The 115343-nt window shown below is 67.8% G+C and carries 104 protein-coding genes, 4 tRNA genes and 3 pseudogenes (2 of these 111 running past the window's edge); 50 read left to right on the plus strand and 61 right to left on the minus strand.

Features of this window, described 5'->3' with window-relative positions; all coding sequences use genetic code 11:
* Together BM394_RS09440 and BM394_RS22780 are read left to right on the plus strand one after the other, a co-directional pair.
* Nucleotides 1–44, plus strand: the final stretch of a protein-coding gene (locus tag BM394_RS09440) for a peptidoglycan-binding protein (RefSeq protein WP_092976820.1). Its footprint begins 1255 nt before the window's first position; only the last 44 of its 1299 coding nucleotides appear in the window; its start codon lies beyond the left edge, outside the window; it ends in the stop codon at nt 42–44.
* A gap of 127 nt (nt 45–171) precedes the next feature.
* A complete protein-coding gene (locus BM394_RS22780) occupies nt 172–588 on the plus strand; it encodes a peptidoglycan-binding domain-containing protein (RefSeq protein WP_165400714.1) in 417 nt (138 codons plus the stop codon).
* A gap of 108 nt (nt 589–696) precedes the next feature.
* Here the strand turns inward: BM394_RS22780 and BM394_RS09450 are convergent, their stop codons facing one another.
* Nucleotides 697–2484, minus strand: a complete 1788-nt coding sequence (locus BM394_RS09450; protein WP_092976826.1) for a putative bifunctional diguanylate cyclase/phosphodiesterase — start codon at nt 2482–2484, stop codon at nt 697–699.
* A 715-nt stretch (nt 2485–3199) separates the two neighbouring features.
* Here BM394_RS09450 and BM394_RS09455 point away from each other — a divergent pair.
* The 3 genes from BM394_RS09455 to BM394_RS09465 all read left to right on the plus strand — a co-directional run bounded on the left by BM394_RS09455 (nt 3200) and on the right by BM394_RS09465 (nt 5620).
* Entirely contained in the window at nt 3200–3910 is a 711-nt protein-coding gene (locus tag BM394_RS09455; protein ID WP_092976829.1) for a GAF and ANTAR domain-containing protein, read from the plus strand.
* 157 nt (nt 3911–4067) lie between these two features.
* Entirely contained in the window at nt 4068–4817 is a 750-nt protein-coding gene (locus BM394_RS09460; protein ID WP_092977208.1) for a GAF and ANTAR domain-containing protein, read from the plus strand.
* A gap of 44 nt (nt 4818–4861) precedes the next feature.
* On the plus strand, nt 4862–5620 hold the full coding sequence (locus BM394_RS09465; protein ID WP_092976832.1) for a GAF and ANTAR domain-containing protein: 759 nt from the start codon (nt 4862–4864) through the stop codon (nt 5618–5620).
* Nucleotides 5621–5628: 8 nt separating this feature from the next.
* Here BM394_RS09465 and BM394_RS09470 read toward each other — a convergent pair whose 3' ends face one another.
* The 12 genes from BM394_RS09470 to BM394_RS09525 form a co-directional block, all read right to left on the minus strand.
* On the minus strand, nt 5629–6729 hold the full coding sequence (locus BM394_RS09470) for a lysophospholipid acyltransferase family protein (protein WP_092976835.1): 1101 nt from the start codon (nt 6727–6729) through the stop codon (nt 5629–5631).
* 9 nt (nt 6730–6738) lie between these two features.
* A complete protein-coding gene (locus BM394_RS09475) occupies nt 6739–7773 on the minus strand; it encodes an NAD-dependent epimerase/dehydratase family protein (protein ID WP_092976838.1) in 1035 nt (344 codons plus the stop codon).
* A 321-nt stretch (nt 7774–8094) separates the two neighbouring features.
* A complete protein-coding gene (gene proC, locus BM394_RS09480; protein ID WP_092976841.1) occupies nt 8095–8925 on the minus strand; it encodes a pyrroline-5-carboxylate reductase in 831 nt (276 codons plus the stop codon).
* 100 nt (nt 8926–9025) lie between these two features.
* Entirely contained in the window at nt 9026–9880 is an 855-nt protein-coding gene (locus BM394_RS09485; RefSeq protein ID WP_092976844.1) for a sugar phosphate isomerase/epimerase family protein, read from the minus strand.
* 180 nt (nt 9881–10060) lie between these two features.
* Entirely contained in the window at nt 10061–11620 is a 1560-nt protein-coding gene (locus tag BM394_RS09490; protein WP_139235185.1) for a hypothetical protein, read from the minus strand.
* 60 nt (nt 11621–11680) lie between these two features.
* Entirely contained in the window at nt 11681–12670 is a 990-nt protein-coding gene (locus BM394_RS09495) for a Ppx/GppA family phosphatase (protein ID WP_092977209.1), read from the minus strand.
* Nucleotides 12671–13179: 509 nt separating this feature from the next.
* Nucleotides 13180–13866 carry a response regulator transcription factor gene (locus tag BM394_RS09500; protein WP_092926115.1) on the minus strand — a complete coding sequence of 229 codons (687 nt, stop codon included), beginning with the start codon at nt 13864–13866 and terminating at the stop codon, nt 13180–13182.
* Nucleotides 13863–15107 carry a sensor histidine kinase gene (locus tag BM394_RS09505; RefSeq protein ID WP_281246431.1) on the minus strand — a complete coding sequence of 415 codons (1245 nt, stop codon included), beginning with the start codon at nt 15105–15107 and terminating at the stop codon, nt 13863–13865. The genes BM394_RS09500 and BM394_RS09505 overlap by 4 nt, the downstream gene beginning before the upstream one ends.
* A gap of 396 nt (nt 15108–15503) precedes the next feature.
* A complete protein-coding gene (locus BM394_RS09510; RefSeq protein ID WP_092926117.1) occupies nt 15504–16253 on the minus strand; it encodes a phosphoglyceromutase in 750 nt (249 codons plus the stop codon).
* A gap of 673 nt (nt 16254–16926) precedes the next feature.
* Complete coding sequence (locus tag BM394_RS09515; RefSeq protein ID WP_092976850.1) at nt 16927–17454, minus strand: type III secretion system chaperone family protein; 528 nt, start codon at nt 17452–17454, stop codon at nt 16927–16929.
* A gap of 80 nt (nt 17455–17534) precedes the next feature.
* Nucleotides 17535–18833 (minus strand): D-inositol-3-phosphate glycosyltransferase, encoded by a 1299-nt coding sequence (mshA, locus tag BM394_RS09520; protein ID WP_092976853.1) that lies wholly within the window; start codon nt 18831–18833, stop codon nt 17535–17537.
* 323 nt (nt 18834–19156) lie between these two features.
* Nucleotides 19157–20341: a L,D-transpeptidase gene (locus BM394_RS09525; RefSeq protein ID WP_207227453.1), complete on the minus strand. Its 1185-nt coding sequence runs from the start codon at nt 20339–20341 to the stop codon at nt 19157–19159.
* Between the two features lie 154 nt (nt 20342–20495).
* Between BM394_RS09525 and BM394_RS09530 the strand changes: the two genes are divergently transcribed.
* Nucleotides 20496–21275 carry an SDR family NAD(P)-dependent oxidoreductase gene (locus tag BM394_RS09530; protein WP_092976859.1) on the plus strand — a complete coding sequence of 260 codons (780 nt, stop codon included), beginning with the start codon at nt 20496–20498 and terminating at the stop codon, nt 21273–21275.
* Between the two features lie 324 nt (nt 21276–21599).
* On the opposite strand, the gene BM394_RS09535 is transcribed toward BM394_RS09530, so the two are convergent.
* Both BM394_RS09535 and BM394_RS09540 read right to left on the minus strand, forming a co-directional pair.
* The gene (locus tag BM394_RS09535) at nt 21600–22658 is read right to left on the minus strand and encodes a chymotrypsin family serine protease (RefSeq protein WP_092976862.1); all 1059 of its coding nucleotides are present in this window, start codon (nt 22656–22658) and stop codon (nt 21600–21602) included.
* Nucleotides 22659–22739: 81 nt separating this feature from the next.
* Complete coding sequence (locus BM394_RS09540) at nt 22740–23837, minus strand: UDP-N-acetylmuramate dehydrogenase (RefSeq protein ID WP_092977211.1); 1098 nt, start codon at nt 23835–23837, stop codon at nt 22740–22742.
* A gap of 39 nt (nt 23838–23876) precedes the next feature.
* On the opposite strand from BM394_RS09540, the gene BM394_RS09545 reads away from it, so the two are divergent.
* Nucleotides 23877–24428 carry a DUF2505 domain-containing protein gene (locus BM394_RS09545; protein WP_092976865.1) on the plus strand — a complete coding sequence of 184 codons (552 nt, stop codon included), beginning with the start codon at nt 23877–23879 and terminating at the stop codon, nt 24426–24428.
* Nucleotides 24429–24538: 110 nt separating this feature from the next.
* Nucleotides 24539–25288 carry a maleylpyruvate isomerase family mycothiol-dependent enzyme gene (locus tag BM394_RS09550; RefSeq protein ID WP_092976868.1) on the plus strand — a complete coding sequence of 250 codons (750 nt, stop codon included), beginning with the start codon at nt 24539–24541 and terminating at the stop codon, nt 25286–25288.
* 309 nt (nt 25289–25597) lie between these two features.
* On the opposite strand, the gene BM394_RS09555 is transcribed toward BM394_RS09550, so the two are convergent.
* The 4 genes from BM394_RS09555 to BM394_RS09570 form a co-directional block, all read right to left on the minus strand.
* On the minus strand, nt 25598–26401 hold the full coding sequence (locus BM394_RS09555; protein ID WP_245780076.1) for an alpha/beta fold hydrolase: 804 nt from the start codon (nt 26399–26401) through the stop codon (nt 25598–25600).
* Nucleotides 26401–26688 (minus strand): DUF2516 family protein, encoded by a 288-nt coding sequence (locus tag BM394_RS09560; protein ID WP_092976871.1) that lies wholly within the window; start codon nt 26686–26688, stop codon nt 26401–26403. Before BM394_RS09560 ends, BM394_RS09555 begins: the two co-directional genes overlap by 1 nt.
* Before the next feature lie 176 nt (nt 26689–26864).
* On the minus strand, nt 26865–27689 hold the full coding sequence (locus tag BM394_RS09565) for a hypothetical protein (protein WP_175530035.1): 825 nt from the start codon (nt 27687–27689) through the stop codon (nt 26865–26867).
* A 5-nt stretch (nt 27690–27694) separates the two neighbouring features.
* Entirely contained in the window at nt 27695–28153 is a 459-nt protein-coding gene (locus BM394_RS09570; RefSeq protein WP_175530051.1) for a helix-turn-helix domain-containing protein, read from the minus strand.
* Between the two features lie 148 nt (nt 28154–28301).
* Between BM394_RS09570 and BM394_RS09575 the strand changes: the two genes are divergently transcribed.
* Nucleotides 28302–28535 carry a hypothetical protein gene (locus tag BM394_RS09575; RefSeq protein ID WP_092976877.1) on the plus strand — a complete coding sequence of 78 codons (234 nt, stop codon included), beginning with the start codon at nt 28302–28304 and terminating at the stop codon, nt 28533–28535.
* Nucleotides 28536–28661: 126 nt separating this feature from the next.
* Here the strand turns inward: BM394_RS09575 and BM394_RS09580 are convergent, their stop codons facing one another.
* On the minus strand, nt 28662–29075 hold the full coding sequence (locus BM394_RS09580) for a VOC family protein (protein ID WP_092976880.1): 414 nt from the start codon (nt 29073–29075) through the stop codon (nt 28662–28664).
* 46 nt (nt 29076–29121) lie between these two features.
* Here BM394_RS09580 and BM394_RS09585 point away from each other — a divergent pair, with 46 nt between their 5' ends.
* A complete protein-coding gene (locus tag BM394_RS09585; protein ID WP_245693804.1) occupies nt 29122–29733 on the plus strand; it encodes a CGNR zinc finger domain-containing protein in 612 nt (203 codons plus the stop codon).
* A gap of 48 nt (nt 29734–29781) precedes the next feature.
* On the opposite strand, the gene BM394_RS09590 is transcribed toward BM394_RS09585, so the two are convergent.
* Nucleotides 29782–31038 (minus strand): DUF445 domain-containing protein, encoded by a 1257-nt coding sequence (locus tag BM394_RS09590; RefSeq protein ID WP_245780077.1) that lies wholly within the window; start codon nt 31036–31038, stop codon nt 29782–29784.
* 194 nt (nt 31039–31232) lie between these two features.
* Between BM394_RS09590 and BM394_RS09595 the strand changes: the two genes are divergently transcribed.
* Nucleotides 31233–32399, plus strand: coding sequence for a pyridoxal phosphate-dependent aminotransferase (locus BM394_RS09595; protein ID WP_092977214.1), 1167 nt, complete (start codon nt 31233–31235; stop codon nt 32397–32399).
* 203 nt (nt 32400–32602) lie between these two features.
* On the opposite strand, the gene BM394_RS09600 is transcribed toward BM394_RS09595, so the two are convergent.
* The 3 genes from BM394_RS09600 to yczR all read right to left on the minus strand — a co-directional run bounded on the left by BM394_RS09600 (nt 32603) and on the right by yczR (nt 36348).
* Nucleotides 32603–33139, minus strand: a complete 537-nt coding sequence (locus BM394_RS09600; protein WP_092976883.1) for a hypothetical protein — start codon at nt 33137–33139, stop codon at nt 32603–32605.
* Nucleotides 33136–33729, minus strand: coding sequence for an RNA polymerase sigma factor (locus BM394_RS09605; RefSeq protein ID WP_092926140.1), 594 nt, complete (start codon nt 33727–33729; stop codon nt 33136–33138). Before BM394_RS09605 ends, BM394_RS09600 begins: the two co-directional genes overlap by 4 nt.
* Nucleotides 33730–34911: 1182 nt before the next feature.
* Complete coding sequence (gene yczR / locus BM394_RS09610) at nt 34912–36348, minus strand: MocR-like transcription factor YczR (RefSeq protein ID WP_217643422.1); 1437 nt, start codon at nt 36346–36348, stop codon at nt 34912–34914.
* Nucleotides 36349–36410: 62 nt separating this feature from the next.
* On the opposite strand from yczR, the gene yczE reads away from it, so the two are divergent.
* From yczE to BM394_RS09640, 5 genes are all read left to right on the plus strand, one after another.
* Nucleotides 36411–37052 (plus strand): membrane protein YczE, encoded by a 642-nt coding sequence (gene yczE / locus BM394_RS09615; protein WP_092976886.1) that lies wholly within the window; start codon nt 36411–36413, stop codon nt 37050–37052.
* 7 nt (nt 37053–37059) lie between these two features.
* The gene (locus BM394_RS09620) at nt 37060–37914 is read left to right on the plus strand and encodes a protein phosphatase 2C domain-containing protein (protein ID WP_092976889.1); all 855 of its coding nucleotides are present in this window, start codon (nt 37060–37062) and stop codon (nt 37912–37914) included.
* A gap of 37 nt (nt 37915–37951) precedes the next feature.
* Entirely contained in the window at nt 37952–38986 is a 1035-nt protein-coding gene (locus BM394_RS09625) for a magnesium and cobalt transport protein CorA (RefSeq protein ID WP_092977216.1), read from the plus strand.
* Between the two features lie 399 nt (nt 38987–39385).
* Entirely contained in the window at nt 39386–39613 is a 228-nt protein-coding gene (locus BM394_RS09630) for a hypothetical protein (protein ID WP_092976892.1), read from the plus strand.
* A gap of 776 nt (nt 39614–40389) precedes the next feature.
* A complete protein-coding gene (locus BM394_RS09640) occupies nt 40390–41007 on the plus strand; it encodes a DJ-1/PfpI family protein (RefSeq protein WP_092976898.1) in 618 nt (205 codons plus the stop codon).
* A gap of 40 nt (nt 41008–41047) precedes the next feature.
* Here the strand turns inward: BM394_RS09640 and BM394_RS23680 are convergent.
* Nucleotides 41048–41233 (minus strand): annotated as a pseudogene (locus tag BM394_RS23680) (GrpB family protein); the annotation flags it as partial.
* 204 nt (nt 41234–41437) lie between these two features.
* Here BM394_RS23680 and BM394_RS09650 point away from each other — a divergent pair.
* Nucleotides 41438–42673: a cytochrome P450 family protein gene (locus BM394_RS09650; protein WP_175530036.1), complete on the plus strand. Its 1236-nt coding sequence runs from the start codon at nt 41438–41440 to the stop codon at nt 42671–42673.
* 70 nt (nt 42674–42743) lie between these two features.
* Here the strand turns inward: BM394_RS09650 and BM394_RS09655 are convergent, their stop codons facing one another.
* The 6 genes from BM394_RS09655 to BM394_RS09680 form a co-directional block, all read right to left on the minus strand.
* Nucleotides 42744–43160: a VOC family protein gene (locus BM394_RS09655; RefSeq protein WP_092976904.1), complete on the minus strand. Its 417-nt coding sequence runs from the start codon at nt 43158–43160 to the stop codon at nt 42744–42746.
* Between the two features lie 89 nt (nt 43161–43249).
* Nucleotides 43250–43323: transfer RNA gene (locus BM394_RS09660), tRNA-Phe, on the minus strand.
* A gap of 28 nt (nt 43324–43351) precedes the next feature.
* Nucleotides 43352–43428: transfer RNA gene (locus BM394_RS09665), tRNA-Asp, on the minus strand.
* Between the two features lie 28 nt (nt 43429–43456).
* Nucleotides 43457–43532 (minus strand) — tRNA-Glu (locus tag BM394_RS09670).
* A gap of 358 nt (nt 43533–43890) precedes the next feature.
* Nucleotides 43891–44496 carry a ScbR family autoregulator-binding transcription factor gene (locus tag BM394_RS09675; RefSeq protein WP_092976907.1) on the minus strand — a complete coding sequence of 202 codons (606 nt, stop codon included), beginning with the start codon at nt 44494–44496 and terminating at the stop codon, nt 43891–43893.
* A 427-nt stretch (nt 44497–44923) separates the two neighbouring features.
* Complete coding sequence (locus BM394_RS09680) at nt 44924–45163, minus strand: hypothetical protein (protein WP_092976910.1); 240 nt, start codon at nt 45161–45163, stop codon at nt 44924–44926.
* Nucleotides 45164–45437: 274 nt separating this feature from the next.
* On the opposite strand from BM394_RS09680, the gene BM394_RS09685 reads away from it, so the two are divergent.
* A complete protein-coding gene (locus BM394_RS09685) occupies nt 45438–45656 on the plus strand; it encodes a heavy-metal-associated domain-containing protein (RefSeq protein WP_092977217.1) in 219 nt (72 codons plus the stop codon).
* Nucleotides 45657–45998: 342 nt separating this feature from the next.
* Nucleotides 45999–46595: a hypothetical protein gene (locus tag BM394_RS09690; protein WP_092977218.1), complete on the plus strand. Its 597-nt coding sequence runs from the start codon at nt 45999–46001 to the stop codon at nt 46593–46595.
* Between the two features lie 809 nt (nt 46596–47404).
* On the opposite strand, the gene BM394_RS09695 is transcribed toward BM394_RS09690, so the two are convergent.
* Nucleotides 47405–48253, minus strand: coding sequence for a hypothetical protein (locus BM394_RS09695; RefSeq protein ID WP_217643423.1), 849 nt, complete (start codon nt 48251–48253; stop codon nt 47405–47407).
* 494 nt (nt 48254–48747) lie between these two features.
* On the opposite strand from BM394_RS09695, the gene BM394_RS09700 reads away from it, so the two are divergent.
* Nucleotides 48748–49332: a dihydrofolate reductase family protein gene (locus BM394_RS09700; RefSeq protein WP_092977219.1), complete on the plus strand. Its 585-nt coding sequence runs from the start codon at nt 48748–48750 to the stop codon at nt 49330–49332.
* 304 nt (nt 49333–49636) lie between these two features.
* On the opposite strand, the gene BM394_RS09705 is transcribed toward BM394_RS09700, so the two are convergent.
* The 3 genes from BM394_RS09705 to BM394_RS09715 all read right to left on the minus strand — a co-directional run bounded on the left by BM394_RS09705 (nt 49637) and on the right by BM394_RS09715 (nt 54790).
* Nucleotides 49637–50797, minus strand: a complete 1161-nt coding sequence (locus BM394_RS09705; RefSeq protein WP_092976917.1) for an acyl-CoA dehydrogenase family protein — start codon at nt 50795–50797, stop codon at nt 49637–49639.
* 64 nt (nt 50798–50861) lie between these two features.
* Nucleotides 50862–53084 carry an ATP-binding protein gene (locus BM394_RS09710; RefSeq protein ID WP_092976920.1) on the minus strand — a complete coding sequence of 741 codons (2223 nt, stop codon included), beginning with the start codon at nt 53082–53084 and terminating at the stop codon, nt 50862–50864.
* A gap of 92 nt (nt 53085–53176) precedes the next feature.
* Entirely contained in the window at nt 53177–54790 is a 1614-nt protein-coding gene (locus BM394_RS09715) for a carboxyl transferase domain-containing protein (protein ID WP_092977220.1), read from the minus strand.
* 140 nt (nt 54791–54930) lie between these two features.
* Here BM394_RS09715 and BM394_RS09720 point away from each other — a divergent pair, with 140 nt between their 5' ends.
* Nucleotides 54931–55551, plus strand: a complete 621-nt coding sequence (locus BM394_RS09720; protein ID WP_092976923.1) for an SACE_7040 family transcriptional regulator — start codon at nt 54931–54933, stop codon at nt 55549–55551.
* 169 nt (nt 55552–55720) lie between these two features.
* Here BM394_RS09720 and BM394_RS09725 read toward each other — a convergent pair whose 3' ends face one another.
* Nucleotides 55721–56521, minus strand: a complete 801-nt coding sequence (locus BM394_RS09725) for a DUF427 domain-containing protein (RefSeq protein ID WP_092977221.1) — start codon at nt 56519–56521, stop codon at nt 55721–55723.
* A gap of 334 nt (nt 56522–56855) precedes the next feature.
* Between BM394_RS09725 and ctaD the strand changes: the two genes are divergently transcribed.
* The gene (gene ctaD / locus BM394_RS09730; RefSeq protein ID WP_092976926.1) at nt 56856–58559 is read left to right on the plus strand and encodes an aa3-type cytochrome oxidase subunit I; all 1704 of its coding nucleotides are present in this window, start codon (nt 56856–56858) and stop codon (nt 58557–58559) included.
* Nucleotides 58560–58604: 45 nt separating this feature from the next.
* Here ctaD and BM394_RS09735 read toward each other — a convergent pair whose 3' ends face one another.
* A complete protein-coding gene (locus BM394_RS09735; protein WP_245780078.1) occupies nt 58605–59210 on the minus strand; it encodes a zinc finger domain-containing protein in 606 nt (201 codons plus the stop codon).
* Nucleotides 59210–60259: a hypothetical protein gene (locus BM394_RS09740; protein WP_092976929.1), complete on the minus strand. Its 1050-nt coding sequence runs from the start codon at nt 60257–60259 to the stop codon at nt 59210–59212. The genes BM394_RS09735 and BM394_RS09740 overlap by 1 nt, the downstream gene beginning before the upstream one ends.
* Nucleotides 60260–60663: 404 nt before the next feature.
* Here BM394_RS09740 and BM394_RS09745 point away from each other — a divergent pair, with 404 nt between their 5' ends.
* The gene (locus BM394_RS09745; RefSeq protein WP_175530052.1) at nt 60664–61953 is read left to right on the plus strand and encodes an MFS transporter; all 1290 of its coding nucleotides are present in this window, start codon (nt 60664–60666) and stop codon (nt 61951–61953) included.
* A 193-nt stretch (nt 61954–62146) separates the two neighbouring features.
* On the plus strand, nt 62147–62977 hold the full coding sequence (locus tag BM394_RS09750; RefSeq protein ID WP_092976932.1) for an aldo/keto reductase: 831 nt from the start codon (nt 62147–62149) through the stop codon (nt 62975–62977).
* Nucleotides 62978–63255: 278 nt separating this feature from the next.
* Here BM394_RS09750 and BM394_RS09755 read toward each other — a convergent pair whose 3' ends face one another.
* The gene (locus BM394_RS09755) at nt 63256–64413 is read right to left on the minus strand and encodes an FAD-dependent oxidoreductase (protein ID WP_092976935.1); all 1158 of its coding nucleotides are present in this window, start codon (nt 64411–64413) and stop codon (nt 63256–63258) included.
* 203 nt (nt 64414–64616) lie between these two features.
* A complete protein-coding gene (locus BM394_RS09760) occupies nt 64617–64817 on the minus strand; it encodes a hypothetical protein (RefSeq protein ID WP_092602537.1) in 201 nt (66 codons plus the stop codon).
* A 269-nt stretch (nt 64818–65086) separates the two neighbouring features.
* Here BM394_RS09760 and BM394_RS09765 point away from each other — a divergent pair, with 269 nt between their 5' ends.
* The 3 genes from BM394_RS09765 to BM394_RS09775 all read left to right on the plus strand — a co-directional run bounded on the left by BM394_RS09765 (nt 65087) and on the right by BM394_RS09775 (nt 67396).
* Nucleotides 65087–65707 (plus strand): YigZ family protein, encoded by a 621-nt coding sequence (locus BM394_RS09765; protein ID WP_092976938.1) that lies wholly within the window; start codon nt 65087–65089, stop codon nt 65705–65707.
* 160 nt (nt 65708–65867) lie between these two features.
* On the plus strand, nt 65868–66074 hold the full coding sequence (locus BM394_RS09770) for a hypothetical protein (protein WP_092976941.1): 207 nt from the start codon (nt 65868–65870) through the stop codon (nt 66072–66074).
* A 380-nt stretch (nt 66075–66454) separates the two neighbouring features.
* Nucleotides 66455–67396 (plus strand): sporulation protein, encoded by a 942-nt coding sequence (locus BM394_RS09775; RefSeq protein WP_175530037.1) that lies wholly within the window; start codon nt 66455–66457, stop codon nt 67394–67396.
* Nucleotides 67397–67604: 208 nt separating this feature from the next.
* Here the strand turns inward: BM394_RS09775 and paaE are convergent, their stop codons facing one another.
* The 6 genes from paaE to paaZ form a co-directional block, all read right to left on the minus strand.
* The gene (gene paaE / locus BM394_RS09780; protein ID WP_092976944.1) at nt 67605–68699 is read right to left on the minus strand and encodes a 1,2-phenylacetyl-CoA epoxidase subunit PaaE; all 1095 of its coding nucleotides are present in this window, start codon (nt 68697–68699) and stop codon (nt 67605–67607) included.
* Between the two features lies 1 nt (nt 68700).
* On the minus strand, nt 68701–69237 hold the full coding sequence (paaD, locus tag BM394_RS09785) for a 1,2-phenylacetyl-CoA epoxidase subunit PaaD (protein ID WP_092976947.1): 537 nt from the start codon (nt 69235–69237) through the stop codon (nt 68701–68703).
* Nucleotides 69231–70121 carry a 1,2-phenylacetyl-CoA epoxidase subunit PaaC gene (paaC, locus tag BM394_RS09790; RefSeq protein ID WP_092976950.1) on the minus strand — a complete coding sequence of 297 codons (891 nt, stop codon included), beginning with the start codon at nt 70119–70121 and terminating at the stop codon, nt 69231–69233. Before paaC ends, paaD begins: the two co-directional genes overlap by 7 nt.
* Nucleotides 70122–70476: 355 nt before the next feature.
* Nucleotides 70477–70821 (minus strand): 1,2-phenylacetyl-CoA epoxidase subunit PaaB, encoded by a 345-nt coding sequence (paaB, locus tag BM394_RS09795; protein ID WP_245780080.1) that lies wholly within the window; start codon nt 70819–70821, stop codon nt 70477–70479.
* Nucleotides 70818–71786, minus strand: coding sequence for a 1,2-phenylacetyl-CoA epoxidase subunit PaaA (gene paaA / locus BM394_RS09800; protein ID WP_092976953.1), 969 nt, complete (start codon nt 71784–71786; stop codon nt 70818–70820). Before paaA ends, paaB begins: the two co-directional genes overlap by 4 nt.
* Before the next feature lie 111 nt (nt 71787–71897).
* On the minus strand, nt 71898–73940 hold the full coding sequence (gene paaZ / locus BM394_RS09805; RefSeq protein WP_092976956.1) for a phenylacetic acid degradation bifunctional protein PaaZ: 2043 nt from the start codon (nt 73938–73940) through the stop codon (nt 71898–71900).
* A 308-nt stretch (nt 73941–74248) separates the two neighbouring features.
* Between paaZ and paaI the strand changes: the two genes are divergently transcribed.
* The 7 genes from paaI to BM394_RS09840 all read left to right on the plus strand — a co-directional run bounded on the left by paaI (nt 74249) and on the right by BM394_RS09840 (nt 82472).
* Nucleotides 74249–74626, plus strand: coding sequence for a hydroxyphenylacetyl-CoA thioesterase PaaI (gene paaI, locus BM394_RS09810; RefSeq protein WP_092977223.1), 378 nt, complete (start codon nt 74249–74251; stop codon nt 74624–74626).
* A 14-nt stretch (nt 74627–74640) separates the two neighbouring features.
* Nucleotides 74641–75990: a phenylacetate--CoA ligase PaaK gene (paaK, locus tag BM394_RS09815; RefSeq protein WP_092977226.1), complete on the plus strand. Its 1350-nt coding sequence runs from the start codon at nt 74641–74643 to the stop codon at nt 75988–75990.
* Between the two features lie 127 nt (nt 75991–76117).
* The gene (locus BM394_RS09820; RefSeq protein WP_092926213.1) at nt 76118–76729 is read left to right on the plus strand and encodes a TetR/AcrR family transcriptional regulator; all 612 of its coding nucleotides are present in this window, start codon (nt 76118–76120) and stop codon (nt 76727–76729) included.
* Between the two features lie 441 nt (nt 76730–77170).
* Nucleotides 77171–78847, plus strand: a complete 1677-nt coding sequence (locus tag BM394_RS09825) for an APC family permease (RefSeq protein WP_092976959.1) — start codon at nt 77171–77173, stop codon at nt 78845–78847.
* A 403-nt stretch (nt 78848–79250) separates the two neighbouring features.
* Nucleotides 79251–80924, plus strand: coding sequence for an APC family permease (locus BM394_RS09830; RefSeq protein WP_092976962.1), 1674 nt, complete (start codon nt 79251–79253; stop codon nt 80922–80924).
* A 306-nt stretch (nt 80925–81230) separates the two neighbouring features.
* The gene (locus tag BM394_RS09835; RefSeq protein ID WP_092977229.1) at nt 81231–82154 is read left to right on the plus strand and encodes a diacylglycerol/lipid kinase family protein; all 924 of its coding nucleotides are present in this window, start codon (nt 81231–81233) and stop codon (nt 82152–82154) included.
* A 126-nt stretch (nt 82155–82280) separates the two neighbouring features.
* Nucleotides 82281–82472: a hypothetical protein gene (locus tag BM394_RS09840; RefSeq protein WP_092976965.1), complete on the plus strand. Its 192-nt coding sequence runs from the start codon at nt 82281–82283 to the stop codon at nt 82470–82472.
* 315 nt (nt 82473–82787) lie between these two features.
* On the opposite strand, the gene BM394_RS09845 is transcribed toward BM394_RS09840, so the two are convergent.
* The 4 genes from BM394_RS09845 to BM394_RS09860 form a co-directional block, all read right to left on the minus strand.
* On the minus strand, nt 82788–83516 hold the full coding sequence (locus tag BM394_RS09845; RefSeq protein WP_092976968.1) for a PIG-L deacetylase family protein: 729 nt from the start codon (nt 83514–83516) through the stop codon (nt 82788–82790).
* Nucleotides 83517–83678: 162 nt separating this feature from the next.
* Nucleotides 83679–85337 (minus strand): FAD-binding dehydrogenase, encoded by a 1659-nt coding sequence (locus BM394_RS09850; protein WP_092976971.1) that lies wholly within the window; start codon nt 85335–85337, stop codon nt 83679–83681.
* A gap of 153 nt (nt 85338–85490) precedes the next feature.
* A complete protein-coding gene (gene mctP / locus BM394_RS09855; protein ID WP_092976974.1) occupies nt 85491–87152 on the minus strand; it encodes a monocarboxylate uptake permease MctP in 1662 nt (553 codons plus the stop codon).
* Nucleotides 87153–87377: 225 nt separating this feature from the next.
* Nucleotides 87378–87665 (minus strand): DUF3311 domain-containing protein, encoded by a 288-nt coding sequence (locus BM394_RS09860; RefSeq protein WP_207227711.1) that lies wholly within the window; start codon nt 87663–87665, stop codon nt 87378–87380.
* A 381-nt stretch (nt 87666–88046) separates the two neighbouring features.
* Between BM394_RS09860 and BM394_RS09865 the strand changes: the two genes are divergently transcribed.
* Together BM394_RS09865 and BM394_RS09870 are read left to right on the plus strand one after the other, a co-directional pair.
* Nucleotides 88047–89261 carry a dipeptidase gene (locus BM394_RS09865; RefSeq protein ID WP_092976977.1) on the plus strand — a complete coding sequence of 405 codons (1215 nt, stop codon included), beginning with the start codon at nt 88047–88049 and terminating at the stop codon, nt 89259–89261.
* 91 nt (nt 89262–89352) lie between these two features.
* Entirely contained in the window at nt 89353–89904 is a 552-nt protein-coding gene (locus tag BM394_RS09870) for a GNAT family N-acetyltransferase (RefSeq protein ID WP_092976980.1), read from the plus strand.
* Between the two features lie 850 nt (nt 89905–90754).
* On the opposite strand, the pseudogene BM394_RS09875 reads toward BM394_RS09870, so the two are convergent.
* Nucleotides 90755–91853, minus strand: a pseudogene (locus BM394_RS09875) (helix-turn-helix domain-containing protein).
* A 572-nt stretch (nt 91854–92425) separates the two neighbouring features.
* Between BM394_RS09875 and BM394_RS09885 the strand changes: the two are divergent.
* The 4 genes and pseudogenes from BM394_RS09885 to BM394_RS23690 form a co-directional block, all read left to right on the plus strand.
* Entirely contained in the window at nt 92426–92683 is a 258-nt protein-coding gene (locus BM394_RS09885) for a hypothetical protein (RefSeq protein WP_092976986.1), read from the plus strand.
* Nucleotides 92684–92737: 54 nt separating this feature from the next.
* Entirely contained in the window at nt 92738–92899 is a 162-nt protein-coding gene (locus BM394_RS09890) for a DddA-like double-stranded DNA deaminase toxin (RefSeq protein WP_139235186.1), read from the plus strand.
* Nucleotides 92896–93339, plus strand: coding sequence for an Imm1 family immunity protein (locus BM394_RS09895; protein WP_092976992.1), 444 nt, complete (start codon nt 92896–92898; stop codon nt 93337–93339). The genes BM394_RS09890 and BM394_RS09895 overlap by 4 nt, the downstream gene beginning before the upstream one ends.
* Nucleotides 93340–93429: 90 nt before the next feature.
* A pseudogene (locus BM394_RS23690) lies at nt 93430–94138 on the plus strand (IS5 family transposase); the annotation flags it as partial.
* 373 nt (nt 94139–94511) lie between these two features.
* On the opposite strand, the gene putP reads toward BM394_RS23690, so the two are convergent.
* The 3 genes from putP to BM394_RS09915 all read right to left on the minus strand — a co-directional run bounded on the left by putP (nt 94512) and on the right by BM394_RS09915 (nt 98431).
* On the minus strand, nt 94512–96029 hold the full coding sequence (gene putP, locus BM394_RS09905; protein ID WP_092976995.1) for a sodium/proline symporter PutP: 1518 nt from the start codon (nt 96027–96029) through the stop codon (nt 94512–94514).
* Between the two features lie 601 nt (nt 96030–96630).
* Nucleotides 96631–97638: a DUF7507 domain-containing protein gene (locus BM394_RS09910; RefSeq protein ID WP_139235187.1), complete on the minus strand. Its 1008-nt coding sequence runs from the start codon at nt 97636–97638 to the stop codon at nt 96631–96633.
* Nucleotides 97639–97783: 145 nt separating this feature from the next.
* A complete protein-coding gene (locus BM394_RS09915) occupies nt 97784–98431 on the minus strand; it encodes an HD domain-containing protein (RefSeq protein WP_175530038.1) in 648 nt (215 codons plus the stop codon).
* Nucleotides 98432–98597: 166 nt separating this feature from the next.
* On the opposite strand from BM394_RS09915, the gene BM394_RS09920 reads away from it, so the two are divergent.
* Nucleotides 98598–99557, plus strand: a complete 960-nt coding sequence (locus BM394_RS09920) for a GlxA family transcriptional regulator (RefSeq protein WP_175530039.1) — start codon at nt 98598–98600, stop codon at nt 99555–99557.
* A 177-nt stretch (nt 99558–99734) separates the two neighbouring features.
* Here the strand turns inward: BM394_RS09920 and BM394_RS09925 are convergent, their stop codons facing one another.
* Together BM394_RS09925 and BM394_RS09930 are read right to left on the minus strand one after the other, a co-directional pair.
* A complete protein-coding gene (locus BM394_RS09925) occupies nt 99735–100268 on the minus strand; it encodes a DUF6416 domain-containing protein (protein WP_092977004.1) in 534 nt (177 codons plus the stop codon).
* 72 nt (nt 100269–100340) lie between these two features.
* Nucleotides 100341–101060 carry an HD domain-containing protein gene (locus tag BM394_RS09930; RefSeq protein WP_139235188.1) on the minus strand — a complete coding sequence of 240 codons (720 nt, stop codon included), beginning with the start codon at nt 101058–101060 and terminating at the stop codon, nt 100341–100343.
* Nucleotides 101061–101409: 349 nt separating this feature from the next.
* Here BM394_RS09930 and BM394_RS09935 point away from each other — a divergent pair, with 349 nt between their 5' ends.
* On the plus strand, nt 101410–101844 hold the full coding sequence (locus BM394_RS09935; protein WP_092977007.1) for a cytidine deaminase: 435 nt from the start codon (nt 101410–101412) through the stop codon (nt 101842–101844).
* Between the two features lie 509 nt (nt 101845–102353).
* Entirely contained in the window at nt 102354–102857 is a 504-nt protein-coding gene (locus BM394_RS09940) for a site-specific integrase (protein WP_217643428.1), read from the plus strand.
* Nucleotides 102858–102932: 75 nt separating this feature from the next.
* Here the strand turns inward: BM394_RS09940 and BM394_RS09945 are convergent.
* Both BM394_RS09945 and BM394_RS09950 read right to left on the minus strand, forming a co-directional pair.
* A tRNA-Lys gene (locus tag BM394_RS09945) sits at nt 102933–103008 on the minus strand.
* Nucleotides 103009–103083: 75 nt separating this feature from the next.
* On the minus strand, nt 103084–104040 hold the full coding sequence (locus BM394_RS09950; RefSeq protein ID WP_092977013.1) for a DMT family transporter: 957 nt from the start codon (nt 104038–104040) through the stop codon (nt 103084–103086).
* A 141-nt stretch (nt 104041–104181) separates the two neighbouring features.
* On the opposite strand from BM394_RS09950, the gene BM394_RS09955 reads away from it, so the two are divergent.
* From BM394_RS09955 to BM394_RS09985, 7 genes are all read left to right on the plus strand, one after another.
* Nucleotides 104182–104754, plus strand: a complete 573-nt coding sequence (locus BM394_RS09955; RefSeq protein ID WP_092977016.1) for a superoxide dismutase family protein — start codon at nt 104182–104184, stop codon at nt 104752–104754.
* Between the two features lie 55 nt (nt 104755–104809).
* Nucleotides 104810–105955 (plus strand): tRNA dihydrouridine synthase DusB, encoded by a 1146-nt coding sequence (dusB, locus tag BM394_RS09960; protein ID WP_092977019.1) that lies wholly within the window; start codon nt 104810–104812, stop codon nt 105953–105955.
* 29 nt (nt 105956–105984) lie between these two features.
* Nucleotides 105985–106410 carry a hypothetical protein gene (locus tag BM394_RS09965; RefSeq protein ID WP_092977022.1) on the plus strand — a complete coding sequence of 142 codons (426 nt, stop codon included), beginning with the start codon at nt 105985–105987 and terminating at the stop codon, nt 106408–106410.
* A gap of 368 nt (nt 106411–106778) precedes the next feature.
* On the plus strand, nt 106779–107654 hold the full coding sequence (locus BM394_RS09970; RefSeq protein ID WP_092977025.1) for a GGDEF domain-containing protein: 876 nt from the start codon (nt 106779–106781) through the stop codon (nt 107652–107654).
* A gap of 419 nt (nt 107655–108073) precedes the next feature.
* Nucleotides 108074–110884 (plus strand): LCP family glycopolymer transferase, encoded by a 2811-nt coding sequence (locus BM394_RS09975; RefSeq protein WP_245780084.1) that lies wholly within the window; start codon nt 108074–108076, stop codon nt 110882–110884.
* A gap of 171 nt (nt 110885–111055) precedes the next feature.
* Entirely contained in the window at nt 111056–111712 is a 657-nt protein-coding gene (gene phoU, locus BM394_RS09980) for a phosphate signaling complex protein PhoU (RefSeq protein ID WP_092928835.1), read from the plus strand.
* Nucleotides 111713–111882: 170 nt separating this feature from the next.
* Nucleotides 111883–112740, plus strand: a complete 858-nt coding sequence (locus BM394_RS09985; protein ID WP_175530041.1) for a helix-turn-helix domain-containing protein — start codon at nt 111883–111885, stop codon at nt 112738–112740.
* 289 nt (nt 112741–113029) lie between these two features.
* Here BM394_RS09985 and pstB read toward each other — a convergent pair whose 3' ends face one another.
* The 3 genes in view from pstB to pstC are tightly spaced (at most 15 nt apart) and all read right to left on the minus strand, a layout consistent with a single transcriptional unit that may run on beyond the window.
* Nucleotides 113030–113806, minus strand: a complete 777-nt coding sequence (gene pstB / locus BM394_RS09990) for a phosphate ABC transporter ATP-binding protein PstB (protein ID WP_092977035.1) — start codon at nt 113804–113806, stop codon at nt 113030–113032.
* A gap of 15 nt (nt 113807–113821) precedes the next feature.
* Nucleotides 113822–114736: a phosphate ABC transporter permease PstA gene (gene pstA, locus BM394_RS09995; RefSeq protein ID WP_092977038.1), complete on the minus strand. Its 915-nt coding sequence runs from the start codon at nt 114734–114736 to the stop codon at nt 113822–113824.
* A protein-coding gene (gene pstC, locus BM394_RS10000) for a phosphate ABC transporter permease subunit PstC (protein WP_092977042.1) crosses the window boundary here: on the minus strand, nt 114733–115343 show its 3' portion. 475 nt of this gene lie beyond the right edge of the window; 611 of the gene's 1086 nt are visible here — the last part of the coding sequence; the start codon falls outside the window, past its right edge; it ends in the stop codon at nt 114733–114735. Before pstC ends, pstA begins: the two co-directional genes overlap by 4 nt.

Genomic DNA, 115343 nt, shown 5'->3' on the forward strand with positions numbered 1-115343 from the left:
TGGACCCGTACTCGAGCGACATCTACGGCTACACCAGCCCGTAACCGGTCGAGGTGTTCTCGCGCCGTGCGAGGAACCACCGGCTGACCGCGAACCGGACCCGATCGGCTCCGTCACCGGTGGGCCTCGCACGGCCCCCATCCACCGAGTCCCATGATTGGCAGGAAATCGATGCCACGAGCGACGAACGGCACTAACCGAGCTCTCAAGGCGCTCGGCCTCGCCGCGGCCTCGGCCACGGCCGCACTGGCGTTCCCACTCACCGCCACTGCCGCGACCACGGCGATCCCGAGCTGCACCACCACCGACGGGGTGATCCCGGCGAGCTCCAGCGGCTCCCACCACTGCGTGATGGGGGTGGGTAACGGAGGTTCGCCCGTGACCGCGCTGCAGCGTTCACTGCGCGCCTGCGAGGGACAGTCCATCGCGGTGGACGGAATCTACGGTCCCGCTACCCGAAACGCGGTGTTGAACGTGCAGCGGCGAGCCGGGATCTCGCAGGACGGCGTTTACGGGCCCCAGACCCGCAACGCGATGAGCTGGCACGTGGGCGCCGACTGCGTCAGCTACCAGTACGGCTGGGGCTGACGGATCCCTTCCGATTTTCGGTCTCCCGGGGGAGCCCCGGGAGACCGAGCGGGCCGCGCGTATCGGGGATCGCTCCACAGGCCCGGCTGACCGATTCGATCGTTCCGACTACCCCCGGAGGTCAGTGGTCACGTTCCGGCGGAATTCGGCTGCGGGTACCGGGTGGCCGAAGAGCCAGCCCTGGTAGGCGTCGATACCGAGGTGAGTCAACAGGTCGCGTTGGACTCGGGTTTCGACGCCTTCGGCGATGCAGTGGTGCCCGGTGGCTCGGCACAGGTCCACGATGGCGCGGATGATGGCCACGCTGGTGTCGTCGGCATCGGTGGTGGGCAGAAAAGTGCGGTCGAGTTTGATGATCTGCGCCGGCATTTCCCGCAGGCGAGCCAGTGAGGAGTAGCCGGTTCCGAAGTCGTCGATGGCGAAGGCCACACCGCGCTCGGCCAGGCGGCCCATCGTGTGCCGCTGGAGCAGCGGCAGTTCCAGTAGTGCGGTTTCGGTGAGTTCGAGAATGACCCGGTGGGGATCGATGCCGGAGTCCGTGACGAGCGTCGACAGGGTTTCGAGCTGGCCGGGTTCGTTGGTGGGCGGTCCGGACAGGTTGACGGCGATGTCGATCTCGGGCCAGGTGGCTGCCTCGGCCAGCGCGGTGCGCAGGACCCAGCGATCGAGTTCGGCGAGCAGATCGCCCTGTTCGGCCAGGGGGAGTATCACGTCGGGAGCCAGCACGCCCCGCTGCGGGTGCGGCCACCGCAGGAGCGCTTCGGCACCGGTGGTCCGGCCCTGGGCGTCGACGAGGGGTTGGTAGTGCAGCGCGAGCCCGTCGTTGGCCAGCGCGGCGCGGAGTTGGTCCTCGAGATCGAGCTGACCGGTGCTGGTGTTGTCGGGGGTGGTGTCGGCGATGGCGACGCGGCCGGTTCCGCGTCGCTTGGCGTCGAACATCGCGGCATCGGCGAAGCGGACGAGGTCGCCGAAGGTGGCCGCGTTGCCGTTGATGGCGGCGGCACCGACAGAGCCCGAGATTCGCACGAGGCGCCCTCCGAGAGGGAGGCTGGCCCGCAGGATTCCGGACACACGGGCGGCGAACGTCTCCAGCCCCCCGTGCACCGCCACGTCGGGACAGGTGACCAGGAACTCGTCGCCGGAGAAGCGGCCCACCCGACAGTCGTGCGGCAACGCGTCGGCCAACATCCGGGCCACGGTGATCAGCAGTTCGTCGCCGATGACGTGACCCCACGAGTCGTTGACGCGTTTGAAGTTGTCGATGTCGCAGAACAGCACGGCGAAGCCTGTCGGAGGCCCCTCGGCGAGGTGAGTGGCCAGCAGGGCGTGCAGCCCCTGGCGATTGGGCAGTCCGGTCAGCTCGTCGTGGTTGGCCCGGTGGTGCAGTTGTTCGATGCGCTGCTGCTGCGAGGTGACGTCCTGGGCCACCTTCAGCCACAGGCGAGTGCCGTCGTGCTGGGCCGAGGCAGCGGTGTGGATCTGGCAGTACACGGTGTGCCCGTCGGCGTGGGTCAACGCCCGGAGCTCCCCGTGGGGCAGGAGTTCCCCGTGGTGCAGGTTCGCCGGTGTCGCCGTCGGTCCGGAACCGATGCGGCCCAGCAACGAGGAATCGCTCGTGCCGAACAGTTCCGCACGGTCACGGCCGATCAGCCTCCCGGCCGCGTCGTTGGCATCCAGCACTCGGCCGGACTCGCCGACGATGAACAGGGCCACCGGCACGAGGTCGAACAACCCCGGTATCAGCCGCGATGACGGCGGCCGTCCCGCCACTCGGATGGCGTCGTCGAGCGCGTCCAGATGGCTTATCACACTGTCGTGGTGCCCGTCCGGGTCGCTCAGCCGCTCCCGCAAGCTGACCAACGCGTCCCGCCGCAGGAAATGAGCCGAATCAACCATCAGTCCCCCCAGCGGCAGGACCGAGCCATTTCCGTGCGGACGGTGTGAGTATCGGGATCGTCACGGCCGAGCGCGATGGAAGACACCTTCGCTGAGCGGTCGAGCAAGACAAGTCGAGCCACAGGAATTCTCATTCGTCGAAGCGGGCTCGTGGCCAGGATCACTCGTGGCCAGGATCAGTAAATCGTGCCAGCTTTTGCTCAACCAGCTGACTTCATTTTAGCAGAGGAACGGCCCGACCGGTTCCACCACACGGTGTACAGCTGTATACACTCGTAATGATGAGAGGGGGTAGCATCGTCGGATCGTCGACGGGCTCTCGGATACCTCGGGGCGTGGTCCCTGCGACCACGTATGAATTGTTCGCCCGTCACGGCCGGCTGATTGCGGGTACCGACGAGAGCGTCAACACGTGCGGGTCGGCGGGGAAGAGACGTTGTCGCTCTCCCGGCCGGAGATCACGTTGGGGCGGCCCGCCCGATGAAGGGACCCTCATCGTCGTGCGAGGTCGACACCGCCGCGGCACGACCGAGTTCCGGTGACTGATCTCATCGCCCGGCATCGCGGCGGCCACGACCCGGACCGCCAAGACGAGGAGGAGTGTGCCCTAACCCGCGTGACACTTGCCGCGACCAGACGGATCGGCCGACTCCGGGTGAGGACAGCACGACGAACCGGGCGGTGTGTGCCTCGGAAATCAGTCAAGGTGGTAGTGATGAGCGAGACGAGCGACGGGGACAACGGCCTCGTGGTCGAGCTGTCGCGGGCCGCGCGGCGGTTGCAGCGGCCGGACTCGGAGACCGAGGCATTACAATTGATCGTGACCGGGGCCGTGGACACGGTGCCGGGCGCCGAGCAGGCGGGTGTGTCGTTGTTGCATCGCGATGGCGGGATCACCTCGGCGGCGACCAGCGATGCCACCGTCGACGAGGTGGATCAGCTACAGGCCGACTATCAGGAAGGTCCCTGTGTGACCGCGCTGCGGGAGCAGCACACGGTCATGGTCGACGATCTGACCGCCGAGACGGACCGCTGGCCCCGCTTCGCACCCGACGCGGCCGCACTACGAGTGGCCAGCATGCTGTCGTTTCACCTGTTCACCCGCGACGACACCGTGGGCGCGTTGAATCTGTATTCCGGGATCCCGCGCGGTTTCGGGACGGAATCGCAGCTGTTGGGTGGGCTGTTCGCAGCGCACGCCGCCGCCGCCCTGGGCGGGGCCCGCCACGTGGCTCAGCTGCACCGGGCGCTGGCCACCCGCGACGTGATCGGACAGGCCAAGGGCATCCTCATGGAGCGTTTCGAGCTGGATGCCGATACGGCGTTTCAGCTGCTGGCCCGCAGCGCCCAGGACGCCAACATGAAACTCGTGGCGGTGGCACGGTGGTTGACCCGAGCCGAGACGCCGGACGAACGGGACACGTGAGGGTTTTCCGCCGGCGTGGCTGGGCACACCCCTGGTGGGCGGGTCGTTCTCGTGGGCCGGGCTACGATGACCCCGCGGGCCGTGCCGGTGCACCGTCCAGCGGGCGGTACGGCCACCGCACAGTACATCGAGACCGCCCCCGCGGTGGGAGATGATGATGAGTCAGGACCGGCGAACCGTGCTGTTGTCCCGGCTGGAAAGCAGTCTCGACGCCGCCGAGGAGACGGCGTCGCGGATGAGTGTGCTGTGTGCGTTGGCAGTCGAACACTTGGCCGTGTCCGGGGCCGGAGCCACGGTGTTGGCCTCGCTGGCCGACGGTGACGGACAGGATCCGAGTCGCGGGTTGGTGCACGCCACCAACGAAATCAGCACCGGTCTGGAGGACCTGCAGCTGACCGTCGGCGAAGGACCGTGCTTGGACGCCTTCGCAACCGGCGGACCGGTACTCGTAGCCGACCTGGCGGAGAACCGTACCCGGTGGCCCGGTTTCACACCCGGCGCGCTGTCCTTGGGCGCGGCCGCGGTGTTCTCGTTCCCGCTGCACATCGGCGCCGCCCGACTCGGCTCACTGGACTTGTACCACGACCGTCCCGGCAGGATGTCGGACATCCAGATCTCGGACGCGTTGATCCTGGCCGACCTGGCCACCCACGCCGTCGTCACCGAACTCGAAGGTCACGCCAGCGGCGACGCCGGTTGGTTGGCGGACCCACACGCCGAGATACACCAGGCCACCGGCATGATCCAGGCCCAGCTGAACACCACCACCGAGAACGCGCTGCTGCGGCTCCGCGCCCACGCCTACACCTATTCCCTGCCCCTGCTCGACGTGGCCCGCCGGGTCACCGAAAGACAACTGCGCTTCACCGACGAGCCCGATGACGATCAGCAGGACACACCCGCCTGAGTCGACACGACGGATTCGACACCGAGAAGGAAACGAGATCAGCGATGACTACCCGGCGCGAACAACGGCTGGCCCAGACCTTCGTGGCGCTGTCGGACACACTGGTCGACGACTTCGACGTGCTCGACTTCCTGACCCTGCTGGCCGAACGAGCCACCGCACTGCTCGAAGTCACCGCCGCCGGAGTGATCCTGTCCGACCAACGCGGTGGCTGGCATCCCACCGCCGCGTCCAGCGAGGACGCCCACCTGTTGCAGCTGCTGGCCACCCAGACCCACGAAGGACCCTGCCAGGACAGCATCACCACCGCGGCTCCGGTCACCAGCTACGATCTCAGCGCCGAGCACGCCCGCTGGCCCACCTTCAGCGGGGCGGCCGTGGCCGCCGGATTCCGGACCGCCGCCGCCGTACCGATGCGGCTTCGCCGTCAGACCATCGGTGCCCTCACGCTGCTGGACACCACACCCACCGCTGTGGACACCGACAGCATTCAACTGGGACAGGCCCTGGCCGACCAGGCAACCGTCGGCATCCTGCACCATCGCGCCCTGCGCCGTGAGGAAACGCTGACGGAACAGTTGCAGGCCACCCTGCATCACCGCGTCGTCATCGAGCAGGCCAAGGGCGTCCTCGCCGAAGCCGGGGACCTGACCATGCACCAGGCGTTCCAGCTGCTGCGTGAGCACTCCCGCGTCCACGGCCACCACCTCACCGATCTCGCCCACAGCCTCACCACCCGCACCACCCGGCCCAGCGAGCTGCTCGACTCCCAGCCGCATCCCAGCACCGACCCCCACGAGTGACGGCGCGGCTAGCCGAAGAAGACGGTCCGCCGCTGTGCCAGCAACCGGTAGATCGTCTCCTGGATCGTCTCCCGCACCTGGTCACTCAGGTTGAAAACGACCATGGGGTCCTCGGCCGCCTCCGGACCGTGCTCGGCGGTGTCGATCGGTTCGCCGAACTCGATGTACCACTTGGACGGCAACGGCACGGTACCCAGCGGCCCCAGGTGCGGGAAGAACGGCGTGACCGGGAAGTACGGCAGCCCCAACAGCCTGGCCAGCGGACGGATGTCGCCGATCTTGGGATATATCTCCTCCGCGCCGACGATGGAGCACGGCACGATCGGCACGCCGCTGCGCATCGCGGCCGAGACGAACCCTCCCCGGCCGAACCGCTGCAGTTTGTACCGGTCGCGGAAGGGCTTGCCGATCCCCTTGAATCCCTCCGGCCAGACGCCGACGATCTCACCACCGCGCAGCAGCCGTTCCGCGTCCGGATTGCACGCCAGGGTCTGCCCCGTCTTCCGTGCCAGCGCACCGACCAGCGGCGTCCCGAAGACGACGTCGGCCCCGAGCATCCGCAGTTGTCTCCCGGTGGGGTGGTGGTCGTGCAGCGCCACCGTGGTCATCAGCGCGTCCCACGGCAGTGTCCCGGAGTGGTTCGCCACCACCAGGGCACCGGAATCACGCGGCACGTTGTGCAGCCCGACCGCCTCGACCCGGAACCAGTTGTCGTAGACGGTGCGCAACAGCGGCAGGAAGAACCGCTCGGTCAGTTCGCGGTCGAAGCCGAACTCGTCCACCCGGTACTGCCCGAGCAACCGCCTGCGGGCGAAGGCCGTCAGGTCGGCGAGGGTCTCGTGCCAATCCGGACCGCCACCCGTCCCCTCTCCCGCGTCCTCGCCACCGCCATCACCGTGGTCACCGTCACCGTCGTCGCGGGCACCGTCGTCCCCGGCAGTGGATTCCCCGGCAGCGGACTCCCCCGCAGCGGGACGTTCCCGAGCCGAGCCCGGTGTTCCGGACATCGCGGACCGACCGCCCCCGGCCGATCGACCCGGGGAGTCCGACTCGGCCCGGCCGACCCCGTCATCCTCCGGGTGCAGCGGAATGACTCGTGCGTCCGCCATCGCTTCTCCTCAACGTAGCCGGGTGATCGTCCTGTTGATTTCCCGCTCGGCGCTCTCGACCGTTTCGGGATCGATCACCGGACGCAGCTCACGCCCGTGCACGAAATCGTCGAACGCCTGCCGCGTGGTCCATCTCGGAGCGAAACCGAACCGGTCACGCAGTTTCGCGGTGTCCACCACACGTCCGAAGTTCAGAAACCTCATCTGCTCGGCGGACAGCGAAGCCAGATTGGCTCCCCGGAAGAATCCGGCCAACGGTGAAACCATCGTTCCCGGGATGGGAACGGGAATCCGTCCCGCGCGACGAATGGCCTGCCCCAGCATGAGCACCCCGTCGGCCCCGACGTTGAAGACGCCGGGGAGATCCTCCAGCGCCGCGCGGCGCAGCACCGCCAGCGCGTCCTCCGGGTGCAGCAGCTGCAGGCGCGCGTCGTGGCCGAACACCGTCGGCACGAGGGGAAGCGAGAAGTACCTGGTGAGCACGGAGTCGATGCGCGGCCCGATCAGATCGGTGAAGCGAAGCAGTGTCACGTCGACGTCTGGACGACGTCTGCCGAAGCCACGCACGTACCCCTCGACCTCGACGGCGTCCTTCGCGTAGCCGGAGGAGGGCAGGTCCTTGGGCGCCATCTCCTCGTCGAAGACCGCCGGATCCCGGGAGCTGGCACCGTAGACGGCGCTGGTGGACTTGACCACCAGCTTGCGGACGTGCGGGGACTCCTGACACGCGGCCAGCAGTCGCATCGTGCCGAGAACGTTCATCTCCTTCATCGCGGCACGGGCCACGGGCATCTCGTCGGTGTTCGACGAGGCGTGCACCACGGTGTCGACCGCCGCCTCCGAGATGATCCTGGCTATCAGCGGGTTCCGGATGTCGGCCCGGACGAACTCCGCACGACCCATGCGGCGGGAGAGTTCGCGGCGCGGGTGTTCGCTGTCCACACCGAGCACCCGCCCCACCGCGGGATTCTCGGCCAGCCTGCCCGCCAGGTGGGCACCGACGAAACGGCTGACTCCCGTGACGAGCACGACGTTCGGGACCATGGGGCCTCCTGACCGCGGCCGCGGTGTCGAACCACCTCGGCGAGGTGATCGCGGCACACCTCGGAGCACACCGTGAGACTGCCGAGCACACGAGAACCGGGGCGACCGGTGCCTCGGAACATCGCGGAACACCGGCTCCCGGTGACGATCGTAACCGCGATCACGTCACCACCGCGTGTCAGTGCCGTTACGACACGCGATGGACGAGCGAAAACGGGATCACGACGGAGCCGCGCGTTCCGACGAGGGGTTCCGCTTCTCGCCCCCGTCCCGCGCCCCGCGCCCCGCGCACCGTCGCGGGACGGCGGGACGGCGGGCGGGTCAGGCTCCGTCCGAGTCGGTCTCCTGCCGGTGCTTGGCACCGAGCTCCACCGAGCGGGAGTGGGCCGCCTCGACGGCGTCGATCAACGCCGCCCGGACACCGTGCTTCTCCAGCTCGCGGACACCGGAGATGGTGGTACCCGCGGGCGAGGTCACCCCTTCCCGCATGATCACGGGATGCCCCTCCCCCTCGCGCAGCATCGTGGCCGAGCCGACGGCGGACTGCACTACCAGCTCGGCCGCCACCGAGCGGGGCAGCCCGAGCAGTATCCCGGCGTCGATCATGGCCTCGACCAGGTAGAAGAAATAGGCGGGCCCGGAACCGGACAGCGCGGTGACCGCGTCCTGCTGGTCCTCCGGAATCCGCACGACCCGGCCGACGCTGCCGAGCATCCCCTCCACGAGGTCCAGGTGCGATTCGGTGGCGTGGGTTCCCCCCGAGACGGCGCTCATGGCCTCACCGACGAGCATCGGCGTGTTCGGCATCACCCGCACCACGGGAGTGCCGGAGGTGAACCGGCGCTCGAACATCGAGGTCGGCAGCCCCGCGCAGAGGGTTACCACCAGCTTGTCCGGGGTGACGAGCTCGCCCACCTCGTCCAACAGCGGCTCGATGTCCTGCGGTTTGACCGAGACGACCAGCACGTCGGCCTGCCGCGCCGCGGTCGGCGGGTCGGTCGCCCGCACGCCGTATCGCTTGGTCAGTTCCTCGGCACGCTGCTGGTACCGCTCCGTGAACAACAGGTTCTCCGGGGAGTATCCCGCGTTGAGCAGACCGGAGAGTAACGACTCCCCGATCTTTCCCGCCCCGAGTACGGCGATCGTCGACATGCGGTCAGGGTGCCAGAGCAGGCGATTCGATCAGCTCCCGCCCCGGTGACGTCGAAGTTCTCCCACATCCTGAACGTCTCGGGGCGGCGGACGGTGTGGTTCACAGCTGGAAGTCGGGAGTGTCCCGCAGCGGCTCCAGGTGGAGTCTGGCGAACAGCAGCGCCTCTGCGAGCTGCGCGGCGCGCTGGTCCACGGTTTTGGCCTTCCTGGTGTTGACCTCGATGATGACGGTCCCGGTGTATCCCCCCGACCCCAGCGCGGTGCAGATCTCGGCGCAGGGCTGACTGCCGTGCCCCGGCAGCAGGTGCTCGTCACTGGGAGTTCCGGTTCCGTCGGTGAGGTGGACGTGCGCGAGCCGTTCCCCCATGCGGCGCATCAGCTCCAGGGGGTCGGTCTGGGCCGCGGCGGCGTGCGAGACGTCCAGGGTGTAGTTGCGGAACCCGACCTCGGTCGGATCGGGCGAGGGGCGGAACGCCGACAGCCCGGAGGCCCGGGTGCCGCGCAGCCTGTCCCAGCTGTTCGGCGGGCGGATGGGAAACATGTTCTCCACGGCTATCCGGATGCCGCTGGCCTCCTCCAGGTCCGCGACGAGCTCGTCGAAGTTCTCGGCGTACCTGCGCTGCCAGCGGAACGGGGGATGCACGACGACCGTGGTGGCACCGAGGTCACTGGCGGCGACCACCGCCCTGCGCAACCGTTCCTCCGGCTCCGGCGACCACACCCGCTGGGTGATCAGCAGGCAGGGCGCGTGCACCGCCAGCACCGGAACGCCGTGCTGCTCGGCCAGTCGCCGAAGCGCCGAGACGTCCTGGCTCGTCGCGTCGGCCCATACCATCACCTCGACCCCGTCGTAGCCCAGATCGGCGGCCATCTCGAAAGCGGCACGGACCGGCTGTGGCCAGACGGACGCGCTGGAGAGACCGACTGGAACGGCGGGCCGGTGTGGTTCGGACATCACTGGAACCGTTTCACTGGTCGTGTCCCCGTCAGGGCTGGGTGCTGACGCGGACTGGTGTACGCGGCGTCACCACGGTAGCCGGGAACGCGTCGTGGCAGCGGCCAGTCCGGAGCCGGAGCCGTCGGGCTCCGTGGCTCCCCGACGACCCCGGCCCGGCGAGTCACGTTTCGGGGCCGGTCAGTAACCGAGCAGCAGGAACGCCACCGGCGAAACGGTACAGACCAGACCGACAAGCACGGACAGCAGAATCGTCTGCAGGTCATCGGTACGCAGCACTTTCCGCGCCACCAGCACGAGCGTGCCGGTGAAGGCCAGCGCCGCGGCCAGGGCGGGCAGCGGCAGTTCGCTCCACAACCAGCGGAACCCGATCCACACGAGGCCGCCGCCGACCAGCCCGGCCACCGTCTGCGCGATGAGGATCGCCCATTCTTTGAGAGCGGAACGTCCGCCGTACTCGGTCTCCCGATCGGCCTCGTAGTCCTCGGCCGGAATACCGGTGGGAGGCTGCTCCGCGGCGTACTCGTCCTCCTCCTCCTCGACGTAGTCGTCCGAATCGGCATAGGGGTCGTCCACCATGCCGGTGTAGAAGACGTCGGAGTCCCCGAACTCCGAGTCCACGCCCTCGTAGGGATCGAAGTAGGCGGTGCCGTGGGGATCGTCGGTCTCGTCCCGATCGACCTCGGTCGGCTCCGCCCCGACGGACTCCGCGGGGATCGGATACTCCAGCAACGCGGTTCCGTCACCGTCGGTCACTTCCGGGTCACTGGTGGAAGCGTTCCCCCGCACAGGTGGGAACTGCTCGGTGGCGTCCTCCCGTGCGGGCGAGGTATCCGGAGCCGAGGGCTTCGGAGCCGGGGGCTCCGGAGCCGCCGCGTCCGGCACGGCACTGTCCTGCACGGGGTTGTCCGGCACGGAGCTGTCCGGCACGGCACCGGCCGGGGGCGGCCCGTCCTGCGCCGGGGCCGACCAGGTGTCGGGCTCGGAGGCACGGGACGTGCCGTCCTGCCACCGCGGCGTGTCGTCGGAGGGAGCGGACGGCCCTCTCTGACTCATTCCGCTCGTGCCGGGCGTCCGCACCGGCAGCGGGGGCTGCTGGGCGGTCGTCTCCGTGTCATCGGCGGGGGGCGCGGAGTTCGTAGTGGCCGCTGTGGGTGGTGTGGCCGCTGTGGGGGGTGTCGCGGCGGCGGAGGATGTCGCTTCCGATTCGGCGGCGGGAGTGGACCACTTGCCGGATTCCTCCCCCGGATCCGGTTGCGCGGCCGGTTCGGCGGATCGCGCCCCCGGTCGCGTGGGACGACGGGGTCCGGCCCCCGAGACGCGCCTGCGCGACGGGGTCGACGAATCGTCGGTCGACGGGCGCGTCGGCTGGTCGACGGTGGGGCCCGGTTGTGGGGCCGGGGGAGGTTCCGGGGAGGATTCCGGGGACGCCCCTACTGCCGGTGGAGGTGCGGTCTGGGGTGGTTGCGCCGCGGTGCCGAACGAAGCCGGGGTCTCCGCACCGGAAGCCGTCCCGTGCTCGGACGGCGAGGCGTCCTCGGCCTCGGGTCCGTCGACGGGGAGCATCCTCCCGCTGTCCGAATTCACCCGTTCGATGATCGCCTGCGGAGCCGTTTCGGACGGGTCCTCGGCACGCCTGCGCCTGCGGCGGGAGCCGCGTTGCCCACCGCCGCCGTGTTCGGCCAGCAGTTCCGCGACGGTGCGCTGGCTAGGGTCACCGGACCCACTGTCCCGACTCATCGACTCCACCGTGCCCCGTGCTAGATCTCGCGTCCAGTTCACTCCGCGATCGCGCGGCCGTTACCCAGTATCGCCCGTACCGGTCGGCGAGAGTGTGCCCAGGCCGTCATCCGGACTCTCGGCGCCGTTGACGTGGTCGAGACGGCGCAGGATCACACCTTCGCGCAGCGCCCACGGACAGATGTCCAGTTCGCGCAGCGACATGGCGTTCATGGTCGCCTCGGCCACGAGTCCGCCGCTGACCAACTGGTGGGCTCTGGCTCCGCTCACCCCGTCGAGCGAAGCGAGGTCCCGTGCCGAGATCCTGGTGATGAACGCCAGGAGCTGCCGCAGCGCCGTGTCGGTGAGGGTGCGACGCACCCTGGGCCCCGCGGAGGGCGGCGCGGCACCGGCCAATCGGGCAAGCGATCGGAAGGTCTTGGACGTCGCGGCCACCTTGTCGGGCGCGCCGAACGCGGCGAACCGTTCAACGGTGTCCGAAAGCTGCTCGGACAGCCGATTCCGAAGATGCTTCACTTCCTCGCGCTCCGGCGGGTCCCCGAGCGGGGCGGTACGTGCCACGTGCCCCGCTCCGAGCGGAAGCGAAACCGCGATGTCGGGCTGCTCGTCGATGCCCAGCGCCATCTCCAGCGAGCCGCCTCCGATGTCGAGCAGCAGCAGGTTGCCCGCGGACCAGCCGTACCAGCGTCGTGCGGCGAGGAAGGTCAGCCGGGCCTCCTGCTCCCCGGAGAGCACTTCGAGCGAGACCCCGGTCCGCTCACGCACCGTTTCGAGCACGGTGGTGGAGTTGTCCGCCCGCCGGATGGCGGAGGTGGCGAAGGCCATGAGCTCGGCACAACCGAGTCCACGGGCCGAGTCCCTGGCGGCCTGGACGGTGTTGACCAGCTCCTCGATGTCGGAATCGGTCAGCGCTCCGCCCGCCCCGATCCGCTCGGACAGGCGCAGCACCGACTTCTCAGAGGTCATCGGGGTGGGATGCGCGCCTCGGTGCGCATCCACCACCAGTAAGTGAACCGTATTGGAACCCACGTCGAGCACCCCTAGGCGCATGGCGGCCAACCTACCGTGCGCGAGGGGATCACGGATGCGTGGTGTGTCGAACTCACCCGGATTTTCCGACACGAACCGGCCACTGGCGCGGCCGGCTCACCGTTCGGGCGGCGTCGATTTCTCGCGAAATCGCCGCGCCGCCAGCGCCGACGAATAGCCGCGCTCCGACCACCCTCGCAACCCGCACCGCCGCGGGTTCTCGGGTGCGGCTCTCGCGAGGACGGCCCCGACGTTGGGTAGGTCGCTACCCGATGTCGGGGCACCCGCAGCGAGAGCCGTGCCGGAGGTTCCGCCAAGCGACCAGCCGCGAAAACCGAGCCACGGAGTCCGCACCATCAGTCGTGCCACGTGAGCAGCGCGGGTGTCCCCGGTGCGTGAGTCGGATGCATTGCAAGGCCGGGCCGCTCGCCGCGTAGGTCGCTACTCAAGAGCCGGCCCAACGCCGCAAGGCGCCGACTCACGTGCCGGCTAACCGACCCACTCGGCAAATCGCTCAGCCTGAACAGAAGTCAGGTTTCGAACTTGTAGCCGAGTCCACGTACGGTCAGTAAGTGCTTGGGATCGGTGGGATCGGGCTCGAGCTTGGCTCGCAGCCGCTTGATGTGCACGTCGAGGGTCTTGGTGTCGCCGACGTAATCGGCTCCCCACACCCGGTCGATCAACTGGGCACGGGTCAGCACCCGCCCGATGTTGCGCAGCAGGTACTCCAGCAGGTCGAACTCCTTGAGCGGCAGCCCGACTTCCTCACCGGAAACGGTGACCACGTGGCGTTCCACATCCATCCGGACCGGTCCCGCCTCCAGCACCTGTCCCGGCTGGGCCGGTTCCTCCGCCTCACCGCCGCGCCGCAGCACCGCACGTACCCGGGCGATGAGCTCACGCGCCGAGTACGGCTTGGTCACGTAGTCGTCGGCGCCCAGCTCCAGCCCGACCACCTTGTCGATCTCGGCGTCCCTGGCCGTGACCATGATGACCGGGACAGCGGAGCGCTGCCGGATCTCCTTGCACACGTCCGTACCGCTCATGCCGGGAAGCATCAGGTCGAGCAACACGATGTCGGCACCGTTGCGCTCGAAATCCTCCAGAGCCTGCTGGCCCGTGGTGGCCACGGATGCGGTGAATCCCTCCTTGCGCAGCATGAAAGCCATCGGGTCTGCGAAGGACTCCTCGTCCTCCACGATCAGCACCCTGGTCACCGGACTCCTCCCGTTTCGACGGTTCGCGTCCCTTGCACCCCGCGCTGCGCGCGGTCGTCGGTATCGCCCTCGGGACGGTCGTCCCCGGCTGACGCGTCTTCGGTGGTGCGGGCGGCCCCGTCCTCCGGGGATCCGGGTACCCGCAGTGTGAAGGTGGAACCGGTACCCGGCTTGCTCCACACCTTGACCTCGCCGCCGTGGTTGGCGGCGACGTGTTTGACTATGGCCAGTCCCAGGCCGGTACCCCCGGTCGCCCTGGATCGCGCCCTGTCGACCCGGTAGAACCGTTCGAACACCCGCTCCTGGTCAGCGGGGTCGATGCCGATGCCGCGATCGGTGACCGCGATCTCCACCCAGCCGTCCCGGAGCCGCCTGCTCACCGAAACGGGGCTCGCGTCGGGCGAGTAGGAGATCGCGTTGTTGATCAGGTTGCTCAGGGCGGTGACCAGCAGCGTGCGGTCCCCCTCCAACCGCAGCCCGCTGGAGTCGTCCAGCGTGATCTCGATACCGGCCGATTCCGCGGGCATGCGGCAGCGGCCGAGGGCCTCCTCGACCACGTCGTCGACGTCGACGGTGGAGAGTTCGGGCAACGGCTCGGCCCCCTGCAATCTGGACAGGGCGATCAGTTCGGACACCAGGGTCCCGAGCCTGGTCGACTCGTGCAGGATCTTGTTGGAGAACCGCCTGACCTCTTCGGCGTCGTCGGCTGCGTCCAGCACGGCCTCGGCCAGCAGTGCCAGCGCGCCGACGGGTGTCTTGAGTTCGTGACTGACATTGGCGACGAAGTCACGGCGGGTCTCCTCCAGGCGGACCGCCTCGGACTCGTCGGCGGCGTCCACGACGGTGAAGCCGTCCCCCAGCGGACGAACGTCCCCGAGCACCGCGGCGGGAGAGCGCCCGTGCGGCTCGTCCCGGTTGAGCGGGGACAGGTCCACCGGCACCGGCCTGCCGGTCTTCAGTGCCTGTTCGGAAGCCTTGCGGGCACGCGCGTCGGGGCGGTTGTCCCGGACGAAACCGAGCTCGTCCGCACGTGGGTTGTGCACCACGACGTCGCCGAAGCTGTTGAGCACGACGATGCCGTTGTCACTGGTGTGCACCAAGCGCTGGAGTAGTTCCGCGACTGTTGGCCCCGTCGGCCGGTTGCGCCGGGGACGCCCGTTGGCCGCGGCGAGTCGGTACCCCGCCACCAAGCCCAGCGCCAGCACGCCGATCAACAGGGCGCTATAGCCCAATGCGGTCACAACCGCATCGTAAGCAAGCGGGGGCAGGGGTGGGCCATAGTATGCGGCCATTCAGTGACGCCCGTGACACTCGAAAGTGAAGTTTTTCATCCTCATGTCACTTTCGAGTGGCCCGCTGTTCAACGCGAGGACAGCGCACGTCTCGGTCAGTCACACGCGGCTATGCCCGTTTCGCCTCCCCTTCGAAAGCATGACACCGAAAGTGCGAAGAACCGGCTCGCCGCCACGGTCGGCGAACCGGGCAGCGATCCCGCTCACTCGGCGTATCACCGCCCGGACCGACCGTGGCGGGCCACCCCGGATGACGGACGTCGGAACGACCGCCCCGTGCGAGCCACGACACAGCGGGCTCGGGACCCCTGGAGTTCAGCGGCCCCGGATTCAGCCCCGGAGGGCTCAGCGCCCCTGGCTCGCCACCGAGGCCGCCGCCTGCTCGGCCGCCGTCGGATCCAGATAGGTTCCGCCCGGGTTCTCCGGGTTCAGGTTCTCGTCCAGGTCGTAACGCAGCGGGATGCCGGTGGGGATGTTGAGCGCGGCGATGTCCTGGTCGGAGACCCCGTCCAGGTGCTTGACCATGGCGCGCAGCGAATTGCCGTGCGCGGCGACCAGCACGGTCCGCCCGGCACGCAGGTCGGGGACGATCGAGGACTCCCAGTAGGGCAGCAGCCGCGCCACCACGTCCTTGAGGCACTCGGTGCGCGGCATCTCGTCCCCGAGGTCGGCGTAGCGCGGGTCCCCCTCCTGGCTGTAGGGGTCCGCCGGGTCGATCTCGGGAGGAGGCGTGTCGTACGAACGGCGCCAGAGCATGAACTGCTCCTCGCCGTAGGTCTCCATGGTCTGTTTCTTGTTCTTGCCCTGCAGAGCTCCGTAGTGACGCTCGTTGAGCCGCCAGTGCCTGCGCACCGGGATCCAGTGGCGTTCGGCGACGTCGAGCGCGATGTTGGCGGTGCTGATGGCTCGGCGCAGCAGCGAGGTGTGCAGCACGTCCGGCAGCAGGCCGGATTCGCCGAGCAGCTCACCCCCACGTCGTGCCTCGGTCTCACCGTCCTCCGACAGCGGAACGTCCACCCAACCGGTGAACAGGTTCCGCGCGTTCCAAGTGCTCTCACCGTGGCGCAGCAGTACAAGAGTCCCGACAGCAGTCATGTCGCCAGGCTATCCGTTGCGCGCGGCCGCGATGACTCGTGCTCGTCGGATCCACTCCTCGGAAACGACCCCGCGAGGGACCGAGACGGGCACATCGAACGGCACCACCGGTCGACAACACGGTCGGAAAAGCCCCACGGGGCAGTTCGCGAGACGAACGGAAAATTTCGATCCACTTTCGGAGACTTCCCCGAAAACGCACTGTCCGACCTCCTGACGAGGAACGAAAGGACCACCGAAACCGGACAGTTATTTCTCTGCCACCTTTTTGTTCCCTCGAAAGTGTCACTCATCACATCTTAGTGTGAACTAGCGACAAAGGGGCTTCACAGCGTTACTTTTCAATTCAAACTTCACTCGAATAGAGCAGGTTAATGGCCTTGTGGTCATCAGCCCGACTCTGCGAAGTTTGGCAACGCTCTGGCGTGATCGGCTCCCACGCACTCCCCGATCCCGCCGGAGTAGGAGTACGGCCCGCTTTCCCCCGTCGGGTCGTGCCTGCCGGGCCAGGGTCTCCCCGCCTACTGCGCCCGGCACAGCGAAACCCCCGCGTGGGGACGGCTCGAGCTCGTGACTCCCCCTCTCTCCCGAGCCGTCCCCGCGCCGGGTTCGGATCCGGTTCGGGGAGCAACCGCCGGAACGGCTCGATCACCTCGTTCGGGGAACGAACTTCCTATCCCTCGGACATCGGGGGAAGCGCTCCCTCCCGCTCCACCAGCGAGCTGAAGGCACGCAGGTTCGCCAAGGACTCACCACGGGATTCGCGCCAGCCCCACTCCCGCCTGATCGCGGTCGCGAAACCGATCTCCAGCAGGGCGTTGAAGTCGCCGTCGGCCGCGTCGAGAACCTGACCGAGTATCCGATCCAGTTCCTCGCTCGTGACCGCGTGCGGCGCGGTCCTGCCGACCAGGTAGAGATCACCGGCGCTGTCCACCGTGTAGTGCACCCCGTAGAGCCGCGCGTTGCGCCGCAGCACGTAGCGGTAGAACTCCTCGTGGGCCTCGTCCGGCTGTCTGCAGACGAATGCCTCGACGAGCAGGGCGTGCTCGGTGACGATCAGCCAGCAGTTCGTGCGCAGCTTCTTGTTGCCCGGCAGGGCGACGAAGAAACGACCGGTCTCGGGGTGTTCGTACTCGAGTTCGCCACTGTCGAGCGTGGCTTTGATAACCCGATCCAGCGAGTCCCGTGTCGTAGCGCTCATCGTCCTCCTCGTCGAGTCCTGACCAACCGGTCGCCCGGCACCGTGCGCTGTCGTTCCGAACGGTACTCCGGCGGTTCCCCTCACGCCGACAACCCGGTCAACGGCACGGGTGCTTCGCGGAAGTCCCGCCGGGCACGCGCGTAGGTGTCCAGCAACGACTCAGTGGTCCGCTGCCAGGAGAAACCCGCCGCGTTGGTGGGGGCCGCCTCGCCCAACCGGGCCAGCAGCTCGGGGGCACGGAGCAACGAAGCCAACACGTCGGCCCAGTCCACCGGATCGTGACCTGCCACCAACCTCCCCGAGACACCGTCCGCCACCGCGTAGGGCAACCCTCCCACCGCCGCGGCGATCACCGGTGTGCCGCAGGCCTGCGCTTCGAGAGCCACCAGCCCGAACGACTCGTTGTAGCTGGGCACCGCCACCAGGTCCGCCGCACGGTAGACGGCGGTCAGCTCCCCGCCCCGCTGCGGGGGCAGGAAACGCACCACGTCGGTGATCTCCAGCGACTCGGCCAGCCGGTGCATGGCCTCGGGCCGTTCCATCCCGTTTCCCGACGGGCCCCCCACCAGCAGCACGCGCAACCGGGGGCGGAGCTCCGGGTGACGGGCCAGTAGTTCGGCGACCGAGCGCAACAGCACGTCCGGACCCTTCAACGGCTGGACCCTGCCGACGAAGGCGAGCACGCGGGCGTCGGGCTCGATCCCCAACGATTCCCGTGCCGCACCGACGTCCCCCGGAGTGAAGCGTTCCAGGTCCACTCCCGGCGGCACCACCGTCACTTCCTCGGGAGCGGCGTCGTAGCGGGAAACCAGTTCCCGCGCCTCCGCACCGGTGTTGGCCACCAGCCGGTCGGCGTCCGCGACGACCTGTTCCTCGCCCACCACCCGCACCCTGGGCTCGGGCTTGTCGTCCTCGGCCAGCGAGGCGTTCTTCACCTTGGCCAGGGTGTGCGCGGTGTGAACCAGCGGGACGCCCCAGCGTTCCCGCGCCAACCAGCCGACCTGTCCGGACAACCAGTAGTGCGAGTGCACGATGTCGTAGTGGCCCGGTTCGTGTCGCGCCTCCACGCGCAGCGCACCCGCTCCGAACGCGCAGAGCTGCGCGGGCAGATCGTTCTTGTCCAGTCCCTCGAACGGCCCCGCCACGATGTTGCGCACGGTGACGCCGGGAGCCAGTTCCGCGACCGGTGGAACATCCGAGGAGGTAGCACGCGTGAAGATCTCCACCTCGGTGCCCAATCGGGCCATTCTGGTCGCCGTCTGGGCGATATAGACGTTCATACCACCGGCATCACCCGTTCCGGGCTGCTCCAGTGGTGACGTATGCAACGAGAACACGGCGACACGCCGAGGGCGAGTCTGAAGTCTGCTGGAAGTCATCTAACGCTCATCGCAAGCTCGTCGTGCACACCCGAGACCTTCGGGCCCGTGCGGTCACGACGCACAATCCGCCGGAAACATTCCGGCACCCGGGCGGGAGCTCGCCGCCCCACTCCGGACCGATCGGGCACCGCGAGCCGAACATCAGGACGCTGACCGGCGAAAATCGCTGATTTTCGGCGTGGCGGCACGGCAGGGCCGAACAACGCGACTGTGCTTCAGAACACACCGGAAGTCGGGGGCACCGGTCGGACCGCCCCGGTTGAGCAGCCCCGGCCCGCTCGCGTGGCGGGTACGGCACCCGCCACGCGAGCGGAGTCGGCTCACAGCGCGGACATGTCCTGCCACTGGTCCCAGCTCAGCATCCAGTCGTAGACCGCGTACTTCGCGGGCATGTCGGTTCCGGAGCCGCTGACCTCCACCGGATCCCCGATCATCGCGCTGTCGAAGTAGTCCTTCGCGTCGGCGTTGGTGAGATTCACGCAACCGTGGGAAGTGTTGCGGCTGCCGATGTTGGCACGGTTCTGCTCGTTCTCGTGGATGAACTCACCGTGGTTGGAGATGCGCACGGCCCACTTCTTCTTCACATCGGTGTAGCCGTACTTCGGGTTGTCCATGATCTCGACCGGGTGCTTGGCCATGACCATGTAGGTGCCGTCGTGGGTGTGCCGGTCCGGGACCGAGTCGAGGCCGTAGCTGGCCGGGTAGCTGGCGATCCGCTCACCGTCGCGGATCACCCGCAGCCGGTGCCCCCGCACGTCGGCCTTGACGACCTGCGACCTGCCGATCTCGAACTCGGTCGTCAGGTCGGCCTTGCCGTACTTGCCGCCGCCGTAGTCGAGACCGTAGAGCGGGGCGTCCACCTTGACCGTGGTGTGGGCGGGCCAGTACTCCTTGGGGCGCCAGTCGACCTGCTTGTCGTTCAACCAGGCCCACGAGCCCTCGACGTCCTCGGACGGATCGACGCTCAGCGCACGCTGCACCTCGGCCTTGTTCTCCACCGGAGCGTCGAACTTGATGCTGATCGGCATCGCGATACCGACGGTCTTGTCGTCGATCGGATTGATCGTGGCGCGCACCACACTTCGCGGGTCGACCGTACGGAAACCGCCGCCGACCCGAGAGCTCTGCCCACCGGAACCGACCGCTTCGCCGGACCACTCGTAGGTCTTGCCATAGCCCAACGGCTCGGTGACCTTCCAGACCGAGTCGTTGTTCACCAGCTTGCCCTCGACTTCTTCACCCGAAGAGTTGACCAGAGAAACGTCACGCAACTTCCCGTGATCAGCCGATACCTTGATCGAGTCCTTGGGGTTGACCCCGGTCGCGCCGTCGGTGGGTCGCAATGACACTTGCGGCTCCGGCGCGGAGCTCTGCGCGTCGCCTCCGGAGCCCGCGACATTCGCCGCACCGCCGCCACAGCCCGAGAGCAGCAACAACGCCGCCGTCACGACACCGAGCGCGCCCTTCGACGAATACTCACGCGAACCGTTTCCCCTAGTGGACACTCCTACCTCGATCCATCGCGAATGGACATGTGTTCCGCTTCTCGTTCCCTGGGACGCCTGGTTGCCTCCCCAGGATGCCCGCGCGGCACAGTGTGCTGCATCACACTGTCCCCGTATCGGGCGAAACACATCTCGCGTACGGGAGAATCGTAACGTGAGCACAGAGTCGACAGCGGGAACGAGTAACCGATCCGTCATCACCAGTGATCGAAATGTGGCAGTGATCACCGGCGCGAGTTCCGGGATCGGAGCGGCCACCGCGCGCAGCCTGGCGAACGAGGGGTTCCACGTGATCCTGGGCGCACGGCGCGTGGAGCGGCTCCGCGAACTGGCCGCGGAGACAGGCGGCACCGCCCTGCCGCTCGACGTCACCGACGAGGACTCGGTGAACTCCTTCGTCGAACAGGTACCCACCTGCAGGATCCTCGTCAACAACGCGGGCGGCGCGAAGGGATCGGCCCCGGTCGCGGAGGCCGACGAGAACGACTGGCGCTGGATGTGGGAAACGAACGTACTGGGAACGCTCCGACTCACCAAGGCGCTGCTGCCCAAGCTCGTCGCCTCGGAGAACGGGCACGTGATCACGGTGACCTCGGTGGCGGCGCTGGAGGTCTACGACAACGGTTCGGGCTACACCTCGGCCAAGCACGCCGAGGCCGCGCTGCACCGCACCCTGCGCGGTGAGCACCTCGGCGAGCCGGTCCGGTTCACGGAGGTGGCCCCGGGACTCGTGGAAACCGAGTTCTCCGAGGTGCGGTATCACGGCGACACCGAACGGGCGAAAGCCGTGTACCGCGGCCTGACACCGCTCGTCGCCGACGACGTGGCCGACGTGATCACTTTCGCGGCGACGCGACCGGCACACGTCAACCTCGACCAGATCGTGGTGAAGCCGAGAGACCAGGCATCGGCCACGCGTGCCCACCGCACCTGAACCGGGAGGAAGTCGGCTGCCCGGTTTGCCGAGGTGATCACTTGGCGGAACCTCTCGCACGGCTCTCGCTCCGGGAGGCCCGACATCGGGTAGCGACCTACACAACGTCGGGCCTTCCTCGCGAGAGCCGCACCCGAGAACCCGCGGCGGTGCCGACCGCGAGGGTGGTGGGAGTGCCGCACGGGAACGCCGAAGAGCTGTGGACGAGCCTGCGAGGCGTCCACTCCGGTTACGTTCGGTCGAGCAGGATTTCGGGCAAACCGAACTTCCTGAGCTCCCACGAAGGTGTGAACTGGGAGGCTCGACGTGCTGGCGCGCAAGGCTTCAGCGGGCGGGTCGGTCGTGGGCGCGCAGTCTGCGGAACGTGACCGCCAGCTTCACGTCCAGTTCGGCGAGCACATCGGCTATCGGGCAGGCGAATCCGGTACGGCCGTCCGCACTGCCGGCGGTGTGCAGGCCGACCACTCCGCCCTCGCCGTTCACCACCACGGCCCCCGCGTCACCGGCACCGGTGAACGGTTTCTCGCGGGCGGTGACCACTCTGAGCTGCTCACGGCTGGTCCGAACACCCAGCGCGTCACCGTGGTCGATCCGTAGCGTGGCGTCGGTGGAAGCCACCGAACCCCGCGTGAGTCCGGTGCCGAACCCGCTCTTGCGCACCGTGTCCCCGACCGCCGCGACCCCCTGACCGGTGACCGACCCCACCCCCGGGATCATGCGACAGCAGTCGAACGCTTCGTCGATCATGACCGCCGCCGCGTCCACCCTCCCGGACAACGCCGCGCGAGAGAGCTCGGCGTAGCAACGGCCGGTCTGCGGATCCAGCATCGCGTCGCCCACCGACCAGGCATCGTCCATGCAGGCCACGTCGAAAGTGGTCAGTCCCATGGTGAGCACGGCCGAGCCTCGTCCGGCCACGAGGGTGCCCAGGGTTCCGATCCGCCGGTACTCGCCCTCGCCCCGGTACTGCTCCCGGCCCCGGTACCGGTCTTCGGCGGCGGAACTGGCCGGACCGAGCACGACCGGGCGGCAGGGCGCCATCCCCACCCCGCCGAACACCGTGGCGGCCGGCGTTGGGACCACCGCCGGAACGAGTTCGTCGAGCGAACAGTGGGCGTGCTGCGGAAACACCCGTTCCTCCACCACATCGGTGGGGATGCCGAGGATCATGGGCGGCACGCACTCGCCGACCTCGAGCCGCTCCATCGGTTTCTTGCGTGCGACGGAAACGATGATCACCTGCTGTCCGGTGGGACAGCCGGACGTCCGCTTCTCGCCGATGTCGACTATCCCCACGCCTGGAAGATCCAGCAGCTGATCCTCCACGGCACGCTTGATCGGACGAATAGCCGCCCGGTCGTGTGCTTCCCTGACGCTAATCATGGCAGCCTCCGCCCACCATTTAACACGCAGGGTGATAATTAGTCACTTAAAGTCAACACAGTGGAGTGTGTCGGGTCCGCATCAGAGCAGACAGTCCACCAATACGGGTTCCGGAGCCAGCAACACGCCGAAGGCGTCCCACACTCCGTCCCGTACTTCACTCGCGAGGCTGAGCAGATCCACGGTGGTGGCCGAACCACGGTTGGTCAACGCCAGGGTGTGCTTGGTGGACAGTCCCACCCGCCCGCCGGGACCGGCGTAACCCTTGGCGAAGCCCGCGCGTTCGATCAGCCAGGCGGCCGACAGCTTGGCCGCGCCGTCCGCGGCGGGATAACGGGGGATGCGCTGCTGCCCCACCCGTTCCTCGATGCGTTCCAACACGCCGGGCAGGTGCTCGGCCCCCACGATCGGGTTGGTGAAGAACGAGCCCGCGCTCCAGGTGTCGTGATCACCGCGATCGAGCACCATCCCCTTGCCGCCGCGAAGCCGAAGCACCGCCTGCCTGACACGTTCCACCGGGACACGCTCGTCCGGGTCCACTCCCAGCTCACCGGCCAGCTCGCCGTAGCGGACGGGTTCGGAAAGACCGTCCTCCCGCAGCCGCAACCGCACTCGCAGCACCACCGCCCGATCCGTGCGCTTGAGCACGCTGCTGCGGTAACTCAGCCCCAGCTCCTCGGCGGGCACCGTGCGCACCTCACCGGTGGGGCGATCGAGCAGATCCACCGATATCAGCGATCCGGAGATCTCCACCCCGTAGGCCCCCACGTTCTGCACCGGGGTGGCACCGGTCAGACCGGGAATCCCGGAGAGGCACTCCAGACCCCCCAGGCCACGACGGACCGTATCGGCGACCACGTCGTCCCAGTCCTCGCCCGCTTCGACGGTGAGCCGCACCAGACCGTCCCCCAACCGGTCGTAGGTGACTCCGCTCGTGGCGATGCGCACCGCTTTGCCGTCGAACCCCTCATCGGAGACGACCAGATTGGAACCACCGCCGAGCACGAGCAGCCGCGTTCCGGCACGATCGGCGGTACGCACCAGCTCGACCAGCTGTTCGGAGTCGGTGGCGGTGACGAGTTCGGCCGCGGGACCACCCAACCGCAGGGTGGTGTGTCGGGCCAGCGAACGGCTGGGGGCGGCGGAAGCCGTGGCCTCCACGGCACCGCCTTCGGACATCGAGCTGGAGGTCACGGTCGTCACGGTAACCTGCGCCGCATGACACGCCGCATCGAGCACCACAGCATGTCGCGTTGGCCCGCGGCACGGATCCACGCGGCGCTGGTCGACGAGGCGTGTCTGCGCGAACGACTGGACGAGCTGGGCGGTGCGGCCGCGCTATTGGTGTCCCACACGGTCACCGAGCACGACGTCCGGTTCCAGCTCCGGCAACAGCTTCCCGAGCAGGACCTGCCCGGCGTGATCCGCGGTGTGCTCGGGGGGAGCCCGGTCGTGGACCGCAGCGAGACCTGGCGGCGGCGGGAAGACGGACATTTCGTGGGCGAGGTGGCCGCCACCCTGCGAGGAGTTCCGAGCACCGTCACCGGCTCACTGTGGCTGCGCGATCTGACACCCGGCGAAGAGGTCGACACCGACACCGCTGCCGGGGATCGACCGTGGGCCAGTGAGTTCGTGTTCCACGGCGAGGTGAGCGTACGGCTGCCGTTCCTGAGCGAGCGGGCGGAAGAACTGCTGGCGGGTCAGGTGCGCCGCGTGATCGCTCAGGAGCGGAAGTTCCTGGCCGACCGGCTGAGCCGCGAGGACGGGTAGGTGGGTTGCCGTACCCACTCGATGTCGGCCCCCGGAGGAGCCGACGAGAGGTTCCGCCGATCGAGAACGGGAGACGACCGAACCGCCGATCTCCTTCTAAACTCCGTGACATGAACGAGGACTCGAATCACGCACTGTTACGCGAACACGCGAGGGCGCTCCGCGAGGCGGCGTCCGGTGCGGGGGCCGACGCGGCCGTACCCACCTGCCCGGAATGGGACATCCTGCAACTGGTCCGGCACCTGGGCAAGGTCTACGACATGGTGGGCCGGGCACTGAAGCTGAGTCCCGATGACTCCCGGCCCAGGCCCGAGTCGGCTCCCCGGGAGTTCGACGCCGCGCTGCACTGGATGGACGAGCGGTTGACGGACCTGACCGCACAGCTGGCCACGGACTCACCGGACCGCCCGGTTTGGTCGTTCTTCCCCGGCGGGACCCCGCGGAACTGGGCGAGGCGAATGGTGCACGAGACCGCCATTCACCGGCTGGACACCGAGTACGCGCTCTCGGAGGGTGGATCGAACGGCGGCGGGCCGCTGTTCGACGCCGAATTCGCCGCGGACGGGGTCGACGAATTCCTCAACGTGCTGTTCGGGATCGGGCAGGACTGGTCGACCGATCGGTCCGCCGGACAGCTGCTGTTCCACGCGGTGGATGTGGAGCGGGCGTGGTTGGTGACGTTCGAGGCCGGGCGGTTCCCCACGATCGAATGCCGACGCGACACCGCGTTCGGTGGCACCGAACCGGAGGCGACGGTCGCGGGCGACGCGGACACGCTCTACCGCCGGGTGTGGGGACGCCCCAACACGGCGACGACCAGCGGGGATCTCGGACTGGCGGAGCTGGTCAACGGCAGGTGACCACCGCGGGGTGCCGACAACTCACCCCCTGCCCCAGCCCGCGAAATTGACGACGCCGTCACCGCCCGTCGAAACGCGACCGTGAGCGAGGCAGCGCAGGGAACCCCGGTGCGTGAGTCGGATGCATTGCGAGGCCGGGCCGCTCGCCGCGTAGGTCGCTACTCAAGAGCCGGCCCAACGCGGCAAGGCGCCGACTCACGTGCCGGCTACCCGACCACCCCGCCAGAGCAACCGGCCAAACAACACAGCGAGAGCCGTGCCAGAGGTTCCGCCACGGAACCACCCTCGAACAACATCGACAGAATCCAACTATCGGTCGTTGAGAAAACCGGTCAGCAGTTTCCGCAACTCGGCACGCCTGTCCAGCATGGGCGCGGCGGAGTCGAACACCTCCAGCCGCGCCTCGGGCAGCACGGCCGCGAGCCGTTCGGCGACCGAGGGGTCGTGCAGCGGATCGGAAGCGGCGCCTATCACCAGGGCGGGGGAAGCAACGGCGGAGAGTTCGGCGCTGTCGTCCAGCGGAGCCTGCCGGGGCAGGGTACGCAGGGCGGGACCGAGACGCCGCAGCGTGGCCGCGCGCTGCTCGACGTAGTGGCCGACGTCGGCATCATCCGGGAGCCCGGACCCCACGATCGCGCGCAGCCACTCGCCGTCGTCCTCGGCAGCGGCGGCCACACCGGCGGCGAGCCGGTCGAAGACCTCGGTCACCTCACCACCACGCGGCTGGTCCAGCGCGGCGGGAAGCAGCAGGACGAGTCGCTCGAAACGCGCGGGATTCCGCGCGGCTATCCGGGTCAGCGCCCCGGCGCCGAGCGAGACCCCGACCGCCCGTTCGGCACCCACCCGATCGGCCGCTTCGAGCACGTCGTCGGCCACGCGCTCGTAGCTCCAGTAACCGTCCGCCGGGTCCGCGGCACCACCGTGACCGGGCAGCGTGAGGACCACGCGGGTACCGCGCAGTCCCGAGGCGGGGATGCGAGCCTCACCCTCGGTGGCGCCGAGGCCGTGCACCACCAGCGTCACCGGCGCACCGCTGCCGTGCACGCGCCACGTGGCTCCCGACGCGAGTTCCGGATGGTCGCCGCCGACAGTTCCCGTCGAACCGATCGTCACTACCAGGAACTGCCCTTCTGCACCTCGGTAACCCGGGGACGCACATCCACGATGTAGACCAGCGCGGCGACGAGACCGGCGATCCAGATAATCGTCATGGGTCCCCTGGCCATGAGTATGAGCACCAGCGCACCAGCGCCGGTGATCCCGAGCCAAATCGGCTTGGACTGCTTGTCCGCAGCCGTGAACGCGTCGGCGCGCTGCATCAGCGCGTGCCCGAACGCGTACACCCCAACCGGGATACCCGCTATCCAGAGAGCCGTCACGATCACCTGAGCCAGAAGCACACCGCCAGGATACGGGTAATCCTCACGGAAGTCCCGGTCGTGTGTCGGAAGTGCCGGTCGTGTGCCGAACGGGCGCGGTCACGGCCGCGCGAGCGCCGGGGCCGCGCCCGACGGTGACGGTCTCGGACGTTGGCCGCGCCCGTCCGCGTTCGTTCCCGCGGGCGAGCGGGTCACCGTCAGCTCTGTTCCTTGTTCCGCGCGGCGGACCTGGGCTGCTTCGAGGGGTTGTTCCTGCTGCCGGACGAACCGCGCTGCCCACCGGAACGGCTCCCGCTGCCGGAGCCACCGCTGGCGGAACCACCGCTGGCGGAACCACCCCGGCCGCCGCTCTTCGCCGCCGAGGCGCGGTTGGCGGTGCGTCGTGTCGCGCCGCGAGTCTCCGAGGCGGCACGTTCCCCGGTCTCACGCACCGTTTCGGCGGTCTCCTCGGCGGCCCTGGCCGCCTCGGCACCGGCCTCGCGTACCGTCCCGGCGGTCTCCTCCGCCACGGTCCGGGTGGTGCGGGCCGCCTTCTCCCCGAACGAGCGGGTGGTGGTGCTGACCCTGCCGAGCACGTCGTCGGCCAGCTCGCGGGCCTCGCCGACGGCTCCCTCGAAACGTTCCTGGGCGTGTTCGACCTGGCTCTTGGCGTGCCGCACTCCCGGCTGCTCACGAAGCCGCTGCAGTGCGTCCTCACCGCGCTCGCTGAAGTAGCCGTAGAGCCTCGCGGCGGAATCGCGATAACCGTCGAGCAGCTCACGCACCTCTCCGGAACGGATCCGCTCGCGCAGCTCTCCGAGATCCGAGGGCAGTTCGCTCACGGTCTCGCGTGCCGATCCCGCGTGCTCGTTGAGCTGCTCCCGCACCCGGTGCACGCTGTCGGCCACGGCGTGCGCGGCGACCTCACCCGCGCCGAGGGCCGCCACCAGCGGCATCCGAGCCTGCTTGTAGAGGCCTTCGGCGGCTTGGCCCGCACGACCGCCCGGTTGCTCGGTATCGCTGTTCTCGGTTCGTGTCGCCATGGTGCTCACTCCTCGGATTCGGATCGAACTGCCTCGTGGACGGCGGTCCCGTCCCGTAACTCCGGCTCTTCTCGCGGCTCCTGGCCCCGCGCGGACACCGCCCCGGATGCCGCGTTCTCGCCGCGGAACGAGGTGTAGACGTCGAGCAACACCTGTTTCTGCCGGTCGTTCAGCTCGGTGTCGGCCAGGATCGCGTCGACCACCGGCCCACCCGGACGGCTTTCCAGAATCCCGGCCCGCACGTACAGCGCCTCGGCCGAGATGCGCAGGGCGTGGGCGATCTGCTGCAGGATCTCCGCGCTGGGCTTGCGCAGTCCTCGTTCCACCTGACTGAGGTACGGGTTGGAGACTCCGGCCCGTTTCGCCAACTGTCGCAGCGAGATCTGGGCGGTGGCGCGCTGCGCGCGGATGTAGCCCCCCAGGTCGTTGACAGCCCGGTTCACTGCTTTGACCGGGCGATCCATCCGTTCCACGATCGCGCCACCCTTCCCTCACTTCCACGCTAGCAGCGTTGCTAACTATTGCAAGCACAGTGCTCGCACTCGAACGGGGGATAGGAAGCGGTGGTCGACACCGCGTTAACGACGACTGTCGATTTCTCGCGAAATCACCGTGGCGGGCTCGGTGCTCGCTAAGATCGAGCGCGATGAAGTGGTGATCCGTCGCGGACCGCATCGCGGTCCCGTGTCGTCCGACGCGCTCCGGCCACGCGCGCCGAGAGCGGACGGCGACCGGGGCGGTGTGTTCAACGGCTTAACCGGGCTGGGATCCGACCCCGAAACGCTGCGACGGGCCTTCGACGAGGCGAACGAACTGTTCGGAACCGTGGCCGCGAAGATTCCGTGACGACCGTGGTGCGGGCGGCGCCGGTGCCGGTGACCTCTCCTGTAACCACCGGCACCGGCGTAGTCCCACCGGTCGACACGCGGGGCACCGTCGGCCCCGTTCGAGGGACGTCGATTTCCCGCGAGATCACGCGGGCGGCGGTCCCCAGCACAGGCAGAACGGGTGCCCGGCCGGGTCCGCGTAGACCCGGAACCTCGATTCGAGCTCGTCCGCGGGCTGGGGCAGCCGAGTGGCTCCGGCACGCAGCGCACGGGCCTCGACGGTCTCGAGATCGGTCACCCGGATGTCGAGATGGGCCTGCTGCTGCGGTGGCGAATCGGGCCACCCCGGGGCGGTGTGGTGCGGATCCAGCTGGCAGGAGATCCGCGCACCGCCCTCGGGATCGGCCAGTTCCACCCACCGCTCGTCGGACTCCGACTCGTCGACCGGCCAGCCGAGCAGCTCGCCGTAGAACTCGGCCAGCCCGCGCGGATCGGGACCGTCCAGCACGAAGGAGATCACGCGCAGCGGGGTCGAGGTGGCGCGTTCGGTTCCTGCCATCGAAGCTCTCCGTAACTACCGTAACTGTTTCAATGGTTACCAGCCGATGATTATGACCTCGCAACCGCGTTACCGCAAGGAATCGCTGGCCTACGATGGGACCGTGAACAGCAAAGCCGTCGCAGCCGTCGCGCCGAACGGGCTATCAGCGGCGCCCTCCGAGCCCGTCGGGCCCGACACGGAACAGGACATCGACCTTCTGCTGGCGTTTCTCAACACCGTCGACGCCGAGACCGGCACTGATGTGCTGGCGGAGACGGAACAATGGCAGCAGTGGTGCCTGCGGCACACCGGGCAGGCATCCGTGGACACGGCAGCAGCACGCGAGATTCGCGACCTGATGCGCGATTCGATCAGTTGCGGTTCAGGCGAATCAACGGCCATACCTCCCGCGACAGCGGAATGGCCGGTGCGCATTCATCTCGAGGAAGGAGTGCCGGTCGCCTCCGGCAGCGATGCACTCGGAGCCGTCCTCGCGGCGGCCTCCCGTATCGCCACGGTGGGACGCTGGCACCGCATCAAGATCTGTCCCGCGACGAACTGTTTGTGGGCCTTCTACGACCGCTCCAGAAACCGATCGCGCACCTGGTGCTCGATGCGGGTCTGCGGCAACCGGGAGAAGGCACGTTCCTGGCGGGAACGCCACACCCCACATTGAGCACCACCACGACACCACTCGGTACAGCCGCGTGGTCACCGCGGGTGGTCACAACAACAACTCGGTGACCGTGTGTATGGCCAGTCCGGCCAACGCACCCACCACCGTGCCGTTGATGCGGATGAACTGCAGGTCACGCCCCACCTGTAGCTCGATCCTGCGGGAGGTGTCGGCCGCGTCCCAGCGGTCGACCGTGTCCGTGATCAGCGTGGTTATCTCGGCACGGTAGTGGTTGACGACGTAACGGGCCGCCTCGCGCAGCCAGCCGTCCACCTTGTCACGCAACTCCGGCTCGGCGGCGAGGCGGCCACCAAGTGAGACCAGGCCGTCGCGTACCCGCTGCCGCAGCTCGCTGTCGGGGTCCTCGGCGGCTTCCAGCAGCATGCCCTTGGCCGTTGTCCAGGCGTCGGCGACCAGGCTCCGCACCTCGGGGTGCTCCAGTACCTGCCACTTGATGCGATCGGCTCTGGCCATCGTGGCCGGGTCCTCCCGCAGATCCCGCGCGAACTCGACCAGGAACCGGTCCACCGCCTTGCGCATCTGGTGCTCGGGGTCGGTCTTGACGGCCCAGGCGAAGGCCAGTATCTCGCTGTAGATCTTGTCCGCCACCAGCGAGTCGAAGAACCTGGGTGACCAGGAGGGAGCACGCTGGTCCACCACCCGCGAAACCGTCTCGTAGTTGTCCCGGACCCAGTCGTAGGCACGATCGCAGACCAGATCGACCAGCCCGCGATGCGAGCCGTCCTCGAAGACCCTGCCGAGAACGCGCCCCAACGGCGGTCCCCACGGCTGTTCGACGACCTTGCGCAGCACGGTCTGTTCCAGCACCTGCCGCACGTCCTCGTCCCGCAGCACCCGCACCGCACCGCGCAACACCGCTGCCGACTCCGCCGTGACGCGCTCCGCGTGCTCCCGCCGCGACAGCCACTCACCGATCCGGCCGGTTATCCCGGCACGGTCCAGCTTGTCCACCACGACCCGTTCGGACAGGAAGTTGGTGCCGACGAAGTCACCGAGGCTCTGACCGAGCGCGTTCTTGCGGTTGGGGATGATCGCGGTGTGCGGGATGGGTAGCCCCAGCGGTCTGCGGAACAGCGCGGTCACCGCGAACCAGTCGGCCAGCGCGCCGACCATCCCAGCCTCGGCGGCGGCGTTGACGTACCCGACCCAGCCCGAGCCGTCGGGCACCAACCATCCGGTCCACAGGTAAACGAACGCGGCCAGCAGGAACAGCCCCGTGGCGACGCCCTTCATGCGGCGCAGCCCGCGCCTGCGGGAAAGCTCGGCCACCGAAGTATCCGACACCCCACGATTGTGGCAGCGCTGCCGACCACGGCCGCCACCGCGCTCGCCCCTCGGCCTACCGGGGCGAACGCCGCGACGACGCCCCACGGCCCGGACGCGTCCCCGACGGGAGGCGCCCCGGAACCGGCGGAAGGTCGTCGGGCGAGCACCACGGAAACCTGGTCATCCGAGCTTCCACTAGTAGGGTGCGATCCGTGCGTACTCCACCCTTGAGCAGTCGACTGCGCCCGTTCACCTCGACGATCTTCGCCGAGATCACCGAGCTCGCCCGGCGCAACGAAGCCGTCAACCTGGGACAGGGGTTCCCCGACACCGACGGCCCAGCGGGCATGCTCCGCGAGGCCGAACGGGCGATCGCGGACGGCACGAACCAGTACCCACCGGGACCGGGTGAGCCCGAGCTGCGCGCCGCCATCGGTGCCCAGCGCGCCGCCGACTACGGCATCGAGCACGATCCGGAGACCGAGATCCTGGTGACCGTCGGTGCCACCGAGGCCATCAGCGCGGCGATGCTCGGCCTCGTGGAGCCCGGTGACGAAGTGGTGCTGCTGGAGCCCTGCTACGACTCCTACCCCGTGGCGGTGTCGCTGGCGGGCGGGACGCGACGCACCGTGCCACTGCGGGTGACCGGAGAGCGGTTCGAGCTCGACGCAGCGGCCCTGCGAGCGGCGGTCGGTCCGAACACCCGCGCGATCGTGCTGAACTCGCCGCACAACCCGACCGGCACCGTGTTCACCGAGGCGGAGCTGGCCGAGATCGCGGCTGTCTGCCGGGAGAACGATCTGCTCGCCATCACCGACGAGGTCTACGAACACCTGGTTTACGACGGGCGCGGCCACGTGCCGCTGGCCACGTTCCCGGGAATGGCCGAGCGAACCCTCTCCGTGTCCAGCGCGGGCAAGAGTTTCAACGTCACGGGGTGGAAGATCGGCTGGGTCTGCGGGCCCCCGGAACTGGTCGCGGCGGTCCGCGCGGCGAAGCAGTTCATGACCTTCGTCGGTGGCGCCCCGTTCCAGCCCGCCGTGGCCCACGCCCTGCGTGAGGAGCGGGACTGGCTGCCGGAACTGCGCGGCCAGCTGCAGCGGAAGCGGGACCGTCTCGGGGCCGGGCTCCGCTCGACGGGTTTCGGGGTGCTGGCCTGCGAGGGCACCTACTTCCTGTGTGCCGACATCCGGCCGCTCGGCTATTCCGACGGCGCCGAGTTCTGCCGCGCCTTACCCGAGCTGGCCGGTGTCGCGGCCATTCCGCTCCAGGTGCTCTGCGACGATCCCGAGCCGGTACGCCACCTCGTCCGGTTCGCCTGCTGCAAACGCGACGAGGTGATCGACGAGGGAGTCCGGCGACTGCACAAGCTGGGTTGAGGGAGTTCCGCCGGACGGGTCCCCGGCTCCCTCCGGCGTGAACCCTGCCGGATCTCACCAGCGGATACCCGACTTCACGGGTGGCGACGGGACCACCGCGTCGCCACCACATCACGGGTGACGCCCCGGTTGGCCGGGATCCAGGCGAATCCGGCCAACCGAACGCCTCTCCCGGCGCGCTCGCGAAAGCACCGTTACCCGCGTCAGCACACGAACCAGTCGCTGCTCGTCCGATGCGTGACGAGCCCGTCCGCTCGCCGGGTGTGCAGCCGCAGACAGATCGGCCCGGCGGGAACACCGGGCACGGCGAACCCACCGCAGCCGTCCAACTCGCCCCGGCACTCCCCCTTGCCGTGCCGCACGATCACCGCGCCCGACGGGCTGGGCTGCCCCGCTCGGCTCAGCACGATGCCGCGGGCGAGGAACTGCCCCTGCCGCGTGGGGCGCAGTTCCAGCTCGACGAGTCTGCCCGGTGCGGCGAAGCTCAACGTGCGTACCTCGGCGGCGCCGGACGGCTCACCGACGGCACCGGACGAGTCACCGAGGGCGCGGCGCCGGACGGCGGAATCGCCGAGTGGTTCCAGCACTCCGACGGAGTCACGTTCACGGACCAGGCGCCGCGCGGCGCCGTAGGCCGCGCTGATCGCCCGATCGGGGGTGGGATCCGTTCGACGGAACAGCCTGCCCAACGATCGGAGCTCTTCGGGAACCCCCGTGCTCTCATCGATCCCCGTGCTCACACCGCCACCCCTTCCACGGCTTCCGGGCTCCCCGACGCGAGCATCCGCAGACGCAGCGCTCGCAGGCATCGCTGCTTCTTGGGACCGATGGAACCGCGGGCCATCCCCAGCGCGGTACCGATCTGCTCGTAACTCGCGTCCGGGGCCACCGCCATGATCCGCAACAGCTGTTGGCAGCGGTGTGACAACTGCGCGAACGCCTGTGCCATCCGCGCGGCCGACAACGAACGCACCGCGCTGCTCTCCGGAGTCTCGGTGCCGTCGGCGGTTTCGGCCAGCAGTCCGGCCAGCCCGCTGGGCGATTCCCTGCGTCGCGCCCGCGCCAATCGCATCGACTCGCGACGGGCGGTGGTAACCAGCCACGCGGACACCCCCTCGGAGTCGCGGAGTCGGTGCAGGTTCTCGGCCAGCAGCAGCCAGGTCGCCTGCCACGCGTCCTCGGCATCGGCCCGGTTGGCCGAGTAGGCGCGAACGGCTCCCCACACCACACCGCTGTTGCGGTCCACCAGCTCGCGCCAGGCGCGCTCGTCACCGACGGCCAGCCGACTGAGCAACACGGCGGTACCGCAGGATCGCTCCCGTTCCGTCACTGGAACACCTTTCCTACTTCGGGATCGGTCCCGACCCGGGAGCCGTGGGCGTCGAGCGGAGCACACGACTCGGGCCGGTTCGCCGAATAGGAGACGTCACGGCCGCCGCTGGATTCGCGGTGCGGCCGTAAACCCCCGAACGGGGCAAGAGTTCGAGTAGTACTACGTACCTGCCGCGTAGTCACCGGGGAGCCACCGGTCCCACCGCGGACCGTTCTCATTCACCGCCGGGCGGCATTCGGGAAAAACCAACGAGCCACAACGGGCGATTGTTGATTCGTAACACCGCCTAACCGGGTGATAGGCGGCGTTTGCGGATGCCAATTCGCCGATTACCCGGGAGGATGATGGTCGAACGCGGGCAGCGAGACACGGGGCGGTGATTCTGATGCAACGGACAGTCCCGAGTGGTGAGGGAACGTCCACATTCACCGAGACCGGACGATCGCCGGTTGGCGCGCTCCGGTTCCCGAAGCACGCCGGGCGTTTCCGCTCCAGACCGCGGGCAGCGGACGGCGGCTGACCGAAGGCGCACGGCGAGCGGCCGAGAGCGTCCGGCGAGATTCCGAGAGTGCGCGGCGAGAAGCCGAAAGCGCACAGCGAGAGTTCGCCGCTATCCCGCCCGGCCCGAACGCCGAGACTTCCGATCCGGTTGCCTGCGCCCGACCGGGTCGGTCGGGGCGCCGCATCGGGGCGAACCAATCGTCACGAGAGCGGCAGACAGCCCCGCCCCCGGTGTCGCACTGCCCCTGTGACACCGGGTCGAGCGGCCACCCACCGGCACGTCGAGGGGCCGTGCCGGCGGGTGGCCGAACAGCCATCCCCTACGAGAGCCGTGCCGGAGGTTCCGCCACCCCGCCTCCGAAACGACGTCGATTTCCCACGAAATCGCCGCGCCACTTCGACGCAGGCCGAACTCCCACCGCCCTCGCAGCCGGCACCGCCGCGCCCCGACCTCGGGGCGGCGCGATTTCTCGCGAAATTGACGGCCCCCGAAACCGTCCTCGTGACGCGACCATGCGGCGTCAGCAGCGCGCGGAACCCCGGTGCGTGAGTCGGATGCATTGCAAGGCCGGGCCGCTCGCCGCGTAGGTCGCTACTCAAGAGCCGGCCCAACGCGGCAAGGCGCCGACTCACGTGACGGCTAACCGACCCACCCGAAAAAGCTCCGCCATCAGCACCCTAGGTAACCAGGTCGGGCGGGTGGGCAGGCCCGATCGAGTCGTCGGCTTCGGCGATCAACTCCACTGCCCGCCGCAGCGTTTCCTCCGGCAGGCTGTAGGGCAGTCGGAGACGGTCGTCGAACTCCCCTTCCACCGCGAATCTCCCGGAGGAAGCCAGCCGCACGCCTCGTTGTTCGGCGGCCACGGCCAGCCGTCCGGCTCGGCGGGAGCCGATGTGGCACCACAGCGAGAGCCCACCGCCCGGCGGAGTGAATGTCCACTGTGGGCGAAGCTCGCGCAGCGCCGCCACCAACCGGTCCCGCTGGTGCAGCAGTCTCGTGCGCTGCCGATCCAGTACGCGATCGGCGTCGTCCAGCAACTCGCTCAGCACCAGCTGCTCGAAAACGGGGCTGCCGAGGTCGATCGCGGCACGACCGACGACGATGCGCTGCACGAACTCGTGCGGCGCACGGATCCAGCCGAGCCGCAGACCTCCCCAGAACGACTTGCTCGCCGAGCCCACCGTCACCGTCTGCGACTCGGCGAAGGCAGCCACGGGAGGTGGAAGCGGCTCCCCGGAGAGATTGATGTCGACCAGCGTCTCGTCCACCACGACGGTCGTGCGGTGACGCCGCAGCGCGTGGCCCAGCCGTTCCCGCTCGGCCGCGGTCATCAGCGCGCCGGTGGGATTCTGGAAGTCGGGAATCAGATACGCCAGCCGCGGCGCCGCCTGTGCCAGGGTCGCCTCCAGCAGTTCCGGATCCCACCCGCCGTCGACCAGGGGCACCGGCAGCGGTCGCGCGTGTACGCCGCGGACGGCTTCCAGCGCGTTCGGGTAGGTGGGATGTTCCAGCAGCACCCGCTGCCCGGGAGTGAGCACCGTGCGCAGCACGAGGGCGAAGGCGTGCTGCGCGCCGTTGGTGATCAGTATCTGTTCGGGGTCGGTGGGCAGGCCGCGCTCGGCGAAGCGCCGCGCGATCCGCTCGCGCAGCTCCGGCAGGCCCTGCGTCTGATAGCCGTGCCCGTGGAACCGCGTGGCGAACCGCTCGCTCGCCCGTTCGAACGCCTCGTACACCTCGGAGGACGCGGCGGGAGTGGCTTGGGCGAAGTTGATGCTCTCGCCGCGTTCCGACGGGTACCAACCACCCGACTCGGCGGTGCCGCCGGCCGTGGCCGGCAACCCGATCCAGGAGCCCGCTCCCCGTCTGCTCCGCACGAACCCCTGCTCCCGGAGCCGGTCGAGCGCAGCGGTCACCAGATTGCGACTGGCGCCGAGCCGGTCGGCCAGTTCACGTTCGGCGGGTAGTCGCGTACCGGGCGGCAGTTGCCCCTCCAGCACCAGCTGGCGCAGTGCCGAGTACAGCGCGTCGGCGCTGGGACGGTCGCCCCGCGACCAGTTGCCCAACAACCGCGCCAGAGCATTGACTCCCGTTCTTCCCGCTTCCGAAATCGTCACGGGTACCAATATTCCACTATTGGCCCTGTCTATAACAGACCAAAACCGAATATCAATCGGATATGCCTCGAAGAACCGCGACAGTGGACCTCGAACCGATACCGGTGACACACCGCCCCGGCACCCGACTGCTACGGCTGTTCACCGGACTCGCCTGCTACGGCACGAGCATGGCGATGATGGTGCGCGCGGAACTCGGACTCGCGCCGTGGGACGTGCTGCACGACGGCCTGGTGGAACGCACCGGCCTAGGCTTCGGCACCGTGACCGCGATCACCGGCGCCCTGGTGCTGCTGTGCTGGATACCGCTGCGCCAGCGGCCCGGCATCGGCACCGTCGCCAACGTGTTCATGGTGGCGCTCTCGGTGAGCATCGCGCTGCACCTCATCCCACCGGTCGATAACCTGCCGCTCCGGGTGGCGCTGCTGCTCGGTGGCGTGCTGTGCAACGGTCTCGCCACCGCGGTCTACGTCGGGGCCCGGCTCGGTCCCGGCCCCCGCGACGGGCTGATGACCGGCCTGCACGGCACGACGGGGCTCTCGCTGCGCGCCGTCCGCACCTGCGTCGAGCTGTCGGTACTGCTGACGGGCTGGCTGCTGGGCGGCTCGGTGGGGTTCGGAACGGCGCTCTACGCGCTGGCGATCGGCCCGACGGCACAACTCGCGATGCCCGTTGTGGCGGTGCGGACCCCGAACGCAGGATAATCCGGACATGCCCACTGTCGAGGTAGCCGAACAGGCGGGAACCGAACCCAGTGAGGACGTGGTGCTCACCCTGCCGAACGCGGTGGCGGTGCTGGACGGCGCCACCTCGCTGCGCCCCACCGAGCGCACCGGCGGCTGGTACGCCGCCGAGCTCGCCACGGCGCTGCGCCACCGCCTCGGCCCGAGCACCGTCCCCGATCCGGGCTCCCACCCCGATTCCGGAGCCGCCCCGGACCTGGCCGACTCGCTGGCGTCGGCGATCGACGAGGTGAGCACGGCCCACGGGCTGCTCCCGGGGAACTCCCCCTCCACCACGGTGTCGATCCTGCGGTGGGACGAGCGAACCGTGGAGGCACTCGTGCTGGCCGACAGCCCGGTAGTGGTGTTCACGGATTCGGGGACCGACGCGGTGACCGACGACCGGCTGCACGCCCTGCGCACCACCGGCGAGGGTGACTACCGGCAGCGACTGCGCGGGGGTGGCGGCTTCGACGAGCGGCACCACGACGAGCTGCGCGCCGCGGTGGACGCGACCGGCCGTTGGCGCAACGTCGAGGGCGGCTTCTGGGTGGCCGAGGCCGATCCGTCCGCCGCGCACCGTGCGATCCGGCGGAGTTGGCCCAGGTCGGAGGTCCGCTCGGCGCTGCTGGCCAGCGACGGCGTCTCCTGCGGTGTCGAACAGTACGACAGCTACCGCGACTGGCGGGAACTGCTCGCACACGCCCGCGCGGAATCGGCGCGGGCGGTGCTGGAGCGAGTCCGTGCGGCCGAACACGCCGATCCGGACGGCAGTCGTTGGCCACGCCCCAAGCGACACGACGACCAGGCACTCGCCGTCGTGGAGTTCACGTCGGACGATTGAGAGCACTGGACCGCTCGTTCCCGCGGAGGTGTCCGGCATGGTGCTGGCAGACAGCGTCATCTACGTGAACGGCAGATCGCGGCAGCGCTGCGGGACGATCGAGCAGACGCTGCACGAACTGCGGCGCGGCTCCGACTCCGACTCCGACCACACGTTCGGGTGGATCGATCTGTCCAGTCCGGACGGGAACGAGCTGGCGACGCTGGGAACCGAGTTCGAGCTGCACCACCTGGCGCTGGAGGACGCCACGGTCGCGCACCAGCGGCCGAAGCTCGACCGCTACGGCGAGACGCTGTTCATGGTGCTGCGTTCCGCGCTGTACGAGGAGGCGACCGAGAACGTGGCGCTCGGCGAGGTGCACGCGTTCATCGGCACGGACTTCGTCATCACCTCGCGGCGGAGTGACCGGCCCGACCTCGACGCGGTGCGAGAACGGTTGGAGAACCAGCCGGAGCTGCTGGCGCACGGCCCGCCCGCCGTGCTCTACGCCCTCGTGGACCGGGTGGTGGACGACTTCCTGCCGGTGGAGCGTGAGTTGCAGAACGACCTGGACGAGATCGAGACCGAGGTGTTCGGCGGCGAGTCCACAGTGTCCAAACGGATCTACCGACTCTCCCGCGAGGTGATCGAGTTCCAGCGGGCGACCGGCCCGCTCATGGAAGTGCTGGACGGCATGGAGCAGACGTTCCACGAGTTGCGCGACGGCGTGGAGCTGAACCGCCACCTGCGGGACGTCCGGGACCACGCGGCGGACGTGGCGGAGCGCGTCGAGTCGCACCGGCAACTGCTGGCGAACATCCTGCTGGTGAACTCCTCGCTGCACTCGCAGCGCCAGAACGAGCAGGCCACCAGGCTCACCGAGACGAGCCTGCGGCAGAACGAGCAAGTGAAGCGCATCTCCTCGTGGGCGGCGATCCTGTTCACTCCCACGCTGGTGGGAACGGTCTACGGCATGAACTTCACGCACATGCCGGAGCTGGACTGGCCGTCGGGATACCCGCTGTCGCTGCTGCTGATGCTGCTGGTGGCGGTAACGCTGTACGCGGTGTTTCGGAGACGCGACTGGTTGTGACCAACCGAATCCGCCCCAAAAAAGATCTCTTCCCCTAGAGACATCCGCGGCACTGTTTAGTAACCTGGGCGACGTCCACCTGACCCCCAGGGGTGGACTTGGCGCCCCCGCACTCCCGGTGACCCCCAGGCCGGTTGAGAGCGGGGGCGCACCTTTCGGTCGTGTGTCACCTTTCCGGCTGACTCGTGCCGTGAGCTCCCGATTCGCCGAGTGCGACCGGACGGCTCGTGCGATGCTCCGATTCGAGGGGCCGCCACGCCTCGGGGCAGGGGTCGAACGGTGGCACGGCAGCCCGCACCGGAGCCCGTTCATTGCTCCGTTCGGGTGAAAAAGCGGAACCAAACCCGAGACCTAATCGTCAGTAATAAAAGCCGGAGGTTTTTCACACGGAGGCACGCCATGAACCTGCACGCCCGTATCGAGCTGTACGGCGGTCCTGAAGACGGCCGCGAGATCACGCTTCCCGTCAGCGGCGAGGGTGAGCCGCTGTCCCCGCTCCCCGTACCGCGTGCCTCGGAGGAGAACGAAGGCGTCGCCTGGTACGAGCGGGACCAGCACATGGGGCGGGGATTCTGGGTATACAAGTACTCCGACTCGCAGTCGGCGGAGCATCCCCAGGCGGGCTGACCGGGTTACACCGGCCGGGTGCCGAGAACGCTCGCCGCAGGGGACACCCGTTCGCGAGCCGTAGGCCGCGACGTGGCGCCGCGTCGGACAACGGCGTCGGGCAGCGGTGTCGAACCTGTCTTCGCGGCCGACCGGGCGGAGATCAACGATTAGCGCACCGCCTACGGTCTGAACACCTGGGCCGACGAGCGTGGTGGCCGTTCCCACGCACTGGTCAGCGGGAACGGACGCACCGGGATCGCGCTGCTGGAACTGACTCTCCATCCAGAGGGGACGGTTGGCTACCGGAAGGCCCGTTCCGTGCGGCTGCCGTCGACCTTCCGGCTGCCGGACGGCTCCTCGTGGTCGCCGTGCGGTGACGCCGGGGAACTGCCACAGGTGGAGGGCACGGTCGTGAACCCGGCCGACGGAAGGCGCTACGCGCGCCGGGAAACGGTCGGACCGCGGCGCATGCGCGCCGATCCGCGAGGCGCGACCTCGAACGGTGAGGATCGCGGTTCACCGATGGGCCGTCGTCAGCGCGCGAGTACGTCGGTCAGCTCGTAGCGCAGGGTCCTGGTACGCAGCAGGACCGTCCCCTGCCGGACGAACGGGCGCAGCACCGCAGGCACCGATGTATCGGTCATGATGCCCACCTTTCGAGCGGGAAAGCGGCTCGTCGCCCAGTCTCACGCGCGACCGGCAGCGCGGCCACCGTACGCACGATGGCAGGATCCTGGCGCATCCAGGCAGTCCTGCCACTTGGTTCCGTCTCGTCGCTTCGAAAGCATGGGGACATGAGCGAGACGCACGGTGGAACCACCGAGACCCGGCACATCGGGATCCTGCTGTTCGACGGGATGGAGGAGCTCGACGCGGTCGGCCCATGGGAGGTCTTCGCGTGGTGGACCAGGCACTTTCCCGAGGACGGTTACGCCGTGACCACGTTCTCGCACGACGGTGCGGCGGTGAACTGCGAGAAGGGACTCGTCGTCGAGGCGCACCACAGCATGACCACGGTGCCCGAGCTGGAGGTTCTGCTGCACCCCGGCGGCGACGGCACACAGCGGCTGAGCGGCGATGCGGGGCATCTGCGGTGGCTGCGCGAGCAACGCGAGCGGGTGTCGCTGCTGACGAGCGTGTGCACCGGTTCACTGGTTCTCGCCGCGGGCGGTCTGCTGCGGGGGCGGGCGGCCACCAGCAACCGCTCCGCGCTCGAACGGCTGAGCGACCTGGAGCCGACCGTCGCGGTGCACGGCGGGGTGCCGTACGTCGACGACGGCGATGTGGTCACCTCCGCCGGTATCGCGGCGGGCATCGAGATGGCGCTGCACCTCGTCGGACGCCTCGCGGGTGTCGAGCGGGCGCGCCAGGTCCGCGAGGGCATCGAGTACGCCCCGACACCGGGCGGCTGACGCACCGGCTGAATCCCGACAGCCGCAGGCACCGGGGCTCGTGGAAGGAGGACTCCCGGATCGTGCGGACGTAGCCCAGCTCCGCCGGCGCGGGGAGGTACGCCCGCTCGCCCCGTGGGTCGGCCACGGTGAGGTCGATGTCGATGACGTCCTTCGCCGCGAGCCTCACCGCCGTGGAGCCGACGTGCTCGATGCCGAGCGATGCCTCGCCGAGAGCCCTGGCGATATCGGCGGCGCTTCCACCTCGATCTCCGACGCCGAGCCGGGCATTTCACTACACTGCGGGCAACCACGACAACCAGCCGTGTCGCGACGCACCCTCGAATCCGGTCTCGAACGATTCCACCACTCGAAACGACTGTCGGAGACAGCGACGGTTCCGTAGTCCTCCGTGATGAGCGGCAGCGCAGAGTTGGCCGAGGAGCCCTGTATGACCACACCAGACACCACGATCACCGTCGGCAGCCCGGAGTTCCTCGCCGACCCGCACGCGCACTACGCGTGGCTGCGCACGAACGCCCCGGTCCACAGAGGACGGATGGCCTACATGGGCGAACAGGACGTGTGGCTGGTCTCCCGCTACGAGGATTGCCGTCTGCTGCTGGCCGATGACCGGTTCCTGCGGTCCCCGGGAGAGCAGGGCCCGGCGATGCTCGCGGGGTTTCCGGACTCGGTCCGCGAACCGATACGGCTGATGACGACCAGCAACATGATCCTGATGGACGACCCGGGGCATCGACGCCTGCGCAAGCTGGTTGCCAAACCCTTCACCCCGCGAGCGATCGACCGAATCAGCGGGCGAGTCGACGAGCTGTCGCACGGGCTGCTCGACGAGCTGGAACCCCTTGGCCGAGTCGAGCTGCGCGAACGGTTCGCGCTGCCCGTCCCCGCTACGGTGATCAACGAGATGGTCGGAGTGCCGCACGCCGACCGGGAGCGTTTCGGCCGGGGGATGAATGCCCTAGTGACGGGCATGGCGCGGCTTGGCCAGGAGAGCTGGGCCCGGGAGATGAACGCCCTGACCGAGCTCGTGCGCGAGCTGATCGAGCACAAGCGATCCGAACCCGGCGAGGACATCCTGACCGGTCTGATCCAGGCCGAGGAGGACGGGGATCGCCTCTCCGAGGACGAACTGGTCGCGATGGTCTTTCTGCTGGTCACCGCGGGTTACGAGACCACGTACAACCTGATCACCAACGCGGTGCTCACGCTGTTGGATCACCCCGACCAGCTCGCGCGGCTGCGCGCCGCACCTGACGACGAAGCGCTGTGGCGGAGCGCCGTGGAGGAACTCGTGCGCTACGGCGGGCCGATCGGCGGAACCAAACCATCCACCACCGTCGAGGACGTCACCTGGCACGACACGACGATCCCGGCCGGTGCGACGGTGATTCCCGTGTTGGCCGCGGCCAACCGGGATCCCGCCGCGTTCGACGACCCGGACACCTTCGACATCGACCGCCGCCCCAACGCCCACCTCGGATTCGGCCACGGAGTGCACTTCTGCCTCGGCGCCAACCTGGCCCGCATGGAAACCCGCGTCGCACTGCGAGCCCTCGTCCGACGCAACCCGAACCTCCGGCTGGCAGTCGACCGCTCCGAACTCGCGCTCGAACCGATGCCGTTCTGGACCCGCTATGAGGAGCTGCCCGTTCACCTCGGCTGATACTCGGAAACAGCGACTGGCACGGACTCCACTACCGGCGCGGTGCGGTAGCGGGCACGACGTCGACGCGCTACGCCTCGATACCCCGGTAGGTGCCGAATGTCCACAGGTTGCCCTCCGGGTCCCGCACCGTGAGCGCGTACGAACCGGCTCCCGATCCGAACTCGGTGTGGTGCGGCGCCTCGACGACGTCGCCCCCTGCCGCCTTCACTCGGGAGTGGACGGCGTCCACCTCCTCGGTGACGATGTAGACAGCGCTGCTCCCGGCTCGCATCCGGCCGTGCACGCCGTCGGTGTGCTTCGTCGACCCGAAGACCAGCGCACCACCGCCGGGCCGACGCAGCTCGGCGTGCACGATGTCGCCCTCGTCGTCCGGCACCGCGAGCACCTCGTGGAAGCCCAGGACATCGACGAGGAAGCGCAGCGCGGCGCGCGTGTCGTCGTAGTGCAGGATCGGCCAGACCGAGGACGCCGAGCTGTCAGTCATGGCCCCAACATAGCGGTGTCTCCTGGACGGAAGCACGAGAACGGCCCCCACCGTTTCCGGTGGGGGCCGTTCTGGCTGGTCGTTCCGCGTGGCCAGGGGCGGGGTCGAACCGCCGACCTTCCGCTTTTCAGGCGGACGCTCGTACCAACTGAGCTACCTGGCCGTGCAACCCGGCTCATGGCCGATCGTGCTGGCGACCCAGACGGGACTCGAACCCGCGACCTCCGCCGTGACAGGGCGGCGCGCTAACCAACTGCGCCACTGGGCCATGTGTTGTTGTCACCGGACGAGTCCGGTGGTACCCCCAACGGGATTCGAACCCGCGTTACCGCCTTGAAAGGGCGGCGTCCTAGGCCTCTAGACGATGGGGGCTTGGTCGACCAGATGCCTGCTCGGCCTTGCCTCCAACCGGCTTTCCGTTGTCGGATGCCCCGTTGGGAACGATTAAAAGCTTACGTCATGCCTTCGGGGAGTTGTAAACGGGGGGTCCCCTATCGACACAAACCCTCCCCACGCGGCCGAGCGAACCCGGCCACCCACACCGACGTTACACCGCTGAGCTGCTGCTTCGATCGACGAAGCCACGACGTCCGACACGCCGGGGCCACCCCGCGCCAGTGCCGAACACCCCCATCGAGCCCCCGATCACCCGCCCGATGCGATTTTGTGACGCCGGTCTCAACATCGACCGGAAATCGGACGTGCCGCTCCGCCGGGGAGCCCGAAAGGCTCAGCGAGCCTTCCGGTTGCTCAACCACTCGGGACTGGCGACCCCCTGCAAGGTGATCCGCCAGGTCTCCTCCATCCGCACGGCAGTCCCCGGCCCCGCCCCGGAACCGAGCACCCGCGCACCGACCAACCCGGCGTAGGCGACGCGGGCGACCGCCTCCGGATCCACTCCGGGCCGCAGCATCCCGCCCGCCGAGGCCCTGCGGAGCAGATCGAGCAGCAGAGCTTCCCAGTCCGGCTCGGAATCGATGTGCTCGCCCTTGGCGATCCGGTGCCGAGCGAGCCCCGTCCCGGCGCGGAGCACGACGTCGCGCTCGAGCAGCCGCGCCGCCTCGTTGAGCATCCCCACCGCGATCGACAGCGGGTCGAGCTCGCGCCGCAGCCAGTCGCCACGCACTCTGGGCCAGCGCCGCGCCTGCGATTCGACGAGCGCCAGGGCCAGCTCCTCCTTGGAGGCGAAGTGGAAGTAGAACGCCCCCTTGGTGATTCCGCCGCGACGCAGGATCGCGCTCAACGGGGTGGCGTCATAACCCGTTCTGTCGAACTCCTCGGCTGCCGCGACCACGATCGCGTGACGAGTCAGTTGGGCACGACGTTGCTGAGGCATGTGTACGCGGCTCCAACGGGTGCCGGCGGACGAACAGTCAGCACGCTCAGTAACAGAGCGAACAGCTGCCACCCACGAACGGATGATCAACTTTGCGAGTTGAAGTTACCGCGCGTGGGCAAATTTCATCCCATCGGCCCAACCCGCACCGAACCCGATGGCCGACCGAACGACAGGGGAGACCTGGTGAACACCCAAAAGAGACTCGCGGGTAGGTTTTCGGTGTGGCCGCACGGCCGCCCGCCGATGCCCCGCGAGACGCTCCACCGGGGGGTGTGCGTCTCGCGGGGCCGGATTCACCAGAGCCCGGGGCACGTTCGGCGAAATCCCGGGGAGAGAGCGGCGTGACCCCCGCGCGCCAGGACGCGCGGTCCTCACCGGAACGAGCAGCGCGTTCCGGTCGTGTCCGAGTGGATCAGCGCGGTGGTCAGTCCTCCCGCGCGGAGTCCTCGTTGTCGTCGGTGAGTCCGAGCATCGCCAGCAGCATCCGGCAGTCCTCGTGATCCCGCGCGCCACGTGCGACCGCGAGACGCGCCCGGTGCAGCTGCTCGGGAGAGAGCCCGCCGGTGTCTCCGTCGCGCTGCGCCGGAACCGCGGCGGCCGCGGACCTGGGGGAAGCTCTGTCCTGCAACGCCAGGAACTTGCGTACGTCGAGTGACCCGTCCATAACCCCTCCCCGACTAGGGTGTCGCCGCAGGTTATCCACCCATCGGCTTCAAACATAGCCCCCTGCGGAGTGATTCGCGAACACGAAGAGTGTTTGCTATACAACCGAGGGGGAAACACATCCGGCACAACTCCGAACGCGCCCACCGGATTCCCGATCGCGGACAGCGGCAACCCGAAACCGGACAACAGTGACCCGGCTCATCCCCGAGCACTTACCCCCCTGGGGTATTTTCGGGGTCGAGGACAACGACACTCGCCACGAAGGAGCCGCGATGTCCACGCAAACCTTCAAGGTCGCCGGAATGACCTGCCAGCACTGCGTCGCCTCGGTCCAGGAGGAACTGGGGGAGCTGCCCGAGGTGACGAACGTCGAGGTCTCCCTGGACAGCGGGGACGTGACCGTCACCTCGGAAAGCGGGATCAGCAAGGAAGCCGCCGACGCCGCCGTGCAGGAGGCCGGCTACACCGTGGCCGAGTGGTCCCGGACCTAACGGACAAAAACGAAAAACCCTCGCGACACTCCCCAACGGGCACCTCGGCGTGCCACAATCGAATCGCTGACACACCCCCGGTCAGCAGCTGTGGAGATCGGCATTGCGTTGGCCCCCGCGCTCTTCCCCCGACGCGGGGGCCGACTCTTGGAATCCCTCCCCGGAGTCCGTCGCTGTGTTCGTTCGTCCCGCCGAGAACCGGCCCCACGAAAAAGCCACCGCGGCATCACGAACTCCCCACCGGCCTCACGACGGGGCCCGTCGCTCCCCGATCGGCTTCGCCACGCCGTGATCGCCCCCACATCCGCCGTCACTGCGGTGTGGAACCGTTATCGTGTCCGGGTGGTGCTAGGACGGGCGAAGAGCGGACGCAGGCAACGTACCGACGACGCGGAACAGCGGTCGGCCGAGTCGGACCAGGAGCTGGACTCCTACCTGGCGGCGCTCTCACCGGACGCGGATCCGGAGACGACCGGGACCGGACGCAGCTTCGGCGGCTCCGAGGTCCATCAGCTGCGGCTGCCGCTGATGGCCAACGAACGGCTCAAGGAGCTGGCGGCCGAGCAGGGCACGTCGCCGAGCGCGCTGGCGCGGGACTGGGTGCTGCAACACCTGCAGGAGATCCCGGAGGAACCGCCGCGGCCCGCGGAATCACCGCGGCCGGAGTGGCCGAGCGGCGAGGAGCAGCGGCCCGCGCACGCCCGCCCCGAGGAGGAGACCGACGACGTGCGGGACCCGGGACTCTACGGGGGTGAGCTGTACGGCGACGAGTACGGCGACGAGGGCTTTCCCACCGAGTTCCAGGACGGCCCGCCCACGCCGGACGAGTACCCCACCACGGCCTTCTCCGAAGGCCCGAAGCACGGTGGCGGGGACGGCAACACCTCGGAAACCGAGACCGAGATCACCATCCCGCACGGGCAGTACCGCTACTACTGAGTTCCGGACGGCAACCCCCGACAGCCGCTGCCGACCCCGGACGCGAGCCGCCGTCCGGTCCCGCACGTCAGGTTCCGAACCGGCAGCGGGGACCGCTGCGGGGGTTTTCGGCCGAGGCTTCCGGCACCGCGTGGACCCGTAAGGCTGTGAGCCCCCCTCGATCACGAGCGAAGCAGACACACTTCACCCGGGACCGAAGGGGAAGTGAGCTCGACTTCCGTATACCGGAGTTGTGACTTCGGAGCTCACCCCGCGCGGGTTGTTACACCCGTGCCGAGCCGGGGGTTACAGCGAGACCGCGATGGTGGGCGTGATCGCTGAGCATGAGCGCCAGGGCCTACGACCGACAGAGCCGGGTTCGCCTAGATTCTGCGTTGCCTGACGCGCGGAATTCACCCGCTCTGACCGGGGATCGGACGGCTGTGAACCGCAGCCGGGACTTGTCACCCGACCCGTGACCTGCCCGGAACGGACACGGCGGGGAGCGTATTCCGTGCTACACTCGGCACTGCTTTATATTTCTTGGTCGCACTTGAAATATAGCACGGTTGACCCCCGGTGATCCGGGGGTCTTCTCGTAGAAACAGCTGGTCACACCTTCGAGTGAGTCAATCGGCGATCCGCGACGATCCCGGCGAGCAGCGCGTACCCACTGACATTTTCCCGCCGTGCTGACCGGGCCTTTCCGGTACTGGACACGTCGAATCCACGTCTCCGCACGACCGCCCGCGGGCTCTCCCGCGCCGTGCTCTCGCGAGGACGGCCCGAGCAGTGAAACCAGCAAGGGCCACTGCGTGGAAATCAGCTGATCACTCCAGCTCCCATTCCATTTCTTCATTGACTTTGTTGAAGTAGTGAGCCGTGTGCGCCCCCAACCCACTCAGGATCAGCATGGGGTGGAAAACTCCCAGTCGGCAGCCCGTGACGAGCGCGGGAACGAACCGCTCCGCGATGGCCGTGACGTCGTCTTCCGGAGCACCGAGGACGACTTTCTCCAACGCTTCGAAGACCTTCGCCCGGCTCGATCGGTCGATCTCGCGGAAGTCGCGGACGAACTCGGCGGCCATGTTCTCGACCCGGTGCTGCAGGTCGTATCCGGGTTCGGCGCTCCTCGTTTCCGTTGACGTGCCCAGCAGTCGGTCGTCGGCGTTCGCCAGGCGATCGCAGGATTCCCGCAGCAGCGCCACGGCGGCACCCGCGGGTTGTGGTTCGGGAGGATCCCGGAACGTCATCCAGTAGGGGACCGCCGCTCTCGTTCGCGTGTTCCAGAGCTTGATGTAGTGCCGCGACTCCTCGCCGAGCTCGTGCCAGACGGCCGCCAGGTCGAAGTCACGGTGATCGTAGGCACTGACAAGGGCTTCGAGGAATCCGGTGGCCACAGCGTTCTGCTCGTGCTCGGTGCCGGAAACGAGCACCTCCTCCAGGCATCCGAGCAACCGCTCCCGCTGCCAGGCGCTCATCCGGTCCACCCGAGTGGCGAACGAGGACCCCAACGCGGCCAGCCGCAACAGCACCGGGTAGTCGTCCCCCGCCTCGGCCTCCTCCGAATCACCATCCGCTTCATCCGCGTGCCAGTCCTCCACGGCCGCCCTGTCCGCGGCGGCCAGCTCGGGACTGATACCGGGCAGTTCGGCCCACAGCCGCGAAATCAATATCACATTCCTTCCAACGCTTTCCTCAAATCGCTGATGACTCGCCGCGCGGCATCCCGGTCACTGTTCACCGTTCGAGGATTATCTCCAATTCAATTCAGAAATGATCTTATCACATTTCGAACCTTTTTCGGCATGATGTTTTCCGGTACGCGCACTCCACAAATAATGGGCCGCGATGCGAGATTCGGTCGCGCGACGCGCGGATTCGGTGCGCGACCGCATGCGAGTCGCCACGGATAGCCGTCGAGTTCGGGAACGCATGGCGCGGTGCCGGCCGCCACAGTGTCGCATCGTAATAACGGCGACGCCGGAATGGCTCGCGGCCAACGTAACCACCGGCCTCCAACAGCTGAATCCAAAAACCCGTCGGCGACGAAAAGCACTTTCGCACGTGGCTGTGGGGTGTAGGGTCGCCTCGTGGCGGCTGGTGCGACAGGCGACGGCAGCGGCCGTGATCGTAGGATCGACCCGAGTCCACTGTTCCGGGGAAGGTGCGGTTGCGTCAGCTGACCTATTTCGTGGCAGCAACGATCGACGGGTTCATCGCCGGCCCGGACGGGTCGGATCCGTCGGGCCCGGACGGTTTCTTCGTGGCCGAGGGCGGCCACATGGAGGCGATCTTCGCCGACTACCCGGACATCATCCCGGCGCCGGTACGCACCGCCCTGAACACGCATCCCGCGAACAAGGTGTTCGACACCGTCGTCGAAGGCCGCGGCTCCTACGAGGTAGGGCTGCGAGCAGGAGTCACGAATGCCTATCCGCACCTGCGGCACTACGTCTTCTCCCGCACCATAACCCAGGCTCCCGACCCGGGCGTGGAGATCGTCTCGACCGATCCGGTCGAGACGGTCCGCGAACTCAAACGCGAGGACGGGAAGAGGATCTGGCTGTGCGGTGGAGCGCGACTCGCCGCCACCCTGCGTTCGGAAATCGACGAACTGATCGTGAAGCTCCACCCCGTGGTGGCCGGGGCGGGGATTCCCCTGTTCGACGGTGAGTTCTCCCCGCAGCGATTCACGCTGTCGGAAACGCAGCGCTACGACAGCGGCGTGCTGCACCTGACGTATCGGAAACGATAGGCCGACCGGGTTCGGATGACCTGTTCAGTGTCCTCAGCGGTCTCCGGCAGTCGCGGGAGCGGACAGGACTCGAAGACCGAAAGCTCGGCGGCCCGGAATCGTTCTTTCGGGACATATGCCCTCCGGCTGCCGGACGGCGAAAATCCCCCGAGTGCGCTTCCGTGGAGAGGCGTGGGGAATGTAGCGGCACCATCCTGGCAGATTCCGGCAGGGCGGGGCCACGCGCTGGCGGAGGTTCCTGTTCCGCCGCCTCGGAGCTCACCGCCTCGGAGCTCACCGCGCCGGTCCTGGCGACCGCCCGGCCTCACTCGGCGGGCAGCCCGAGCTCCCGCGCGATCAGCATCCGCTGCACCTCGCTGGTTCCCTCACCGATCTCCAGAATCTTGGCGTCCCGGTAGAACCGGCCGACCGGGCTCTCGTTCATGAAGCCGTACCCGCCGAAGATCTGGGTGGCGTCGCGGGAGTTGTCCATCGCCGCGTTGGACGAGGCGAGCTTCGCGATCGCCGCCTGCTTCTGGTACGGCTCGCCGCGCAGCATCCGGGCGGCGGCGTCGTAGTAGGCCAGCCTGGCGGTGTGGGTGCGCAGCTCCATGTCGGCGAGCTTGAACTGGATCGCCTGGTTCTCACCGATCCTGCGGCCGAAGGCGCTGCGCTCCTCGACGTAGCGCAAGCACTCGTCCACGCAGCCCTGCGCCAGCCCCACGCCGAGCGCGGCGATGGCGACGCGCCCCTCGGTCAGCGTGGCCAGGAACTGCGCGTAGCCGCGACCGCGCTCCCCCAGCAGGTTCTCCGCCGGGACCCGGCAGTCGTCGAACGCGAGCTCGTGGGTGTCCGAGGCGTTCCAGCCCACTTTGGAGTACTTGGGCGCCACGGTCAGTCCCGGCGTTCCGGCGGGGACGATGATGGTGGAGATCTCGTTGCGGCCGTCGGGTTTGGTGCCGGTGACGGCGGTGACGGTGATGAGTCCGGTTATGTCGGTGCCCGAGTTGGTGATGAACGCCTTGGAGCCGTTGATCACCCATTCCGACCCCCGCAGCTCGGCGGTGGTGCGGGTGGCCCCCGCGTCGGAACCGCCACCCGGTTCGGTGAGCCCGAACGCGCCGAGGATCTCGCCGGAGGCCAGCCTGGGCAGCCATCGCTCCCGCTGCCGCTGGTCGCCGAACCGGTAGATCGGCATCACCCCGAGCGAGACCCCGGCTTCCAGGGTCACCGCCACCGAGGAGTCCACGCGGGCCAGTTCCTCCAGCACGACGCACAGCGCGAGGTAGTCGCCGCCCATGCCGCCGTACTCCTCGGGCACGGGCAGCCCGAACAGCCCCATCTGCCCCATACCGGCCACGATGGAGTAGGGGAACTCCTCGCGTTCGTAGTGCTCACCGATGACCGGTGCCACTTCCTTCTGGGCGAAGGAACGCGCGGCCAGCCGCAGCTGTTCGTGCTCGTCGTTGAGTCGATAGTCCACCATGCCGACCTCCTGGGGGGCGGGACACGGCAGGTAGTGCCGTGTCGATTCGACTCGCGGGGGAGGATCACTCCCCGCGCGAGGTGTCCTCGTCCGCGGTCACCACCGCGAGCGACTGTTCCAGATCGACGGTCTGTCCGGCCGTGACGCGCACCTCGGTGACGGTGCCGTCGACCGGGGAAACGACGGTGTGCTCCATCTTCATCGCCTCGACCACGAACAGCGGCTGTCCGCTCGTCACCCGCTGCTCCGGCTCGACGTTGCTGACCAGTACGGTTCCCGGCATCGGGCTGACCACCGCGCCGTCGGAGGCGCCGGTGTCGCGGGCCGCGTCGGCCAGCAGGGTGTGCTCGGTCAGCGCCCAGTAGGCACCGCCGGCGGCCAGGTGCACGGTGTCCTCGTGCACCACGTGGTCGTAGCGGCGGGTTCGGTCGTCCAGCGTGACCGTGAGGACCCGCCCGTTGCGGTCGGCGCGCAGTCGGTGGCGGGTCGAGAGTTCCCCGCCGGGGTCGACCACCGCCTCGGCCGCGTCGGAACCGCCCCGGAGCCACACCGTGGTGCGGTCACCGTCCACCGCGAACCGCCAGTTCATCCACCCCGGCCCGCCGAGCCGCCAACCGGCCAGCGTGTCCCAGGGATCGCCGGACTCGGCAGCGGTCTCCTCGGCCAGCAGCAGCGCCGCGGCGGCGGCGATCAGCACGTCTTCCGGTGGGTGCTCGCGCGTCCCTTCGGTGCCGACGAGGTTCGCCAGCTCCCGGTCGACCAGCCCGGTGTCCAGCTCGCCGGAGCGCACCTCGGGCCGGTTCAGCAGGGCGCGCAGGAAGACCAGGTTGCTGACCGGCCCCAGCAGCGAGGTCCCGGCCAGCGCGCCGTCGAGTCGGCGCAGCGCCTCGGACCTGTTCGGTGCGTGGGCTATCACCTTGGCCAGCATCGGGTCGTAGTCGGAGCCGACCACGCTGCCCGTGGCGATGCCGGAGTCCACCCGGACACCGGTGCCGTCCGGTTCGCGGAGGTGCAGGATCTCGCCACCGGTGGGCAGGAAACCGCGTGCCGGGTCCTCGGCGTAGACGCGGGCCTCGACGGCGTGCCCGGTCATGCCCAGCTCGTGCTGCTCGTAGGGGAACGGCTCGCCCTCGGCGACGCGGACCTGCCACGCCACCAGGTCGATCCCCGCCCCGTCCTCGGCCGGTCGGGTTCCGGAGCGCTCGGGCAGCACGGTGACCAGTTCGGTGACCGGGTGCTCCACCTGCAGCCGGGTGTTCATCTCCATGAAGAAGAACTCGTCCGGGCGATCGGCCGAGACGATGAACTCAACCGTGCCCGCGCCCACGTATCCGACCGCTTTGGCGGCGTCCACGGCCGCGCCGCCGATGCGCGCTCTGGTCGCGGCGTCCAGCAGCGGGGAGGGGGCCTCCTCGATGATCTTCTGGTGGCGGCGCTGCAGGCTGCACTCCCGCTCGCCGAGGTGCACCACGTGGCCGTGGGAATCCCCCAGGATCTGCACCTCGATGTGGCGCGGGCGCGTCACGAACCGCTCCACGAACATGGTGTCGTCGCCGAAGGCTGCGCGGGACTCCCTGCGGGCGGCGGTGATGGCCTGGTCGAGCTCGTGCTCGTGGTGCACCAGCCGCATCCCCTTGCCGCCGCCCCCGGCCGATGGTTTGAACAGCACCGGCAGCCCGGTCTCCAGCGCCGCGCGGCGGAGCTCCTCGTCCGTGGCCCCTTCTTCGGCGCTGCCCGGCACCAGCGGAACACCGGCCTCGGCGACCGTGCGCTTGGCGCTGATCTTGTCGCCCATGGACTCGATGGCGCTCGCCGAGGGGCCGATGAACACCAGTCCCGCCTCGGCGCAGGCGGCGGCGAAGGCCGCGCTCTCGGACAGGAACCCGTAGCCGGGGTGAACGGCCTGGGCACCGCAGGAGACGGCGGCTTCGATGACGCGGTCGATGTTCAGATAGCTCTCTGCCGCCGCACGTGGGCCGATGCGCACGGCGGCGTCGGCCTCGGCGACGTGCCGGGCGGTGGTGTCGGCGTCGCTGTGGACCGCGACCGCGCGGATGCCCAGTTCGCGCAGGGTGCGGATGACGCGCACCGCGATCTCGCCCCGGTTGGCGACCAGCACGGTGTCGAAGCGCCGCACCCCCGACGAGTCGCTCTCCGACCGCCCGGGTCGTACCGGTGGGCTCGCTGTCTGCTGGTTCGTCGCCGGCTGCTGGTTCGTCGCTGCCTGTGGAGTCGCTGCCTGGGAATTCACTGCCCGCCGGGTTGGTGACGGCTGGTTGTCGGCCATGTCCTTGCCTCCGAGGGGCCACCGGGGTTCGGGTGGCCGTGGTCGTGTCGGCGGGATCTCCGCCGGTCGGCACGCCTTCCGGGTGGTCGCGGTCACATGCGGAACACGCCGTTGTCCACCTGCTCCAGCGGCGCGTTCGCCGCCACCGACAGCGAAAGCCCGAGCACGTCCCTGGTCTGCTTCGGGTCGATCACGCCGTCGTCCCACAGCCTGGCCGTGGAGTAGTAGGGGTGCCCCTGGTGCTCGTACTGCTCCCGCACCGGCTGCTTGAACTCCTCCTCGTCGGCCGCCGACCAGTGCTCGCCGCGTTCCTCGAACTGGTCGCGGCGAACGGTGGCCAGCACCGAGGCGGCCTGCTCGCCGCCCATCACCGAGATCCGGGCGTTCGGCCACATCCACAGGAACCGCGGGGAGTAGGCCCGGCCGCACATGGAATAGTTGCCCGCACCGAACGAACCCCCGATGACCACGGTCAGCTTGGGAACGCGGGCGCAGGCCACGGCGGTGACCATCTTGGCGCCGTGCTTGGCGATGCCACCGGCCTCGTACTCCTTGCCCACCATGAACCCGGAGATGTTCTGCAGGAAGACCAGCGGTATCCGGCGCCGGTCGCAGAGCTGCACGAAGTGGGCTCCCTTGAGTGCCGACTCGCCGAACAGGATGCCGTTGTTGGCCACGATCCCCACGGGGTGACCGTGGATCCGGGCGAAGCCGGTCACCAGCGTTGTGCCGTACTCGGCCTTGAACTCCGAGAACCTGCTGCCGTCGACCACGCGGGCGATGACCTCGCGAACGTCGTACGGGGTGCGGCTGTCGGTGGGCACCACGCCGTAGAGCTGCTCGGGATCGGCGGCGGGTGCCTCCACCTCGGCGACCCGCCACGGCCGCTCGGGCGCGGGCGGCAGGGTGCTGACGATGGAGCGCACCATGCGCAGCGCGTCGGCGTCGTCGGCCGCGAGGTGGTCGGTGACGCCGGAGGTCTGGGCGTGCAGCCTGCCGCCGCCGAGCTCCTCGGCGGTCACCTCGGCACCGGTCGCGGCCTTCACCAGCGGGGGACCGCCCAGGAAGATGGTTCCCTGCTCGCGGACGATCACGGCCTCGTCGCTCATGGCGGGAACGTAGGCGCCACCGGCGGTGCAGGAGCCGAGCACCGCAGCGATCTGGGGGATGCCGCGTGCGGACATGGTCGCCTGGTTGTAGAAGATCCGGCCGAAGTGCTCCCGGTCCGGGAAGACCTCGTCCTGCTTCGGCAGGAAGGCACCGCCGGAGTCGACGAGGTAGACGCAGGGCAGGTTGTTGTGCAGTGCCACTTCCTGAGCACGCAGGTGCTTCTTGACGGTGATCGGGTAGTAGGTACCGCCCTTGACCGTGGCGTCGTTGGCGACGATCACGCACTCCCGGCCGGATATCCTTCCGATGCCGGTGATGATTCCCGCCGCGGGGGCCTCGTCGTCGTAGAGCCCGTGGGCGGCCATCGGGGACAGCTCCAGCAACGGGGAACCGCGGTCCAGCAGCGTTTCCACCCGGTCGCGCGGCAGCAGTTTGCCGCGTTCGACGTGACGGCGCCTGGTCTTCTCCGGACCGCCCGCCCGGACCTGTTCGAGGCGGGTGTTGAGGTCAGCCACGAGTGCGGTGTGTTCCGAGGCGTAACGCTCGTAGGACTCGGCCGCGGGGTCCACGTTGGTGGACAGCACCGGTGCATCCATCTCGCTACCCGTACCTTCCGTTCGGGCGCGGCCGCGCCGGGAGAGGCCGATCGGCACCACCGGCACGACCAATGTAGTTAATGATCGTTAACGTAGCGATGTTAACGCTGACTAACCAGATTCGTCTAGTATCGGAGCCGATGACGAACGATGTCCCCGACGGAACCGGACGTGGCGGTGCCCCGTCCAGACGCGAACAGCTCCTGAGCGCGGCCGCGGAACTGTTCGCCAGATACGGGTTCCACGGGGTCGGCATAGACGACATCGGCGCGGCTGTAGGAATCTCCGGACCCGCGCTGTATCGGCACTTCCGGGGCAAGGACGCGATGCTCGGTGAGATGCTGACCGGCATCAGCGAACGGCTGCTCCACGGCGGACGGGCCAGAACGGTGAACACCCCCGACCCGAGCACCGCGCTCGAATCCCTGGTCGCCTGGCACGTGGAGTTCGCGCTGACGAACTCGGCACTGATCACGGTGCACCTGCGCGACCTGGACAGCCTCGCCGAGCCCGACCGCCACCGGGTCCGGGAGTTGCAGCGCGGCTACGTCGAGGTCTGGGTCGAGACCCTGCTGCAGTGCCGCCCCGACCTCTCCGAGCACACCGCGCGCGCCTCCGCCCACGCGGTGCTCGGGCTGATCAACTCCACCCCGCACAGCGCGCGACTCGACCCGACGAGGATGTCGGAGCTGCTGCACCGGATGGCGATGAACGCGCTGCTGGTCGACCGGCGGGGCGGAGACGAAGCCGACGGGGCGTGACGGTGGCGCTCCGGGCTCCGGTCGACCGGCTCCCGGTTGGCCGGAACCCAGTTGACCGGGAGCCGGTTGGCCGGATCCCGAGGGACCCGGAACCCGAGGGACCCGGAACCCGAGGGACCCGGAACCCGAGGGACCCGGCCTCGGGGATCGGACTTCGGGAGACCGGATCTCAGGAAACCGGGGTGCCGTCCACCGTGGTCGTCACACCCTCCGCCAGGAAGCAGTACCGTCCCGCTATCCCGGCCGACTCCGGCAGCGGGTCCTCGTAGCGGAACACCGCGTCCGGCAGGTCCAGGCCCTCGCCACGCACCGAACGATAAGTGGCGGTCCCCTTGTAGGGGCAGACCGTGGTCGTGGCGCTGGTCTCCAGCAGCTCGGTGCGCACGTCCTCGGCGGGCAGGTAGAACCGGTTGGGCAGTCCCGTCTCGGACAGCAGCTTGGCCCGGCCGCTCTCGGCCAGCACCACACCGCCACTGCTCACCCGGACGTGACGTGCGGTCTCCCGGACGTCCACCCGGTGGTAGGGATCGCGGAGGTGCCCGAGCACCTCCTCTTCCTCGTCCAGCCACTGGTCCATCGCCTCCCAGCTGACGGACAGGTGCCCGGCCAGCCAGGACGCGTCCTCGACGGGATCGGGATACCGCCACACCGCGCTCTCCGCGACCCGATCGCCCACCCGCACCGAGTGGTACTCGGCATCACCCTTGAACGGGCAGTGCGTGTGCCGCGTGCTCGGTTCGAGCAACTCCGCGCGGACGTCCTCGACCGGCACGTAGAGCCGCGGCAGCAGGTTGCTCTCGTGCAACAACTTGCCCCGCGAGCTGTCCAGCACGGTCTCGCCCGCGAACCGCGCCCGCACGCGCCGCGGGAAGTCCTGCCAGAGCAGTCGGTGCGCGGGACCGTCGATGCGGTAGTTCACCGTTTCCGGCGGCCTGCTGGTGAGCGGACCGTCGCCCAGGGTCAGAGCCACTGCGATAACCTCGCCCTTCTCGGAATTCGTTTCACAACCGGTGCCCGGCCCCATGCGGAACCCGACCTCACACGAGTCCCGGACTCGCCGGAAGAGGGCCCAGCCGAGTCGAGCCACGGACCCGTTCGCCGATCCGTCGCCTCGCGTGCCCCACGGCGTGAACCAGTGGCGGGCCGCCCGTCGCTCACACACCGGTGACAACACTCCCCACTCGCAGCATGGCTCCCGGAACGCACCAACATCAACCCATCGGGTTAAGAACACGTTTTGCGAGGTGACGACAGCGGCGCAAGACTGGACGGGTTCGGCCGCCGAGCCGAGGGAGGCAGGCAGGATGGCTACGCCCGAGACACAGCCCACACCCGTCCCGACGCGCGCATCCGGCCGACAGCGGGCCAGGAAGGGTTCGGTGCTGGTCGCGCTGACCCACACCACCGATCCGAAACGAATCGGCATGCTCTACCTCGCCACGGCCTTCGCGTTCTTCCTGATCGGCGGGCTGATGGCGATGTTCATCCGCGCCGAACTCGCCGCGCCCGGTATCCAGGTGATCTCGCAGGAGCAGTACAACCAGCTGTTCACCATGCACGGCACGATCATGCTGCTGCTGTTCGCCACACCGATCCTGTTCGGGTTCGCCAACGTGATACTTCCACTGCAGATCGGCGCGCCGGATGTGGCCTTTCCCAGGCTGAACGCGCTGTCCTACTGGTTGTTCCTGTTCGGCGGGATAACCGTGATCGCGGGGTTCGTCGCCCCGGACGGCGCGGCCGACTTCGGCTGGACCGGCTACCCACCGCTGTCGGAGTTCAACGAAGGAATCGGGGGCAACCTGTGGATCACCGGGCTGATCGTCTCCGGCCTGGGCACGATCCTCGGCGCGGTCAACATGATCACTTCGGTGGTCTGCATGCGCGCGCCCGGCATGACGATGTGGCGGATGCCGATCTTCACGTGGAACATCCTGGTCACCAGCGTGCTGATCCTGATGGCGTTCCCGATCCTGACCGCCGCGCTGTTCGGGCTGCTGGCCGACCGGCACCTCGGTGCCCACGTGTTCGACCCGGCCAACGGCGGCGCGGTGCTGTGGCAGCACCTGTTCTGGTTCTTCGGTCACCCCGAGGTCTACATCGTCGCGCTGCCGTTCTTCGGGATCATCACCGAGATTCTGCCGGTGTTCTCCCGCAAGCCGCTGTTCGGCTACACCGGACTGGTGTACGCGACCTGGACCATCGGGTTCCTGTCCGTGGTCGTCTGGGCCCACCACATGTTCGTCACCGGGGCGGTGCTGCTGCCGTTCTTCTCCTTCACCACGTTCCTGATCGCGGTGCCCACCGGAATCAAGTTCTTCAACTGGATCGGCACCATGTGGCGCGGACAGCTGACCTTCGAGTCACCGATGCTGTTCAGCGTCGGCTTCCTGATCACTTTCCTGTTCGGCGGGCTGACCGGTGTGCTGCTGGCCTCCCCACCACTGGACTTCCACGTCTCGGACACCTACTTCGTGGTGGCGCACTTCCACTACGTGCTGTTCGGCACGATCGTGTTCGCGGTGTTCGCGGGCATCTACTTCTGGTTCCCCAAGATGACCGGCCGGATGATGGACGAACGGCTGGCGAAGGCGCACTTCTGGCTGACCTTCATCGGCTTCCACGCCACGTTCCTGGTGCAGCACTGGCTGGGCAACGAGGGGATGCCCCGGCGCTACGCCGACTACCTGCCGACCGACGGGTTCACCACGCTCAACGTGATCTCCAGCGCCGGGGCGTTCCTGCTGGGAGCCTCGATGCTGCCGTTCCTGTACAACGTGTTCAAGAGCTACCGGTACGGCGCGCGGGTCCACGTGGACGACCCCTGGGGGCACGGCAACTCGCTGGAGTGGGCGACCTCCTGCCCGCCGCCGCGGCACAACTTCTACGAGCTGCCCCGGATCCGCTCCAACCGGCCCGCCTTCGAACTGCACTACCCGCACATGTCGGAGCGCATGGAGCTGGAGGCCCACGTCACCGGCCCCAGGTCCGGGCGCCGCGAGGAGTGAACACTTCGAACCACGAGGCGTTTCCGCGTCCGTCGCTCCCGGTGGTCAACCGCGTTCCGGTGCCGCCTCCTCGGAATCCTGCTCCTCGCCCACCGCGCTCGGCGCCGGCATCTCCACCCCGGCTTCCTCGAAACGGGAGGGGTGCGACCTGTTGTTGGACAACGGCTGCACCTTGTTGCCGGTGCTGGAGACACAGCCCTTACCCGGCGAAGCCCGGCACACCGGACACTTGACCTGCAGCACCTGCCGCCGGGCCTTGATGTCCTGAATCGCCTCGTCGGGATCCTGCCCCTTGGCCTCCAGCAGCGCGGCGGTGGCCCGTTCCCAACCACGCAGCGACTCGGCCGCGGAGGGACGGGGCTTGGACTTGATCTCCGCGCTCTCGGCCTTCTGGATCTGCTGGTTGCGGTACTCCACCCACTCCCGGTGGATCACGCTGGTGGAAATCGACACCGAGTTCCTGCGGTAGTGCTCCACCACCACGGACTTGGCGAAGTCGGCGGGGACGTCTCCCAGCGCCGCCGCCCACGACTCCGCGGTCAGATCGGCCTTGCCCTGCTGCTGCTCGGTCTTGGGGTAGGCGAACCCCTCGAACGACCTGTCGTAACTCGCGGCGAGTTGGAACAGTTCGGGGAGTTCGTAGGTTTCCATCAGGCTTCCTCCTCGTCCTGCGGGCCGTCGATGTCGATGACCGAGCCGTTCTCGGGTTGGTCGTGCTCGACCTTCTCTCGCATCCGCCGCTTGTTCTGGGCGGCGACGTAGTGCGCCTGCCTGGGCAGGTCGAAGGCTCGACGCCCGAAGGCCGGTTCCGGCAGACAGTCGGGGCACTTGCGCAGCTTCCCGTCGCTCTGCTCGATGTAACCGCTGTCGCACCCGGCATTACCACAGTGCCCCGGCAGGGGGCGGGTGGACGCGCCGACCGCCTTCTCCTTGGACTCCGGCAGTGAGAGGTGCCGTGGTCGCGGGCTCGCACGCTCGGCCGGTGGTTCCTTGGCCACGGCGGTGTTCGGCGAGGAGCCGTCGTAGACGTCCCGCGCCGAACGCTGCAGCGCTTCCCCGTAGCACTCGGAGAACCTGCTCGGCGAGGTCTTCTTGTCGCGCCAGATGTTGAGCGCCGCGATGAGGTCTCCGGTGTTGGCCAGCGGCGACATCTCGCGCTTGGCCCTGATCTCGCCCGCCAGTCGCTCCAGGATCCGGTCGGGTATCGGGTTCTTCTGCTGCTCGGCCCACTGCCGAACCAGGGTTTCCGTGTTCATGGTGTTGCCGGACCCGCCGTTCGAGCCGGCCCCGCCGCCGGAACCCGACCCGTTGCTGGCACCCGACCCGTTGTTGGAGCCGGAACCCGTGTTCGCCGTCGAGGGGCGTTCGGTTTCCCGCGAGGCCGTCGACCTGGCCACCGGGGCCGTGGCCTCCTTCGCCAACGTGGTCCGTTCGGCGGGGGCGACGGCACGGGCGTGCAGGGTCCACTGCACCCCGGCCTCCGCCGAGGAACCGGTCAACCAGCCGTAGCGCTCCAGCTCGGCGATCATCTCGATGGGATCCGAGGCCCCCGCGGAGGCCAGGTCACTCAACCGCACCCGCCCCTTGGCCTGGATGAGTGTGAAGGCCGCTCTGGCCTGCAGGCTCATGGAGTTGTCCTGAGCCAGTTCGGCCGGGACCGCTATCCACCCGTCCCAGCCGGCAGACAGCGCACCATCCATCGAACGACTCCTCCATCGGTGTCACACGCCGTGCCCGGACAAGGCTATACCGCCCGACGGCGCACCCGGACAGCGTGCGCCGCCCCCGCGCGGAACCGCCGAGCCGGTCACGTGGGCGTCGTTTCGGGAGGGTCGCGGACACACCGGGTGGCCCGCCTGCTCTTTTCGGGTGGAACCACCGTCGCCCCGAAGTGGCGCCTTTCATAATCGATGCAGGAACAGACCCCGCGAACTGTAACGTTGTGCGGTGCGGGTCGCTTGAACAGGCGCCACCCGATCGGGCAACGAAGCCCACGCATCAATCGACCGTTCCCGAACTCTTGACCGTCCGCGAAGCCGGAACACCGGTTCGCGTCCACCGGAAACTTGACGGCGTGTCCGCGCTACACCGCAAGGAGAAAGCGTTGCCTGTTGCCCTGTTGGCACTCGCCATCGCGGCATTCGGAATCGGTACCACGGAATTCGTGATGATGGGGTTGCTGCCCGAGGTCGCCACCGACATGAACGTGTCGATCTCGGCCGCGGGCGGCTACATCTCGCTGTACGCACTGGGGGTCGTCATCGGTGCACCGCTGCTGACGATCGCGGGGATGCGCGTACGCAGAAAAACCATGCTGCTGAGCATGCTGGGGTTGTTCATCGCGGGCAACCTGCTGTCCGCGATCGCGCCGACACACGAATCGCTGCTGGCGGCCCGGTTCGTGGCGGGGCTGCCGCACGGCACGTTCTTCGGCATCGGTGCCGTCGTGGCCGCGAGCCTGGTGAGCCGGGACAAGCGCGGCCGGGCGATCTCGATGATGTTCGTGGGGCTGACCGTGGCCAACATCGTCGGCGTTCCGGTGGGCACGCTGCTCGGCCAGGCGATCGACTGGCGCTGGACCTTCGGACTGGTGGCGCTGATCGGAGCGGTGGCGCTGGCCGCGGTGAGCGCGCTGGTCCCGCGCCAGGCCAAACCGACCGAGGTCAGCGTGCGGGGCGAGCTGTCGGCCTTCCGGCGCCCGCAGGTGTGGCTGGCCTTCGCGGTGGTGGTGTTCGGCTTCGCGGCCACGTTCTCGTTCTACAGCTACATCAAGCCGCTGCTCGTCCAGGTGAGCGGCTACACGCCGCTGGCCGCCACCGTGCTGCTCGCGCTGTTCGGCACCGGCATGACCCTGGGCACCGTGATCGGCGGGAGGCTGGCGGACCGCTCCCCGATGCGTACGCTCTACGTTTTCCTGACCGCGCTGGCCGTGGTCCTGACGATGTTCACCTTCACCGCGCACAACACGGTGCTGGTGGCGGTCAACGTGTTCCTGGTCGGCGTCACCGGTTTCGCCGCCATCCCGAGCATCCAGGCCAGGATCCTGGACCAGGCCAAGGAGGCGCCCTCGCTGGGCTCGGCCAGCATCCAGTCCACTTTCAACATCGCCAACTCCCTGGGCGCCTACCTGGGCGGGCTGGTCATCGCCGCCGGATTCGGCCTGATCTCGCCGAGCTGGGTCGGAGCGGTGCTGGCCCTGGTGGGGCTGGGCTTCGCGGTGCTCTCCGGCAGGCTCGACCGTCGTGGTTCCGGGAACGGCTCCGGCGACGACGATCGTTCCGGTAGCAGGGATCGTTCCGGTGGCAGGATCCGCTCCGGTGGCTCAGGTACCGCCACCGGAGAAACAGCGGGAGTGGCGGACTCGACGAGTTCGAGGGCCGCGCACGCGCACTGATCCGAGGGCACCTCGCCGGGTGCCGAGGCCGCGCCTGGCGAGTCCGCCCCGCTCGTGATGCAATCTCCCCGGTCGGGAATGCTTGATCGATTCCACTGGTTGCACGGAACGGCGTGCTTCCCCTGAAAAGGGGATAAGACGCCGTCCGATTGGTGGCCGTGTTACGAGTCGACATTCGTGAAGGGAACACCAGATGAGCCAGGTTCCGAACATCACGCTCAACACCGGCGCGAAGATGCCGCAGCTGGGTTTCGGCGTCTTCCAGATCCCCTCCGAGGAGGTCGTGGAGCCGGTCAGGGCCGCCCTGGAAGCGGGCTATCGCAGTATCGACACCGCGGCCGTCTACGGCAACGAGGAAGGCGTCGGCAAGGCGATCGCGGAGTCGGGCATCCCGCGTGAGGAACTGTTCGTCACCACCAAGCTGTGGAACGACAGGCAGGGCTACGACGAGACGTTCCGCGCGTTCGACGAGAGCCTCAACAAGCTGGGGCTGGACTACGTGGATCTCTACCTGATCCACTGGCCGATGCCCGGTCAGGACACCTACGTGCAGACCTGGCAAGCGTTCGAGAAGCTCCACTCCGAGGGCAGGGCCAAGTCCGTCGGGGTGTCGAACTTCCACACCGCGCACCTGCGCAGGCTGTTCGAGGAGACCAACGTGGTCCCCGCGGTGAACCAGATCGAGCTGCACCCCAACCTGCCCCAGGCCGAGCTGCGGGCGTTCCACGCCGAGCACGGCATCGCCACCGAGGCGTGGAGCCCGATCGGGCAGGGCAAGGGTCTGCTGGAGGACTCCCGGCTGCGAGGACTGGCCGAGAAGTACGGCAAGTCCCCGGCACAGGTGGTGCTGCGCTGGCACATCCAGCTGGGCAACGTGACCATCCCGAAGTCCGCCACGCCGTCGCGCGTTCGGGAGAACCTCGAACTGTTCGACTTCGAGCTCAGCGAGGACGACATGAAGTCCATCGGCGAGCTGGACAACGGTGGTCGGGTCGGGCCCAACCCGGACGTCTTCGGCGCGTGACCGAGCGGTGAGCCGCCGCTCACCCTGGTTGAGGCGCTGCCGCCGTGGGAGGCACCCGGTGTGCCTCCCACGCCACTTCGACGCGGGCCGAGCTCCCACCGCTCCCACCGCTCCCACCGCTCTCGCAGCCCACGCTGCCGCGGGTTCTCCGGTGCGGCTCTCGCGAGGACGGCCCCGACGTTGTGTAGTACCTACCCGATGTCGGGGCACCCGCAGCGAGAGCCGTGCCGGAGGTTCCGCCAATCGACCGTCCACGCGACCCACGCGGCCGACAACGATCAGGCGACGCCTACGGAGACCGTGGGTGGGGTAAGACCGCGGAGTATGTTGCTGCCGGAGCGCAGCGAGATCACCTGGCTGCGAGTGGCGATCCAGCGCGGAAACTTGCCGATGCGCTGCAGCGGGGTTCGACGCTGCGCCGAGGTCAGCGCCGCCGTGCGCGAAACCTTGGCGACCCGGGGCCTGCGCTGCTGCTCGTAGTCCCGCAACATCGGTTCGGGGTGTCTTCCTTCGTCATGGGCGAGTGAGCAGGAGAGCAACCAGGCGTCCTCCATCGTCTGGTTGGCGGCCTGCGCCACAGCAGGCGGCATCGCGTGCGCCGCGTCACCGATCAGGGTGGTTCGCGGCCCACCCCAGACCTTCGGCACCTGATGCCGGATGTGCGGGAAGAACCCCAGGTCCTCATCGGACACCGATGCCAGCAGCTCCTCGACGGGTTCCGGCCAGCCGGTGAAAACGGACCGCAGATCCGCCACGGTCAACTCGGCCTGGTCGTCCCGCCACGGCATGTCGAACCACCAGTGCAGCAGCCCTTCACCCGCCGGTATGAGCCCACAGTGGCCGTCACGTCCCGCGATGTTGAGCGTCTGGTACCCGTAGGCGATCGGTAGATCGCTGCGGGTCAGACCCTGCCAGCTCGCCCAGCCGGTCGGCCGCGCCGGTTCGCCCCCCAGCACCGTGCGGCGCACCATCGAGCGCTGCCCGTCCGCTCCGACGACGACATCACCGGTTTCCGAGCTGCCGTCGGCGAAGTCGGCCACGGCGTGATCGGCGAACTCCCGGACACCGACGCACCGCTTACCGAACCGGAAGATGTCGCTCGGCAGCGCTTCGGCCATGCGATACAGCAGCTCCCGCCGAGGGATCTCGACAGTGGGAGATCCGAGGCGTTCCGTCACCTCGTCCAGATCCGCTTCCCAGAGCAGCCTGCCGGTCGCGGTCATCGCACGCAGACTGTGCAGCTGGCGTCCGACGCCTTGCAGCGGGATCCCCAGTCCGCGCAACGCGGCGGTTCCGTTGCTCCACACCGTGACCCCGGCACCGCCGTCCCGAAGTCGCTCGGCGTGCTCGTAGATCCTTACCCGGTGACCGTTGTCGAGCAGGCCCTTGGCCACGGCGAGTCCTCCCAAGCCTCCCCCGATGACCAGAACCCGCATGTCTCCGTCCGTTTCGTCACCGGCGCCCCACGTGCGGGAGCGCGACCAGCAGAACCGTCCTCGCTACAACGCTGCACCTCGGGTGCATTTTATCCGGAACTCGACCGGAACGGGACTTACGATTACTCACATCGGGATCATCCGTTGACCAGCACGATCATCGACCGAAAGCCCCGGCACGCGCGGGCCGACCATTACCGCGGTCAGGCCGCGCGTTCGAGGAAGCGGCCCGCGACCAGGCCGGGCTCCTCGTCTCCGTCGAAACGGACCCACAGCACGGGACCGTCGAAGACGTCCGGCAGACCGGTCGCGGCCTCGACCACGGTTCCCGTCTGATCCTGAAAACGGCCGAAGGAAGCGCGCACCCTCGTGCCTGGTTCCAACGGACTCGATGACTGCTCCATGAGAGTGGACGGTACGTGCCCGGCTGGCGGCACGAAAAATCACTCCCACCGGTATCCACCCACGAAAGCGTGTGCAGGTGCTATCAACGCCGGTTACCGGGCGTGCCCGAGATCACATCGGTTTTCGGGTGAGCGTTGTCACCACCGCCGTCGGGGCCGGAGCCACCGTGCGGAGTCGGTTCGCCACTGCTGGAGCTCACGGTGACGCCCCGCACGACGCTTCGGGCGCGGGAGGGCCCCACCGCCCCGTTTCCGGTAGGAAGGAGGGCATGCGCACGATCCGACAGGCGGGTTCGGCAGAGCTCGTGGCGAAGAAGTCCCGCTTTCTGTGCGTGCTGCGACGCGTCGATTCCGAGTCGCGGGCACGGGAGTTCGTGGCGCGATGCCGCAAGGAGCACCCGGACGCCAGGCACCACTGCTACGCCTACGTGGTGGGCGACGACGCCGAGGTGCAGAAGTCCAACGACGACGGGGAACCGTCCGGAACCGCCGGGATGCCGATCCTGCGGGCGCTGCACCACAACGAGCTGACCAACACCGCGGCCGTGGTGGTGCGCTATTTCGGCGGCGTACTGCTGGGGTCGGGGGGCCTGATCCGCGCGTACGGCACGGCCACCGGCCGAGCACTGGAAGAGGTCGGGCTGGTCCGGCGGGAGCCCGCCCGGGTGGTTTCGATCGCCGTGGATCACTCCACCGCTGGAAGGCTGGACAACGAGCTGCGCGCTGCCGGGTACGAACCCGCGGACACGCGTTACGGGGCTCTCGTGGAGTTCGACGTGGCGGTGCCGGAACCGGACACCACCGCCTTCGAGCGCTGGATCGACGAAGCGGCGGGCGGCAACGCCCGCGTCAGCCCTGGGGAACGAACCTTCCTGGAAGTGGCGGAGTGACGATCCCCGCGACTTCCGGGAGAGCATAGCGAAAACCCCATATCGGGCGAAAGCACCAGTGAGAAGATCAACATTGCCGTGTTCACCCGGCTTCGCTGCGTGATAAGCACACACATGAGGGGAGTTGGCACACGCGACACGACGCGCCGAAAGGAACCGGATGACCGACATCGAAGACAAGCTCGTCAAGGCTTACGAGGGCAAGCCGCTCAGCGAGCTTCCCGATGCTCCCGTGGCGGCACTGCAGGGAGTCAGCGAAAGCGACGCCGAACAGCTGGAGCAGGCCTTCGGCATCCGCACGATCAGGGACCTGGGCAACAACAAGTACTTCCGCTGGGCGCAGGCGATCAACCAGCTCGCCGAGTGATTCGGAGTTCACCGGACTCCACTGTCGCGAACACTGTGAACAGTGTCGCGGCGACACGGGGCTCCCGGCGTGTCCGGGAGTCCCGTTCGGGTGCTCAGTTGTCCCCCGCCATGCTCACCGGGAGCCGGCTCGGCGCGGAGTCTTCGAAGCGCGTTCGCACTCAACCCCGCGCGGCGATTTCGCGCGAAATCGACAGTCGGCCCGCCGTCGGCGACTCCGGACTTACGGGACTTTCCAGTCAAGATGCGGTAACGATCGAACCGGGCAACGCCAACACGGAAACCATATCGGCGGCAGCATCGTCGCACGGGTGAAGAGCACGTGGCACCCCCCGAACCGGCGGGAGTCGCGGAAACGGTCGGCGATGAAGGGATCGCGCGGTGTTCAAACGCATGTTGCAGGCAGTGGGAATCGGTGGCCCCTCGGTGGACACAGTGCTGCGGGGGGAGGCTTGCCAACCGGGCGGTCAGGTCGCGGGGGAGGTCCGCATCGGAGGAGCGAGCGGGACCGCCGAGATCCAGCGGATCGACCTGATCCTGGTGGCCGAGGTGGAAACCTCCGACGACCGCAAGGGGGCGATGGAGTTCCAGCGTCACACGGTGAGCGGGGAGTTCACGCTGGAGGCCGAGCAGTACTCCACGATTCCGTTCGAACTGCCGCTGCCGTGGGAACTACCGATCACGGCACTGCGCGGCCAGCCACTGCACGGCATGCGGCTCGGCGTTCGCACCGAGGTCGCGGTGGCCAAGGCGGTGGACACCGGCGACATGGACCCGCTGCACGTCGAACCACTGCCATCGCAGCAGCCGGTGATCGAGGCACTGCTGAACATGGGCGCACCGCTGAAAAGCGCCGATGTCGAGCACGGAGTGCTGCACGGCATCGCACAGCAGTACCCCTTCTACCAGGAGATCGAGTTCTTCGCGCCGCCGCAGTTCGCGGGCGGTATCAACGAGATCGAGCTGACCTTCGTGGCACGTCCCGACAGCCTGGACGTGGTGCTGGAGGCGGACAAGCGGGGTGGCCTGTTCACGTCCGGTGGCGACGTGCTGGGGCGCATCCACCGTAGCCATGAGGAAGCGCTGCACACCGACTGGACCTCCGAGATCCAGAACTGGTTGCAGGCGGTGTCGCGGTCCTCGGGCGGCTTCTTCGGCGGTGGGCACGGTCACCACGGTCATGGTTCGAAGCACTCCGGTTCCGGCCTGGGCGGTGCGGTCGCCGGTGGAGTGGCGGGCGCCGCGGCAGGCGTTCTCGGCGGCATGATGCTCGGCGAGGTGCTGGAGGGAGAGGAAGAGGAGGGGGAAGACGAGGAAGGCTGATCTCTCCCGCTCCGTATCCGGTGCTTCCGGGCCGGTTCCGAAGAACTAGCGTGGCGCGGGGACGGTGTTCGTGGACAGCCACCCAGCGCTGACCGGTCGGACGCGCTACCCGAACCGGTTCGGGTCGTTGCCGTGGGGCGGTCGGAGGGATGCATTCGGCCGCCCCGCTCGTACATTTCGCGAGAAATCGACGCCCCGGGAAGAGAGCTCAGACGTCGTAGTCCACCGCGACCTCCTCGGTGACCGGGATCGACTGGCAGGTGAGCACGAACCCTGACTCCACCTCGGAGTCCTCCAGCGCGAAATTGCGGCGCATCCGCACCTGTCCCTCGGTGATCCTGGCACGACAGGTGCCGCAGACCCCGCCCTTGCAGGCGAACGGCAGATCCGAACGAACCCGCTGGGCCGCGTCGAGCACCGGGGTGTCGGTGGGCAGCGCGACCTCGGTGGTGCGACCGTCCAGCGTCACCCGTCCCCGGCTCACCTCGCCCTCGTAGTCGCCCTCCTCGTGCCGCACCGGCTCGGGAGGAACGTCGTCGACGTAGAACAGCTCGCGGTGCACCCGCTCACCCGGCACACCGAGTTCGGCCAGCACCGCCCCGGCGTCCTCGACCATGCCGTACGGGCCGCACAACCACCACTGTTCCGAACCGTCGAGCGGCACCAGCGTGCCCAGCAGGCCGCGCAGCCGCTCGGCGTCCAACCGCCCGCTGACCAGTTCGGACTCGCGGGGTTCCCTGGAGAGCACGTGCACCAGTTCGAAGCGGCTCGGATGACGATCCTTGAGGTCGGCGAGCTCGTCGGCGAACATCACGGTGTCGCTGCGCCGGTTGCCGTAGATCACCGTGACCGCCGAATCCGTCTCGGCCAGCAGCGTGGCCGCGACGGACAGCACCGGGGTGATCCCCGACCCCGCCGCGATCAGCACGTGCCTGCCCCCGACCGTCAGATCCGGGGTGAACCGTCCGGTGGGCGGCATCACCTCGATCTCGTCACCGACCTCGATCCCCCCGGTCAACCACCCGGAGAACAACCCCTCCGGCACCAGCCGCACCCCGATGCGGGGCGGGGTTCCCCGCGCGGAGCAGATCGAGTAGGAACGCCGGTGCTCACCGTCGTCCTCGCGCCGCCGCAGGGTCAGCGACTGGCCGGGCAGGAAGTCGAACTCTGCGGCCAGCTCCGAGGGGACGTCGAGAGTCACCGCGACCGCGTCGTCGCACAACCGCTCGACCTCGGCCACCCGGAGGGTGTGGAAGGAGTTTTCCGCGCGGCGCCTCGGCGCGGTAGCTGTCGGGGTGGACACGTCAGATCTCCTTGAAGTACTCGAAGGGCTCCCTGCAGTCCAGGCAGCGATACAACGCCTTGCACGCGGTGGCGCTGAACTCGGAGGTCCGTTCGGTGGCGGTGGAATCACATCGCGGGCAGCGGATCTCCCGTCGCGGCGGTTCCAGCGTCAGCGGAACCGGCCCGCCACCGGTATCGCGCGCGGCCGGAGCGTTCGACCGCTCGTCCGGTGGGTGTATGCCGTGTTCGGCGAGTTCGCGCCTGCCGCGCTCGGTGATCCACGAACTGCTCCACGGCGGGGAGAGCTCGGTGCGGATCCGCACGTCGGTGTAGCCCGCCTCGGTCAGCCTGCGGTGCAGATCGGTACGCATCTCGGTCAGCGCCGGGCAGCCGGAGTAGGTGGGCGTGATCGTGACGACCACGCCGCCGGTACCGGTGACGGTCACCTCGCGCAGCACCCCGAGATCGGCGAGGGTGAGCATGGGAAGTTCCGGATCGGTCACCGACTCCGCGACCTCGGCGGCCACGGTCCGATCGCGTTCGGTACGGGTCACCATGTCGCCTCCGGATCAGCGCGCGCCAGACTCTGCATCTCCGCGAGCAGGTAGCCGAAGTGTTCGGTGTGGACGCCGTCGCGGCCCGCGAGGCCGCCGACCGAGCCCACCCGGTTCACCTCGGGCAGCCGCAGCAGCGCCTGCTCGGCGACCTGGGCCAGCACGCCGTCGAACTCCTCCCGCAGCTCGGTGCTGTCCACGGCCACTCCCGCCGCGGCCAGTCGCCGCTCCACGGCGTGCCCGGTGAACAGTTCGTCGACCAGTGGCAGCACGTCGGCGAACCCGCTCCGCAGCCGCTCGGCGGAGTAGTCTGTGCCGTCACCGAGCCGGACGGCCCAGCGTGCGGCGTACTCGCGGTGGTAGGTGACCTCCTTGACCGCTTTCGCGGCGATCGCGGAGAGCACCGGATCCGACGAGCCGACCAGCCGGTTGAGCAGCGCCAACCGCCAGGTGGACAACACCAGCAGCGCGGCTGTGGTCCTGCCGAAGTCACCGCCGGGCAGCTCGACCAGCCGCACGTTGCGGAACTCCGGTTCGGACCGGAAGTAGGCCAGCGCGTCCTCGTCACGGCCGAGGCCCTCGACCGAACCCGCCCGGGAGAGCAGCATCCTCGCCTGCCCGAGCAGGTCCAGGGCGATGTTGGCCAGCGCCACCTCGTCCTCCAGCTCGTGAGCGCACGTCACCCACTCGGTGAGCCGTTGCGAGAGGATCAGCGCGTCGTCGCCGAGCATCAGGCAGTAGGCCGCGAGGTCGGCGGTGTCCACACCGGCGGGCACCGTGGTGTCCACTCCGGACAGCGGATCGTCGAATCCGGTGCCGAACGCCCAGCGCGCGTCCCCCTCGGGATGTGTCTCGGCGATTGCCTCGTAGGCGTTGTCGAACGACATGGGGAATTACCTCACCGGTTGCGAATGTGGCCGCCGAACCGCTGCGGCACGACTTGTCGAGTGCGGGGACTCCACGACAGGTTCCGCCACCGGACCACCCCGGTAGCTCGACGGTTCGGGCGTCCCCGCAGTCCCGTTGTTGACCCGGGTGCTCAGCCCTGCCAAGCCGGGCAACCGTGCTGCGCGGAACTCCCACCACGCCCGCGGTCGGCACCGCCGCGGGTTCTCCGGTGCGGCTCTCGTGAGGAAGGCCCGACGTTGTGTAGTACCTACCCGATGTCGGGCCTCCCGGAGCGAGAGCCGTGCCAGAGGTTCCGCCAAGCAACCACCCAGGCAAGCCGTGCTGTGCGGAATTCTAAATATGTGGGACATCGTCGGGAATCTCGTAGAACGTGGGGTGCCGATAGACCTTGTCCCCGTTCGGTGCGAAGAACGGGTCCTTCTCGTCCGGGCTGGAGGCGGTGATGTCGGCCGCGCGCACCACCCAGATGCTCACGCCCTCGTTGCGCCGGGTGTAGAGGTTGCGCGCGTTGTGCAGCGCCATCTCCTCGTCGGCGGCGTGCAGCGAACCCACGTGCACGTGGTTGAGCCCCCGCTTTCCCCTGACGAAGACCTCGAACAGCGGCCATGCCGTGCTGGGCCGTTCCACCTCGCCCGTCGCGTCCCGGCCGTTCTCGCCGGTTCCGGATGGTGTGCTCATACCGCGGCCCTCCCGCGTTCCGCCTGCTTCGCCGCGTGCGCCACCGCTGCCTCTCGTACCCAGGAGCCGCCCTCGTGCGCGGCGCGCCGCCGTTCGACGCGTTGCGTGTTGCACGGCCCCTCGCCTGCCAACACCCGGTGGAACTCCTCCCAGTCCGGTTCGGAGAAGTCGTAGTGCTCGCGCTCGGCGTTGTAGCTCAGCCCGGAGTCGGGCAGCGTGACTCCCAGCGCATCCGCCTGCGGCACGGTCATGTCCACGAACTTCTGCCGCAGCTGGTCGTTGGTGTGCCGCTTGATTCCCCAGGCCATCGACTGCTGAGTGTTGGGCGAGTCCCCGTCCGGCGGCCCGAACATCATCAGCGAGGGCCACCACCAGCGGTCGACGGCGTCCCGCACGTCCCGCCGCTGCCGCTCGGAACCGTTCATCATGGTCAGCAGCAGTTCGTAGCCCTGCCGCTGGTGGAAGGACTCCTCCTTGCAGATGCGGATCATCGCCCGGGCGTAGGGCCCGTAGGAGCACCGGCACAGCGGCACCTGGTTCACGATCGCGGCTCCGTCCACCAGCCAACCGATCACCCCGATGTCGGCGAAGGTCAGCGCCGGGTAGTTGAAGATGGAGGAGTACTTCTGGCGTCGTGCGACGAGTTTCTCGGTCAGGTCGGAACGCTCGACGCCGAGCGTCTCGGCCGCCGAGTACAGGTAGAGCCCGTGCCCGGCCTCGTCCTGCACCTTGGCGAGCAGGATCGCCTTGCGGCGCAGGCTCGGAGCGCGGGTCAGCCAGTTGCCCTCCGGCTGCATTCCGATGATCTCGGAGTGCGCGTGCTGGGCGATCTGGCGCACCAGGGTCTTGCGGTAGCCCTCGGGCATCCAGTCCCTCGGCTCGACGCGCTGGTCGTGCTCGACGGTCGCCTCGAACCGCTCGTATAACCGCTCCTCGTCGGTGACAGTGGCTTCATCGGTGCTCACGCCACTCACCTCCTCCCCGAATTCTTCCGTTTCGCGCTGCCGGGACGCTCGCTCGGCGGAACCTCCCGGGGGCTCTCACCCCGGCGGGCCCCGCGTCCGTTGGACGATGCCTCATTCCGATGGGTTCTCCTTCGCCACGAGCGTGAGGACGTCGTACTTGGCGACGGACTCACCGTCCTGGTTGGTCACGTCCGCGTCCCAGCGCACCTCGCCGTAGTCGGCGTTGTGCCGGGGTGTGATGCGCTTGGCGGTCAGCGTGACCGTGATCTCGTCGCCCGGGTAGGTGGGAGTCAGGAAGCGCAGGTTCTCCAGGCCGTAGTTGGCCAGCACCGGCCCGGACTCGGGAGCGACGAACAACCCCGCGGCGAACGAGACGACGAGGTAACCGTGCGCCACCAGCCCCCCGAAGAACGGGTTGGCGGCGGCAGCCTCCTCGTCGGTGTGCGCGTAGAACTCGTCCCCGGTGAACTCGGCGAAGCGCCGCACGTCCTCCCGGGTGACGGTGCGGGGCCCGCCGACCACGCTGTCCCCGACGCGCAACCGCTCCAGGTGCTTGCGGAACGGGTGAACCGCCGTGGTCTCGCGGGCGCTGCCCGGCATCCACTGCCGGGTCAGCGAGGTGAGGGTGTCCGGGTCCGCCTGCACGGCGGTGCGCTGCATGTGGTGCAGCACGCCGCGCAACCCGGCCATCTCCTCGCCACCACCGGCCCGGCCGGGACCGCCGTGCGCCAGCTGCGGCAGCGGTGAACCGTGACCGGTGGACTCCGCGGAATCGTGGCGGTTGAGCACGAGCATCCGACCGTGCTGGGAGGCGGCACCGGTCACGACCGTGCGGACGAAGTCGGGGTCGGCGGAGACGACCGAACCGACCAGGCTGCCGTGGCCACGACGTGCCAGCTCCACGGCGTGCTCGGCGTCGCGGTAGGGCATGATCGTGCTCACCGGGCCGAACGCCTCCACCTCGTGCGGCTGCGGCAGCTCGGGATCGTCGCAGCGCAGCAGCATGGGCGGCACGAAGGCGCCCTGCTCGTAGTCGGCGTCGACGAGTTCGAACGGCGTGTTCGGGTCCCCGTGCACCAGTCGGCACGACTCCAACAACGCCTTCAGCGAGCGGCGGACCTCCTCGCGCTGTTCCGGATCCGCCAGCGCCCCCATGTCGACCTCGCCGGAGGAGGGGTCGCCGACTTTGATGTCGGCGAGTCGCCGCCGAACGGCCTCGGTCACCTCGTCGGCGAGCTCCGCCGGGACGAACGCCCTGCGAACGGCGGTGCACTTCTGGCCCGCCTTGACGGTCATCTCGGTGACCAGCTCGCGCACGAACAGCTCGAACTCCGGGCTGTCCGGGGTGGCGTCCGGTCCGAGTATCGAGCAGTTCAGCGAGTCGGCCTCGGCGTTGAACCGCACGCCGCGCCGCACCACGTTGTCGTGCGCGCGGAGGCGCCGTGCCGTGGCGGCCGAGCCGGTGAACGAGAGCGTGTCCTGCTCCGTCAGGTGGTCGAGCAGATCGCCGGGATCGCCGCACAGCAGCTGGACCGATCCCTCCGGCAGGATGCCGGACTCGACGATCAGCTCCACCAGGCGGTGTGTCAGGTAGGCGGTCTGCGGAGCTGGTTTGATCAGGGTCGGCATCCCGGCGACGAACGCGGGGGCGAGCTTCTCCAGCGGTCCCCAGACCGGGAAGTTGAACGCGTTGATCTGCACCGCCACCCCTCGCAGCGGGGTGGCGATGTGCTGACCGAGGAAGGTCCCCTGCTTGCTCAGCGGTTCCGTGGCACCGTCCACGTAGACGGTGTCGTCGGGCATCTCGCGCCTGCCCTTGCTGGAGTAGCTGAACAGCACGCCGATGCCGCCGTCGATGTCGAACTTGGAGTCGCCCTTGGTGGCGCCGGTCCGGGCCGAGAGCGAGTAGAGCTCGTGGCGGTGTTCGCGCAGGTGGGAGGCCAACGTCTTGAGCAGCGCGGCCCGCTGGTGGAAGGTGAGCTCGCGCAACGCGGGACCGACGCTCTCCCTGCCGTAGGCGAGCGCGGCGGCGGGGTCCAGCCCGGAGGTGGAGATCCGCGCGACCTCCTGCCCGGTCGCGGCGTCGTGCAACGGCGTTCCGGCCGCGTCGGGTCGCTGCCACCGTCCCGCGAGGTAGCTGCGCAATGGCTCCATCGTCGCGATCTCCCTGGGTTAGTCCGCCTGCTGTCCGAGTGCCCGTACCGCCCGTCGTGGCGCGGTCGGGCAACCGAGTTCGCTTATTACTGACCAATCGGTCGGTAAAGCATTGTGACGCAGAACAAGCTCGTGCACAATCACCTGACCGACAGTTGCCCACGAAAAAACCATCGAAGACCGGCAGCGCGGCGCGCGAGGTAACCACGGCGACCCCGGGTAGGCAACCGACTGTTCGGTCAGTATTCCGAGGTGGTGAAACCGATTTGGACGCCGAGCACCCGCCGATAGCCGCTCCCACCGCGGCCATGTTCGACGAGGACCACGCCTCGAAAGCGCTCGGCATAGAGCTGCTCGAAGCCTCGGAGGGGCACGCACACGTGCGGATGCGCGTGACCCCGGAAATGGTCAACGGGCACGCCATCGCCCACGGCGGTTACGTGTTCCTGCTGGCGGACACGGCCTTCGCCTGTGCCTGCAACAGCCACGGACCGATCACCGTCGCCGCGAGCGCGCAGATCACGTTCCTGGCTCCCGCGCACGAGGGAGAGCTGCTGCACGCCAGGGCGGTCGAACGCCACACCAGGGGACGCAGCGGCATCTACGACACCACGGTGTTCCGCGACGACGCCGACGGGGAAACCATCGCCGAGTTCCGCGGGCACAGCCGCAGCATCAAGAGTTGAAGGGATCCACGACCATGACCGAACTCGCCGCGCACACCGAACCGGCCCCCTCCGGCACCCCACCCCACGACACCTCGGCGGCCGAACCGGACGCCGCGGAACACGCGAGCCGCGCCGAGCTGGCCGAACTGCAACTGCGACGGCTCCGCGAAACCCTGCGGCACGCCTACGAGAACGTGCCCTGCTACCGGAGGAAGTTCGACGAGGCCGGGGTGCGGCCCGAGGACTGCGAGAGCCTCGCCGACCTGGCGAAGTTCCCCACGACCACCAAGAACGACCTGCGGGAGAACTACCCGTTCGGCATGTTCGCGGTCGGGCAGGACCAGCTGCGGCGGGTGCACGCCTCCAGCGGCACCACCGGCACCCCCACCGTGGTCGGCTACACCCAGCGGGACCTGGACACCTGGGCCGATGTGGTCGCGCGATCCATCAGGGCCGCGGGCGGCCGACCCGGCCAGAAGGTGCACGTGGCCTACGGCTACGGGCTGTTCACCGGCGGGCTCGGCGCGCACTACGGCGCCGAACGGCTCGGCTGCACCGTGATCCCCGCCTCCGGGGGGATGACCGAGCGGCAGGTGAAGCTCATCCACGACCTCGAACCCGAGATCATCATGATCACGCCCTCCTACATGCTCACGCTGCTCGACGAGTTCCGCAGGCAGGGCCTCGACCCCAGGAGGAGCTCACTGCGGATCGGAATCTTCGGCGCCGAACCCTGGACGGCCGAGATGCGCCGCGAGATCGAGGAAGCTGCCGGGATCGACGCGGTGGACATCTACGGACTCTCCGAGGTGATGGGCCCCGGCGTGGCGAACGAGTGCGTGACCACCAAGGACGGCCCGCACATCTGGGAGGACCACTTCTACCCGGAGATCATCGACCCGGTCACCGAGGAGCCGCTGCCCGACGGCGAGCACGGCGAACTGGCGTTCACCTCGCTGACCAAGGAGGCCATGCCGGTGATCCGGTACCGCACCCGGGACCTGACCAGGCTGCTGCCCGGCACCGCACGACCGGGGATGCGCAGGATGGAGAAGATCACCGGACGCAGCGACGACATGATCATCCTGCGCGGCGTGAACGTCTTCCCCAGCCAGATCGAGGAACTCGTGCTGCGGCAGGACGGCCTCTCGCCGCACTTCCAGCTCGAACTCACCCGACAGGGACGACTCGACGAGCTCCGCGTCCGCATCGAGGCGGACGAGACCACCACCGACGCACAGCGTTCGGAGGCGCCGGGCGCGCTGACCGCGGCGATCAAGGACGCGGTAGGGGTGAGCGCTGGCGTGGAGATCGTCGAGCCCGACACGCTGCCGCGTTCGGTCGGCAAACTGCGCCGGATCGTCGATCTGCGCGAGAGCTGATCGAACCGTCCCGACCGGATCGCCCGGGAAATCCTCGCCGGAGGCGGCGATACCCGGTGGACACCATCCCCGGGGCCGCGCGGGCCGGTGACCGCGCTCCCCGGCTGATACTGCGAGACTGAAGACCATGGCGGGTGCGGCTACGAACAACGGTGCGGGGCGGGGCAGACCGGGCTACGACCTCGATTCACTGCTGCGCACCGCCGTCAAGGTCTTCCACGAGCGCGGCTACGACGGCACGAGCATGGAGGACCTGGCCAAACGGCTCGGCATCACCAAATCGGCCATCTACTACCACGTCTCCAGCAAGCAGGAACTGCTGCGGATGAGCGTGGACCGGGCGCTGGACGCGCTGTTCGCGGTGCTGGACGAGCCCGAGTCGCTGGAAGGGCCCGCCATCGACCGGCTGCACCACGTGGTGCGGCGCAGCGTCGAGGTGCTGGTCGACGAGCTGCCGTTCGTGACCCTGCTGCTGCGGGTACGCGGCAACAGCAAGGTGGAACGCCAGGCACTCGCCCGGCGCCGGGAGTTCGACCACCTGGTGGGCGAGCTCGTCGCCGAGGCGGAGCGGGCGGGCAGTCTGCGGCTGGACCTGGACCCGGCACTGACCAGCAGGCTGCTGTTCGGGATGGTGAACTCGGTGATCGAGTGGTACCGCCCCAGGCAGGGGTTGACCAAGGAGGAGATCGCCGAGGCGGTGACCACGATCGCCTTCGAGGGGCTCAAACGTCACGAATGACTACTGCGCACGACATGGGTTGCGTGGCGGTGCGGGTGGCGGAACCTCCGGGGGCGCCTCGCTGCGGGTGCCCCGACATCGGGTAGGTACTACACAACGTCGGGGCCGTCCTCGCGAGGCACTCCCCGGAGAACCCGCGGCGGTGCCGGTTACGAGGGTGCTCGGAGTTCGGCTGTCGACCCCGGTGGCTCCGCGATTTCGCGAGAAATCGACGCCCACCCCGCCCGAGCCGTGCTGCCGCACCGCCGCACCAGCCCGGCGATTTCGCGAGAAATCGACACCGCCGGGCCACGCGGCGGAGCGGACGGCGGGACTGGATCGGCCCCCGCTGCGCGGACCGTGTTCGGGCCGCAGGCGTGTTCGTGTTGCCGAACTCCCGTCTCTGCCTGAGAGTGCTATGGGAACACCGAAGTGATCCCTATCACTCGAATGGGGCCGATTATGGGCACACCGGCTGGTTCACCGACCCGTGCCACAGTGCAGCTCGATCACGGGGTACGCAGGGATGTGAACCGGATCAGCCTGCTGTTCACCGGGGTCGGCGCGATCATCGGTTCCGGGTGGCTGTTCGGCGCCCTCTACGCCTCCCAGATCGCCGGTCCGGCAGCGATCCTGTCCTGGATCATCGGCGCGATCATGGTGCTGTTCATCGGCTTCGTCTACGCCGAGCTGTCGGTGATGTTCCCGGTCGTCGGCGGGATCATCCGCTTCCCGCACTACTCCTTCGGCTCCTTCGCGAGTTACAGCGCGGGCTGGATCAGCTGGCTGGCCGCCGCCGCGGTCACCCCCATCGAGGTACTGGCCACCATGCAGTACGCCTACCCATACGCGGGCTGGTTGATGACTCCGGTGGAGGGAGAGTACCTGGTCAGCGGCTACGGCTGGCTGATCGCGATAGCGCTGATGGCGCTGTACAGCACGATCAACGCGTTGGGCGTCGGTGTGTTCGCCCGACTGAACAACATACTGGTGTGGTGGAAGCTCGCGGTGATCGTGCTGGTCATCGTGGTTTTCTTCGCCGTGTCGTTCAATCCCGGCAACCTCACCGAATTCGGCGGGTTCACCCCGGAGGGCGCCGGGACCATCTTCACCGCCATCCCGGCGGCCGGGGTGGCGTTCTCCTACCTGGGGTTCCGCAACGGTGTCGAGTTCGCGGGCGAGACCGACAACCCGCAGCGCAACGTGCCGTTCGCCCTGATCGGCTCGGTAGTGATCACCGCGATCATCTACGTACTGCTACAGATCGCCTTCGTCACCGGACTGCCCCAGGAGCTGCTCGGCGATGGTTGGGGCGAGCTGACCTTCGTCGAGAGCGCGGGACCGCTCGCCGGACTGGCGTTGGTGCTCGGCGTGGTCTGGATGGCCTGGCTGCTGCGAGTGGACGCGATCGTCTCCCCCGCCGACACCGGGCTGATCTACGCGGGTGTGACCACCAGGCTCTCCTACGCCAACGCCCGCAACGACAACGCACCGCAAGCACTCACCAGACTGAACCGACGGGGCGTCCCCTGGATCTCGGTGCTGCTGATGTTCGTGGTCGGGTGCTTCTTCTTCCTTCCCTTCCCGGCGTGGTCGAAGTTCATCGGCTTCATCACCTCGGCCTTCGCCGTCTCCTTCGCGCCGGGCTGCCTGGTGGTCGGCGCCATGCGCCGCCAACTGCCCGACCAGGACCGCCCCTTCCGGCTCCCCGGCGGGGACACGATTCCGCTGCTGGCGTTCTTCTCGTCCAATCTGCTGGTGTTCTGGTCCACCTGGTCCATCAACGAGAAGATGCTCATCGGGTTGCTGGTCGGCTACGTGGTGTTCGTGATCTACCACGTGACCACCAAGCACGACACGCCGCCGATCGACTTCAAGGCCGGCTCCTGGTTCCCCGTGTGGCTGGCCGGGATGCTGGCGCTGAGCTACTTCGGGGAGGTCACCCCGAACCAGCCCGCCGATGCGGGATTGGTGTTGCAGGGCGGTGACGGCCCGATAGGCGTGGGGCTCGGCGCGTTGATCATCGTGGTGTGGAGCGTGCTGATCTACTACTACGCCATGGCGGTGCGCCTGCCCTCCCGGCGGGTGGCTTCCTACGTCGAGAAAACCCCCACCGACGCCCCCAACACGGCGGGCTGACCGGAGCTCACTTCCCGCCCGGGGTCGAGTCACTGCCGCGTTTCGACCCCCGCCGCGGCTGCCACACGGCCGTTTCGAGGAGACCTACCGCCGGTACCACCGCTCCCATACCGCGGGAACCGCGACCGCGCGGAGCACGTAAACAGGCACACGAGGTCTTCCCGCATAGTGGGAGCTTGCCGGTCAGCGCGCTCCTGATCTTCGCGCGATTCTGATCACACGTAAAACCACGAATCGCCCGAGATGCGACACGATCGCACGGTCTACGCACTGTTTCGTACACAAAATGTTACTTATTTGCGCGACAGGTTAACCGTTTCGTGTTGACGAGACCGCCCGAATCCTAGAGAGTCCACGCTCAAAGTAGTTATCGACCTCACAAAGGTACGGAAAGGGCGAATAGATGGCGACACCAACTGCGCCACCGACGCAGGCCAAGGTGCAGCTCGATCACGGGGTCCGCAGGGATGTGAACCGGATCAGCCTGCTGTTCACCGGGGTCGGCGCGATCATCGGTTCCGGGTGGCTGTTCGGCGCCCTCTACGCTTCACAGATCGCCGGTCCGGCAGCGATCCTGTCCTGGATCATCGGCGCGATCATGATCATGCTGATCGGGTTCGTCTACGCCGAGCTGTCGGTGATGTTCCCGGTCGTCGGCGGAATCATCCGCTTCCCGCACTACTCCTTCGGCTCCTTCGCCAGCTTCAGTTCCGGTTGGATCAGCTGGCTGGCCGCCGCCGCGGTCACCCCCATCGAGGTACTGGCCACCATGCAGTACGCGTATCCCTACGCGAGCTGGCTCATGGTCGAGTCCGACGGCGAGTACCTGGTCAACGGAGCGGGATGGTTCGTGGCCATCGGGCTCATGGCGCTGTACAGCGCCATCAACGTGCTCGGCGTCCGGCTGTTCGCCTACCTGAACAACATACTGGTGTGGTGGAAGCTCGCGGTGATCGTGCTGGTCATCGTCGTGCTGTTCGCCGCCGAGTTCAACCCGGGCAACCTCACCAACTTCGGCGGCTTCATGCCCAGCGGGGCGGGGGCCATCTTCACCGCCATCCCGGCGGCGGGTATCGCCTTCTCCTACCTGGGCTTCCGCAACGGTGTCGAGTTCGCGGGCGAGACCGACAACCCGCAGCGCAACGTGCCGTTCGCCCTGATCGGCTCGGTAGTGATCACCGCGATCATCTACGTACTGCTGCAGATCTCCTTCATCACGGGGCTGCCGGAACGGCTGTTGGGCAGCGGCTGGGAGAACCTCGAGTTCGCCGAGAACGCCGGTCCGCTGGCCGGGCTGGCGCTGACGCTGGGCGTGGCGTGGATGGCGTTCCTGCTGCGCGTCGACGCCGTGATCTCCCCGGCCGACACCGGGCTGATCTACGCGGGTGTGACCACCAGGCTCTCCTACGCCAACGCCCGCAACGACAACGCACCGCAGGTGCTGACCAAGCTCAACCGGCAGGGCGTGCCGTGGGTGTCCATCCTGCTGATGTTCGTGGTCGGGTGCTTCTTCTTCCTGCCCTTCCCGGCGTGGTCGAAGTTCATCGGCTTCATCAGCTCCGCCTTCGCCGTCTCCTTCGCGCCGGGTTGCCTGGTGGTGGGTGCGCTGCGCAGGCAGCTGCCCGACCAGGACCGCCCCTTCCGGCTCCCCGGCGGGGACCTGATCCCGGTGCTGGCGTTCATCGCCTCCGGCCTGCTGGTGTTCTGGTCGGGTTGGTCGATCAACGAGAAGATGCTCATCGGCCTGCTGGTCGGCTACGTGGTGTTCGTGATCTACCACGTCACCACCAAGCACGACACGCCGCCGATCGACTTCAAGGCCGGCTCCTGGTTCCCGATCTGGCTCGCCGGACTGATGGTCTTCAGCTACTTCGGGGAGATGGACGCCAACGCCGAGGCGGCAGCCAGTCTGCTCAACGGTGGCGACGGATTCCTCGGCATCGGCACGGGCTCGCTCGTGGTCGCGGTGTGGAGCGTGGCGATGTACTTCTACGCGATAGCGGTACGACTGCCCGCGCGGCGCGCCGCCGCCTACATCGAGAAAACGCCGACCGACGCGCCCACGACAGCGGGCTGAGGCGTCGCCGACCGAGTTCGGACCGCAAGGTCCGGAAACGGCGAGATCACAACCGGGGCGGGACCGCGTGGTCCCGCCCCGTTCTCGTTCCGGTGAGTTCCCGCGCACGTGCCTCCGGTCGCCGCACGCGTGCCTCCGGTCGCCGCACGCGTGCCTCCGCTCGTGGGCGACACGGGATCCGCCGGTGGAGTAGCGCACACCACACACCGACGAAGCATCACGACACCCCGCATACACTTCGGGTGGTAAGCCCCTCGGGGTGTAGGCCCTTCGGAATGTAGGCGCAGCAGGCAGACGGGAGCAGTGGTGTCCACCAGCGGCGGATTGAACCGGGTTGCGGTCGTGGTCAACACGCTGTCCCGGACCGGAAGCATCGCTTACACGCAGGCCGTGCGGAGCCTGACGGAACTGGGAGTCCCGTTGGGTATCACCTATCCGCTCCGGGACCCGGCGCGGCTGGTGGAGACGGTACGGGCCGCCATCGACGACGAGCACGACTTCGTGATCATCGGTGGTGGTGACGGCACGATCAGCTCGGTGGTCGACGTGCTCGCCCACACAGGTGTTCCGATGGGACTGCTGCCGCTGGGCACGGCGAACGATTTCGCCCGCACCCTGGAGATCCCGACCGAGATCGAGAAAGCGTGCGAGACCATCGCACGAGGCAAGATCGTCGACATCGACCTCGGACTGTGCGGCAACAACTACTACGCGAACCGGGCCTCGGTCGGTATCGGCTCGAACGTCGCCACCGCCATGTCCCCCAAGCTGAAGAAGCTCGTGGGCTCACTGGCCTATCCGGTGGCATCGGCTCGGGGTTTCATGCGACACCGGCCGTTCCCCGCACGGCTCACCTTCCCCGACGGGGATCACCCGACGAAGGAGTTCAACAGCCTGCTGCAGGTCTCCGTGGCCAACGGTCGCTACTTCGGCGGGGGCCAGCTCGCCGTGTTCGACTCCGGCATCGACGACAGTACGCTGGACGTGACGGTGATCAAACACGGCAACATCCGCGAGCTGGCCACTGTGGCACGGAACTTCAAGAGCACGAAGCTGCTGGAAACCGATCAGGCGGAGCACATCCGCACCAGGCGAATGCGGCTGGAGACGACTCCGAACATGCCGATCAACATCGACGGTGAACTCGTCGCGGGAACTCCGAGGGACTTCTCGGTGGCTCGGAACGCACTGCACGTGGTCGTGCCGCAGGACTGGGTGGACGGTGGGTGAGGACGGGCGAGTCGCACGGGCCCGAAAGCAACCGGTTACGACGTTCCGGAACCGCGTTCGGTCCGCACGACCACACGCCGTACTCCCGCCCCACGACATACCGGTGAGGAACAACCGCCGTTGACGATGTGGAACTACAGCAACGCCCCGCGATGCACGGTGTGCGCACACCGCGCGATCATCACCAAACAGCAGGCACAGACCCTGGTCAACTCCACCGAGGGCAGGTTGGTCGCCTACCAGTGCCCGATCGAGTTGTCGAGCTGGCACGTCTGGGCACCGGAGTTCGAACGGGCCGACCAAGGTGGGTCCGAATAGGACCCCCGCCGCGCGGAGGTCGATCGGCGTCGATTTCTCGCGAAATCGCCGGGTCGATGGGCAGCACGGCGCGGGTGGCGTCGATTTCTCGCGAAATCGCCGCGCCGGAACAACGCAGGGCGAACTCCCACCACGCCCGCAAGCCGCACTCCGACCATCCCGGCGGTCGGCACCGCCGCGGGTTCTCGCGTGCGGCTCTCGCGAGGAAGGCCCGACGTTGTGTAGGTCACTACCCGATGTCGGGCCTCCCCGGAGCGAGAGCCGTGCGAGAGGTTCCGCCACTTCAGCCACCTCGCCCAGCCGAGATGGCGAACTCTAGACGAGTTCGAAGGCGACGGCGTGCTCGGTGCCGAAGGAGGCCCCCGCCTCGGCGGTGGTGCGGTGCAGGAAGTCGCGGGCCATGTCCTCCGGTGCCTGCTCGGTCAGTGCCGCCAGATAGTTGGCGTGCGCGGCCAGCGACCCCACCGCCCGGTCGAGGGTCGGGCCGACGTCGACAGCGTGCGTGGGGTGCGGTGATCCGGCCACCGCGATCCGACGCACCCCCTTCCAGGGGTGCAGCCCCGCCTCGGTGACGAGCTCGGGAAAGATCCAGCGGTTGCCGGCATCGCCGACGGCGTCCAGCGCGGCACGCCCCACGGCACGGTGGTCCGGGCTGTTCCAGCCGCCGAATCCCCAGCGGTCGTAGTGGTTGAACGTGATCACCAGGTCCGGACGCACTTCACGTATCCCGCGCGCCAGGTCTCGCCGCAGCGCGGTACCCGACTCGATGACGCCGTCCCGGTGATCGAGGAAACGCACGTCGTGCACTCCGACCAGGGCGGCACTCTCGCGCTGTTCCCGTTCGCGCAGCGGCCCGGCCTCTTCGGGAGGAACTCCGTCGATCCCGGCCTCTCCCCGGGAGGCCAGCAGGTAGCTGACCTCGTGCCCCGCATCGGTCCAGCTCGCCACCGCCGCACAGGCGGCGAACTCCACGTCGTCCGGATGCGCCACGATCACCAGCGCACGCTGCCAGTCGGTCGGCATTGGTTCGAGCGACTCGGTCATGAAACCCCCATCCTCGGCCAAGAGCCGACGAGAAGCTCTCGGGTTGTCGGGTGCGGCGGTGTGGCCACGTGGGCGTCGATTTCCCACGAAATTGTCGATCCGGTGCGGCGGTGTGGCCACGTGGACGTCGATTTCCCACGAAATCGCCGGGGCATCTCTCGACTAACCAAGGTCGCGGGCGAGTGCCCGTCCGGCGCTACGGCCCGAGAACACGCAGCCACCGAGGAAAGTCCCCTCCAGCGCGTTGTAACCGTGCACCCCGCCGCCGCCGAATCCCGCGACCTCACCGGCGGCGTAGAGCCCCTCGAACGCGGAGCCGTCGGGTCGCATCACCTGGGAATCCAAATTGGTCTCCAGCCCGCCCAGGGTCTTGCGGGTGAGCAATCGGAGCCGCACCGCGATCAGCGGCCCGTTGCCGTTGTCCAGCAGCCCGTGCGGCGTGGCAACGCGGATCGCCCTGTCGCTGATGAACCTCCGTGCGGCGCGGATCGCCGAGACCTGCATGTCCTTGCCGTAAGGGCGGCTCATCTCGGCGTCGCGGGCCGCCACCCGCTCCCGCACGGCACGGGGATCCAGCAGCGACTCACCGGTGAGCTCGTTCATGCCGTCGACCAGGTCACGCAGGTTGTCCCGCACCACGAAGTCGACGCCGCGGCGCTTGAACGCCTCGACCGGACCGGGAGCTCCCTTGCGCACCCTGGACAGCAGCTTGCGCGGGCTCTTGTCCGTCAGGTCGGGGTTCTGCTCCGAACCCGACAGCGCGAACTCCTTCTCCAGGATGCTCTGGTCCAGCAGGAACCAGGTGTAGTCGTAGCCGGTGCCGAGGATGTGGCGCAACGTACCCATGTTGTCGAAACCGGGGAAGTAGGGTGCCGGCAGCCGCTCGCCGGTGGCGTCCAGCCACATCGAGGACGGTCCGGGCAGAATCCGGATACCGTGTCCCGGCCAGACCGGGTCCCAGTTGGTGATGCCCTCGGTGTAGTGCCACATCCGGTCGCGGTTGACCACACTCGCCCCGGACCGCTCACCGATGTCGAGCATCCTGCCGTCCACGTGGGCGGGGACGCCGGTCAGCATGTGCTCCGGTTTCCGTCCCAGCCAGGAGGGCCAGTTCCGCCGCACCAGTTCCTGGTCGCCGCCGATCCCGCCGGAGGTGACCACCACGGCCTGCGCGTGGTGCTCGAAATCCCCCACGACCTCGCGCGAGGAGGCCACTCCCCTGCGTTCCGAGCTGGGCCGCAGCACGCTGCCCCGCACACCGTGCGCGACGCCGTCGGAGGTGAGCAGCTCGTCCACCCGGTGGCGGTACCGGACACGCACCAGACCGGCACGCTCGGCTTCCCGCACCCGGTCGGCGAAGACCCGCACGATCTCGGGACCGGTCCCCCAACCGAAGTGGAACCGCGGCACCGAGTTGCCGTGGGAGCTCGCGGTGCCGCCGCCGCGCTCGGCCCATCCGACGAAAGGCATGAACCGCATCCCGAGGCCGCGCAGGTAGGAGCGTTTCTCCCCCGCGGCGAACTCGACGTAGGCCTGTGCCCAGCGTCGCGGCCAATGATCCGCTTCCGGGCGGTCGAAGGCCGCGCTGCTGTTCCAGTCCCGCAGCGCCAGCTCGTAGCTGTCCCGCACGCCGAGCCTGCGCTGCTCCGGGCTGTCCACGAGGAACAGTCCGCCGAGGGACCAGTGGGCCTGCCCGCCGAGGTTGTCGGCGTTCTCCTGCTCGACCAGCAGTACGGATCTGCCCGCGCGGGTGAGCTCATAGGTGGCCACCAGCCCGGCGAGTCCCGCGCCGACCACGATGACGTCCGCGTCCGATGCCATTGCCACGCCTCCCGTCAGTCTCGGGACCGAGCACACGCCCTCGCGATCAGTTCTCCGAGCCCTCCCGCGAGCGAGGCGTGAGCCACGAAACACTATCCGATACAAGCCGGGACCGGAAACAGCATTCACGGATGCCGCTTCCCGAACCGTGCGTCACCGCGACGCGGTCTCACCGGATGTCTCGGCCTCCGCCACCTCGGTGGAACCGGAGGGCGGCTCGGTGGCGTGGTAGTCGGCCTCGGCGGTGGCGTCGCTGCCCTCGGCGGCGCCGAACCACCGCAGCAGCGGAGTGAGCACCACCGCGACCAGCAGGTTGAACAGCAGCGCCACCGCACCCACGTAGATCTGGGTCCGGATGTCCGGCAACGGCTGCCAGCCGAAGAGGCTGAAGTCCGACAACGGCATCGCGGAACCGCCGAAGTGCCCCTCACCGGTAGCCGGGTCCTTCGGGATCAGGTACAGCTGCCAGAGCCCCCAGGCCATACCGACCGTCCAACCCGCCACCAGCGCCCAGCGATGCAGCCACCGAGTGTAGAGGGCGATCGCGACGGCGGGCAGGGTCTGCAGCACGATGACGCCGCCGATCAGCTGCATGTCGATGGAGAACTGCGGGTCGATGAACACGATGCTCAGCACCGCGCCGAACTTGACCACCAGCGAGGCGAGCTTGGCCTGCTTGGCCTCCTGGGCCGGGGTGGCACCGGGGCGCAGGTGCTCCTTGTAGATGTTGCGGGTCCACAGGTTGGCCGCCGCGATGGACATGATCGCGGCGGGGACCAGGGCGCCGATCCCGATGGCGGCGTAGGCCAGCCCCGCGAACCAGTCGGAGAACATCCGGTCGAACAGCACCGGCACGATCGTGTTGGAGTCCGGCTCGCCGGTGGCGCCGTTGACGATGGGCTCGACCCCCGCGGCCAGTGCGGCGTAGCCCAGCAGCGCCAGCATTCCGAGCAGGAACGAGTAGGCGGGCAGCGCGACCATGTTGCGCCGGATGACCTTGCGACCGGAGGAAGCGAGGATACCGGTCAGCGAGTGCGGGTATAGGAAGAGCGCGAGCGCCGACCCCAGTGCGAGAGTGGCGTACTGCAGCTGGTTGTGCTCCCCGAGCAGGATGGATCCGCCGGAGTCCGAACCGGACCACGCCGCGGTGGACTGGTCGATGATCGACCCCCAGCCGCCGAGCTGGCTGGGCAGGTAGAACACGGCCACCAGGATGACCACGTAGATCAGCAGGTCCTTGACGAACGCGATCAGCGCGGGCGCGCGGAGTCCGGACTGGTAGGTGTACAGCGCCAGCACCAGGAAGGCGATGAACAGCGGCGCGTGCCCGGCCAGCCCACCCGCGTTGAGTCCCATCGTGCGCAGCACCGCCTCCAACCCGGCCAGCTGCAGCGCGATGTAGGGCATCGTGGCGACGATGCCGGTCACCGCGATCAGCGTGGCCAGCAGCGGCGAGCCGTAACGGCCGCGCACGTAGTCGGCGGGAGTGACGTAACCGTGCACTCTGGACACCGACCACATGCGCAGCAGCGGCAGCAGCACCAGCGGGTAGAGCACGACGGTGTAGGGCAGCGCGAAGAAACCCATCGCACCGGCCCCGAAGACCAGCGCGGGGACCGCGACGAAGGTGTAAGCGGTGTAGAGATCACCGCCGACCAGGAACCAGGTGATCCAGGAGCCGAACTTGCGCCCGCCGAGCCCCCACTCGTCGAGGTGCTGCATGGACTCGGCTCGGCGCCAGCGCGTGGCGAGGAACCCCAGAACCGAGACGAACAGGAAGAGCGCGGTAAAAACGCCGAATTCGATCCACTGCATTTTTCAGAGTTTCCTGTCGGGGTTGCCGGGGGCTCGGGTGGCGGAACCTCCCGCTGGCTCTCGCTCCGGGGGCCCGACATCGGGTAGCGACCTACACAACGTCGGGCCGTCCTCGCGAGAGCGCGACGCGGGAGAACCCGCGGGTGGTCGAGTCGGGGAGGTGGTGGTTCGGTGCTGCCGCACCGAGCGAGTCACACCAGTGGACGACACGAGGGAAAGCATCGGTCAGTGCTTCCCCTCGTTGCCGTCGGCGGCGTGCTCAGTCACCGCGCTCTCCCTGCGGTTCGCGGCGCGGACGACCAGTCCCACGCACACCACGCCGAGTGGTACGAACAGGAACTGCGACCAGTAGAACATCGGCAGCCCGAACAGCCTGGGCTCGTCGTGGTTCCACAGTGGAGTTACGAGCATCAGCAGCGGGACGAGCAGCAGCAGGTTCCACGGTGAGCGGTCGGTTCCGAAGCGCGCTCGCGCTCCGGAGCCCTGCGGCTCACTCACGGGCGGCTCACTCATGGGCTGCTCGGTCATGGGCGGCCTCCCCTGTCCGTTGCAGTGCGGATCACCCGTTCGGGCAGCAGCATGCTAGCCGGAGTCGATCTCGCTGGGAAGGGGCGTCCGACGGATTGGGACGCGGCCTCGGCGCGTGACGCGGATTTTCAGCCGGGTGTTTGACTCCCACGGCGCGTGCTCGGGTTTTCGAGGTACGCGCGGTGTTCCGCCGCTCCCGTCGCGCGCGCCGGTGGAACGCCCGAAACACGTCGATCAGCTGTCCGGCACACTTCGAGGCCGGAGCGAACTCCGAGCACGGCCCCACCGGTGAAACGTCCCAGCCGGACGGCACCGGGCAGGCCCCGGCATCGAGCGACACAACTCGACGAGAAGAAGGCGGACCCCTTGACCGATCCCACCGAGTCCGAGTCGCGGCGGCGTGCCGCGCGGCTACTGCACGAGCACCCCGTGTTCGACGGCCACAACGACCTGCCCTGGGCGCTTCGCGAGGCGGTCGGCTACGACACCGACCGCGCCGACATCGCGACGGACCAGTCGGCGGTGCTGCACACCGATCTGGCCCGGCTGCGCTCCGGCGGTGTGGGCGCGCAGTTCTGGTCGGTCTACGTGCGCACGGACCTCACCGGCGACGCCGCGGTCTCGGCCACCCTGGAGCAGATCGACTGCGTGCGCGGGCTGACCGAGCGGTACTCGGATCGGCTGATCCCCGCCTACTCGGCCGCGGACGTGGAGCGCTGCCGCGAATCGGGGGGACTCGCCTCCCTCATGGGTGCCGAGGGCGGTCACTCGATCAACTGCTCGATGGGCACGCTGCGCGCGCTGTACGAGCTGGGCGTGCGCTACATGACCCTCACGCACAACGACAACGTTGCCTGGGCGGACTCGGCGACCGACGAACCCGCCGCCGGTGGTCTCACCCGTTTCGGCGAGGCGGTGGTACGGGAGATGAACCGGCTGGGCATGCTGGTAGACCTCTCGCACACCTCGGCCGGGACCATGCGGGACGCGCTGCGGGTCAGCCGCGCTCCGGTGATCTTCTCGCACTCCAACGCGCGGGCGGTCTGCGACCATCCGCGCAACGTGCCGGACGACGTGCTGCGGGCGCTGCCCGACAACGGCGGTGTGGCGATGGCGACCTTCGTACCGAAGTTCGTGCTGCCGGAGGCGGCCGAGTGGGACAGGGCGGCCGACGCACACCTGACCGGGCTGGGGCTGCATCAGCTGGACGGCACCGAAGCGGGCCACCGGGCACGCACCGAGTTCGAGCGGGACAATCCACGCCCCGTGGCGACAGTGTCCAATGTGGCCGATCATCTGGACCACATGCGCGAACTCGCGGGAATAGACCACATCGGACTCGGTGGTGACTTCGACGGCACCCCGTTCACCACCAGGGGGCTCGACGACGTCGCCGGATATCCCAACCTGCTCGCCGAGCTGCTGGAGCGGAACTGGTCCGAGGCGGAGCTGGCCAAGCTCACCTGGCACAACCCGCTGCGCGCGCTGCGCGAGGCGGAGAACGTGGCCGAGCGGCTGCGGCGCACCGAGAACCCGTCGATCGCCACCGTGGAGCAGCTCGACGGAGCCGCGGCGGACTGACGATAGCGCGGCCCGGACTCACGCGGTTTCCGGAAATCCGGTTGCGCGTACCGGTAGGAAGGTCACGGATAGTCGTTCGAGAGGAGCCGCCGTGTTCGCTCAACCGTTGGGTGCCGACGCCGAGTTACGGCCGTTGGAGCCCTGGCAAGCGGCGGAGTTCGCCGAGTTCACCGATGCCAACCGAAAGCACCTGGAACCCTGGCTGCCCTGGGCGGGCATCGTCCTCGACGAGGAGTCGGCACGGCGGTTCCTGCGGAAATACGCGGACAAGCAGGCAGACGACTCCGGTCGGATCATGGGGATCTGGCGCGGGGAGGAGCTCGTCGGCGGTGCGCTGTTCCGGGTGTTCGACACCCACAGCGGTTGCTGCGAACTGGGGGTCTGGCTCTCCGAATCCGCGCAGGGCAACGGATTGATCACTCGGACCTGTGAGCACCTGATCGACTGGGCTGTGCGGATTCGCGGCATGGCACGGGTGGAGTACCGCGTCTCGACCGAGAACCACCGCAGCATCGCGGTGGCGAAACGGCTGGGGATGACCCACGAAGGCACGCTGCGCAGTTTGTTTCCCCTCAACGGCAGGCGCCACGACATGCAGGTCTGGGCGGTGCTCGCCGAGGAGCGGCACGGCCGGGGTTCCTGATCGGTTTCGGTTCGCGAAGCGGCCAGGCACGGAAAGCCGACCGAGCATCCCGGAACCCGTCGCCGTCGATTTCTCGCGAAATCGCCGGGCCCGCGAGGTCACCGGCCACAAGCGACGAAACATCACCGAGCGTGGCGAACCGGTAGCGCTACGAGAAGGCCCCCGGATCACCGGGGGCCGACCGTGCTATATTTCATTCCGCCAAGATATGAAAAAAGCAGATGCCAGCGTAGCACGTATACGCTCCCGCTTCAGCCGTTCCCGGCAGGCCGAAGGACGGGGTAAGCCCGGGGCGCGGTTCGCGACCGCGACTACCCCGGTCAGAGCGGGCCGGGAGACGAGTGCCACGACACCCGGCGACGGTCGCCCGGTTCGGCAATCTTGGGAGCGCGTGGCACGAGAGCAGCGGCTCCTACCGCTGTAACCCCGGCGAGTGCGGAGTAGTGCCCGCACGTGGATTCCCCACCCCACCGACCTGTGACCGGTGTCTTCGACACGGTCGCGGCCAGGGGGACATACCCCCGTAGCTTCTCCCGCCGTGCGCCTCGGTGTCCGGCAGGCGGGGCGCCGGTTGGCGGTTTCTCGGGGAATCGCTGGGCACGTTGGCGGCCCTGCCGGGCTTACGCAGCGCGAGTCGTGCGGGTGAGTTCCGACCGCGCGCACGCGCGCGAAGCCGTCGTCGATTTCGCGCGGAACCTAGACCTGTAAGACAGGTGCTTTTGTCACACCTGGTCACAAGCTACAAACTTGCAGGTCAAACACCATGAAAGCCCGGTGACTGTGCTTGGCAGTCACCGGACTTTCCTGCTCTTACTTGATCCTGTGCTGGCTGAGTGCTGACTGACCTTAATCAACAGGAAAGTAGCCGCTCTACTACCTCAAAGCGGGTATTGCTCCGGACGGAGGGCATCTCAGAGCCGTAGGAGCGTGCCTGCTCCAGAGCTTCCCTGGCAGCGTCGAAGTCTCCTGCTCGTGCGTAGGACTCAGCCAGCCAGGAGCGGTACAGGGCTACCTCTCGTGCGTGCTCAGGTGGGTAAGTGGCTATAGCTGCTGAGAGCAGAGGCTCAGCCTCCTGAGGCTTGCCTAGCTCGATCATGCAGCGTCCTGCCATAACGTCAATTTCGGCTCTGTTGAGCCAATAAACCCACTCAGGCTCTACTGAGCCTCGCTGCTCATAGGAGTCGTCAACCTGATCTAGGACTCTCCAGGTGGCCTCAGCATCTCCTGTCTTCGCTGAGGCCCAAGCAACACGCTCCAGGAGGAGAGTCCGCACAACGGGAGTCGCTTCCTGTGCTCCCTGGACAGCAGTCCGTGCTAGGAGAGCAGCATCAGCAGGGTTACCGACGTTGGCTATCTGGTAGCTCAGGCTCGACAGGAGCTGTGCTCCAAGCACCCTGTCTTGAGCCTCATTGGCTGCTGCTACTCCGGAGAGGTAGAAGTTCTGAGCCTGCCGGTACTGACCGGCATCACTGGCCACCCACCCGGCGAGCTGCGACAACTCGCCTACCGCTGTGAAGAGCCTCCGTCCTACAGGCTCTGTGAAGCTCGCAGTGCGAACTAGGCTCTCAGTCTCCGCTAGCTCCTTGCTGATGACCGGAGACAGCTCCTCACTGCTCACAGTGTCGTCAAGGTGCCTGAGCTCCACTACGCGAGACTCAAGCTCTGTTGCCAGGGAGCTACCTACCCTTCGCCCTGAGTGCGTCTGTACGAGCATCGGAGAGGCAGAGACCAGCCACTTCATGCGCCAGCCTCACAGGATCGCTCTGAGTAGGACTCAGGGGCTTACTTAGAGCCTGCTCGTAGGCAGTGACTACCTCAGCAACGATGGAGCGCTTCCCTGTCTCGATCATGGACAGGTATGACTTAGTGAAGTGCGTCTTTGAAGCCATCCGGTTGAGGCTCAGTCCTGCTGCCTCCCGCATGGCTCGGAGGTCTGCACCTACTGCCATCGCTGCTCCTGTGAACCGTTGTGAACGGCTCAAGCCTATCGGGTACTGCCAGTAGCGACGAAACTACTTACAGGATGGCCCTTAGCGGAGACGAGCAACCCCCGACACGCTCCAGACCCCGATCCTCCGTTAGGGGCTGTCCCTCCACAACCGAGCAACGGGAAGGCATTGAAGCAAACTGAATACCGATCAGTAGTGCTACAGAGAGAGATCCATCCGAAGCGCTCTGACCAGATTCCCACCATGAGACAGGAAGTCTCTCAGATAGCTCGGGGAACTAGTTCCAGCACTGTCACTACTCAACTGCTGGAAGCGGTCCTTGCTGGTCTGAGAAGACTCTAGAGGGAGACAGCGTGATCAGACTATGGCTGACCAGATGGAAAGCACACAGGGAGCGGAACAGGATCGAGAGGCCTCGCAAGAGGACCAATCTCTGAGCTGTGATCAGTGGGCTCAAGTAGCTCAGTTCATCATCAGTGAAGCTCTCACTCCTGAGGGAGTGAGGATACCGGAAGAAGACTTCAAGAGCTGTGTCTCAGCTCTGGGAAGCTACTACGATGAGGAGAGCCTCAATGGCTGACATGCAGGAAATCATTGCTGCCCTGAACATGGCGATTGAGCAGCTTGACGGTAATGCTGCTGGATATGCGCTCCAGCGCTATGAGGAACTGGAGGCTCCGCTTCAGTCCCTCAATGGCGTACCTGCCTATGAGCAAGCAGCTCAGGCATACAACGGACTGACAGCCTCACTCAAGGAAGCAATGGCAGCAGAGCAGCAACTCAAGCAGGTCTTGGAGCAAGCGAGGGCGATGTTTCAAGGAGGGCTCTAGTCCTCCTGTTCCTTCTCCTTCTCAGCAAGGTGCTGAGCTTCCTCAGCCTCCATCGTGATTAACAACGATATGTGCGATAGGAAATCACCCATGCTCTTTGCTCCCTACGGTTGTCGCAGAGCTATCCGGGCCATCCTGCCGAAGGGGTACGCTCTCAACGTCTGGGAGCCTGACTCCACTGAGCCAACTACCATCCGAGGAGTAGCAGACTCATGATCCTGAATGCCTCCATCGCTAACAAGGAGTTTCAGAGTGCAGAGCAGGCAGAGGCACTCATTGAGCAGCTTCTCTATACTGACCACTCCTCATGGGAGTCACGCCTCTACGTCACTGAAACTTTCATCGGTCCTGATGAGGTAGATGAGGACTGGCTACCCCCCCCCCCCCCCCACGAAGTGACCCTAGCTGTCGATCCTGAGGCAGGATACGGAGCTATCCGCTGGATAGGTATCACAGTAGAGGACACAGGTCCCTACGTCACTCACAACTCAGAGGCTGAGCCTGAGGTAGAGCTTCTCACTGACGGAGGTACTCCTCACTACTTCCCTCGCTCCGCTGCTCTGCCTCTGAGTGACATCAGGAACGCACTGCTTGAATTTGCCTCCAATGGCAAGCGTCCTGAGTGTGTGCAGTGGCAGAGCTTCGACAAATTTTAGTCAGGAACTGGCGATATCCTCGTGCTCTTCCGGCCTAGCTTTAAGACCGTGTCTCATCTGGGTGGTCATAGTTTGGCATGATCGTGGGTGATCGTGGATCGGTTGTCGCAGCGGTTGGTACCGGATGAGTTGTGGGATTTGGTTCGCCCGTTGATTCCGGGCTTCGCGCAGCGTCCGCAGGGTGGTGGGACGACTCGGAACGGATGATCGGGTGGTGTTCACGGCGATTGTCTACGTCCTCACCAGCGGATGTTCCTGGCGCGACCTGCCGCCGTCATTCGATGTCACGCTGCCCACGGCACACCGCCGGTTTCAGCAATGGACCGAGGCCGGACTGTGGCGCCGATCGCACCAGGCCGTGCTGGACGAGCTCGGTGCCCAGGGCAAGATCGAGTGGGCTCGTGCGGTGGTCGATGCGGCCACGGTGCGCGCGAAAAAAGGGGGATCGATGACCGGACCCAGCCCTCCTCGACCGAGGCAAGTCCGGCTCGAAGATCCACCTGCTGTCCGATCAGGCCGGTCTCCCGCTGGCGGTAGCGGTCTCGGCAGCCAACACCCATGACAGCAACGGGATGAACCCCTGGTCAAGGCCATACCACGGGTGCGCTCCCGCCGAGGGTCACGGCGGAGTAAGCCTGCCAAACTGCACGCCGACAAAGGCTACGACGACGACACACTGCGCACCTGGCTCCGACAGCGAAACATCGTCCCGCGCATCGCTCGCACCGGCATCGAACCCCGCCACACGCTCGGCCGCCACCGATGGGTCATCGAACGCAGCCTGGCCTGGCTGGCCGGTCTGGGGATCAGCACCGGACACGGCTACCTCGCACCGAGCTGGATCGGAGCGGCCCTGGCCGGGATGGCACTGCTGACCGCGCTGGTGGGAGTGGCCACCGACCGCCGGGAGCGGAGAACAACGAGGGTGCACGCCGCGAACGGCGAACCTGCACCGATTCCCTGATCCCGACGGACAACAACAGTGGGCTCGGGGATTTCAAGGAAGCCGCGTAAATTTCCCGCGAAATCGCCGCTCCGACGGGGCGACCCGACGGAGGTGGGCGTCGATTTCTCGCGAAATCGCCGGGTGGAGGACGGCGCACGAGGCGGCGACACACGAGGGGCGGTGCACCCGGCATGCACCGCCCCTCCGTGCCGCGAAGCAGCGAGGCTCAGGACTTGGCCGGTTCGGCGCCTTCGACCGGTTCGACCATGTCCCCGGACCAGTCACGCTCGGGACGCTTGCCGAGACCGTTGCACGCCACGATCGCCAGCAGGGCCACGATCCAGCCCGGGATCATCTCGTAGACCCCGGTGCCGCTGAGCGCGTCCACGTTCTTCCAGACCAGCACGGTGACCGCACCACCGACGACACCGCCGAGAGCCCCGGTCCAGGTCATGCGGGACCAGAACAGCGAGAGCAGGATTACCGGGCCGAACGCGGAGCCGAAGCCGGCCCACGCGTAGGAGACGATGTCCAGCACGGCTCCGCCGCCGAGTGCGATCACGTAGGCCACGAGCGCCACCAGGACCACGGTGGCACGCCCGACCCACACCAGCAGCCGCTCCGAGGCGGCCTTGTGCACGAAGGCACGGTAGAAGTCCTCGGTCAGCGCGGTGGAGGCGACGAGCAGCTGACTGTCGGCGGTGGACATGACCGCTGCCAGCACCGCGGCGAGCAGGATGCCGGCGACCCACGGGTTGAGCAGCTGCTGTGCCAGCGCGATGAACACCTGCTCCGGATCGTCCAGCGGCTGGTCGAGCACGCCGATACCGACCAGGCCGACCATCGAGGCACCGAGGAGGGTGACCAGCACCCAGGTGGTGCTGATCCGGCGGGCGACGGGAATGTGCCGCGCACTGCGGATTCCCATGAACCGCGCCAGGATGTGCGGCTGCCCGAAGTAGCCCGGTCCCCAGGCCAGCAGTGACACGATCGCGACGAAGCTCAGGCCGCTTCCGCTCGACCAGCTCCCGTCGGTGAAGCTCGCCTCCTGGCCCATGTCCAACAACGCCGGGGACTGCTCGGTGAGCGCCCCGCCGAGGCCGCCGAAACCACCCAGCAGGGCTATACCGATCAGCGGGAGCACCACCAGGGCCAGGAACATCATCGTCCCCTGCACCACGTCGGTGAAGCTCACCGCGAGGAACCCACCGAGGAAGGCGTACATCACGATGACCGCCACCGAAATGGAGATCGCCGTCGTCGAGTCCACGCCGAAGACGTCCTCGAACAGCACTCCCCCGGCGACGAGACCGCTGGCCACGTAGACGGTGAAGAACACCACGATCACCAGCGCGGAGACCAGCCGGAGCGAACGGCTGCGGTCCTCGAACCGCGATTCGAGGTAGGCCGACAGGCTGACGGCGTTGTTGGCCCGCTCGGTGTAGGTGCGCAGCCGGGGAGCCACGAACAGCCAGTTGAGGTACGTACCGAGGGCCAGGCCTATCGCGATCCAGGTGGCCCCGACGCCCTGGGCGTAGACAGCTCCCGGGAGTCCGAGCAGCAACCACCCGGACATATCGCTGGCCTGCGCCGACAGTGCCGCGGTCGGCGCGTTGAGGTTTCGACCGCCGAGCGCGAAGTCGGCGAGAGTGTTGGTGCGGCTGTACACCCACACTCCGATCACGAGCATGACGACCAGATACGCGGCGAAGGTCGTCAGTACCACTGGACTGATCTCAAACACTGATACTCCTTCAGCCGGGACGACACATGCGCTCCGCCGAAGCGGATCACCGACAGTGGTCGCGGATCGAGGTCGGCATGTGTTCGCGGTAAGTGTTCGAAGGATAGTAAGTGGTATTCGCAACGGCGTATTCGTGCGATGTCACATGATTTCGACCTTCTCGTTGTCCGATCGAACAACGAGTTCTCACCTCAAAGAGTGACTTTAACGTCATCTCACCCAGTGGATGATCCAGATACGAAACGTGATGTTCCGAAAACTCGCCGTGGGCGCGGCTAGACATCGGATGGAGCGCCGCGGGACCGGCCCGGTTCGAGTGGCCCAATCGGCTCCCGGAAGTGGGAAGAAGGCCGTGCACGACGGCAGCGACGGAGTCATTCGGGCAACCGGCTCTCGCGGTTCCACCGACCCGAAGCGACTCGTGAACCGCGCGGTCGTGACACTGCCGGTCGGATCGATCGTACTGGGCACGTCGAACGTGCGTCGCGCGGTGGGACTCTGGTGTGCGGCACTCGGTCAGGTGCCACGCGACTCGGAGCGAGAGCGGGAAACGCTGGCTTCCCGCCCCCGCGTCGTCCCGCCCCTCGCTTGGTGTGCTCGCCTATCCGGTAACGGGCAGGTGGCCGTCGTTCGAGGTCGGTTCGGGAGCGGTCGGCAGGTCACCGGGGTCCGGCTTCGGGGGTTTCGGCTTTTCCGGATGATCGGTCGGCTCTGTGGGGTCGGTCGGTGGATCAGTGGGATCCGTCGGCGTAACGTTCGTCTCCACGCAGGAGCGGTCGTCCTCCGTGGTGGTCCGCCGCGTCCCCGTGTACATCTCCGCGCAGTTGGGGATCACCGTGCCCACCGGCACGTCGGGGTTCACGCGCAGCGTGATGGTCACGACCTCGCTCTGCCCCGGTTCGGGGGTTCCCAGCGGGCAGGTCACGGTCAACCCGCCCGAATCGCACACCGACGAGGCGGACTCGATCGTGGTGAGCTGGCCGTTCGTCGCGTCCTGCAACGTGACGTCCACGGCGTCGGAGGGCCCCTGATTGGTCGTGGTCAGCGTGTAGGTGATCGTCCCGTCGGGCGAGACCGTGGCGGGCCCGTCCTTGGTGATCGCCACGTTCGTCAGGGTCCGCGCCTGGGACACGAGCCGTGTGCTGTCCCCGGAGGCACCCGGTGTGGAGGAGTCCACTGTGGCCGAGTTGGCGATGTTGGTACCGTCCGCGAGATCGGAACTCGTCGTCACCGGCACGGTGAACCGGACGGATTCACCCGCGGGTACGGTGGTTCCCTCGCCGCCGCAGGTCACTGTTCGACCGTCGGCCGAACAGTCAGCGGGCAGGTCTCCCGGTTGGACGGCGGAGTCGAGTTGGTCGGTGACGACCACGTCAGCGGCGTCGGTGTCACCGCTGTTCGTCACGGTGATCACGTACTCCGCTTCCGCGCCCACGGTCATCGGGTTCGGGTTCACGGTCTTGGTGATGTCCAGCTGCGGACTTCGAGCGGAGCCTTCGGAGCGCTGCTGGGCGGATGTCGCCGTCGCGCCGTCGGCCACACCGATCGACAGCAGGCACGCGGCGAGCACCGAGGGCGCGGGACACGGCGCCCGAACGGTCCTCGCCAACGAGTCAGCTCCGTTCCGAGCGAAGTGTGACTGTGGCTGGTTGAACCGACCGGATCCCACGGTGTGACTCGAATTCCCGTGCTCTCGGCGCGGTCTCCGATGCGGTGCGGTCGCGGAATCGGTCGCTCGAAGCCACGCGGGCCTCTCAGGAGGAAAACGGATCGCGTCCGAGCATGTCCTCGGAGGTCGGAAGCGCGGTGTCGTGATAGCGGTCAGCGGTCTCGGCGAGCCAGGTCAGCGCGTAGGCGGTGGGAGCGCGGCGAGCGGCTGCCTCGACGGTGTCGGTCATCCGGTCGGCGAACCCGTCCCGTGGGAACGCGGTGAGAACCTCGTCGACCCGCGCGGGGTCGAGCCGGTCGAGTCCGCTGCCGTCGATGTCGGTTCCCGCACCCCAGTGCACCAGGGCGCATTCCGGCGACTTGTGGTCCGCGATGCCCATCGACGTGTGCAGCGCGATGGCATCCCAGATCGCGCGTGCCTCCTCGTCCGCCAGGCCGCTGGATCTCGCCCAGTCGTACGCGGCTTCGGCGCCCTCGACCTCGAACCGCCGCCGTCCCCCGTGATGCTCGGTCAGCCCCAGATCGTGCAGCAGCGCCGCGGCGTAGGCGAGCTCTTCACGTACCCGGAGTCCCGCCGCCGCGGTAGCCAGCCGACCGAAGACGTAGGTGCGTTCGCAGTGACGCAGCAGAAACTCGGGGCTGTGCCGCGCGGCCAGTGCGTGCGCCTCACGGGTGAGCGTGCTGTCGGGAATGCGAATACCGGCGATGACGTGCATGGTGAGCGTCCTCCGCACGCCGCTTCCCCGGATGCGGGAAGCGGCGCGTTCCGTCGGGTGGGTTACTGGGCCGTGGGTGGTCATCGATCCGGTCGACGCCACCGATACGTACGTCCCGACCCTGCCGTGACGCTCACGTGTAGCGTGAGTGGCAGAAACGACGAGATGCGCAAGAATGCTGCCGATGCATCAGATCAGTGTGCTCGCACTACCCGAGGTCGTGCTGTTCGATCTGGCGATTCCGCTGGAGGTCTTCGGCAGCCAGCCGCACCGCTACACCACCACGGTGTGTGCCGCCACCCCTGGCCCGGTGCCCGGCACCGGGGGAGTCCCCGTCCACGCCGGGAGGGGGCTCACATCACTGGCCGAAGCAGACACGGTGATCGTTCCCGGCTTCGATCCGCGGGACGTTCCCGCGCGAGAAGTGCTCACGGCGCTGCACGACGCGGCCGAGCGGGGCGCGCGAATGGTCTCGATCTGTACCGGCGCGTTCGCCCTGGCTCCCACCGGCCTGCTCGACCAGCGATCCGCGACCACCCACTGGTACTACACCGAAGAGCTCTCCCAGCGTTACCCACGGATCCAGGTCGACCCGGACGTGCTCTACATAGACCACGACGACATCGCCACCAGCGCCGGAATGGCCGCCGGGATCGACCTGTGCCTGCATCTCGTACGCCGGGACCACGGGGCCGACGCTGCCACCGACATCGCTCGCCGCATGGTCGTTCCTCCCCACCGCCGTGGCGGCCAGGCCCAGCTGCTGGACCGGCCACTGCCTCCCAGCGGGGACACCCTGGCCGAGACCTGCGCCTGGGCGCGCGAGCATCTGGACCAGCGACTGACCGTGGCCGACCTTGCCCGGCACGCCGGGTACGCACCCCGCACTTTCGCCCGGCACTTCCGAGCTCAAACCGGCACCACCCCCTTGCGGTGGCTGACAGCTCAGCGCATCCACCAGGCCCGCAGACTGCTGGAGCACACCGACCGCACGGTGGCCGACATCGCCCGCAGCGTCGGACTGGGCACCGCCGCCAATCTGCGCACGCGACTCGCTCGCGACGCTCACACCAGCCCCAACGCCTACCGCCGCACCTACCAGGAATCCCGGGAACCGCACTACAACGACGGCGACGCGCGCTGAGGGAGCGGCATCGGCTCCGGTCGCGCGTCCCTGATGAGCCGGCATTCCCGATGAACCGCGGCGACGAGCCGGATGAGCGTGCTGGCCGATTCGAAGCACGACGGATGGCAGGGCTTTCAGCCAACACGCCCGTTGCTTGAGGTAACCAGTTCCGGGAGCAGACGACGTCAGCTGTCGTTACTGGTCGATATTGGCCCGCGCATGACGGAACAGGTCGGCTACACGCGATTTCATCGCGTAATCCGTGTACTTCGTCTTGTCGCCTCCCCACCAGTAGAACGGGTAATTTCGACCGGTTAGCTCGCAGGAGTGGTTGAGCCCGTTGATCGACCCGGCGATCGAGCGTGACCCGGAGAAAACGTCTTCACCGGCGAGGTGACAAATTTCGTCCACACTGAGCAGTTGTCCCGGATGATCGATCAGCAGGTCCAGAAACACTTTCGCCTTGCCGCTGACGGGCTGGTAAAAGGCTTCGGCAACGGCGCTATCAGCATCGACGTCCCACTTGGGGTAGTAACGATCATCCTCCCGCAGGGCATGATAGCTCCACAGTCGATGGTCATCGGGCAGCACGTGTCTGCTGTCGACCTCGTCGTTCGCAGGATGAATGTCCAGCTGACTGCTCAAAGTGCTCATCACCTCCATCGCACGCTCCCGCGACATCGTGAGCTCCACGCCGCCTCCGACACGCAGACGAATTTCGCCCGACATTGCTCCACACCTAACCGAGAAAGGGATACCAAAGGGTTAACCCCTTTGGGGTCTCGTCAAGGAAAACAGTGATCAGAGCGTCGAACGAATAACCCCAGTCGGATGTGTGGACACACCAGGCCGCTCCGACAAGATCACTCGGCGGATTGTCCGGGGCGGGCCCAGCCGCGATTCTCCTTCGGCGATGAGGCGCTGCCCCACTTCCCAGAGATACGTCGAGCCGTCGCCGATCACGGCTTTCCGCCTGCGGACGTCGTCGGCGGTGGTACCGGGCGTACGCCAGGTACCACCGCGAGCCATCCAGTTGAGCAGGAGCGGCTGGAAACGGTCCATGGCCTTGGCGAAGCGGGCCTCGGGCGTGTCGCGTTCTTCGAACTCGTCCCACAGCGTGCGAAGCCGCGAAGCCTGGTCCTCGGGCAACAAGCCGAACAACTCGGTGGCCGCGCGAGCTTCGCGCTCGTACTGCTCGTCCCTGCCGTCGGCCGCGTACAGCGGTGTGTCACCGGCGTAGATCTCGACGAGATCGTGAACGAGCACCAGTCGCACGGTGTGCCCGGTGTCGATGGGCTCGTCGGAGTACTCGGCCAGCAGGACCACCATCATGGCCAGGTGCCAGGAGTGCTCGGCGTCGTTCTCGCGTCGTTCAGTGGCCACGAGCGGGGATCGGCGAAGGATCGCTTTGAGGTGGTCAACCTCGATCAAGAAGGTCAGCTGGTCACGCAGGCGTTCGTCCAGCTCGACGGGGAACGGGGTCTTCGCTGCGAGCGGTTCGCTCCGGCGATCATCAGTCACGTAAGCACACGATGACACAGCGTCCACGCGAAAGACAGAGTTCTGTCAAGTCTGGCATCGACCGGCACGGATCGGCTGTGCCTCTGCGACACCCGCTTTATGGGATGAGGCCTCGCATCGTCTGCCGTCGGTCAGTCCTTGGTGTGTGCTGGGACGGAGCGCGTAGACGGGGACTTGTTACATGGCGGAGCAGTGGACGTTTGCCGTTGATTCGTGGGGGTAAAGTGGGGCAAATTCAGCAGCGGCCCCGTACCTTTTTTGGGCGCGACGTCCCTCTCTTCAGGTTACGGTTCAGCTTCGAACGCCCCGCATTGGCCTCGCTCGCACTCCACGCGTTCAGACTGGCTGGATGAACTTGGACCAACATCTCGTGGATGCGGCTGTCAGTCAGATGGATCATCGGGCTCGAACAGCGGCTGCGGCGGTTTACCTGCAGGATGGTCGGATCCTCACCAGTGTGTGTCTCGATAACCTCAACGCCGCGGCCACGTTGTGCGCGGAGACCGGGGCGATCTGCCAGGCCTACACACTTGGTGCCTCGATTACCGCTTCGGTGTGCGTCAGTAGATGGGAGGGTGGCAGGGGCTTCTCGGTCCTCGCGCCCTGTGGGATCTGCCAAGAACGCCTCGCGCTGTGGGGACCGGATGTTCAGGTGGGCGTGGCGGATCTGGAAGCCGCGTCCGGCTGGAACGTGCGGACTCTCCGGGAACTCAACCCGTTCTACTGGGGCCAACACTTCGCCGACGGTGACACATGGCCTTCCTCCGCTGTGCACGCGTCCTGAATATCGGGACCCTACGGCATGAGAGACCCGTACGCTTGGGACTCGTAGAGACTCGCCTCCGGAGGGCGTTCCGGTTGGCTTCGCTGCCTCGGGCTTCCGGCGTGCGTCGCTGGTGAGCGTGCCGTGTGGTGCCGGTTGGTTGTCGTCGTTTGTCGTCGCTGATCGGTGGCGTGTGCCCCGGATGTGCCCCACGGGGTGAACCGTTGATGGCGGTGGAGTGCGCCCCGCCAGACCCCTCCTCATCCGACACCAAGCCGCCTCAGCGGGCAAGCCGGTTAGTCAAGAGTGCCTGACCCCGTGCTCACCGCATCGTGTCGATGGGAGCCGATCGACTCTCTTGACTCACCGGATTGACCGCCATCCGCCAACGGCGGATGAGGGAGGGGTCGCCACGATGCCAGGGCGCACGGATGCGCGTTCACCGTTCACGTTCGGCGGTCCCGGCAGGGGCCGCCCTTGAATCGGACGAGGCGGCAAGCGGTAGGGACATTCCCGATCTCGTTCGCTGCATGCTGGCCACCGGTGTACGGATCGGTGAGGCGCTGGCCGTGTGCTGGCCCGAGGTGGACTGTGAAGCCGGTTTGATCTCGGTGAACTTCACGGTGGTCCGGGTCAAGGGCGAGGGACTGGTCAGGAAGTCGACCAAGTCCAATTCCGGGGAACGGACCTTGCCGCTCCCCTCCTGGGCGGTGGAGATGCTTCGACGGCGCGAGAACGAGCGGGGCGACCGGGAGGAACCTGTCTTCCCGGACAGTCTGGGTGGCTTGCGCGATCCGTCGAATACCCGGCGAGATCTGCGCAAGGCACGTGGTGCCGAAGAGTTCGCCTGGGTGACTTCGCACGTGTTCCGGAAGACGGCGGCCACGATCCTGGACGAAGCGGGCTTGTCGGCGCGGGTGGTGGCCGATCAGCTGGGGCACGCGCGGCCGTCGCTGACTCAGGACGTGTACATGGGGCGCCAGGCTGGCAGCGGTGGCGCGGCTGATGCGCTGGAACGGGCCATCGATAACTAGTTCACGAGTTTTGTGCACCTAAAGTGCACTCGTGATCTTGCTCGGTCAGTGGCGAAACTTGCTGACCTGGCCTTCTGGTGGGCCGCCAGGGACTCGAACCCTGAACCCGTGGATTAAAAGTCCACTGCTCTGCCCATTGAGCTAACGGCCCGCGAGCTACACCTTACAGGCAGCCGTTGATCTAGTACATCGCCGGGCGGGCCGACCACCCGCCCGGCGTGTCGGTTCAGCCCCGCACGAGTGCGGCTTCCGGTTGGACGACCTTCCGGCTACCGGCGCGTTCGTTCCAGCCCAGCGCGGTGATCATCACGACGAGCAGCACGAAACCGACCCACTGGGTGACGGTGAGGTTCTCACCCAGCACACCGACACCGACGATGGCGGCGGTCGCCGGAAACGACAGCTCCGCCAAGGTGGCCCGCGCCGCGGGCGTGGTGCGCAGTCCCAGGTAGTACAGGCTCAGCGCCAGCAGACCGGGAATCAGCGCGAGCAGCAGCAGTCCTCCGAGGTTCGCCCACCCCACGGCCAGCGCCCCACCGATGTTCGACAGCCCCTCGGTGATCGAACCGTCGCGCAGCAGCAGCACCAGCGCCACGGTGGGCAGCCCCACCGAGTATCGCAGCGTGGTCACCTCCATCGGAGCCAGCTCCCTGCTCAACATCCTCCCCAGCACGGTCCCCGCGGCCCACAGCGCCGCCGCTCCCAGCGCCAGCAACGCGGGCATCAGCCGGGAGACACTCACCTGCGTCGGATCCGGAAACGCCAGCAGCCAGGCGCCTGCCAGCGCGGGAACGGCGAAGGCGAGGTAGCCACGGCGGAAGCCCTCCCGCAACAGCAGGAACGAGGCCACCGCGGCGAACACCGGTTGCAGTTTCTGCAGCACCACGGGAGTCACCGGATCGCCGTATCCGAAGGCGGCGGTGAACATCAGCGTGGCCAGCGCGGAGGTACCCGCGCCGACCACCAGCGCCGCCGCCCGCTGCTTGCCGCCGCACCGGGCGAACGCCCGCCACGCCCTCGGCAGCAGCGGCGCCAGCAGCACCGTGACGATCAGATGTTCGCACAGCACCACCGTGGTGCTCGGTAAACTGGTCGCCAGCGGCATCCGCCACAGCGCGTCCGTCCCCCACATCGCGGTGGCGATCGCGACCAACCAGGTCCGATCGCGCCCCGAATCAGTCATTCGATCAACGTAGCGCGCCTACGCACCGGTACGCGCCCGCGATGATGACGATCCTCGTCACACTCACCACCGGACACGCCGTTTCACTCTTTCCGGCGATCATCCACCGCTGAGGGCCGCGCACCACGTAGAACCGGACACATGCGATCCGTATCGAGCGTCGTGCTGGCCGTGACGGCCCTGGTCCTCGCGGTTCCCGCCACCGCGCAGGCGGACTCCTCGGACGAGGGTCACAACCGGACGGTGGCGCGGGGAGTTTTCACCGGTTATCAGGAATCAGCGACGGCCGTCACCTACGCGCCCGAGCTGGTACCGCCGGGCGCGCGGATAGGGGTCTTCGCCGAGAGCTCGCCGGGCAAAGGCACGTCCGTGGCCGCTGTCCTCGAGGGGTTGCGGCCGAACCGCACCTACGGCGCTCACGTGCACACCAGCCCGTGCGGGGACGAGGGTTCCGACGCGGGGCCGCACTTCCAGCGGGTACCCGCACCGGAGGGCGTGTCCGGTGATCCGACCTACGCCAACCCGAGCAACGAGATCTGGCTGGACTTCCGCACCGACGCGGCCGGTAACGCGGTGAGCGGCGCCTTCGGGAAATGGAACCCGCACCGGGGCGACGCCTCGTCGGTGGTGATCCACGAGCACCGCACCCGCACGGCGCCCGGCGTGGCGGGCGAGGCCGGGGACCGACTCGCCTGCCTGAGCGTGCCCTTCTGAGAGGCCTGCGTCCGCCCGGTACTGATCGGCGGGAACGAGCACCGACAATGGAGGCATGTCGCTCGCCCCAGCCACCGAACCACTCCGGATCGGACCGTACGCGGTCGATCCACCCGTGGTGCTCGCTCCGATGGCGGGCATCACGAACCTGGCCTTCCGGAAGCTGTGCCGGGAGTACGGCAGTCGCGACTCGCTCTACGTCTGCGAGATGATCACCGCCCGCGCGGTCGTGGAACGCAACGCCAAGACGCTGCGGATGATGAGCTTCGACGAGGGTGAGCACCCGCGTTCGATGCAGCTCTACGGTGTGGATCCGGCGACCATGGCCGAGGCGGTCAAGATCGTCGTCGGCGAGGGTTGGGCCGATCACATAGACACGAATTGGGGATGCCCCGTCGCGAAAGTCACCCGCAAAGGTGGTGGGGCTGCGCTGCCCTACAAGCGCAGGCTGTTCGAGGAGATCATCTCGTCCGCGGTGCGGGCGGCCGAACCGGCGGGAGTTCCGGTCACGGCCAAGTTCCGGGTGGGAATCGACGACGAGCACACCACCTACCTCGACGCGGGTCGCATCGCCGAGGAAGCGGGGGCGTCCGCTGTCGCGCTGCACGGCCGCACAGCCGCGCAGCGTTACTCGGGAACGGCCGACTGGGAACGGATCGCCCGCCTGAAGGAAACCGTGCGGAGCATTCCGGTGCTGGGCAACGGTGACATCTTCACGGCCTCGGACGCCCGGCGGATGATGGACAGCACCGGTTGCGACGGTGTCGTGGTCGGGCGCGGCTGCCTGGGCCGACCGTGGTTGTTCCGGGAGCTGCACGCCGAGCTGCGGGGTGAACCGATTCCGGAGCCGCCGGATCTCGGCGAGATCCGCGGCATCGTGTACCGCCACGCCTGCCTGCTGGCCGAACTCATGGGTGAGGAAAAGGCCATGCGCGACCTGCGCAAGCACATGTCGTGGTACTTCATGGGCTTTCCGGTCGGTTCGGAACTGCGCCGCAGGCTGGGTGTCGTGTCCACACTCGGCGAGCTGGCGGAGATGCTGGACGAGCTCGATCCGGACGTCCCCTTCCCCGCCGAGGCGGAGGGGCCGCGAGGCAGGCAGGGATCGCCGGGCAAGGTGGCACTGCCGGAGGGCTGGTTGGACGATCCGGAGGACAACTCCGTCCCGGTGGGTGCCGATCTGGACCACAGTGGAGGATGATTCCCTCCCCGCTTCGCTCGCGGGCGCTCATGGCTCCGCCGCTGCTGGTGCTGCTGTTGGGCTGCCTGCTCTCGGACAGCCCCGCGCCCGCTCCACCCTCACCGGAATCGGGAGCCGTTCGCTCGGTCACGGCCTACTTCCACACCAACAACACGGCGGCACGGCATGGCCCGGACGCACAACGGACCTTCCTGCGCCGTACCCAGCACCCCGACTATCGGGATCAGCGCTGCTCGCTGGACGGAATGACCATCACGGCGGAGCCCGCGCTCGGGACGCTGCGCCCCGACGAGGAGTTCACGGTGGCCGGGCGGCATCCCGTCGGGCGGGTCTGGGTCGTGGGTGTGGAGATCACGGTGCGCCGCGGCGGGGTCGTGGTGGGTAGGCAGCTCGGTTCGCAGCACCTGGTAGCGATCGACGGCCGTTGGTACGGCTTCGCGCCCTGTCCCGGGTAATAAGGCACTGCCCCCCGGTGAAACCGATGCCCCCCACCCGAGCGGGCCCTACACGAGCCGACAGAGCGCTAACAGCACCCCGGGAATAAACAACGCTGAGTTTTCGTAATGCCACTATGCGTGATTACTTGAAACCGGGTTGAATGGGGTGCGGCGACGTAGGACCGGTAGTGGCCCGAGGCGGGGATCGAGACGGGGATCGACCCCTCGGCCGGAGCGACAGGGCGGAGGCCGAAGGATCGAGCGGACGCGTTGCCCGGACACGCCGGTGACGCGGTACGCCGGTTGAGCGAATTCGGTTCCGGTTGAGCGGAACTGACTCAAGCCCGGTGGCTCACCGGACGACACCACTACGGGAGGTGAGTGCGATGTCCGGACTTCGCGATGGCATTGCCAGGTCGGAGACCTGGCGGGAGGAAGCCGCCAGGGCCCGGCTGCACGACCTCCCGTGCACCGAGCACAGCACCGGCAGGCACTACGCGACCGACTCGGCCACCGCCGCCGGGCTGGCCGAGCTGCACGAGGCCATAGCGGAGCTGCTCGCCTCACGGGGACGCTGGCAGCAGGCCTACCACCACCTGCGGGCCGCACTGGATCTACGGAACAGCGAGCTAACCCCTCCGGTACCGGAACAACTGCGGCACGAGGTGAACTGGCTGCGGCGCGAACACGCACGCGTCAGGGAGCAGAGTCTGCGCGACACGCTGACGGGCGGTTACAACCGTCGCTATCTGGACGAACGACTCGCGAGCCTGCCGCAGGAAACCCCCGAGGGGCTCGGTATAGCTCTGGTGGACCTGGACTGGTTCAAGCAGGTGAACGACACCTTCGGACACGTACTCGGAGATCGCGTGTTGCAGCGTGTCGCCGAATTACTACAAGAAGGACTACCCAATGGGGGATTCTGTGCGCGATACGGCGGCGAGGAATTCGTACTGGTGCTGCCCGGCATCGACGAAGCGGGGGCGATTTCGCTGTGCGAACGTGCTCGGTCGCGGATAGCGGACTTTCCGTGGAAGCGAGTGGCGCGTGGACTGCTTATAACGGTGAGTATCGGATTGACGTACGACGCGACGACCGAGGAAGCCGCCACGTCCGGAACGGAAGAGAAAATCCTCGGCGCGGATGTGTTGCTCTACGCGGCCAAACAATCGGGGCGAAACGCCGTCGCCTACCGAGAGCACGGTGAAGTCCGCTTGACAGGAATCACCAGGAGACCCGAATCGTCATCACAGGACTACTGAACGCGATCGACTCGGACACGTGGGCGTCAAGAACCAGAGCACTGCCCCGCTTGGACGAACGAAAGCTGTGATTTATCCTACATAACACGGTTGTGTCGTGCACTGATTGTGAAGAATCCGGCGCCGCTATCGTCAGTTCGAGCGATCAGCCGTAGCATCTTGGCCGAGTCTGGCGATACAGCTTCGGGGGTGGGGATCGCCAACCGTTCGAATGAAGACCAATGGCAGCAAGGTGGGAGGGAACGCAGGTGCCGGATAATCCCCGTCGAGGCAGTTCGGGGCACCAGAGTTCCCACTCGGAGTGGGCGTATCCCGAAGACGAAACCGGAAACGACTCCGAAACGGACAGCCGGGCCACTTCGCGCAGGCGCAGAAGGGCTCTCGGGGACGACGGTACGGGCGGTACGCGTGTCGGAGATTTGCTGTCCAGGCACGGCAAGGGGCAGACCCAGAACACCGGTTCGCACCGAAAGATCGAAGCGGACGAATCGGAATTCGTCCCGCCCGAGGAACAATCCGGATCTCAACCCCCCCGGAGCGAGCCGCGGGAGGAATCGCCCGAGCAGCCCACGCACACCACCGAGGCCGTACCGGAAACCCCGCCGCAACACGACAACCCGCCCCAGGCTGAAGGACGACGGTCTCGTGGCCGCCGCGCTCGCCGCAGGCGGCAGGAACCGGAACAGGAACAGCCCGGGGCAACCGAGCGGGGCCAGTCCGAACAGACACAGTGGCAGATCCCCAATGGGGCGGGTTCCCCACCACAACCCGGCGGTGGGATCGGAGCCACCAACACTCCGCCCGCCGAGAGTGACGACACGGCGCGGATGACGCCGTTCCTCGGTGCGTCGCGCAGGCCGAACGCCGCCAGGAGCGGTGGCAACACGCAGCAGCCCGCGGAGCAGAGTTCCCCACACACCTCACCCTTGGCTCCCCCCTCGGCGGACCGAGGCACGGGAAACCCGGAGTCGGGAACACCACAACGGCCCGAGGGCGACGCCGGAACCGACACGAGCGACCGCACCCGCCCGAACCAACCGATCAGCGCGGCGCTGAACCAGCACCGCCGTACTCCGGCTCCACCGCCTCCGCCCCTGGAAACCGGTTCCCGAGAAAGCGGGCACCAGCAGGTTCCCTCCGAGGAACCCACCGCGCAACAGCCCGCGGTACGCGGCGAGATGCCGCCGCGAGCAGGAGGTTTCCCACCCGAGGAGCCATCGCCGCAGCCCGCGCGTCGGGAGGGAACCGCCGCCCCGGAATCGAGCGCTCCGTCGGCCGCGGAAGAGATGTTGAACGGCTCGCCCCGGGCCGGGAGTCCCGCACCGGAAACCACGACACACCACGAGGGCGCGCAGCCGGAGCGGAAGCCCGACACCGCGGTCGGCGGCAGAACCTCCGGTGCGGAGCACGACCCCGACACCACAGCCATCGCCCCCAAGAACGACTCGTCCGGCACTGCCGACTCCACCACGTCCCACGAGGCCGCCCCGGACGACGACGGGCCAGCGGACGAGCAGGACGACGACAACGAGGCCAGTGCCGCCATCGACGCGACGCTGGCGAGGTTCTCGGCGGTACACGACGAGCTCGCGGCCGAGGAGGAGAAGCGGCGCAAGAAGTACGCCTGGCTGTGGGGAAGCCGCAAGGAGCCCGAACCCGGTCAGGACATGCCGTTCGACTTCGCCGAGGACCGCGACGCGAACTCCTCGCGTGTGGAATGGCGCAAGGGAAAGCAGCGTAGGCGGCTGCGGATGCTGGGACGCGGCGCGGCCGTCGCCGTCGCGGCTCTGGTGTTCGTCACCACGGGGATCGGCTGGGGCAGCAAGACCTGGTTGGACGCGAGCTTCAACCACATCAACGCGCTCAACGAGAACTCCGATGCCATCCAGGACGCGCACCTGCAGGAGGGGGACCAGAACTTCCTGCTGATCGGTTCGGACACCCGCAAGGGCGCCGAGGCGTCGGACAACATCGGTACGGTCAAAGGGGTGCCGGGTGCCCGTTCGGATACGACGATGATCGCGCACATTCCAGCGGACCGGAGCCGGGTGGTGATCGTGTCGATCCCACGTGACCTGGAGATCGACATTCAGGCCGACACCTGCAGGAAGTGGGACTCCGCCACCGGGAAGTACAGCGAAGAGACGGTAGCGGCCCAGCAGAACGTCAAGTTCAACACCGCCTTCGGGACAGGCGGGCCCGCCTGCGTCACCAAACAGGTGCAGCAGCTCTCCGGACTCGAGATCAACAGTTTCCTCGGGGTCAACTTCCAGGGGTTCAAATCCATGGTCGACGCGGTGGGTGGTGTGCAGGTCTGCACCAACAAGCCGATGATCGACCAGGAGCTGGGCACCATCCTCGAAACGGCGGGCACGCACAAGCTCGGCCCGCAGCAGGCGCTGCGCTACGTCAGGGCGCGCAAGCTCACCAACGACCCCACCTCGGACTACGGGCGGATGGAACGGCAGCAGCTGTTCCTCGGCGCGTTGCTGCGCAAGATGACCTCGGCGAACGTGCTGCTCAACCCCAGCAAACTCGGGAATCTGGCCAACGCCGTCATCGCCAACACCTTCGGCGACAACGTCAACAGCGACAAGCTGATCTCGCTCGGCAAATCGCTGGACGGGCTCGATCCGGAGAAGGTCACCTTCGTGACCATCCCCACCACCGGAATCCAGAACTCACGGGGCAACGAGGTGCTGGTGGAGTCCGAGGCCCACTCGTTGTTCCGCGCCATCATCGAGGACGTGCCGCTCGACTCCTCGTCCGGACAGCAGAACGGGCAGGCTTCGGAGGGCGCCACGTCGGACACCTCGCCCATGGCCTTCACCCAGCAGGAGCAGGGGAACAGTTCGGCGAAGCCCGAGCCCTCCGAGGTGAATGTTTCGGTGTTCAACAGCACCGAACGCAGCGGCCTGGCGGGCAACACCGCCAGTGGTCTGCGTGAGTTCGACTTCGCGGTCGGCAACGTCGGCAACCTGGAGTCCCCGCTCGATCAGACGGTCATCCGGTACTCGGAGGGCAACAAACAGCGGGCGCAGCTGCTTGCCTCCGCCGTGCCCTCGGCCGAGATCGTGGCCGATTCCTCGGTCGGTGAAACGCTGCGGCTGGAGCTGGGGACCGACTACGACAACCGGGTTCGCAAGCCGGACAGCGGTGATGTGGATGTTCCGGAGAACCTCTCGACCGTCAACGCGGGTGAGGACAAGTGCGGCGGTGTCAGCGGCTGACCGGAGCGGTCGCCGTCCCCGTGGGTGGCTGCTCGGGATTCGAGGTTCTCACCCGCTGTAATGCCCGAGCACACCCGCACTGGTCTTTTCGAGTGAGAGCTCAAATCGTGTTCACCGCAGGTTAACCGGCGGGAACCCTGCGCAATACCCCCACGAAGTAGGGTAGGGACCATGCGTGAGGTCTACCAGGAACAGCTCGACAAGCTCGCCGACGAGCTCGCCGCGATGTCGACCATGGTCGGCAACGCGATGGAGCAGGCAACCACCGCGCTGCTCGGAGCTGACCTGTCGCTGGCCGAGCAGGTCATCGACGACGACTTGAAGGTCGACGAGGCGCGGGCACGCTGCGAGGAGCACGCCTTCGGCCTGCTCGCGCTGCAGGCACCGGTCGCGGGGGATCTGCGTACCGTGATCTCGACGATCCACGCCGCCGAGAGCCTGGAGCGGATGGGAGATCTCGCGCTGCACGTGGCCAAGGCGGCACGGCGCAGGCACCCGCAGCCCGTGCTCCCGGAGGACGTGAAGACTTACTTCTCACAGATGGGTCAGGTCGCGGTCAAGCTCGCGAACCGGCTGAACCAGATCCTGCGCACCCAGGACGTGCAGCAGGCGCGGGATCTCGAAGGCGACGACGACGAGATGGACGACCTGCACCGCCACCTGTTCAGCGTGGTCATGGGCTCCGAGTGGTCGCACGGCGTGTCGGCGGCGGTGGACATCACCCTGCTGGGCAGGTTCTACGAGCGTTTCGCGGACCACGCGGTCTCGGTGGCACGTCGGATCATCTACGTGGTGACGGGAACCATGCCGAGCAGCGACAATTCGTGACCGAATTTCCGGGTAGGCGTCTTTCCCTCACCGGAACGGGCGGGCAAACGGAACGCTGTTGACGTCTCAGCGTCGTCGATTCCGCACGGCACTCATTCGATCGAATGAACGCTATTATTAGTCGGCGTTGACGACGGCTGTTCGCCGCCGCGGTGTGCGAGCCTGCCGACGTGAGTAAGAGTCCTACCGTGCACCGCCGACGTCTGGGCAGCGAACTACGCAAGCTGCGTGAGGCAGCGCAACGCACACACCGCGAAGTCGCGGCTCATCTGGATTGCTCACAGGGGAAGATAAGCCAGATCGAGCTCGGCCGTGTCCCGGTCCGCACCGCGGATGTCCGGCTCATGGCCGAGCTCTACGGATCGAGCAGTGAGCAGGTCACCACACTGCTCGAACTCGCCGAGGGCTCCAAGAAACGCGGTTGGTGGCAGGCGTACGCCAGCACCGCGCGTCGCAACGGTTTCGACACCTACCTCGGGCTGGAGACCGCCGCCGGAGCGGTGAGCACGTTCGGAGCGGATCCCATCCCCGAATTACTGCAGACCGAGGAGTACTGCTCGGCACTGCTGGCGACGGAGCGCGAGGCGATAACCGAAGACGAGGTCTCCGAACGGCTGACCATCACGGCGACCCGCCAACAGCGTCTGCTGGGTGAGCATTCGCTGGAGCTGTACTCGGTGCTGGACGAGTCCGCGCTGCGGCGCGGTGTGGGAGGCCCTCGGGTGATGCGCGCCCAGCTGGAGCACCTGGTGCTGATGAGCTACCGACGCAACGTGACGCTGCGGGTGCTGCCGTTCGGCAGCGGAGCGCATCCGCTGCTCGGTGACCGCGTCACCGCCTTCTCGTTCCGGGAGACGGGTGACCCGCAGGTGGTGCACGTGGGTGACTCCACGAACTCGCGCTTCTGGGAGAAACCGGCCGAAACCGCTCCGTACCTGGCAGCGTTGGAGCGGGTGTGCGCGCTGGCGCTGTCGCCCAAGGATTCGACGATGCTGATATCGAGCATCGCGGACGAGCACCGCGAGTGAACCGGAACCCGACTCTCCGGCCGGGAACCCGGGGGAACTCCGGGAAGCCCGGGCTGCCCCCGCTTCCGGCGGCCTCAATTTCTCGCGAAATCGCCGCGCCCCTTCGCCGCGGGCCGCGCCCCGAGCACCCTCGCAGTGGGCACCGCCGCGGGTTCTCCGGTGCGGCTCTCGCGAGGACGGCCCCGACGTTGTGTAGATCGCTACCCGATGTCGGGGCACCCGCAGCGAGAGCCGTGCCGGAGGTTCCGCCACCAGCACCGCCAGACAGACCGACCCGACAGAGTCCCCCTCAACCGAAGCGGCCGGAGATGTATCCTTCGGTGGCCTTCTGACTCGGATTCGAGAAGATCTTCCCGGTCTCGCCGATCTCGACCAACTGGCCGGGCTGCCCCACCTCGGGCAGGTTGAAGAACGCCGTCTGGTCACTCACCCGCGCGGCCTGCTGCATGTTGTGCGTGACGATGACGATCGTGTAGTCCTTCTTCAGCTCGGCGATGAGATCCTCGATCGCCAGCGTCGAGATGGGATCGAGTGCCGAGCAGGGCTCGTCCATCAACAGCACGTCGGGCTGCACCGCGATGGCGCGGGCGATGCACAGCCGCTGCTGCTGGCCACCGGAGAGCCCACCGCCGGGCTTGTTGAGCCGGTCCTTGACCTCTTCCCAGAGATTGGCCCCACGCAGCGAACGTTCGGTGATCTCCTCGAGGCGCTTCTTGTCCTTGACACCGGCCAGCTTCAGGCCTGCCACCACGTTGTCCCTGATCGACATCGTGGGGAACGGGTTGGCCCGCTGGAACACCATCCCGATGGTGCGGCGAACCTGGACGGGGTCGACCCCTGGTGCGTAGACGTTCTCACCGTCGAGCAGCACACTGCCCTCGACCCTGGAACCGGGAATCACCTCGTGCATGCGGTTCAGCGCTCGCAGCACGGTGGACTTGCCGCAACCGGAGGGGCCGATGAAGGCGGTGACGCTGCGGGCGTGCACCTGCAGCGTGACGTCCTGCACCGCGTGGAACTTGTTGTAGTAGAGGTTGAGATCGTTGATGTCGAGACGTTTGGCCATGATTCGGCTACCGCCCTACCTGGTCTTTACCGCGAACAGTTTGGACAACAGTGTTGCCAGCAGATTGATCAGCATGATCAGCAGCACGAGGGTGAGCGCCGCTCCCCACATCCGGTACTCGCCCGCCTCCGTGGACGTCTTGCGCGCCGTGTAGACCGTCAGGGGCAGCGAGGCCATCGGACCGTCGAACAGGTTGTAATTGATCGCCCTGGAATAACCGACCAGGATGAGCAGGGGCGCGGTCTCGCCCATCACCCTGGCGAGCCCGAGGATGATGCCGGTGATGATGCCGGAGAACGAGGTCGGCAGCACCACCTTCACGATCGTCTTCCACTTGGGGACGCCCAGGGCGTAGGAAGCCTCCCGCAGCTCGTCGGGAACGATCGTCAGCATCGTCTCGGTCACCCGCACCACCACCGGCAGCATCAGCAGCACCAGCGAGAGCGAGACCGCGAATCCGCTGCGGTCGAAACCGAACGTGGTGATCCACAGCGCGTAGATGAACAGCCCTGCCACGATCGAGGGAAGGCCGCTGAGGATGTCCACCATGAAGGTGGTGGTCCGGGCCAGTTTGGAGTTCCTGCCGTACTCGATGAGGAAGATTCCGACCGTCACGCCGAGCGGAACCGCGATCAGGGCGCAGACGAGTGTCTGCTCCAGGGTCCCCACCAACGCGTGGTAGATACCGCCACCGGAATCGTTCGGCAGCAACCCGTAGAACGAGTGGTTCCACCAATCCGCGTTGAGCATCGGGGCCAGGCCGCGCTGCACCAGGGTGAACAGCACCCACAGCAGCGGAATCACCGCGACCAAAAACGCCAGGCCGAACAGCACTGTGGCGGTGTGATTCTTGATCTTGCGCCCCAGCCCGAGCTGCTGGAAGGCGGGGGCGCTGGCGGGCCGCTCGAGGTCAGCGGTGTCCGTTCTCATTTCTTCCCCTTACCGCTGCCGCTCTCGATCCAGCGGGCGAGCGCGTTGACGGCGAAGGTGCTGATGAACAGCACCAGCCCGGCCGCGATGTAGGCACCGACGGTGAGGTGGTTGTTGAACTCGGCCGAGCCGAGCGCGATCCGCGAAGCGAAAGTGGCCCCCGCGTCGAAGATGCTGTAGTGCGGCCCCTCGAAGGTGTAGCTGAGGATGACCGTCAGCGCGACGGTCTCACCGAGCGCCCTGCCGAGGCCGAGCATGGCTCCGCCGACGAACCCGCTGCGGCCGAACGGCCAGACGGTGGTGCGCACCACTTCCCACTTGGTCGCCCCCAGCGCCAGGGCTCCCTCGATCTGCGCCGAGGGGGTTCGCTCGAACACCTCGCGCGCGACTCCGGTGATGATCGGAAGGATCATCACCGCCAGCACGATGCCCGCCGTGAAGACGTTCGAACCGCTGTTGGCGGGCACGTTGCCGTCGGCGAAGATCGGTATCCAACCCAGCGTCCCGTTGATCCAGAGCGCGACGGGTTTGAGCACCGGCGCCAGCACCAGTGCTCCCCAGAGGCCGTAGATCACGGAGGGGACGGCGGCGAGCAGGTCCACCACGT

Source organism: Actinopolyspora lacussalsi subsp. righensis (genome assembly GCF_900116555.1).
GTDB classification, from domain to species: Bacteria; Actinomycetota; Actinomycetes; order Mycobacteriales; family Pseudonocardiaceae; genus Actinopolyspora; species Actinopolyspora lacussalsi.

Excerpts from the sequence above, each read along its gene's own strand:
- pstA (WP_092977038.1), bottom strand. The coding sequence starts at position 114,736 with ATGAGAACGGACACCGCTGACCTCGAGCGGCCCGCCAGCGCCCCCGCC.
- ctaD (WP_092976926.1), top strand. The coding sequence starts at position 56,856 with ATGGCTACGCCCGAGACACAGCCCACACCCGTCCCGACGCGCGCATCC.
- BM394_RS09490 (WP_139235185.1), bottom strand. The coding sequence starts at position 11,620 with ATGAGTCGGGACAGTGGGTCCGGTGACCCTAGCCAGCGCACCGTCGCG.
- BM394_RS09950 (WP_092977013.1), bottom strand. The coding sequence starts at position 104,040 with ATGACTGATTCGGGGCGCGATCGGACCTGGTTGGTCGCGATCGCCACC.
- BM394_RS09710 (WP_092976920.1), bottom strand. The coding sequence starts at position 53,084 with ATGGCCGACAACCAGCCGTCACCAACCCGGCGGGCAGTGAATTCCCAG.
- BM394_RS09750 (WP_092976932.1), top strand. The coding sequence starts at position 62,147 with ATGAGCCAGGTTCCGAACATCACGCTCAACACCGGCGCGAAGATGCCG.
- BM394_RS09925 (WP_092977004.1), bottom strand. The coding sequence starts at position 100,268 with ATGTCGGGCGAAATTCGTCTGCGTGTCGGAGGCGGCGTGGAGCTCACG.
- mctP (WP_092976974.1), bottom strand. The coding sequence starts at position 87,152 with ATGCAGTGGATCGAATTCGGCGTTTTTACCGCGCTCTTCCTGTTCGTC.
- BM394_RS09885 (WP_092976986.1), top strand. The coding sequence starts at position 92,426 with ATGGCTGACATGCAGGAAATCATTGCTGCCCTGAACATGGCGATTGAG.
- BM394_RS09550 (WP_092976868.1), top strand. The coding sequence starts at position 24,539 with ATGAACGAGGACTCGAATCACGCACTGTTACGCGAACACGCGAGGGCG.
- BM394_RS09470 (WP_092976835.1), bottom strand. The coding sequence starts at position 6,729 with ATGGCGGACGCACGAGTCATTCCGCTGCACCCGGAGGATGACGGGGTC.
- BM394_RS09830 (WP_092976962.1), top strand. The coding sequence starts at position 79,251 with ATGGCGACACCAACTGCGCCACCGACGCAGGCCAAGGTGCAGCTCGAT.
- BM394_RS09455 (WP_092976829.1), top strand. The coding sequence starts at position 3,200 with ATGAGCGAGACGAGCGACGGGGACAACGGCCTCGTGGTCGAGCTGTCG.
- yczE (WP_092976886.1), top strand. The coding sequence starts at position 36,411 with ATGCCTCGAAGAACCGCGACAGTGGACCTCGAACCGATACCGGTGACA.
- BM394_RS09760 (WP_092602537.1), bottom strand. The coding sequence starts at position 64,817 with ATGGAGCAGTCATCGAGTCCGTTGGAACCAGGCACGAGGGTGCGCGCT.
- BM394_RS09545 (WP_092976865.1), top strand. The coding sequence starts at position 23,877 with ATGACACGCCGCATCGAGCACCACAGCATGTCGCGTTGGCCCGCGGCA.
- BM394_RS09535 (WP_092976862.1), bottom strand. The coding sequence starts at position 22,658 with ATGATTAGCGTCAGGGAAGCACACGACCGGGCGGCTATTCGTCCGATC.
- BM394_RS09940 (WP_217643428.1), top strand. The coding sequence starts at position 102,354 with ATGCTGGCCACCGGTGTACGGATCGGTGAGGCGCTGGCCGTGTGCTGG.
- dusB (WP_092977019.1), top strand. The coding sequence starts at position 104,810 with ATGTCGCTCGCCCCAGCCACCGAACCACTCCGGATCGGACCGTACGCG.
- BM394_RS09465 (WP_092976832.1), top strand. The coding sequence starts at position 4,862 with ATGACTACCCGGCGCGAACAACGGCTGGCCCAGACCTTCGTGGCGCTG.
- phoU (WP_092928835.1), top strand. The coding sequence starts at position 111,056 with ATGCGTGAGGTCTACCAGGAACAGCTCGACAAGCTCGCCGACGAGCTC.
- BM394_RS09620 (WP_092976889.1), top strand. The coding sequence starts at position 37,060 with ATGCCCACTGTCGAGGTAGCCGAACAGGCGGGAACCGAACCCAGTGAG.
- paaZ (WP_092976956.1), bottom strand. The coding sequence starts at position 73,940 with ATGGAGCCATTGCGCAGCTACCTCGCGGGACGGTGGCAGCGACCCGAC.
- BM394_RS09580 (WP_092976880.1), bottom strand. The coding sequence starts at position 29,075 with ATGGCAGGAACCGAACGCGCCACCTCGACCCCGCTGCGCGTGATCTCC.
- BM394_RS09685 (WP_092977217.1), top strand. The coding sequence starts at position 45,438 with ATGTCCACGCAAACCTTCAAGGTCGCCGGAATGACCTGCCAGCACTGC.
- BM394_RS09965 (WP_092977022.1), top strand. The coding sequence starts at position 105,985 with ATGGCTCCGCCGCTGCTGGTGCTGCTGTTGGGCTGCCTGCTCTCGGAC.
- BM394_RS09735 (WP_245780078.1), bottom strand. The coding sequence starts at position 59,210 with ATGGAAACCTACGAACTCCCCGAACTGTTCCAACTCGCCGCGAGTTAC.
- BM394_RS09935 (WP_092977007.1), top strand. The coding sequence starts at position 101,410 with ATGAACTTGGACCAACATCTCGTGGATGCGGCTGTCAGTCAGATGGAT.
- paaD (WP_092976947.1), bottom strand. The coding sequence starts at position 69,237 with ATGGTGACCCGTACCGAACGCGATCGGACCGTGGCCGCCGAGGTCGCG.
- BM394_RS09650 (WP_175530036.1), top strand. The coding sequence starts at position 41,438 with ATGACCACACCAGACACCACGATCACCGTCGGCAGCCCGGAGTTCCTC.
- BM394_RS09450 (WP_092976826.1), bottom strand. The coding sequence starts at position 2,484 with ATGGTTGATTCGGCTCATTTCCTGCGGCGGGACGCGTTGGTCAGCTTG.
- BM394_RS09460 (WP_092977208.1), top strand. The coding sequence starts at position 4,068 with ATGAGTCAGGACCGGCGAACCGTGCTGTTGTCCCGGCTGGAAAGCAGT.
- BM394_RS09510 (WP_092926117.1), bottom strand. The coding sequence starts at position 16,253 with ATGACTGCTGTCGGGACTCTTGTACTGCTGCGCCACGGTGAGAGCACT.
- BM394_RS09585 (WP_245693804.1), top strand. The coding sequence starts at position 29,122 with ATGATTATGACCTCGCAACCGCGTTACCGCAAGGAATCGCTGGCCTAC.
- BM394_RS09630 (WP_092976892.1), top strand. The coding sequence starts at position 39,386 with ATGAACCTGCACGCCCGTATCGAGCTGTACGGCGGTCCTGAAGACGGC.
- mshA (WP_092976853.1), bottom strand. The coding sequence starts at position 18,833 with ATGACTTCCAGCAGACTTCAGACTCGCCCTCGGCGTGTCGCCGTGTTC.
- pstB (WP_092977035.1), bottom strand. The coding sequence starts at position 113,806 with ATGGCCAAACGTCTCGACATCAACGATCTCAACCTCTACTACAACAAG.
- BM394_RS09860 (WP_207227711.1), bottom strand. The coding sequence starts at position 87,665 with ATGAGTGAGCCGCCCGTGAGTGAGCCGCAGGGCTCCGGAGCGCGAGCG.
- BM394_RS09955 (WP_092977016.1), top strand. The coding sequence starts at position 104,182 with ATGCGATCCGTATCGAGCGTCGTGCTGGCCGTGACGGCCCTGGTCCTC.
- BM394_RS09755 (WP_092976935.1), bottom strand. The coding sequence starts at position 64,413 with ATGCGGGTTCTGGTCATCGGGGGAGGCTTGGGAGGACTCGCCGTGGCC.
- BM394_RS09895 (WP_092976992.1), top strand. The coding sequence starts at position 92,896 with ATGATCCTGAATGCCTCCATCGCTAACAAGGAGTTTCAGAGTGCAGAG.
- BM394_RS09845 (WP_092976968.1), bottom strand. The coding sequence starts at position 83,516 with ATGACCGAGTCGCTCGAACCAATGCCGACCGACTGGCAGCGTGCGCTG.
- paaC (WP_092976950.1), bottom strand. The coding sequence starts at position 70,121 with ATGTCGTTCGACAACGCCTACGAGGCAATCGCCGAGACACATCCCGAG.
- BM394_RS09920 (WP_175530039.1), top strand. The coding sequence starts at position 98,598 with ATGCATCAGATCAGTGTGCTCGCACTACCCGAGGTCGTGCTGTTCGAT.
- BM394_RS09680 (WP_092976910.1), bottom strand. The coding sequence starts at position 45,163 with ATGGACGGGTCACTCGACGTACGCAAGTTCCTGGCGTTGCAGGACAGA.
- BM394_RS09705 (WP_092976917.1), bottom strand. The coding sequence starts at position 50,797 with ATGGTGGACTATCGACTCAACGACGAGCACGAACAGCTGCGGCTGGCC.
- proC (WP_092976841.1), bottom strand. The coding sequence starts at position 8,925 with ATGTCGACGATCGCCGTACTCGGGGCGGGAAAGATCGGGGAGTCGTTA.
- BM394_RS09825 (WP_092976959.1), top strand. The coding sequence starts at position 77,171 with ATGGGCACACCGGCTGGTTCACCGACCCGTGCCACAGTGCAGCTCGAT.
- BM394_RS09740 (WP_092976929.1), bottom strand. The coding sequence starts at position 60,259 with ATGGATGGTGCGCTGTCTGCCGGCTGGGACGGGTGGATAGCGGTCCCG.
- BM394_RS09970 (WP_092977025.1), top strand. The coding sequence starts at position 106,779 with ATGTCCGGACTTCGCGATGGCATTGCCAGGTCGGAGACCTGGCGGGAG.
- BM394_RS09715 (WP_092977220.1), bottom strand. The coding sequence starts at position 54,790 with ATGGATGCACCGGTGCTGTCCACCAACGTGGACCCCGCGGCCGAGTCC.
- BM394_RS09515 (WP_092976850.1), bottom strand. The coding sequence starts at position 17,454 with ATGAGCGCTACGACACGGGACTCGCTGGATCGGGTTATCAAAGCCACG.
- BM394_RS09475 (WP_092976838.1), bottom strand. The coding sequence starts at position 7,773 with ATGGTCCCGAACGTCGTGCTCGTCACGGGAGTCAGCCGTTTCGTCGGT.
- BM394_RS09570 (WP_175530051.1), bottom strand. The coding sequence starts at position 28,153 with ATGGATCGCCCGGTCAAAGCAGTGAACCGGGCTGTCAACGACCTGGGG.
- paaK (WP_092977226.1), top strand. The coding sequence starts at position 74,641 with ATGACCGAACTCGCCGCGCACACCGAACCGGCCCCCTCCGGCACCCCA.
- BM394_RS09675 (WP_092976907.1), bottom strand. The coding sequence starts at position 44,496 with ATGCCTCAGCAACGTCGTGCCCAACTGACTCGTCACGCGATCGTGGTC.
- BM394_RS09495 (WP_092977209.1), bottom strand. The coding sequence starts at position 12,670 with ATGCGCCTAGGGGTGCTCGACGTGGGTTCCAATACGGTTCACTTACTG.
- BM394_RS09850 (WP_092976971.1), bottom strand. The coding sequence starts at position 85,337 with ATGGCATCGGACGCGGACGTCATCGTGGTCGGCGCGGGACTCGCCGGG.
- BM394_RS09820 (WP_092926213.1), top strand. The coding sequence starts at position 76,118 with ATGGCGGGTGCGGCTACGAACAACGGTGCGGGGCGGGGCAGACCGGGC.
- BM394_RS09720 (WP_092976923.1), top strand. The coding sequence starts at position 54,931 with ATGACGAACGATGTCCCCGACGGAACCGGACGTGGCGGTGCCCCGTCC.
- BM394_RS22780 (WP_165400714.1), top strand. The coding sequence starts at position 172 with ATGCCACGAGCGACGAACGGCACTAACCGAGCTCTCAAGGCGCTCGGC.
- BM394_RS09565 (WP_175530035.1), bottom strand. The coding sequence starts at position 27,689 with ATGGCGACACGAACCGAGAACAGCGATACCGAGCAACCGGGCGGTCGT.
- BM394_RS09840 (WP_092976965.1), top strand. The coding sequence starts at position 82,281 with ATGTGGAACTACAGCAACGCCCCGCGATGCACGGTGTGCGCACACCGC.
- BM394_RS09625 (WP_092977216.1), top strand. The coding sequence starts at position 37,952 with ATGGTGCTGGCAGACAGCGTCATCTACGTGAACGGCAGATCGCGGCAG.
- BM394_RS09485 (WP_092976844.1), bottom strand. The coding sequence starts at position 9,880 with ATGTCCGAACCACACCGGCCCGCCGTTCCAGTCGGTCTCTCCAGCGCG.
- BM394_RS09640 (WP_092976898.1), top strand. The coding sequence starts at position 40,390 with ATGAGCGAGACGCACGGTGGAACCACCGAGACCCGGCACATCGGGATC.
- paaB (WP_245780080.1), bottom strand. The coding sequence starts at position 70,821 with ATGAGCACACCATCCGGAACCGGCGAGAACGGCCGGGACGCGACGGGC.
- paaI (WP_092977223.1), top strand. The coding sequence starts at position 74,249 with ATGTTCGACGAGGACCACGCCTCGAAAGCGCTCGGCATAGAGCTGCTC.
- BM394_RS09655 (WP_092976904.1), bottom strand. The coding sequence starts at position 43,160 with ATGACTGACAGCTCGGCGTCCTCGGTCTGGCCGATCCTGCACTACGAC.
- BM394_RS09540 (WP_092977211.1), bottom strand. The coding sequence starts at position 23,837 with ATGTCCGAAGGCGGTGCCGTGGAGGCCACGGCTTCCGCCGCCCCCAGC.
- BM394_RS09765 (WP_092976938.1), top strand. The coding sequence starts at position 65,087 with ATGCGCACGATCCGACAGGCGGGTTCGGCAGAGCTCGTGGCGAAGAAG.
- BM394_RS09770 (WP_092976941.1), top strand. The coding sequence starts at position 65,868 with ATGACCGACATCGAAGACAAGCTCGTCAAGGCTTACGAGGGCAAGCCG.